94 protein-coding genes, 2 pseudogenes and 1 riboswitch (1 of these 97 running past the window's edge) are annotated in these 89519 nt (G+C 65.6%); of the genes and pseudogenes, 50 read left to right on the forward strand and 46 right to left on the reverse strand.

Translation table 11 applies throughout. The features are described 5' to 3' along the window. The 10 genes and pseudogenes from serA to I6F33_RS23735 form a co-directional block, all read right to left on the reverse strand. Positions 1-112, reverse strand: the 5' portion of a protein-coding gene (gene serA / locus I6F33_RS23690; protein WP_036030940.1) for a phosphoglycerate dehydrogenase. 1478 nt of this gene lie to the left of the window's left edge; only the first 112 of its 1590 coding nucleotides appear in the window; it begins with the start codon at positions 110-112; its stop codon lies off the left edge, out of view. A gap of 169 nt (positions 113-281) precedes the next feature. Next, on the reverse strand, positions 282-1454 hold the full coding sequence (locus tag I6F33_RS23695; protein WP_225144286.1) for a phosphoserine transaminase: 1173 nt from the start codon (positions 1452-1454) through the stop codon (positions 282-284). A gap of 79 nt (positions 1455-1533) precedes the next feature. Next, positions 1534-1740, reverse strand: coding sequence for a hypothetical protein (locus I6F33_RS23700; protein ID WP_036009515.1), 207 nt, complete (start codon positions 1738-1740; stop codon positions 1534-1536). A gap of 160 nt (positions 1741-1900) precedes the next feature. Further along, positions 1901-2365, reverse strand: coding sequence for a GNAT family N-acetyltransferase (locus I6F33_RS23705; RefSeq protein ID WP_109145289.1), 465 nt, complete (start codon positions 2363-2365; stop codon positions 1901-1903). Between the two features lie 18 nt (positions 2366-2383). Beyond that, on the reverse strand, positions 2384-2974 hold the full coding sequence (locus I6F33_RS23710) for a glutathione S-transferase family protein (RefSeq protein ID WP_036009513.1): 591 nt from the start codon (positions 2972-2974) through the stop codon (positions 2384-2386). Positions 2975-3044: 70 nt separating this feature from the next. Continuing rightward, positions 3045-3932, reverse strand: a complete 888-nt coding sequence (locus I6F33_RS23715) for an outer membrane protein (protein WP_036009512.1) — start codon at positions 3930-3932, stop codon at positions 3045-3047. Positions 3933-4098: 166 nt separating this feature from the next. Beyond that, positions 4099-4929 carry an outer membrane protein gene (locus tag I6F33_RS23720; protein ID WP_036009511.1) on the reverse strand — a complete coding sequence of 277 codons (831 nt, stop codon included), beginning with the start codon at positions 4927-4929 and terminating at the stop codon, positions 4099-4101. Between the two features lie 237 nt (positions 4930-5166). Further along, positions 5167-6410, reverse strand: a pseudogene (locus I6F33_RS23725) (MFS transporter). A gap of 247 nt (positions 6411-6657) precedes the next feature. Then, positions 6658-8001, reverse strand: coding sequence for a phosphoglucosamine mutase (gene glmM, locus I6F33_RS23730; protein ID WP_036009507.1), 1344 nt, complete (start codon positions 7999-8001; stop codon positions 6658-6660). A 221-nt stretch (positions 8002-8222) separates the two neighbouring features. Further along, entirely contained in the window at positions 8223-8390 is a 168-nt protein-coding gene (locus tag I6F33_RS23735) for a hypothetical protein (protein WP_167361667.1), read from the reverse strand. A gap of 128 nt (positions 8391-8518) precedes the next feature. On the opposite strand from I6F33_RS23735, the gene I6F33_RS23740 reads away from it, so the two are divergent. Beyond that, entirely contained in the window at positions 8519-9655 is a 1137-nt protein-coding gene (locus I6F33_RS23740; RefSeq protein ID WP_225144287.1) for an alpha-hydroxy acid oxidase, read from the forward strand. A gap of 227 nt (positions 9656-9882) precedes the next feature. On the opposite strand, the gene I6F33_RS23745 is transcribed toward I6F33_RS23740, so the two are convergent. From I6F33_RS23745 to I6F33_RS23775, 7 genes are all read right to left on the reverse strand, one after another. After that, complete coding sequence (locus I6F33_RS23745) at positions 9883-10509, reverse strand: hypothetical protein (RefSeq protein ID WP_225144288.1); 627 nt, start codon at positions 10507-10509, stop codon at positions 9883-9885. Between the two features lie 64 nt (positions 10510-10573). After that, a complete protein-coding gene (locus tag I6F33_RS23750; RefSeq protein ID WP_225144289.1) occupies positions 10574-11413 on the reverse strand; it encodes a shikimate dehydrogenase in 840 nt (279 codons plus the stop codon). A 66-nt stretch (positions 11414-11479) separates the two neighbouring features. After that, complete coding sequence (locus I6F33_RS23755; RefSeq protein WP_225144290.1) at positions 11480-13222, reverse strand: SulP family inorganic anion transporter; 1743 nt, start codon at positions 13220-13222, stop codon at positions 11480-11482. A gap of 105 nt (positions 13223-13327) precedes the next feature. After that, positions 13328-13600, reverse strand: coding sequence for a helix-turn-helix domain-containing protein (locus tag I6F33_RS23760; protein WP_008566993.1), 273 nt, complete (start codon positions 13598-13600; stop codon positions 13328-13330). Between the two features lie 366 nt (positions 13601-13966). Then, positions 13967-16015 (reverse strand): elongation factor G, encoded by a 2049-nt coding sequence (locus I6F33_RS23765; RefSeq protein WP_225144291.1) that lies wholly within the window; start codon positions 16013-16015, stop codon positions 13967-13969. Positions 16016-16218: 203 nt separating this feature from the next. Then, positions 16219-16698 carry a DUF992 domain-containing protein gene (locus tag I6F33_RS23770; protein ID WP_036009480.1) on the reverse strand — a complete coding sequence of 160 codons (480 nt, stop codon included), beginning with the start codon at positions 16696-16698 and terminating at the stop codon, positions 16219-16221. A gap of 384 nt (positions 16699-17082) precedes the next feature. Beyond that, positions 17083-18285: a pyridoxal phosphate-dependent aminotransferase gene (locus I6F33_RS23775; RefSeq protein WP_036009490.1), complete on the reverse strand. Its 1203-nt coding sequence runs from the start codon at positions 18283-18285 to the stop codon at positions 17083-17085. A 591-nt stretch (positions 18286-18876) separates the two neighbouring features. Here I6F33_RS23775 and I6F33_RS23780 point away from each other — a divergent pair. From I6F33_RS23780 to I6F33_RS23800, 5 genes are all read left to right on the forward strand, one after another. Then, entirely contained in the window at positions 18877-19527 is a 651-nt protein-coding gene (locus tag I6F33_RS23780; protein WP_025032208.1) for a glutathione S-transferase family protein, read from the forward strand. 153 nt (positions 19528-19680) lie between these two features. Next, positions 19681-19857, forward strand: a complete 177-nt coding sequence (locus I6F33_RS23785) for a hypothetical protein (RefSeq protein WP_162832045.1) — start codon at positions 19681-19683, stop codon at positions 19855-19857. Positions 19858-19930: 73 nt separating this feature from the next. Continuing rightward, positions 19931-20080: a hypothetical protein gene (locus I6F33_RS23790; protein WP_036009463.1), complete on the forward strand. Its 150-nt coding sequence runs from the start codon at positions 19931-19933 to the stop codon at positions 20078-20080. 229 nt (positions 20081-20309) lie between these two features. Continuing rightward, on the forward strand, positions 20310-21122 hold the full coding sequence (locus I6F33_RS23795; protein WP_225144292.1) for a PAS-domain containing protein: 813 nt from the start codon (positions 20310-20312) through the stop codon (positions 21120-21122). 86 nt (positions 21123-21208) lie between these two features. Beyond that, complete coding sequence (locus I6F33_RS23800) at positions 21209-21664, forward strand: GNAT family N-acetyltransferase (protein WP_036030968.1); 456 nt, start codon at positions 21209-21211, stop codon at positions 21662-21664. 177 nt (positions 21665-21841) lie between these two features. Here I6F33_RS23800 and I6F33_RS23805 read toward each other — a convergent pair whose 3' ends face one another. Both I6F33_RS23805 and I6F33_RS23810 read right to left on the reverse strand, forming a co-directional pair. Beyond that, on the reverse strand, positions 21842-22165 hold the full coding sequence (locus I6F33_RS23805) for an antibiotic biosynthesis monooxygenase (protein ID WP_036030903.1): 324 nt from the start codon (positions 22163-22165) through the stop codon (positions 21842-21844). 270 nt (positions 22166-22435) lie between these two features. Beyond that, on the reverse strand, positions 22436-23500 hold the full coding sequence (locus I6F33_RS23810) for a DUF1800 family protein (protein WP_225144293.1): 1065 nt from the start codon (positions 23498-23500) through the stop codon (positions 22436-22438). Positions 23501-23618: 118 nt separating this feature from the next. Here I6F33_RS23810 and I6F33_RS23815 point away from each other — a divergent pair, with 118 nt between their 5' ends. Further along, positions 23619-23834, forward strand: coding sequence for a cysteine-rich CWC family protein (locus I6F33_RS23815; RefSeq protein WP_225144294.1), 216 nt, complete (start codon positions 23619-23621; stop codon positions 23832-23834). A gap of 63 nt (positions 23835-23897) precedes the next feature. Here the strand turns inward: I6F33_RS23815 and I6F33_RS23820 are convergent, their stop codons facing one another. From I6F33_RS23820 to I6F33_RS23830, 3 genes are all read right to left on the reverse strand, one after another. Next, on the reverse strand, positions 23898-24596 hold the full coding sequence (locus I6F33_RS23820; protein ID WP_225144295.1) for a glutathione S-transferase family protein: 699 nt from the start codon (positions 24594-24596) through the stop codon (positions 23898-23900). Positions 24597-24861: 265 nt separating this feature from the next. Next, positions 24862-25092, reverse strand: coding sequence for a hypothetical protein (locus tag I6F33_RS23825; RefSeq protein WP_036009448.1), 231 nt, complete (start codon positions 25090-25092; stop codon positions 24862-24864). After that, positions 25089-25868, reverse strand: coding sequence for a sulfite exporter TauE/SafE family protein (locus I6F33_RS23830; RefSeq protein ID WP_225144296.1), 780 nt, complete (start codon positions 25866-25868; stop codon positions 25089-25091). The genes I6F33_RS23825 and I6F33_RS23830 overlap by 4 nt, the downstream gene beginning before the upstream one ends. A 190-nt stretch (positions 25869-26058) precedes the next feature. Here I6F33_RS23830 and I6F33_RS23835 point away from each other — a divergent pair. From I6F33_RS23835 to uvrB, 4 genes and pseudogenes are all read left to right on the forward strand, one after another. Further along, a pseudogene (locus tag I6F33_RS23835) lies at positions 26059-26975 on the forward strand (LysR substrate-binding domain-containing protein). Positions 26976-27079: 104 nt separating this feature from the next. Further along, a complete protein-coding gene (locus I6F33_RS23840) occupies positions 27080-27304 on the forward strand; it encodes a hypothetical protein (RefSeq protein WP_036009439.1) in 225 nt (74 codons plus the stop codon). Between the two features lie 53 nt (positions 27305-27357). After that, positions 27358-27585, forward strand: coding sequence for a hypothetical protein (locus tag I6F33_RS23845; protein WP_225144297.1), 228 nt, complete (start codon positions 27358-27360; stop codon positions 27583-27585). Positions 27586-27678: 93 nt separating this feature from the next. Further along, positions 27679-30651: an excinuclease ABC subunit UvrB gene (uvrB, locus tag I6F33_RS23850; RefSeq protein ID WP_225144298.1), complete on the forward strand. Its 2973-nt coding sequence runs from the start codon at positions 27679-27681 to the stop codon at positions 30649-30651. A 38-nt stretch (positions 30652-30689) separates the two neighbouring features. Here uvrB and I6F33_RS23855 read toward each other — a convergent pair whose 3' ends face one another. Continuing rightward, positions 30690-31076, reverse strand: a complete 387-nt coding sequence (locus tag I6F33_RS23855) for a hypothetical protein (RefSeq protein WP_225144299.1) — start codon at positions 31074-31076, stop codon at positions 30690-30692. Positions 31077-31422: 346 nt separating this feature from the next. Here I6F33_RS23855 and I6F33_RS23860 point away from each other — a divergent pair, with 346 nt between their 5' ends. The 5 genes from I6F33_RS23860 (at position 31423) to I6F33_RS23880 (ending at position 34890) form a co-directional block, all read left to right on the forward strand. After that, a complete protein-coding gene (locus I6F33_RS23860) occupies positions 31423-31863 on the forward strand; it encodes a nuclear transport factor 2 family protein (RefSeq protein WP_225140462.1) in 441 nt (146 codons plus the stop codon). A gap of 200 nt (positions 31864-32063) precedes the next feature. Beyond that, positions 32064-32504, forward strand: a complete 441-nt coding sequence (locus tag I6F33_RS23865; RefSeq protein ID WP_109145308.1) for a nuclear transport factor 2 family protein — start codon at positions 32064-32066, stop codon at positions 32502-32504. A gap of 372 nt (positions 32505-32876) precedes the next feature. After that, positions 32877-33785 (forward strand): hypothetical protein, encoded by a 909-nt coding sequence (locus I6F33_RS23870; protein WP_225144300.1) that lies wholly within the window; start codon positions 32877-32879, stop codon positions 33783-33785. Positions 33786-34002: 217 nt separating this feature from the next. Then, the gene (locus I6F33_RS23875) at positions 34003-34425 is read left to right on the forward strand and encodes a hypothetical protein (protein ID WP_036009414.1); all 423 of its coding nucleotides are present in this window, start codon (positions 34003-34005) and stop codon (positions 34423-34425) included. Between the two features lie 327 nt (positions 34426-34752). Then, positions 34753-34890, forward strand: coding sequence for a hypothetical protein (locus I6F33_RS23880; protein WP_007614812.1), 138 nt, complete (start codon positions 34753-34755; stop codon positions 34888-34890). 38 nt (positions 34891-34928) lie between these two features. Here I6F33_RS23880 and I6F33_RS23885 read toward each other — a convergent pair whose 3' ends face one another. From I6F33_RS23885 to I6F33_RS23895, 3 genes are all read right to left on the reverse strand, one after another. After that, positions 34929-35075, reverse strand: a complete 147-nt coding sequence (locus I6F33_RS23885) for a hypothetical protein (RefSeq protein WP_036009412.1) — start codon at positions 35073-35075, stop codon at positions 34929-34931. A gap of 197 nt (positions 35076-35272) precedes the next feature. Next, on the reverse strand, positions 35273-35752 hold the full coding sequence (locus I6F33_RS23890) for a MaoC family dehydratase (protein ID WP_225144301.1): 480 nt from the start codon (positions 35750-35752) through the stop codon (positions 35273-35275). Beyond that, the gene (locus tag I6F33_RS23895) at positions 35752-36204 is read right to left on the reverse strand and encodes a MaoC family dehydratase (protein ID WP_036027191.1); all 453 of its coding nucleotides are present in this window, start codon (positions 36202-36204) and stop codon (positions 35752-35754) included. The genes I6F33_RS23890 and I6F33_RS23895 overlap by 1 nt, the downstream gene beginning before the upstream one ends. 179 nt (positions 36205-36383) lie before the next feature. On the opposite strand from I6F33_RS23895, the gene I6F33_RS23900 reads away from it, so the two are divergent. Continuing rightward, entirely contained in the window at positions 36384-36680 is a 297-nt protein-coding gene (locus I6F33_RS23900; RefSeq protein WP_028134403.1) for a DUF4282 domain-containing protein, read from the forward strand. A 114-nt stretch (positions 36681-36794) separates the two neighbouring features. Here the strand turns inward: I6F33_RS23900 and ychF are convergent, their stop codons facing one another. From ychF to I6F33_RS23920, 4 genes are all read right to left on the reverse strand, one after another. Continuing rightward, positions 36795-37892 carry a redox-regulated ATPase YchF gene (ychF, locus tag I6F33_RS23905; protein ID WP_036009406.1) on the reverse strand — a complete coding sequence of 366 codons (1098 nt, stop codon included), beginning with the start codon at positions 37890-37892 and terminating at the stop codon, positions 36795-36797. A gap of 123 nt (positions 37893-38015) precedes the next feature. Beyond that, positions 38016-38621 carry an aminoacyl-tRNA hydrolase gene (gene pth, locus I6F33_RS23910; protein ID WP_225133874.1) on the reverse strand — a complete coding sequence of 202 codons (606 nt, stop codon included), beginning with the start codon at positions 38619-38621 and terminating at the stop codon, positions 38016-38018. Between the two features lie 58 nt (positions 38622-38679). Beyond that, positions 38680-39396 (reverse strand): 50S ribosomal protein L25/general stress protein Ctc, encoded by a 717-nt coding sequence (locus I6F33_RS23915; RefSeq protein WP_057027685.1) that lies wholly within the window; start codon positions 39394-39396, stop codon positions 38680-38682. 338 nt (positions 39397-39734) lie between these two features. Continuing rightward, the gene (locus I6F33_RS23920; protein WP_057027684.1) at positions 39735-39998 is read right to left on the reverse strand and encodes an accessory factor UbiK family protein; all 264 of its coding nucleotides are present in this window, start codon (positions 39996-39998) and stop codon (positions 39735-39737) included. Positions 39999-40196: 198 nt separating this feature from the next. Between I6F33_RS23920 and lgt the strand changes: the two genes are divergently transcribed. The 5 genes from lgt to I6F33_RS23945 all read left to right on the forward strand — a co-directional run bounded on the left by lgt (position 40197) and on the right by I6F33_RS23945 (position 44897). After that, positions 40197-41042: a prolipoprotein diacylglyceryl transferase gene (lgt, locus tag I6F33_RS23925; RefSeq protein WP_036027175.1), complete on the forward strand. Its 846-nt coding sequence runs from the start codon at positions 40197-40199 to the stop codon at positions 41040-41042. Between the two features lie 20 nt (positions 41043-41062). Next, positions 41063-42181 (forward strand): SAM-dependent methyltransferase, encoded by a 1119-nt coding sequence (locus I6F33_RS23930; RefSeq protein ID WP_225144302.1) that lies wholly within the window; start codon positions 41063-41065, stop codon positions 42179-42181. Further along, positions 42178-42945 carry a peptidoglycan editing factor PgeF gene (pgeF, locus tag I6F33_RS23935; RefSeq protein ID WP_225144303.1) on the forward strand — a complete coding sequence of 256 codons (768 nt, stop codon included), beginning with the start codon at positions 42178-42180 and terminating at the stop codon, positions 42943-42945. Before I6F33_RS23930 ends, pgeF begins: the two co-directional genes overlap by 4 nt. Before the next feature lie 186 nt (positions 42946-43131). Next, positions 43132-43749 (forward strand): hypothetical protein, encoded by a 618-nt coding sequence (locus I6F33_RS23940; RefSeq protein ID WP_225144304.1) that lies wholly within the window; start codon positions 43132-43134, stop codon positions 43747-43749. A gap of 194 nt (positions 43750-43943) precedes the next feature. Further along, positions 43944-44897 (forward strand): ribose-phosphate pyrophosphokinase, encoded by a 954-nt coding sequence (locus tag I6F33_RS23945; protein WP_036009398.1) that lies wholly within the window; start codon positions 43944-43946, stop codon positions 44895-44897. A 124-nt stretch (positions 44898-45021) separates the two neighbouring features. Here the strand turns inward: I6F33_RS23945 and I6F33_RS23950 are convergent, their stop codons facing one another. Then, positions 45022-45579: a 6,7-dimethyl-8-ribityllumazine synthase gene (locus I6F33_RS23950; RefSeq protein ID WP_225144305.1), complete on the reverse strand. Its 558-nt coding sequence runs from the start codon at positions 45577-45579 to the stop codon at positions 45022-45024. Positions 45580-45656: 77 nt separating this feature from the next. Beyond that, positions 45657-45816, reverse strand: a riboswitch (FMN riboswitch). Between the two features lie 432 nt (positions 45817-46248). Here I6F33_RS23950 and I6F33_RS23955 point away from each other — a divergent pair. The 3 genes from I6F33_RS23955 to I6F33_RS23965 all read left to right on the forward strand — a co-directional run bounded on the left by I6F33_RS23955 (position 46249) and on the right by I6F33_RS23965 (position 49251). Next, positions 46249-46749 (forward strand): YbjN domain-containing protein, encoded by a 501-nt coding sequence (locus I6F33_RS23955; protein WP_036009392.1) that lies wholly within the window; start codon positions 46249-46251, stop codon positions 46747-46749. Between the two features lie 248 nt (positions 46750-46997). Further along, on the forward strand, positions 46998-47822 hold the full coding sequence (proC, locus tag I6F33_RS23960; RefSeq protein WP_225144306.1) for a pyrroline-5-carboxylate reductase: 825 nt from the start codon (positions 46998-47000) through the stop codon (positions 47820-47822). A 67-nt stretch (positions 47823-47889) separates the two neighbouring features. Beyond that, positions 47890-49251: a flagellar biosynthesis protein FlgA gene (locus I6F33_RS23965; RefSeq protein ID WP_225144307.1), complete on the forward strand. Its 1362-nt coding sequence runs from the start codon at positions 47890-47892 to the stop codon at positions 49249-49251. Positions 49252-49269: 18 nt separating this feature from the next. Here I6F33_RS23965 and I6F33_RS23970 read toward each other — a convergent pair whose 3' ends face one another. From I6F33_RS23970 to I6F33_RS23990, 5 genes are all read right to left on the reverse strand, one after another. After that, entirely contained in the window at positions 49270-49662 is a 393-nt protein-coding gene (locus I6F33_RS23970) for a thioesterase family protein (RefSeq protein WP_225144308.1), read from the reverse strand. Between the two features lie 184 nt (positions 49663-49846). Next, positions 49847-50101: a tautomerase family protein gene (locus I6F33_RS23975; RefSeq protein WP_275498569.1), complete on the reverse strand. Its 255-nt coding sequence runs from the start codon at positions 50099-50101 to the stop codon at positions 49847-49849. A gap of 67 nt (positions 50102-50168) precedes the next feature. Then, positions 50169-51689 carry a histidine--tRNA ligase gene (hisS, locus tag I6F33_RS23980; RefSeq protein ID WP_225144309.1) on the reverse strand — a complete coding sequence of 507 codons (1521 nt, stop codon included), beginning with the start codon at positions 51687-51689 and terminating at the stop codon, positions 50169-50171. Between the two features lie 39 nt (positions 51690-51728). Then, on the reverse strand, positions 51729-52253 hold the full coding sequence (locus tag I6F33_RS23985; protein WP_036009354.1) for a YegJ family protein: 525 nt from the start codon (positions 52251-52253) through the stop codon (positions 51729-51731). Positions 52254-52558: 305 nt separating this feature from the next. Beyond that, the gene (locus I6F33_RS23990; RefSeq protein WP_057027674.1) at positions 52559-53641 is read right to left on the reverse strand and encodes a branched-chain amino acid aminotransferase; all 1083 of its coding nucleotides are present in this window, start codon (positions 53639-53641) and stop codon (positions 52559-52561) included. A gap of 337 nt (positions 53642-53978) precedes the next feature. Here I6F33_RS23990 and I6F33_RS23995 point away from each other — a divergent pair, with 337 nt between their 5' ends. Genes I6F33_RS23995 through I6F33_RS24005 form a run of 3 tightly spaced genes read left to right on the forward strand, consistent with a single transcriptional unit; the run spans position 53979 to position 56658 of the window. Then, positions 53979-54521: a MarR family winged helix-turn-helix transcriptional regulator gene (locus I6F33_RS23995; RefSeq protein ID WP_057027673.1), complete on the forward strand. Its 543-nt coding sequence runs from the start codon at positions 53979-53981 to the stop codon at positions 54519-54521. Further along, positions 54518-55249 (forward strand): response regulator, encoded by a 732-nt coding sequence (locus I6F33_RS24000; protein ID WP_057027672.1) that lies wholly within the window; start codon positions 54518-54520, stop codon positions 55247-55249. Before I6F33_RS23995 ends, I6F33_RS24000 begins: the two co-directional genes overlap by 4 nt. Positions 55250-55269: 20 nt before the next feature. Continuing rightward, entirely contained in the window at positions 55270-56658 is a 1389-nt protein-coding gene (locus I6F33_RS24005; RefSeq protein ID WP_225144310.1) for an ATP-binding protein, read from the forward strand. Between the two features lie 168 nt (positions 56659-56826). Here I6F33_RS24005 and I6F33_RS24010 read toward each other — a convergent pair whose 3' ends face one another. Both I6F33_RS24010 and I6F33_RS24015 read right to left on the reverse strand, forming a co-directional pair. Further along, positions 56827-57357: a DUF3617 family protein gene (locus tag I6F33_RS24010; RefSeq protein ID WP_036009304.1), complete on the reverse strand. Its 531-nt coding sequence runs from the start codon at positions 57355-57357 to the stop codon at positions 56827-56829. Positions 57358-57403: 46 nt separating this feature from the next. Then, positions 57404-57703, reverse strand: a complete 300-nt coding sequence (locus I6F33_RS24015; RefSeq protein ID WP_036027125.1) for a hypothetical protein — start codon at positions 57701-57703, stop codon at positions 57404-57406. A 183-nt stretch (positions 57704-57886) separates the two neighbouring features. Between I6F33_RS24015 and I6F33_RS24020 the strand changes: the two genes are divergently transcribed. From I6F33_RS24020 to I6F33_RS24035, 4 genes are all read left to right on the forward strand, one after another. Next, the gene (locus I6F33_RS24020) at positions 57887-58348 is read left to right on the forward strand and encodes a hypothetical protein (protein WP_225144311.1); all 462 of its coding nucleotides are present in this window, start codon (positions 57887-57889) and stop codon (positions 58346-58348) included. Between the two features lie 118 nt (positions 58349-58466). Next, positions 58467-59159 (forward strand): ribonuclease T2, encoded by a 693-nt coding sequence (locus tag I6F33_RS24025; protein WP_225144312.1) that lies wholly within the window; start codon positions 58467-58469, stop codon positions 59157-59159. Positions 59160-59282: 123 nt separating this feature from the next. Continuing rightward, positions 59283-60143 carry a 23S rRNA (adenine(2030)-N(6))-methyltransferase RlmJ gene (locus tag I6F33_RS24030; RefSeq protein WP_225144327.1) on the forward strand — a complete coding sequence of 287 codons (861 nt, stop codon included), beginning with the start codon at positions 59283-59285 and terminating at the stop codon, positions 60141-60143. Positions 60144-60421: 278 nt separating this feature from the next. Further along, positions 60422-60637, forward strand: a complete 216-nt coding sequence (locus I6F33_RS24035) for a cold-shock protein (RefSeq protein ID WP_008544396.1) — start codon at positions 60422-60424, stop codon at positions 60635-60637. Between the two features lie 70 nt (positions 60638-60707). Here I6F33_RS24035 and I6F33_RS24040 read toward each other — a convergent pair whose 3' ends face one another. Beyond that, positions 60708-61331, reverse strand: coding sequence for an outer membrane protein (locus I6F33_RS24040; protein WP_225114833.1), 624 nt, complete (start codon positions 61329-61331; stop codon positions 60708-60710). 250 nt (positions 61332-61581) lie between these two features. On the opposite strand from I6F33_RS24040, the gene uvrC reads away from it, so the two are divergent. From uvrC to I6F33_RS24075, 7 genes are all read left to right on the forward strand, one after another. Beyond that, positions 61582-63642 (forward strand): excinuclease ABC subunit UvrC, encoded by a 2061-nt coding sequence (uvrC, locus tag I6F33_RS24045; protein ID WP_225144313.1) that lies wholly within the window; start codon positions 61582-61584, stop codon positions 63640-63642. A gap of 97 nt (positions 63643-63739) precedes the next feature. After that, on the forward strand, positions 63740-64357 hold the full coding sequence (pgsA, locus tag I6F33_RS24050; protein WP_036009286.1) for a CDP-diacylglycerol--glycerol-3-phosphate 3-phosphatidyltransferase: 618 nt from the start codon (positions 63740-63742) through the stop codon (positions 64355-64357). Further along, positions 64354-64605 (forward strand): molybdopterin converting factor subunit 1, encoded by a 252-nt coding sequence (gene moaD, locus I6F33_RS24055; protein WP_036009285.1) that lies wholly within the window; start codon positions 64354-64356, stop codon positions 64603-64605. Before pgsA ends, moaD begins: the two co-directional genes overlap by 4 nt. 4 nt (positions 64606-64609) lie before the next feature. Then, positions 64610-65077 (forward strand): molybdenum cofactor biosynthesis protein MoaE, encoded by a 468-nt coding sequence (locus I6F33_RS24060; protein ID WP_036027112.1) that lies wholly within the window; start codon positions 64610-64612, stop codon positions 65075-65077. After that, positions 65077-66036, forward strand: coding sequence for a 50S ribosomal protein L3 N(5)-glutamine methyltransferase (gene prmB, locus I6F33_RS24065; protein WP_225144314.1), 960 nt, complete (start codon positions 65077-65079; stop codon positions 66034-66036). Before I6F33_RS24060 ends, prmB begins: the two co-directional genes overlap by 1 nt. Positions 66037-66127: 91 nt before the next feature. Further along, the gene (locus I6F33_RS24070; protein ID WP_225144315.1) at positions 66128-66712 is read left to right on the forward strand and encodes a phage holin family protein; all 585 of its coding nucleotides are present in this window, start codon (positions 66128-66130) and stop codon (positions 66710-66712) included. After that, the gene (locus tag I6F33_RS24075) at positions 66712-67842 is read left to right on the forward strand and encodes a YihY/virulence factor BrkB family protein (protein ID WP_225144316.1); all 1131 of its coding nucleotides are present in this window, start codon (positions 66712-66714) and stop codon (positions 67840-67842) included. The genes I6F33_RS24070 and I6F33_RS24075 overlap by 1 nt, the downstream gene beginning before the upstream one ends. Before the next feature lie 47 nt (positions 67843-67889). On the opposite strand, the gene I6F33_RS24080 is transcribed toward I6F33_RS24075, so the two are convergent. Next, complete coding sequence (locus tag I6F33_RS24080; protein ID WP_225140476.1) at positions 67890-68729, reverse strand: class I SAM-dependent methyltransferase; 840 nt, start codon at positions 68727-68729, stop codon at positions 67890-67892. A gap of 295 nt (positions 68730-69024) precedes the next feature. Between I6F33_RS24080 and I6F33_RS24085 the strand changes: the two genes are divergently transcribed. Together I6F33_RS24085 and I6F33_RS24090 are read left to right on the forward strand one after the other, a co-directional pair. Next, complete coding sequence (locus tag I6F33_RS24085; RefSeq protein ID WP_109145327.1) at positions 69025-70503, forward strand: EAL domain-containing protein; 1479 nt, start codon at positions 69025-69027, stop codon at positions 70501-70503. A 15-nt stretch (positions 70504-70518) separates the two neighbouring features. Further along, the gene (locus I6F33_RS24090) at positions 70519-71373 is read left to right on the forward strand and encodes a TIGR01459 family HAD-type hydrolase (RefSeq protein WP_036009268.1); all 855 of its coding nucleotides are present in this window, start codon (positions 70519-70521) and stop codon (positions 71371-71373) included. 217 nt (positions 71374-71590) lie between these two features. Here I6F33_RS24090 and I6F33_RS24095 read toward each other — a convergent pair whose 3' ends face one another. Beyond that, positions 71591-71986 carry a response regulator gene (locus I6F33_RS24095; protein ID WP_008567674.1) on the reverse strand — a complete coding sequence of 132 codons (396 nt, stop codon included), beginning with the start codon at positions 71984-71986 and terminating at the stop codon, positions 71591-71593. Between the two features lie 230 nt (positions 71987-72216). On the opposite strand from I6F33_RS24095, the gene I6F33_RS24100 reads away from it, so the two are divergent. The 7 genes from I6F33_RS24100 (at position 72217) to arfB (ending at position 81239) form a co-directional block, all read left to right on the forward strand. Beyond that, a complete protein-coding gene (locus I6F33_RS24100) occupies positions 72217-73200 on the forward strand; it encodes a bifunctional riboflavin kinase/FAD synthetase (RefSeq protein ID WP_057027661.1) in 984 nt (327 codons plus the stop codon). 201 nt (positions 73201-73401) lie between these two features. Then, entirely contained in the window at positions 73402-76410 is a 3009-nt protein-coding gene (gene ileS / locus I6F33_RS24105; RefSeq protein ID WP_225144317.1) for an isoleucine--tRNA ligase, read from the forward strand. A gap of 10 nt (positions 76411-76420) precedes the next feature. Further along, positions 76421-76915 carry a signal peptidase II gene (lspA, locus tag I6F33_RS24110; RefSeq protein ID WP_036027098.1) on the forward strand — a complete coding sequence of 165 codons (495 nt, stop codon included), beginning with the start codon at positions 76421-76423 and terminating at the stop codon, positions 76913-76915. 96 nt (positions 76916-77011) lie between these two features. Beyond that, positions 77012-77740: a hypothetical protein gene (locus tag I6F33_RS24115; RefSeq protein WP_057027658.1), complete on the forward strand. Its 729-nt coding sequence runs from the start codon at positions 77012-77014 to the stop codon at positions 77738-77740. A gap of 208 nt (positions 77741-77948) precedes the next feature. Next, on the forward strand, positions 77949-79340 hold the full coding sequence (locus I6F33_RS24120; protein WP_036027162.1) for a pitrilysin family protein: 1392 nt from the start codon (positions 77949-77951) through the stop codon (positions 79338-79340). Continuing rightward, positions 79337-80704 carry a pitrilysin family protein gene (locus I6F33_RS24125; RefSeq protein ID WP_225144318.1) on the forward strand — a complete coding sequence of 456 codons (1368 nt, stop codon included), beginning with the start codon at positions 79337-79339 and terminating at the stop codon, positions 80702-80704. The genes I6F33_RS24120 and I6F33_RS24125 overlap by 4 nt, the downstream gene beginning before the upstream one ends. A 118-nt stretch (positions 80705-80822) precedes the next feature. After that, positions 80823-81239, forward strand: coding sequence for an alternative ribosome rescue aminoacyl-tRNA hydrolase ArfB (gene arfB, locus I6F33_RS24130; RefSeq protein ID WP_027575820.1), 417 nt, complete (start codon positions 80823-80825; stop codon positions 81237-81239). Between the two features lie 56 nt (positions 81240-81295). Here arfB and I6F33_RS24135 read toward each other — a convergent pair whose 3' ends face one another. Further along, positions 81296-81604, reverse strand: coding sequence for a hypothetical protein (locus tag I6F33_RS24135; RefSeq protein ID WP_225126843.1), 309 nt, complete (start codon positions 81602-81604; stop codon positions 81296-81298). A 317-nt stretch (positions 81605-81921) separates the two neighbouring features. Here I6F33_RS24135 and mutL point away from each other — a divergent pair, with 317 nt between their 5' ends. Beyond that, positions 81922-83736 (forward strand): DNA mismatch repair endonuclease MutL, encoded by a 1815-nt coding sequence (mutL, locus tag I6F33_RS24140; RefSeq protein ID WP_225133893.1) that lies wholly within the window; start codon positions 81922-81924, stop codon positions 83734-83736. An 82-nt stretch (positions 83737-83818) separates the two neighbouring features. Here mutL and rsmD read toward each other — a convergent pair whose 3' ends face one another. Together rsmD and I6F33_RS24150 are read right to left on the reverse strand one after the other, a co-directional pair. Further along, positions 83819-84376: a 16S rRNA (guanine(966)-N(2))-methyltransferase RsmD gene (gene rsmD, locus I6F33_RS24145; RefSeq protein ID WP_225147360.1), complete on the reverse strand. Its 558-nt coding sequence runs from the start codon at positions 84374-84376 to the stop codon at positions 83819-83821. A gap of 2 nt (positions 84377-84378) precedes the next feature. Then, a complete protein-coding gene (locus tag I6F33_RS24150; protein WP_225144319.1) occupies positions 84379-86394 on the reverse strand; it encodes a pseudouridine synthase in 2016 nt (671 codons plus the stop codon). 117 nt (positions 86395-86511) lie between these two features. Here I6F33_RS24150 and tadA point away from each other — a divergent pair, with 117 nt between their 5' ends. Then, on the forward strand, positions 86512-86970 hold the full coding sequence (gene tadA / locus I6F33_RS24155; protein WP_225144320.1) for a tRNA adenosine(34) deaminase TadA: 459 nt from the start codon (positions 86512-86514) through the stop codon (positions 86968-86970). 104 nt (positions 86971-87074) lie between these two features. On the opposite strand, the gene I6F33_RS24160 is transcribed toward tadA, so the two are convergent. Then, positions 87075-87977, reverse strand: coding sequence for an alpha/beta fold hydrolase (locus tag I6F33_RS24160; protein ID WP_225144321.1), 903 nt, complete (start codon positions 87975-87977; stop codon positions 87075-87077). A 203-nt stretch (positions 87978-88180) separates the two neighbouring features. Then, positions 88181-89464: a phosphoribosylamine--glycine ligase gene (gene purD, locus I6F33_RS24165; RefSeq protein ID WP_225144322.1), complete on the reverse strand. Its 1284-nt coding sequence runs from the start codon at positions 89462-89464 to the stop codon at positions 88181-88183. Positions 89465-89519: the final 55 nt, after the last annotated feature.

Consider the following 89519-nt stretch of genomic DNA (forward strand, 5'->3'; position numbering starts at 1 on the left):
CCTTGTCCTTGCCGAGATTGGGCTGGAAGTCGACCTCGACGCCGCGATCCCTGAAGATCTGCACGGCAGCGGGCGAGAGCGCGTCGGAAATGAGAACTTTGGGTTTGGTCATGGGATTTGTCCTTCACACCCTCCCCTGGAGGGGGAGGGTCGGCGCGAAGCGCCGGGGTGGGGTGAAGCTGCAACAAAGAAAGTCGCCGGTACGTCGTGTGGAGAGATCACCCCACCCCGCCGCACCTAGCGGTGCGTCGACCCTCCCCCTCCAGGGGAGGGTCAGAGCATCACGCTGCCTTGGGCAGAGCGGCCTTGGTCTCGGCGAAGGCCCAGTCGATCCACTGCGTCAGCAGCTCGACGTCCTTTGCTTCCACCGTGGCGCCGCACCAGATGCGCAGGCCGGCCGGCGCGTCGCGGTAATAGGCGAAGTCGTAGCCCGCGCCTTCCTTCTCGACGAGGGCCACCAGCTTCTTGCTGAACTCCGCCTGCGCGTCCTCGGAGAGCGAGGTGATCGCGGGATCGGTGAACTTCAGGCACACCGAGGTGTTGGAGCGGATCGAAGCGTCCTTGGCGAGGAAGTCGATCCAGGGCGTCTTCGCCTTCCAGTCCGCCAGCACCTTGGTGTTGGCATCGGCGCGCGCGATCAGCGCCTTGAGACCGCCGATCGACTTGGCCCAGTTCAGCGCATCGAGATAATCCTCGACGCAGAGCATCGACGGCGTGTTGATGGTCTCGCCGACGAAGATGCCTTCGTTGAGCTTGCCGCCCTTGGTCATGCGGAAGATCTTCGGCAGCGGCCAGGCCGGCTTGTAGGTCTCGAGCCGCTCCACCGCGCGGGGCGACAGGATCAGCATGCCATGCGCGGCCTCGCCGCCGAGCGCCTTCTGCCAGGAGAAGGTGACGACGTCGAGCTTGGCCCAGTCGAGCGGCTGCGCAAATGCGGCGGAGGTCGCATCGCAGATGGTCAGGCCTTCGCGGCTCGCGCTGATCCAGTCCGCGTTCGGAACGCGCACGCCCGACGTGGTGCCGTTCCAGGTGAAGACGACGTCGCTCTTGGGATCGACCTTCGACAGATCGGGGATCTCACCGTAGGCCGCATTGAGCTTAGTGACGTCCTTGAGCTTCAATTCCTTGACGATATCGCTGACCCAGCCCTCGCCGAAGGATTCCCAGGCGAGCGTGGTGACGGGCCGTGCGCCGAGCAACGACCACAGCGCCATCTCGACCGCGCCGGTATCGGAGGCCGGCACGATGCCAATGCGGTAATCGGAGGGGACCTCAAGCACTTCGCGCGTCAGGTCGATCGCGAGCTTGAGCTTGGCCTTGCCGATCTTCGCGCGATGCGAGCGGCCGAGAGCTGCGTCCTTGAGATTTTGGGCGTTCCAGCCGGGGCGCTTGGCGCAGGGGCCGGAGGAGAAATGCGGCACGGTCGGCCGCGAAGCGGGCTTCGCTACAGTCATGATCTACCCTTCCAGATAGTAAGCCTCCCGTTGGGGGGAGGTGTCCCGCCGCGGCTGATACGGGAATCGGGAAGGTCCGTCAAGGAAGTTCCGGGGCCTCACGCGCCAGTGATGGCGCTTCCGGTGCAATATCAGGGGATTCGACAACAGTGAGCGCGTTCAGCAAGTCCGTGGCATCGCTGATCAATTGCGCCGCCTTGCGGCGGCTTCCGACCTTCAAAATGCATTTGTCATTGGCCTGCACGACGTAGTCGTTGCCGACCTTGATCATCGAATAGCTTGTCATTGAAATGTCCCGAACCGAGCGAGCCCGGTGTCAGATGCCCCCGTAGCACCCTTCGTTCCTTCATCAATGTGAACGACGGAGCGGTAGTTTACCGGCTCTTAACACGACCGAATGAAAAGCCCGCTTTTCGCCGGCTGCGAAGCGCTCGCGTCGCGCTGCCTCAAAAGCGGACAGTCATGCCGACGTGACTCGCCGTGAAGCCGAGCCGCTTGTAGAAGCGCTGCGCATCGACGCGCGTCTGATGCGTGAGCAACTCGACCAGATTGCAGCCGCGCGCCTTTGCTTCCGTCACGGCCCATTGCACCAATTGCTCGCCGATGCCGCGGCTGCGACACTCGGTGGCAACGCGAACGTCCTCGAGCAGTCCGCGGGATCCGCCCTGCGAGCTCAGGCCCGGCAGAATCGCGAGTTGCAGGCAGCCGACCACCCTGCCCTCACTCTCGGCAACCACCAGCGTCAGATTCGGATCGCGCGCGATCCGCGCGAATGCGTCGTAATAGGAGGACGGCAACGGATCCTCCACGCGCTCGCGCGCGCGGCCGAGATGATCGTCGGCGAGCATCGCCACGATCGCGACGACGTCCTCGCGGCGCGCGGGACGGATAGAGACGGCTTCGGCATTCATGTCAGGCGACTCCGCACCTCAGCGCGCCGGCGGAAGGCCGAGAAACGCTTCGACGTCGCCGATCCAGCGGCGGACGGAGGCATAACGGCCGAGGTCGAAGCCACCTTCATGCGCGAGGCGCGTATAGGCGAGCAGCGACACGTCGGCGAGCGACACCTCCTCGCCGGCGAACAAGCGGCTGGCGGCGAGATGCTGCTCCATGCGGTCGAGCGCCGCATAGCCGCGCTTGACCTTTTCAGGATCGAGCTCGGAGGCATCCTTGCCGAGATAGACCATGAGGAAGCGGCACACGGCGATATAAGGCTCGTGGCTGTACTGCTCCCAGAACAGCCATTCGTCCATCTTGGCCGCCGTGAAGGCGTCGCGCGGAACCAGCACGCTGTCGCGGGCGACATAGCGGATGATGGCGTTGGACTGCGCCAGCGTACGGCCGTCGTCGAATGCGACGGTCGGCACCTGGCCGGCGCCGTTCATCTTCAGGAATTGCGGCGTGCGCGTCTCGCCCTTGCGGGTGTCGATCTCGATCCACTGGTAGGGCACAGCGAGCTTGTCGCAGACCCACTTCACCTTGAGACAATTGCCGGAATTGCTGTCGCCGTAGATCTTCATCGCTGCCGCCCCGCTTTCGGAACGAGAGAGCATCAGGACGAAGCGCAGCTGTCAACAGGAAGCGGACGGCTCAGAACTTGTAGCCGACGCCGAGGCGCGCGTTGTTCAACGTCACCTGCGTGTTCATGACGGGCGAGAATCTCACATATTCGTATTCGATGCGGGCGAACAAGCCGTCCCAAACGCAGTATTCGAGCCCGAGGCCGGCGGTCCAACCCACTGCGTACGTGTTGGTCCTGTGCTGACCTTGCGTGCCCGACTGCGCAGGAACCGGGCCCCACGTTCCAAGTATCGTCGTGGTGTTGCCGAAGAAATCCGTCGTCGTCGTGTCCTGTCGCATCGAGACGCTGCTGGTCACGGTGCGCGACACGTCCATTCGCCCGACGGCAGCGCCCATGAAGGCATAAGGCATGAAGCTGCCGCCGTCCCAACCCACGCGGCCGCGGAGCGTCACCATGTCCTTGACCTGTGCCGCCGCGGCACCCGTCAGCGTGACGGCATAGTTGTTGGTGACGCCGGGCGCCCGCACCTCACCAGGCGGGTTGACGATGACGAGCGAGTTGGTTCCCGACGTCAATGTCGCCATATCGTTGAAGTAGCTGTAAGTGCCCTCGAGACTGAGAACGGCATCATACCATTGCCAGTTGCGGCCGACGAAGCCACCGAAATTGGTGCTTTGAGTGTTGGTCTTGTTCAGCAGCGACCACGTTGAGGTCGGCCCCTGGAGTACGCTGTCGCGAAAGATGTAGTTGGTCAGTCCGACCACGCTCTGGCTGAAATCCGTGGCATCTGCGGTATAACCGCCATGACCGCCGACATAGAAGCCATTCCAATTCACGGAGGTCTTCGACAGACCGTCGGCGAAGCCGCCGCGCAGCACGGGCAGGTCCGGCATGTCGGCCGCTTGCGCGGCAGACACCGTCCCCAACATCGCCGCTGCCAACACCAGCCTACGCATCACCACGCTCCATCGGACTCGAACTGTTGCGATGATCATCGCCTGTTAACCTTAACCAATGGTTGCGCCAGGCGCCTTCGCCGCACCTCGCCATGAAAAATACGCAAAGCAAAACGGCGCGGGATGATCCCGCGCCGTTAAGGAGTCCTAACCGATCAGGTTGCGATCAGCCCTTGGTGACCAGCGGCGGCGGCACGTAGGCCGGCGGGCTGTTGAGATCCCAGCGCACGCCGAGCTTGACGTCGTGCGAGGTGATGTCCCTGACCTTGATCGAGGTCGGGCCGGAAGCGCTGTTGTCGAACAAACGGTAGTTGCCGGGCGCGGCATCGCCGAGGTTCATGTAGCTGTAGGCCAGTTCGACGGTGAAGCCGGGATTGACCTTGTAGGCAAGACCGGCGTGAGCGGCCCAGGCGAGGTTCCACTTTCCGTTGTCGGCAAAGTAGGCGACGCTGTTGTTGAGCAGCGGGCTGTAGGACACGCCGTCGTCGCGGAAGCCGCTGAGCTTGTTGTAGGAGCCGCCGACGCCCGCGCCGATGAACGGAGTGACGCACCACCAGGTGCCGAGGTCGACATAGGCGTTGGCCATCACGAGCCACTCGGACTTGCTGCCGCTGTAGTTGTTGACGCCGACGAAGCCGGGTCCCACGACATTGTCGCTACCGTGCAAATTGGCCTTGCCCCGGTACTGGCCGATGACGTCGGCGCGGAACCAGTTGTTGAAGCGATAGCCGACGCCGAGGCCGAACAGCGGCGAGGAGTCGAAGCCGAGGCCTTCCGTCGTCTTCGAGTACCCGGCCGGCAGGGCGCTCTCGATGCGCTTCGCGCTCTGGTTGGTCATGCCGATGTCGCCGCGCAGATACCAGCCGCCGAAGTCGGCGGGCGGAGCCGGCGGCGCGTACATCGGAGGGGGGGCGGCGATCGGCATATCGGCGGCGAACGCCATCGACGAGATCAGGGTTGCCGCACCCGCGGCAAGGAGAGACTTAACGCTACGCATTGGCTTCGTCCTTATGGCCGGTGAGGCTGAATACGAGCGCCTCACGTTCTGGAAACTCACGGGGGGACGATGCCAGCAAATGTTTAAGCGCCACTTAACCCTAATTTTTAAGGTTGATTTTTTCTCACCCTACACGCGCGCGCCGTGCGAGCGTTGCAAAAATGCCGCGCCAAATGCGACATCGGCGCCGCATTCCCTAACGATGTGTGAAGCCGCAACGCGGCAAGAGAGGATGCGTTAACGCGCGTTTCGCGGCAGCTTGGGTAGGAACACCGCGAGCAGCCCGATCGCCGGCAGATAGGCGCAGACCTGGTAGACGAACTCGATCGAGGTGTGATCGGCGAGCTTGCCGAGCACGGCCGCGCCCAGGCCCCCGATGCCGAAGGCGACGCCGAAGAACACGCCGGAGATCATGCCGAAGCGGTGCGGCACCAGCTCCTGCGCGAACACGATGATCGACGACGTCGTCGAGGAGATGATCAGGCCGATGGCGACGCTGAGCACCGCGCTCGCAACGAGCCCGGCATAGGGCAGCGCCAGCGTGAACGGCAGCGCGCCGAGGATCGAGATCCAGATCACGATCTTGCGGCCGAAGCGGTCGCCCAGCGGACCGCCGAGAAACGCACCCACGGCGTTCGCCGCGAGAAAGACGAAGAGATAGATCTGGGCTGCCTGCGTCGACACGCCGAAACGGTCGATCAGGTAGAAGATGTAATAGCTCGACAGGCTCGAAACGTAGAGCTGCTTGGAGAACAACAGCACGACGAGCACTGCGAGCGCTACCGCGACACGGCGCGAGCTCGGCGCACCGGGCTGGGTGTGGACGGGCGCCGCTTTCTTCGTCGCGATCTGCGGCGCGTACCAGCGCCCGATGCGCCAGAGAATCAGGATGGCGAGAAACGCGATCGAGGAGAACCAGGCGATGCTGCCCTGCCCGAACGGCACCACGATCAACGCGCGAGCACCGGCCCCATCGAGGTGCCGAAGCTGCCGCCGAGCTGGAACACCGATTGCGCAAAGCCGTAGCGTCCGCCCGAGGCGAGCCGCGCGATGCGCGCCGATTCCGGGTGAAACACCGCCGAGCCGAGGCCGACCAGCGCGGCGGCGACGAGGATGACGAGATATTGGTGCGCGACGCTAAGCAGCAGCAGGCCGAAGAAGGTCGAGGCCATGCCGACCGCGAGCGAATAGGGCTGCGCCTTCTTGTCGGTGTAGTGCCCGACCACCGGCTGCAGCAGCGAGGCCGTGAACTGGAATGCCAGCGTGATCATGCCGATCTGCGCGAAGTCGAGCGCGTAGGCGTCCTTCAGGATCGGGTACACCGAGGCGATCAGCGACTGCATGGTGTCGTTGAGGAAGTGCGAGACGCTGATGCCGGCGAGCACGATATAGGCCGGCCCCTTGGCGGCGGCCGGCGCCAATTCGGCGACGACGACGGGCTCGGTCAGCGTTTCCTCTGAGACGACGACAGGCTTGTTCAAGGCGGCAATCCGGCGCGGCAGATTGCCGCGAGGTGCTGATTACGACGCAAGCGACGGTGGGACCATCGTCAATCGCAAATGGCTGGGATGCGTCTCTTACCCTCTCCCCTTGTGGGAGAGGGTGGCTCGCCGCGTTAGCGGCGAGACGGGTGAGGGGTTTCTATCCTCACGAGCTGTGTTGCGAGCGGATAGAACCCCTCATCCGGCGCTTCGCGCCACCTTCTCCCGCAAGGGGAGAAGGAAGGACTCAAGCCGCGGCCTGCCCCAATGCCGAAACGATGGTGTCGACGACGTCCTCGACGAGGTGACGGTCCTCGCCTTCGCCCATGACGCGGATCACGGGCTCGGTGCCGGAGGAGCGAATCAAGAGGCGGCCGTGGCCGTTGAGGCGCTTCTCGCCGTCGGAGATCGCCGACTTGACGTCGGAATCATCGAGCGGCTTGCCGCCCTTGTGGCGGACGTTCTTGAGGATCTGCGGCAGCGGATCGAAGCGGTGGCAGACCTCGGACACCGGGCGGCGCAGCTTCTGCACCACGGCGAGCACCTGCAATGCGGCGACAAAACCGTCGCCGGTCGTGGCGTAGTCGGACAGGATGATGTGGCCGGACTGCTCGCCGCCGAGATTGTAGCCGCCGTTCAGCATCTGCTCGAGCACGTAGCGGTCGCCCACCGGCGTGCGCACGAGCTCGAGCCCCTGCCCTTGCAGGAAGCGCTCCAGCCCGAGATTGGACATCACGGTGGCAACGATGCCGGGACGCGAGAGGCGTCCGTCCTCCTTCCAACTCTGCGCGATCACCGCGAGCAGCTGGTCGCCGTCGACGACATGGCCGCGCTCGTCGACCAGGATGACGCGATCGGCGTCGCCGTCCAGCGCAATGCCGATGTCGGCGCGCATCTCGCGCACCTTCTTCGACAGCGCCTCCGGCGAGGTCGAGCCGCAATCCTTGTTGATGTTGAAGCCGTCGGGCTCGACGCCGATCGGCACCACATCGGCGCCCAATTCCCACAATGCCTCGGGCACCACCTTGTAGGCGGCGCCGTTGGCGCAATCGATCACCACGCGCAAGCCCTCGAGCGAAAGGTCGCGCGGCAGCGTGCGCTTGGCGAATTCGATGTAGCGGTCATGCACGCCGTCGATGCGGCGGGCGCGGCCGAGGCTCGCGCTCTGGGCGAGCCGCTTGTCGAGGGATTCGTCGAGCAGCTGCTCGATCTGCCGCTCGACGTCGTCGGAGAGCTTGAAGCCCTGCGGGCCGAACAGCTTGATGCCGTTGTCCTCGAACAGATTGTGCGAGGCCGAGATCATCACGCCGAGATCGGCGCGCATCGACTTGGTCAGCATCGCGACCGCCGGCGTCGGCATCGGGCCGACCAGCAGCACGTCCATACCGACCGAGGTGAAGCCTGCGACCATGGCGTATTCGATCATGTAGCCGGACAGACGGGTGTCCTTGCCGATCACGACGCGGTGGCGGTGGTCGCCGCGCTGAAACGCAAGGCCCGCGGCCTGGCCGACCTTGAGCGCGAGCTCCGGCGTGATCAGTCCGTTGGCGCGGCCCCTAATCCCGTCCGTCCCGAAATATTTGCGGCTCATATCGTCCCCCAAGCAGCAACCAGGGACTCCCCTCTACAACCACGGGCTGCCCCAACGGGACCCGCATCCCTGATTTGCCGAGGTCTTATAAAGCTATCGCGGCTAACTTGGCTTCAAAAAATATGATGAATCATTACGGAACCGGCGCCGCGACCGCCCCCGATAACACATTGTTAACATTGCAATTCCGGCGTGACCAGCGAAAAGCGGTGGAACTCGCCTTAATCCGAGCGCTTCACATGGCCGTCCGCGCGGCTGGGCGCCGGCTGGGTGACGTTGACGGGATCGGAGCCCGGGAAGGTCTCCTCCAGCCCCTCTTCGAGCGCCTCCTCGAGATCATGCTTCTCCTTGATCTCTTCCGGCGAAGGTCCTGCGTGCGGCTTCGTCATGACGCTCTCCTTGGCACTCTCCTTCCAAAACGTTCTGCAAACGATTTGGCTGTGCATCCAACCATGCTAGATGACCTCGAAATCTTCCGATGCAAGACTGTTTGTACGTGACGGGCCGGGGAAACGACATGAAGCATATTACCTGTATCGACGATCTTCGCACGCTGCATCGGCGGCGCGTGCCGAAGGCATTCTTCGACTATTGCGACCGCGGCTCCTACGCCGAGGAGACGCTGCGCGCCAACCGCGAGGACATGCAGGCGATCAAGTTCCGCCAGCGCATCCTGGTCGACGTCTCCAAGCGCGACACCTCGACCACGATCCTCGGCGAGCCGTCGACGATGCCGCTGATCCTCGCGCCGGTCGGCCTGCTCGGCATGCAGCACGGCGACGGCGAGATCCACGCCTGCCGCGCCGCGCAGGCTGCCGGCATCCCGTTCACGCAATCGACCATGTCGATCTGCTCGATCGAGGACATCGCCGCCAGTGTCGAGAAGCCGTTCTGGTTCCAGCTCTACGTCATGAAGGACCGCGGCTTCATCAAGGAATTGATCCAGCGCGCGATGGCCGCCAAGTGCAGCGCGCTGGTGCTCACGGTCGACCTGCAGGTGATCGGCCAGCGCCACGCCGACATCAAGAACGGCATGACGGTGCCACCGGAATGGTCGCTGTCGAAGCTGCTGGACTTCGCCAGCAAGCCCGCCTGGGTCTCCGGCGTGCTGCAGGGCAAGCGCCGCACCTTCGGCAATCTCGCCGGCCACGTGAAGAACACTGAAGATCTCAACCGCCTCGCCGAATGGACGGCCTCGCAATTCGACACCTCCTTGAACTGGAAGGACGTCGAGTGGGTCCGCAGCATCTGGCCCGGCAAGCTGATCATCAAGGGCATCCTCGACGTCGAGGACGCCGAGGAAGCCGCCAAGACCGGCGCGCAGGCCCTCGTCGTCTCCAATCATGGCGGCCGGCAGCTCGACGGCGCGCCGTCCTCGATCGAAGTCCTGCCGGAGATCGCGGACGCGGTCGGCGACAGGATGGAGATCATGTTCGACGGCGGCATCCGCTCCGGCCAGGACGTGATGCGCGCGCTGGCGCTCGGCGCAAAGTCGTGCATGATCGGCCGCGCCTATGCCTATGGCCTCGGTGCCGGCGGCCAGGCCGGCGTCGCCAAGGCGATCGACATCATCCAGAAGGAGCTGCTCACCACGATGGGCCTGTGCGGCGTCAACCGGGTGGACGAGATCGACGATCACGTGATTGCGGTGTGAGTGCGTCTGCCGGGATGCCGCAGCAATAATCACTGTCGTCCCGGACAAGCGCGCCCAAAGCGCGCCGATCCGGGACCCATAGCCACAGGCGGGTGTGGCTACGGGGACCCGGAGTAACCAGCTTCGCGTAACAACTTTTCCCTGTGGTTATGGGTCCCGGACCTGCGCTGACGCTTGTCCGGGACGACGGCCGCATTTGAGGCGGCAGGTGCGCGTCTCACAGCCCCTCACATCGGCGGCGTCAGGCCGTCGCGGCCGACGCTGACGCGGTTGGTCTCGAACGAGCCGTCGGGCAATTGCTTCATGAAGGCGATGACCTTGGCGCCGGGCTTCAGCTCGGATTTGTCGCCGGGCACGAAGGTCACGACCGGCGTGTCGTCGGCGACGAACACCTTCTTCTCGCCGTCCTTGTACTTGACCAGCAGCGTGTGACCGTCATTGCCGACGACGCTCTCCGCGACGGTCGCATTGGTCATGCTGGAGTTGGGCTTGAGGTCCCAGGGTCGCGAGCCTTCGCCGGTGCCGCGCATGCTTTCCGGAAACACGTGCACCTCGACGGCGTTCTGGCTGCCGTCCGGTCCCGGCACGGTGGTGGCGCCGATGAACGAGCCCGGCTTGATGTCGGCGAGCGAGATCTTGATAACGCCCGACACGTTCACGTCGGAGGCGAGGTGAAGCTTGAGCTCTTCACCGCTGCGCGACTTGACCTGCATGGTGTCGCCATTGACACTTTCGATGGTGCCGCGCACGCGCGTCGGCACCGGCGCTCTCTGGGCGAAGGCGCAGTAGGTCGAGACGACCACCATCGCGACGGCGATCAGGGGGCGTGTGAAAGTTGCACGTTGAACAGGCATGACGGTCTCCGATTGTCCCACGACGTAGAACTCCAGAGATGGTGTGCTATTCGCCGCGCCCCTCTCAAGTCTTCGTGAGATCGGCTTCGACCAATGAGCGCAGCTCGGCGGTGACCTCGGGCCGCCGCCCGAACCACAGCTCGAAGCCGCGCACCGCCTGATGCAGCAGCATGCCGAGCCCATCGGCGGTCTTCAGGCCGCGCGCCGTCGCCGCGGCGAGCAGCGGCGTCACCAGGGGAACGTAGACGAGGTCGGCGACGACGGCATCTTGCGGCAGGCGCGCGAGGTCGACGTCGAGTGAAGGCTGGCCATGCATGCCGAGCGAGGTCGTGTTCACGAGAAGCTTTGCGCGCGGCAGCACGTCGCCGATCGCGTCCCACGGCAGCGGATGCACGTTCGATCCGAACTGTTGTGCCAGGGTCTCGGCCCGCGCGATGGAGCGATTGGCGACATGCACGCAGCTGATGCCGCGTTCCAGCAGGCCGAACACGACCGCGCGCGAGGAGCCGCCGGCGCCCAGCACCAGCGCCGCCTCGGCCATGTTCCAGCCGGGCGCGCTGGCATCGAGATTGTTGATGAAGCCTTCGACATCGGTGTTGGTTGAGCGCAGCTCGCCGTCGGCGAACCACAGGGTGTTCGCGGCGCCGACGGCCCCGGCGCGCGCGTCGGGCGTCGACAGCGCCAGCACGGCTTCCTTGTGCGGGATGGTGACGTTGGCGCCGACGAAGCCGCGCAGCGACAGCCGCAGCACGAAATCGCGCAGATCCTCGGGCGGCACCGCCTCGATGACATAGCCGCCCTCGATGCCGAGCGTGCGCAGCCAGTGATGGTGGATCAGCGGCGAGCGCGAATGCGCGGCCGGCCATCCGATCAGACAGGCTGCAGGGGGCTTGGGCGCGGTCATCTTTCCCTCGGGTCGTTTCCGAGGCGATCCATTTCGCGTCGCGCCCGCTCTGTCAAGCGCGCGCGGTCAGCTCGCAGCGGTCTCGTCGGCGGCCCGGCCCTTGATGTCGGCGATGGCGCGCTCGAGGCTCGTGCGATAGCGCGCGCGCGGCGGCGTGACGCCATGGGTGAGCAGCGCGCGGCGGACCGCGGGCGAGGCCCCGGTGATGAACAGCCTGATGCCCTGGCGGTGCGCCTTGGCGGCGACGCGGCCGATCACGTTGGCCGCGGTCGAATCCAGGAACGGCACCGCGGCGAAATCGACCACGAAGGCCTTGCGCCGGTCGGCAATGCCGTCGAGCACGCCGCCGATCGCCGAGGCCGCGCCGAAGAAGAACGCGCCGGTGATGCGATAGACCAGCACGTCGCGGTCGACCGCAAGCGCGGGATCGTAACGCACACGGTCGCCGTTGCCGTCGTCGGGGCGATCATCCGCAACCAGTGGCGTCCGCTCCTCGATGCCGGTCATCTCCGCCATGCGATGGATGAACAGGACCGCGCCCAGCGCGAAGCCGACCAGGATGCCCTCGGTGAGATCGCGAAAGATCGTGAGCAGGAAGGTCGCGAGCAGCACCACCGCATCGCCCCATGACGAGCGCAGCAGAGTTGCGAATTCATGCTTCTCCGCCATGGTCCAGGCCACCACCACCAGCACCGCGGCGAGCGCGGCCAGAGGGATGTAGCTTGCAAGCGGCGCCGCGACCAGCATGAACAGCAGCAGGAACACCGAATGCAGCATGCCCGCGAGCGGCCCGCGCGCGCCGGCGCGGATGTTGGTCGCGGTGCGCGCGATCAGCCCGGTGACGCAGATGCCGCCGAACAGCGCCGAGCCGATATTGGCCGCACCTTGCGCCACCAGCTCGCAATTGGAGCGATGACGGCGGCCGGTCATGCCGTCGGCCACCACCGCCGACAGCAGCGATTCGATCGCCGCCAGCAGCGCGAACGCGATCGCATCCGGCAGCACCGCCCTTGCCTTTTCCAGTGAGAACGCGGGCAGCGCCGGCGATGGCAATTCGCGCGGGATGCCGCCGAAGCGCGAGCCGATGGTCTCGACCGGCAACGACAGCACCGCGCTGGCGACGGCTGCAAACACGACCGCGATCAGGATCCCGGGCCAGGACGGCCGCCAGCGGCGCAAGGCGGCGATAATGCCGATGCTGACGAGGGCGACCGCGACGGCGGACGGATTGATCGTGTTGAGGCCGCCGGCGAGCGCGACGAGCTTGGGCACGAACTCGCTGGGCTCCTTGCCCACGAGCGTGATGCCGGAGAGATCGCGGAGCTGGCTGGCAAAGATGATGACGGCGATGCCGGCGGTGAAGCCGACGGTGACGGGATAGGGAATGAACTTGATGTAGGTGCCGACCCTGAGCAGCCCTGCGCCGATCAGGAACAGGCCCGCCATCATGGTGGCGAGGATGACTCCGTCGACGCCATGCCGCTCCGCAGTCGCCGCGACCAGAACGATGAACGCACCGGCAGGGCCGCCGATCTGGAACCGGCTGCCGCCGAGCAAGGAGGCGATGAAGCCGCCGGCGACGGCGGTGTAGAGGCCGCGGTCCGGCGTCACGCCCGAGGCGATCGCGATCGCCATCGACAGCGGCAGCGCGACGATCGCGACCGTGAGGCCGGCGAAGACGTCGGCGCGGAAATCCGCAAGGCCGTAGCCTTCGCGAAAGACGGTGACGAGCTTCGGCAGATACAGTTCGGCAAAGGTCGGCTGACGCAGCTGGTGCAGCCGGCCTGCCTGATCGCTCGTGATGCTCATGTCAGCAAAGTGCTCCGCTGGCCCCACAATGCTCCGAAGCATCGTGCGTCCTAAGGTGCGACGATGCGCTAGCCCATCTTGATCCCGGGCATGATCAACGCGCGATCATGCTCCGACACGGCGCGGCGGCCCCGGCTCCTTCAAGCGAACGCCACGTCCGCCGCTGTCGCTGCGGGCCTGCTCGCCGATCAGCTCGACGCCGGCCCGGTCGAACGCCTCGACCACCTTGATCAAGGTCTCGACCACGCCACGAACATTGCCGGTGGAGGCCTCCATCCGCTGGATGGTCGGCAGCGACACGCCGGCGAGCTCGGCCAGGGTTTTCTGGTCGATGCCGAGCAACGCGCGGGCTGCCCGCATCTGGAACGAGGTGATCACCTTGGCCTCACTTACGAGCAGCTATAAGTGATATCTAGAACATATACAATGATGCAAAATACATCATACGGTGGCGAAAGCAAGGGAGGCGTCGTCCATAGCCTCCGTCATTGCGAGCGTAGCGAAGCAAATCCAGAATCTTTCCGCGGAGGGATTTCTGGATTGCTTCGCTGCGCTCGCAATGACGGAGTGTGGTGCGGTGGCATACGAGAATCTCGTGTCCCGGACGCGCTGCAACGCTCTTGGCGTTGCTGCGCAGAGCCGGGACCCAGAAATTCCGAGCACGCTGATACGTGGGCCCCGGCTCTGCAGCGCACCGCTGAAGGAGCGCTGCGCTGCGTCCGGGGCACGAGATCTCCTACCCGATCACGCCGCGTGCTGATGTGCGGCGATGATCTGGTCGGCGGCGCGGCCGGTGACTTCGGCCATGTGGTCGAACTGGCGCGTGAAGCTGCCGGCGCCGGCGGTGGCAGAGCGCAGCTCCACGATCAGCTCGCCGATCTCCGCTTCCGGCATCATGGCGCGGACACAGTCCCAGCCGGTCCAGCCCTCACGGGTGTCAAAGCCGAGAATCTGGCCGCGCCGCGCCGACAGGATCGCGTTGATCTTGGCGGTGGCGTCGGTCGGGCAGACGATCTCGACCATGTGGATCGGCTCCAGCAGCACCGGCTGGCATTGCGGCAGGCCTTCGTTGAGCCCGACCCGCGCGGCCGTGCGGAAGGCGAGATCGGAGCTATCGACGCTGTGATAGGAGCCGTCGGTCAGCGTCACCTGCACGTCGGTGACGGGGAAGCCGAGCGGACCGCGCGCCAATCCATCGACGACGCCCTCCTCCACCGCCGGGATGTAGTTGCGCGGCACCGCGCCGCCCACCACCTTCTCGGCGAACTTGAAGCCGTCGCCGCGCGGCAGCGGCGTGATCTCGAGCACGACATCGCCGAACTGGCCGTGGCCGCCGGACTGCTTCTTGTGACGGCCGCGCTGGGTGATCGGCTTGCGGATGGTCTCCTGATAGCCGATCGCAGGCGGATGCGAGGTGATCTTGACGCCGAAGCGGTCGCGCAAGCGCTCGCTGGCGACGCGCAGATGCATCTCGCCCTGGCCCCACAGCACAGTGTCGTGAGTCTTGGCGTTCTGCACGATCATGAGCGAGGGATCCTCCTCATGCAGGCGCGTCAGCGCCTGGCCGAGCTTGACGTCGTCCTTGCGGTCGGTGGCCGCGACCGAGATCGCGAGCACCGGCGGCGTCGGCTCGATCGTGATCAATGCCGCGGGCGCCGTCTTGCCGCTCGACACCGTGTCACCGGTCTTGACCGGATCGAGCTTGGCGAGGGCCACGGTCTCGCCGGCTTCGGCCGAGGCGCGCTTGGTGTCGTAGGCGCCGTTGACGGCGAGGATGCCGGAGATGCGCCCGGCACCGCCGGATGAGGATTGCAGCGTGGCGCCGTCGTCGAGATGGCCGGCGAGCAGCCGCGTCAGCGACAACTTTCCGCCGTGCTGCGAATGCAGCGTCTTGAAGACGTAGCCGAGCGCGTCCTTGGTCTCCGGTACGCCAAGACGTTTTGCGGTCTCCGCAACGCCGGGCGCCTCGTGACGCAACGCCTTCATCAGGCGCAACACGCCGTTTTCGCGCACGGCGGCGCCCAGCAGCACCGGGCAAATCAGCCCTTCCCGCAATTCGCGGGCGAGATCGTCGAAGACGGCATCGCGCGGCGGCTGGATGTCCTCGAGCAGCTGCTCCATCAGCGCATCGTCGTGATCGGCGAGCTTCTCCAGCATCGAGAACCGGGCTTCCTTCTCGCGATCGAGATCGCCGCCTTCGAGCGCGATCACCTCGGAGGCCTTGTGCTCGCGATAGATGAAGGCGCGCTCCAGCGCGAGATCGACGAAGCCCTCGATCAGCTCGCCCTTCCAGATCGGGATCTGGCGCAGCACCAGCGGCACGCGCGAGGCGGGCTGCAGCATCGCCAGCGTCTCGCGGATGCGCTGACTGGCGCGGTCGATCTTGTTGAGGAACAGGAAACGCGGGATCTTCAGCTCCTCCAGCTCGCGCAGGATGATCTGAAGCTGCGGCAGCTTCTTCTCGTCGGCCTCGCAGACCACGATTGCGGCGTCGACCGCCGGCAACGCGGCGCGCATGTCGTGGGCAAACTCGACGGAACCGGGACAATCGAGGAAGGTGTAGCTGTCGCCCATGAAACTCGTGGTGGCGGCAGTAAGGCCGACGGTCATCTTGTGATGACGGGCCTCCGCCGTGGCATCGCCGACGGACGTTCCGGCGTCGACGCTGCCGGCGCGCGGGATTGCGCCCGTTCGCGCCAATATTGCTTCCAAAAGTGTGGTTTTACCGCTTTGGAAAGGGCCCACCAGCGCTATGCACCGTGGACCTCGGGGACTTCTGACGTCTTGTCCCATTTCGCCGCCTCCTTGGTGTGGAGCTCGGCCCGTGATTGGGTCGGCAAACGCCGATGCTCTGCCCCTCCCCGAGATTTGGCAAGCATCAAACGTCGCTGCGGTGCGTCGTCAGTTGGATCAAGTCTTATAATTCCACGGACTGCAGGCTCGGTGTTCCACCCCTCCCGAAGGGAGAGGTAAGGAGAGAGCTTCGCCCGTATATCTCAACGGCCCGGACGGAGTTCCAGGCTCTCGAGGCCGGCGGCGATGTTGAGGCCGACCTGGCCCTGCACGCTCAGCGGCTGCAGCGCGATCGAATTGTTGGAGCCGCCGACCAGCACGTTGCCCCCCAAGCCGACACCGACGGAGGCGCTGCCCTGCGCGCCGACGTAATTGCCGGAGAGGTCGCCGGGGCCGAGCCGGTCGACCGGCGCGAACACGCCCCAGGCCAAAGCCGTCTCCTGGGTGATGCCGATGTCGAGGCCCACTTTACGGATGGTCGCGACGTAGCGGTCGTCGGGCAAGCCGTCGGCGCGCAGCACGCAGCCGAGATGAGTCACCGATCCCACGATGAAGCCGACGCTGGCGCCGCCGCGGCATTCGAGCACGCCGACCCGCGCCATCCGCTGCTGCGCGCCGGTGTTCACGACGGACGCGATGAGGCTGGCAGCGGTGAGTCCGGCGAAGAGGAACGAACGGCGCATGAATGTCTCCGGCGATGATGTGATGCGAGCAGAGAGAGCGCCCCACCCGTGTTGCGGGTCTATGCCACAAGAGCCGCGGCCGTGCCAGCTCGCGCGCGTTTAGAATCGAACTTGCGGAGAGACCCCTCACCCCACCCTCTCCCCGTAAGAACGGGGCGAGGGAGTGAGAGAGCCGTGCGTCCCTCACAATGCAACGTCGCCGGCCTTGCTTAACCTCTCCCCGCTCTTCCGCGGGGAGAGGTCGGATCACATCGCAGATGTGATCCGGGTGAGGGGCCGGGCACAACGCCGACCAGAAACAAAAAGTCCATCCGACTCCTCTTATCGAAAAACAACAAAAAAGGCCCGCCGAAGCGGGCCTTTCCGATTCTTGTCGCGACCGTCTTACCGCAGATTGCCGCAGAAGCGCTGGATGCGCTTGCAGGCGTCTTCGAGGTCCGAGGTCTTGGTCGCGTAGGATATGCGGAACGCCGGTCCAAGGCCGAAGGCCGACCCCTGCACCACGGCGACGCCTTCGGTCTCCAGGAGCTCGGTGACGAAGTCCTCGTCATTGGCGATCACCTTGCCCGACGGCGCGGTCTTGCCGATCGTGCCGGCGCACGACGGATAGACGTAGAACGCGCCTTCGGGACGCGGGCACTCGATTCCCTTGGCCTGATTGAGCATGGAGACGACGAGGTCGCGCCGCTCCTTGAACACCTTGTTGTTGGCGGGGATGAAGTCCTGCGGACCGTTCAGCGCCTCGACCGCGGCCCATTGTGCGATCGACGACGGGTTCGAGGTCGACTGCGACTGGATCGTCGACATCGCCTTGATGAGCTGCGCGGGACCGCCGGCGTAGCCGATGCGCCAGCCGGTCATGCAATAGGCCTTCGAGACGCCGTTCACGGTGAGCGTGCGGTCGTAGAGTTTCGGCTCGACCTGCGCGACCGTGGTGAACTGGAAGTCGTCATAGACGAGATGCTCGTACATGTCGTCGGTCATCACCCAGACGTGGGGATGCTTCACCAGCACGTCGGTGAGCGCTTTCAGTTCCGAACGCGTGTAGGCAGCTCCGGTCGGGTTCGACGGCGAGCACAGGATGACCCATTTGGTCTTCGGCGTGATCGCGCGCTCGAGCGCCTCGGCCTGGAGCTTGAAGCCGGTCGCGGCGGTGCAGACCACCGGCACCGGCTCGCCGCCCGCGAGCGCGACCATCTCGGGATAGCTGACCCAATAGGGCGCGGGAATGATCACCTCGTCGCCCGGATTGATGGTCGCCATCAACGCGTTGTAGAGCACCTGCTTGCCGCCGGTGCCGACGATGATCTGGTTCGGCTTGTAGGCGACGCCGTTCTCGCGCTGAAATTTCGCGATGATGGCTTCCTTCAGCTCGGGAATGCCGTCGACCGCGGTGTACTTGGTCTTGCCGGCCTCGATGGCGCGGATCGCCGCCAGCTTGATGTTGGCGGGCGTGTCGAAGTCGGGCTCGCCGGCACCGAGGCCGATGACGTTGCGGCCCGCCGCTTTCAGCGCGCGTGCTTTATCCGTGACCGCGATGGTCGCGGACGGCTTCACACGGTCGAGCGCAGCGGCAAGGAAGGACATCATCATCTCCTGGCGAGCGTCGTGAAGCCCTTCGCCTCACGACTCCAATTGTGGGAATGAGCCACCCTAAAACGTGTGCCGCTGGGCCGCAAGAAACTTCGGCCAGATCCCGGAAAAGTTTACGATTTGGAGCGCTGCGAGGCGCGGTTTCCCGCAATATTCCGTAACATTGCCTCCGGAATTGCTCATATCCGACAAGGCCTGTCCTCGGAGCAATTCTGGATGGTGCACGTCTCCAGGAAACCGCTCGTCGTCATGCCCGGGCTTGTCCCGGGCATCCACGTTCTTCGTGCGGCAAGTGAGACGTGGATGGCCCGGTCAAGCCCGGCCATGACGATGCGGAAACACTGGCGTCCTAATCTCGATCGTCTATGCGGTAGCCTACGTAGAGCGATGTGTCCGCAGATTGACGTACATGTGAACTGAACTGCATCGACGCGAAATGATCTTCCCCTCCATTGCAGTGCGGTAGGGTTTTCGAGTTTTTCTATCGGCCAGCACTTGCGGCGGATTCGCATCGGCATCATTGTTTAGCCGCCTCGCGGGGCAACGGGCGCCGCGTCTTCTCGTCCTCGGATTTCGAACGCCAGAATGTACAAGCTCTATTCGATGCAACGCTCGGGCAACAGCTACAAGGTCCGCCTTGCGCTGGCGCTGCTCAATCTGCCTTACGAAGCGGTGGAGGTGGACATTCTGCGCGGCGAGAGCCGCACGCCGGATTTCCTGTCCAAGAACCCGTCGGGGCAGGTGCCGCTGCTCGAGGTCGGCGAGGACCGTTATCTCGCCGAGTCCAACGCCATCCTCTGGTACGTTGCCGTCGGCACGCCGCTCGCGCCGGAAAACCGCATCGACCGCGCCGAGGCGCTGCAATGGATGTTCTTCGAGCAGCACGCGCTCGAGCCGAACATCGGCGCGGCCTATTTCTGGCTGTCGCTGGTCAAGGGCGGCCGCGACCTGCAGACCCATTCGCTGGAGGACTGGATGGAGCGCGGCTATGGCGCGCTCCAGGTGATGGAGAATCACCTCAAGACCAATTCCTATTTCGCCGCGCGCCAGCTCACGGTCGCCGACATCGCGCTGTACGGCTACACCCACCTCGCCGACCGCTGCGACTTCGACCTCCAGGCCTTCCCGGCGATCCGGGACTGGCTCAAACGCGTCGAAGCCGCGCCCGGCTTCGTGACCATGGACTGGCGCCCGGCCGACATCGACGACCCCGCCAGCATCGCCGCGAGCGCCTGAGGCGCGTCCGCTCCGGCGAATAGCGGGCATAAGGGCCGCCTCTGCCGCAATCCCGCCACTTTCCGCGCGGTCGCCGCCGCAATATTGCCGGTTGAAACTGGGAAATTCTGGAAAGTCGCGGGTGATTCGCTCGCGTGTTGAAGGATTTAGACCATGATGCGGGCGTCCGGCACAGCGGGGTTTCAGAGCCCATCCGCTACCGTCGCGTCTTCCCGGCTCACCCATGCGGTCGCGGCTTCGCTCGCCGTCGCCGCGCTTTCGCTGTGCCTGATCGTCACCCTGACGGTGTTGTCGACCAAGGCGACCATGGCGATGGGCCTGCCGGTCTGATTCCCGTTTCATCCTGGACCAGCCTTCAGGGCGCCGTGCGGCCCGCGCCGACCGGCATCGCGACAGGACGTCGATGAAATCACCTGTGGTAGTCGTTGCAATCACCCTGACTGCGGCCATCCTGGTCGCGGCCTCGCTGCTGATCATCGTCGGCACGCGCAAGGGCACGGGCACGTCGACGCTGCATGCGCCGACGCTGCAGCAGCGCGCGCACATGGTCTAAAGCGCGATGCGATTAGGATGAATCGTCATCGCGCTTTAGGTTATTGTTTGAGCATGATCTTTTCGGAAAACCGCTTCACACTTTTCCGGATCATGCTTTAAAATCATCCGAAAGCCTTACGCTTCCACGCAACCGCGCCTTAAGCACGCCGCACGAAATCGCATCGCAGTCACGCAACAATCAGCCAGTGTTGCGGCCTTACCTCTTTCGGGAGGAGCGAGACAGGTCCATGCGGTTCGGATGGCGTGCGATCTCCGGTCCGGCGCTGACGGCAGCGACCCTGCTGCTGGCGATGCTGCTCGATCGCTTCGTCCCCGCGCCCTCGCCCGCCCCGCTGTTCGTCGCCATCGTGGCTCTCGCCGGCGCGCTCGCAGGTCTCGCCTCCGCCGTGACGACCGCGATTGTCGCGGTGATCGGCGCGGCGCTGTTCTTCCTCAATCGCCACGGCGTCTCCGGCCATGGCGCCGCCGATCTGGCGCCGCTCGGCCTCCTGGCCGTCACCGTTTTCGGAACCGCCGGCATCACCGGGCTGATGCGCGAGCGGCTGCTCGGCAGTTTCGCGGCCGAGCGCCGCAGCCACGCCATTGCCGCGCGGCTGTCGGCCGCGCTCGACAAGGTCGATATCGGCATCGTGCTGCTCGATGCCGAGACCCGGGCCGAATTCATCAACCGCGCGTTCCGCGACTATTTTGCGGTGCCGGACGAGGTCGTCGAGGCGAAGCCACCCTTCATCGCGCTGATGTATCACGGCCGCGACACCGGCGCGTTCGCGCTGCCCGAGGACGAGCTCGGCACTTTCATCGCGCAGCGCATGGAGATGGTGCGGGTCGGCGATGCCACGCCGATCAACGTCGCGCTGCGCAACGGCGAGGTGCTGCGCTTCGTCTGCGCCGCACTGCCGGACGGCGGGCGGATGCTGAGCTACACGCCCGTGACCGACCTCGTGCGCCACACCGATGCGCCGGCGCGCGCCGACTACTACCGCTCGCTGCGCGATCCGACCGGCCGCAAGCTGATCCAGTACTTGCGCGTTGCGGAGTGAGGCGAGTGTGCGATTGATCGGCAATACGATCATCACGTATGAAGGACATCCCTTCATCGCGCACCTCCGAGATCGCGGAAATTCACATGTCGCTCATCATTCGCGCCGTCACCAGGCAGGATTACGATCAATGGCTGCCGCTGTGGGACGGCTACAACGCCTTTTACGGCCGCTCCGGTCCGACCGCGCTCGCGCCCGAGATCACTGCGATGACGTGGCAGCGCTTCTTCGATGCTTATGAGCCGATGCATGCGCTGGTCGCCGAGGACAACGGCCGCCTGCTCGGGCTGACGCATTATCTGTTCCATCGCAGCACCACCGCGATCGAGCCGTCCTGCTATCTGCAGGACCTGTTCACCTCCGAGGCCGCGCGCGGCAAGGGCGTCGGCTCGGCGCTGATCCATGGCGTCTACGAACGGGCGAAGCTGGCGGGATCGCCGCGTGTCTACTGGCAGACGCACGAGACCAATCTCACGGCGCAGCGCCTGTACGACAAGGTCGCGGAGCGCTCCGGTTTCATCGTCTATCGCAAGATCTTCTGAGTCGTGCCGGGAGCCTGTGGATAACTCCACCTGTCACCCGCGCGTAACACAGCAAGGCTAGGCTGCCCCTGCGTCTGGTCAGGCCCCCCGTCACCGATCATGCGCCCCAGCGGTCCCCGTCAGTCGCCGCGTCTGACAGGGGCCGCATTTTTTTGCTGGCAGCGTTACTTGGCAGCGTTACTTGGCGCCGCGCCCCACGGTCTGCATCACCTCGAAACCTTCGAACTGGGGATGGCCGAGATAAAGCGGCTTGTTGTCGCCGGCCTTATGATGCGCGGCGCGAAACGCTTCCGACTTGGTCCAGGCCTCAAACGCCGCATAATTCGCCCACACGGTGTGCGAGGCGTACAGCGTGTGGTCCTCGGCTTCCGGCCCGCGCAGCAGGTGAAACTCGATGAAGCCAGGCACCTTGTCGAGATGGGTGTCGCGCGTGAGCCAGACCTGCTCGAAGGCAGCCTCGGAGCCCTTGGCGACGCGGAAGCGATTCATGGCGATGTACATGGGGTGGTGTCTCCTGTGGGCGCGATCGTCAGGATGCGGTGCTCTCTCGCTCCCTCTCCCCGTTCTTACGGGGAGAGGGTGGGGTGAGGGGCTGCCTCCGCGAGTTCGGTCTCGATTGTAGGCGATGTGCGCGATGCACGCACGGTCAATGTGGGAATCGGATGGACTCCCCTCTCGGGAATAGTGTGCCTTGCCCCTCACCCGAATTGCTCAGGCGCACGCGCCTGAGCAATCCGACCTCTCCCCGCAGAAGGGCGGGGAGAGGTTAAGTCAGACCACAAGCCCCTTCATCGGCCTTGCGCTTGCGCTGTCGGGGAACACCGTCTCGGCCAGCGTGCGATCGGACAGGCCGAACTGATCTTGCAGCACGCCTTTGATCACCGAGCGCAGATCCGTGGTCGGCTTGAGGTCACGGCCCTCATACAGGTTCGCGAGCCTGAGGCCGGGCCAGTCCGCGATCACCCGGCCGCCTTGCACCGCGCCGCCGGCAAGCAAGGCGATCGTGCCGGTGCCGTGATCGGTCCCCTCGGTGCCGTTGATGCGCGCGGTGCGGCCGAACTCGGTGGCGACCACCACGACGGTGTCGCGCCAGCGATCCCTTAATCCGCTTTCGAATTCGGCGAGCGCGCCGTCGAGGCCGCCGAGCAGGAAGGCGAGACGCCCCACAGGGCCCCCTTCATTGGCCCTCAGCATGTCGGCGAAGCGCCCGAGCACGTGCGGCCTGATCGCCTCGCGCTCGAACGCCCCGGCCCAGATCCGCGCCAGCTCGCCCTTGCTGGCGGAGATGCAGAAATGATTGGACCAGAACGCGACCAAGCGCTCGGTGAAGCCGCATTCGGCGAGCGTGGCGCGCTGCAGCCGCGCCAGCGCCTCGGCGCGAAAGGTTTTCTGGATGACGTTGAGCGGCTGCGGCGCAGGCTTGGCGGCGGGCTGCGGCGCGGGCGCGTTCGGCTGCATGGTCTCCGGCCGAACGGTGTTCTCGGCGGGCTTTGCATCGGCCATTTGGCCGGTGATCTCTGCCGCTGCATTCAGCGAGAGATTGCGGCGCAAGGGCGCGTTCTGATCGGCGGGCGGCGTCTCGGCGGGCGCAGCAGCCTTCGCCGCCTCACGCGCCTGCTTGACCTGGTCCTGATAGGCAAACACGGCCTGCCCGAGCTGCGGCGTCGATTGCAGGCCCGGCGCTTCCAGCAGCACGCCATTGGCACGCGAAAGCTCCGCCTTCACGAAGCCGCGCGGGTCGGAGCTCGCGTTGACGAGATCGCCCGATGCACCGCCGCGGGCGCCGAAGCCGAAGCGGTTGAGCGCGACGAGGGCGGCTTGCGAATCGCGGGCCATCGATGATCTGTCCTTCGCGCGTTGCGAGGTGCTTTCCTTTCGACCCGGTCGGCGCGTAATATACTGCAGCGGCAGATGAACCCGCCATGAAAATGACGGCGAAGCTTCGACGTAAAACATGACAAATCCGAAAGAAATCCCGTCAGCGCCGGCACTTGCGCGCCGTCTCACCTGTTCCCGTTGCGGCAGCGAATTCGGCTGCGATCTCTCAGGCAATTGCTGGTGCGCGGAGGAGACGGCACGGCTGCCGATGCCGATCGAGGGGGAGGATTGCCTGTGCCGGGAATGTTTGCGGAAAGCGGCGACGCGTAGCCCGGATGGAGCGCAAGCGTAATCCGGGAATCGTTCCGCTAGCACCGGCCCAGGATTTCGCTGCGCTCCATCCGGGCTACGAAGTTTACACCTCATGTCCTGGCGATTTGCGCGCCAAGCCGTCGAATGCATCCAGCAGCTTTTCGCGCCAGGCATAGACCGGATCATCCGCTTCGAGCAGCTTGAACGGGCTGACCACGCGCGCCCATTGGAATCCGCCGAACACGATGTAATCGGCGTAGTTCGGTGCCTGCCCGCCGAGAAAAGGTTGCGTCTTGAACGTCTGCCGCATGATCTCGAGCGATTTGCGGAACGCGACGATGCCGGTGTCGCGGCCCGCCATGATCTCCTCGAGCGTCTTGCCGCCGAAGCGCGCCTCGCGCGACTTGCGGAAATAGGCGGCATCGACCTCATTCAGATTGTTCGGGATATCGGCGATGATGAGCGGAAAGATGCCGCCGACGATGGCGATGTCGCCCCACGCATTGATCATGCGCGCCATCGCGCGGCCGCCCTCGCCGCCGAACAGCGACGGGCGATCCGGAAAAGTGTCCTCGAGATAGTTCGCGATGGTCCAGGAATCGACGATCGGCTTGTCATGATGCAACAGCACCGGGACCTTCTCCGAGCCGTGCGGCGCGATCGCGCTCTTCTCGGTGAAGCGCCAGGGCAGCGATTCCGCCGCAAGGCCCTTGTGCGCGAGCGCCATCCGGGTGCGCCAGCAATACGGGCTGAAGGGGCGCGCGGGATCGGTGCCGACGAGTTCGTAGAGTTTGAGCGACATTGAGCAGTGCTCCGTCATTGCGAGCGCAGCGAAGCAATCCGGGCTGCTTCCGCGAAAGACATTCTGGATTGCTTCGCTGGCGCTCGCAATGACGATGTGGAGAGAGCTGCGCTATGTCTTCTCCCTCTCCCCGTTCTTACGGGGAGAGGTTGGGGTGAGGGGCTGCCTCCGCAATCACAGTGAGAGACGGACTCGCGGAGACTCCCCCTCATCTGCCAGGCTTCGCGTGTCGGCCTCTCCCCGCAGGCGGGGAGAGGCAAAGAAACTACCGCCCGTTGGCGCGCAACAGCCTCTCGCCGCCTTCCGTCACCGCGATCACCAGCCCGAGACCGGCAATCGTCTCACGCGCGACGTAGCCGCGCTCGGCGGCGTCTTCCCAGATGGTGAGGCGCGGGCACGAGGTCTTCCAGGTCGCGAGCACCTCGGCGTAGACGCGCGGCTCGCGCGCGACCCATTCGACGAAGTCCAGCACCAGCGGATCGGCGTTACAGCTCATTGCAAACCTCCCTTGTCGAAGGCGGCCAGAACCGGCGCACGCAGCAACAGCCAGCCGCCGTGGACGATGTAGTAGCAGGCGATGGTGGTGATCAGCTTGTTGGACCAGGCGATGAACTGCTGGTCGGTCATGGCTTCGAGGATGCGCCGCGCCAGCGTGGTGCCGAGCATCGAGGCTGCGATGGCGACGGCAGCGAGCACGGGATCGAGGCCCGCGGCCTGGTCGATGATGCCGCCGAAATAGATCAGCTTGGTGAAATGGCTGACGACCTGGCACATCGCCTTGGTCGCCACCTTCTCGCGCCGGCCGAAATCGCCGCCGAGGAAGAAGGTGTCGAGCAGCGGGCCGGAGACGCCGGTCATCAGCATCAGGCCCATGCAGATCGTGCCGTAGACCGTGCCCTGCCAGAGGCTATCAGGGTCCGGCTTGACGTTCGCCGGCAAAAGCCGCGCCATGAACGGGGTGATGCCGAGCAGCAGCAGCGCGACCGGCTTGTCCGGCACGTAGCGGGTCAGCGACCACGCCGCGAGCGCGAGGGCCGCGCCGACCATGTAGTTCGCAACCGGCCGCCAGCGGATATGCGCCCGCCACAGGAACGCGCGCCAGCCGTTCGAAGCCATCTGCGTGACCGCATGCAGCACCATCGCGGTCGGCAGCGGCATCAGTGCCAGCAGCACGCCGATCAGGATCAGCCCGCCCGCCATGCCGAACAGCCCCGACAGGAACGCGGTGGCCACCATCAGCAATCCGAGGGCAGCGATCATGATGGGCGTCACGAAAGGAATCTCCCGAGGGCGAGTGAGGGACGCAAACTGTTTCACTCCCTCGCCCCGCGAGGAGAGGCGAAGGCACCGCGCCTGCTTCAACAAATCAGCACGAATTACGCTGATGTTTGTGCCTCGCTTGCGCCTGTTCCGCAAACTGAGATATCTTGCCCTGGCATCAGCTTTCCTGAGGGTGGGTCATTTGCGGCGGCTGCTGTTTCTCAACGGCATCAAGGCGTTCGAGGCGGCGGCACGGACCGGCAGCTTTGCTGCGGCCGGGCTGGAGCTGAGCGTATCGGCGGCCGCCGTCAGCCGCATGGTGCACCTGCTCGAAGAGCGGCTCGGCGTCGCCTTGTTCGAGCGCAAGGCCAACAGGCTCGTGCTGACGCAGGCCGGCCGCGCCTATCAGAGCGGGCTGACTCCGATCTTCGATGCGCTGGCGAGCCTCACGGCGCAGGTGACGGCGCCTGCGAGCGTGCGCGTGCTCACCATCGGCGTCGGCCACACCTTTGCGATGCGCTGGCTGATCCCGCGCCTGTCGGAGTTTCGCAGCGAGGAGCCCGACATCGAGGTGCGCTTCACCACCGGCGGCGCCGCGGTGCCGTTCGGCGAGGACTGGAATTGCGGCATCAAGCTCGGCACCGGCGACTGGCCCGGCCTCGTCGCCGAGCCGCTGTTCGCGGGCGACCTCACCCCCGTCTGCGTGCCGCGCCTTGCTGGCGGATTGAAGCGCCCGGGCGACCTGAAAGGACCGAGCCTGATCCGCGTCGCGCACTCACCCGAGGACTGGCCGATCTGGCTGAAGGCGGCGGGCACGGCGAGGATCAACGCGCGCGGGCCCGAGTTCCAGTTCTCTACGGCCAGGCGCTGCAGGCCGCGGCCGACGGGCTCGGCATCGCCATGGGCATCCGCCCCTATATCGACGACGATCTTGCGGCCGGCCGACTGGTGGCGCCGTTCGACTTGTCAGTGCCCAAGGGCATGCGCTGGTACCTGCTCTATCGCAGCTTCCAGACCGAGCAGCGCGACTTTGCCGCCTTCCGCCGCTGGATCATGCGGGCGGCATCGGAACCCGCCGCCCGCCCGCGCCGGATCGGCCGCGCCGCAGCGCGGAACTGAAGCCTGGCGGGCAAAAAAGCCGTCTGCTTGTGAACGGCTTCACATCCCAAATTCCGCAGACGTGGTCTCGTGACCCTCCGAAAAGAAACGTGGGACCTACACTCATGACGACCCTCTACGACGGCTTTGACATCGAATCCTTCGAAGCTGGCAAGGGGCTGTGGCACGCGCGGATCCGCCGGGCCGATCTCAGCCCGGTGGCCATCGACGGCGTGCTGTTTCCGGCCATGGAAGTCGGGTTCGCCTGGCCCGATCGCGATGCCGCGATTGCCGATGCCAAGCACCACATCGATCGTTTTCGGCTGCGGACCGGCGGCGACGACGAATAGGCGGTCCGCCAGGCCGACCAGAGACAGGGCGGCGAAAAAAGGGGGAACCGGTCATGTCCATCATCGAAACCGATGCAGCGCGGCCGCGGATCTACGCCCGCGCAGTGCTGTCCAACTGCCCGGAATGCGACAGCGATCTCACGGTGCTCCGTGTGATCGGCGGCCGTGCCGGATGCGAGTACTGGGCCATGCGCTGCACCGACTGCGGCGGCATTCATCTCGACATCCTCGAGCCGAATGTCACCGCCGGAGACGACGAGGGGCCGCTGCCGGCGGCGTGAACCGCAGGGCTGCTGCCAACCTGCTGTCAGCAGCCTGCATCGCCAGGGGCATTCACCCTTTATTGCGGGGCGGACTCGTCCCATATTCGCCTGATGGCGAAGAAACCTGCATCCTCCGAAAAATCCAGCAAATCCCCCAAGACCAAGGCTCCGAACTCGAAGGCGCATCGCCCCGACGTGCAGCCGATCGGGCCGGCGCTGGCTGAACTGCTGAATCCCGCGATCAATCGCGGCGATGCCGGACTTGGCTCGGGCACCGGCCTGCAGCCGCCGCCGGATAATTCGCGCGACCGCCGCGCCGGGGGCGAGGCCGCCGCGCATCGCGCGCGGGCTTCGACGCCGAAGGAGTTTCCGCAAGATGCGGCGCGGCCGATGCCGCTGCGGCCCAATCCGCAGCCGCCGGGCGCCCGTCAGTCCGGCGAGCTTGCCGGGCTGGAGGAGGCGCCGCAGGCCAATTACGGAACTGCGGCCACCATCCCGACGCTCGATCCGGAACTGGCGCGGCAGCTCGGCCTGCCCACCGAGGAGGACGATGCCGAAGCGCTGGCGCGTCCGCCGCGTTCCAAGATGGAGGCACTGGGCGTCAAGGCCACCGCGGATGCGCTGGAATCGCTGATCCGCGAGGGCCGGCCGGAATTCCGCAAGGGCGACGGCTCCATGAAGGTGTGGACGCCGCACCGGCCGCCGCGCCCGGAGAAGTCCGAAGGCGGTGTCCGCTTCGAGATCAAGTCGTCCTACGAGCCGAAGGGCGACCAGCCGACCGCGATCGCCGAGCTGGTCGAGGGCATCAACCGCAACGACCGTTCGCAGGTGCTGCTGGGCGTCACCGGCTCGGGCAAGACCTACACCATGGCCAAGGTGATCGAGGCGACGCAGCGCCCGGCCCTGATCCTGGCGCCGAACAAGACGCTGGCCGCCCAGCTCTATGGCGAGTTCAAGAACTTCTTCCCCGACAACGCAGTCGAGTATTTCGTCAGCTATTACGATTACTACCAGCCGGAAGCGTATGTGCCCCGCACGGACACGTACATCGAAAAGGATTCCTCGATCAACGAGCAGATCGACCGCATGCGCCACTCGGCGACGCGCGCGCTGCTCGAACGCGACGACGTCATCATCGTCGCCTCGGTGTCCTGCATCTACGGTATCGGCTCGGTCGAGACCTACACCGCGATGACCTTCGCGCTGAAGAAGGGCGAGCGCATCGACCAGCGCCAGCTGATCGCCGATCTCGTCGCGCTGCAGTACAAGCGCACCCAGGCCGATTTCACCCGCGGCACGTTTCGCGTGCGCGGCGACGTCATCGACATCTTCCCGGCGCACTATGAAGACCGCGCTTGGCGCGTGAACCTGTTCGGCGACACCATCGAGACCATCGAGGAGTTCGATCCGCTCACCGGCCACAAGCAGGACGAGCTCGAATTCATCAAGATGTACGCCAACTCGCACTATGTGACGCCGCGCCCGACGCTGGTGCAGGCGATCAAGTCGATCAAGTTCGAGCTCAAGCAGCGGCTCGACCAGCTCAATAACCAGGGCCGCCTGCTGGAAGCGCAGCGGCTGGAGCAGCGCACCACCTTCGACCTCGAGATGATGGAGGCGACGGGCAGCTGCGCCGGCATCGAGAACTATTCGCGCTACCTCACCGGCCGCCGCCCCGGCGAGCCGCCGCCGACGCTGTTCGAATACGTGCCCGACAACGCGCTGATCTTCGCCGACGAAAGCCACGTCACCATCCCGCAGATCGGCGCCATGTTCCGCGGCGACTTCCGTCGCAAGGCGACACTGGCCGAATACGGCTTCCGCCTGCCCTCCTGCATGGACAACCGCCCGCTCCGCTTCGAGGAATGGGACATGATGCGGCCGCAGACCGTCGCGGTGTCGGCGACCCCGGGCAGCTGGGAGCTGAACGAGAGCGGCGGCGTGTTCGTCGAGCAGGTCATTCGCCCCACCGGGCTGATTGATCCTCCCGTTGATATTCGCCCCGCCCGCACGCAGGTCGACGATCTCGTCGGCGAAGTGCGCGCCACCGCGCAGGCGGGCTATCGCTCACTGATCACGGTCCTCACAAAGCGCATGGCGGAGGACCTCACCGAATATCTGCATGAGCAGGGCATCCGCGTGCGCTACATGCACAGCGATATCGACACGATCGAGCGCATCGAGATCATCCGCGACTTGCGCCTCGGTGCCTTCGACGCGCTGGTCGGCATCAACCTCTTGCGCGAGGGCCTCGACATCCCCGAATGCGCCCTGGTCGCCATCCTCGACGCCGACAAGGAAGGCTTTCTGCGCAGCGAGACCTCGCTGATCCAGACCATCGGCCGCGCCGCGCGCAACGTCGACGGCAAGGTGATCCTCTATGCCGACCAGATGACGGGGTCGATGGAGCGCGCCATCGCCGAGACCAACCGCCGCCGCGAGAAGCAGGTCGAGTATAACAACGCCAACGGCATCACGCCGGAGAGCGTGAAGAAGCAGATCGGCGACATCCTCAACTCGGTCTACGAGCGCGACCACGTGCTGGTCGAGGTCGGCGGCCACGACATGACCGACGACGTCATCTCGATCGGCCACAATTTCGAAGCCGTGCTCGCCGATCTCGAAACGAGGATGCGCGAGGCCGCCGCCGATCTGAACTTCGAGGAAGCCGCCCGCCTGCGCGACGAGGTCAAGCGCCTGCGCGCGACCGAGCTCGCCGTGGTCGACGACCCCACCGCCAAGCAGCGCACCGTCGCGACCAAGGCGGGCGCCTATGCAGGAGCGAAGAAATACGGCGATGCCGCCAACCTCCCGGTCAGCGCCATGAAGAACAAGAGTGCCGCAACCGCGCTGAAGGCCGGCGGCGGCAAAGGCTCCCGCGTGCACAAGCCGCATCTCGACGAGATGCACGGCCCGGAATCGCTGCCCTATCGCGAGAGCCGCGCGCTGCCGTCAAAGCCGTTCGGCAGCACCAGCAGGATCATCCAGCCGACGGATTCGCGGCAGTCAGGGCCGGAGTTCGGGCCGGCGCCGAAGTCGACCGGTGGGGCGCCGGGACGAAGGGGTGGGTGGAAGAAGAGGTAGACGCGTAGGTTTATCGGTGACGTTCGTGGTTACCCCCCTCACCCCACGCTCGCCGTCACCACGGCCATCACCGACAGCAGCAGCACGATCGTCACCAGTTGCAGCGAGGCGACGGGCTGGGTGCGCCAGGCCGTGATTTTGTCGGAGAGCGACAGATGGGCCTCGAAGAATTTCGGCTCGTAGACGGTCTTGAACAGGTGCGGGAAGCTCGGGCCGAGGGTCACGGCGATCAGGGCGTGGGTGAACGAGGCGAAGGCGACGAAGATGGCGACGCCGGGATCGCCGACGAGGTCGTGGTTGCCAACGAGCTTGAGCAGGAAGGCCGCGGTGGCGAAGGTCGGGAAGCTCTGCAGGGCCGCGGTCAGCGCGAGGCCTTCGAGCGCGTTATGCAGGCGGGACTTTCTCGTGGCGGCGATGGTGGCCATGGCACGTCTCCCTGATGACTTGGGGATGACGGTAGCGGCGTCTGGACAGGCGCGACGTGAGATGGATCACGCAGGCCGGCGATGCCGGCTGCGTCTGTCCCCTCCACGTTCACGCAAGCTTCGGCGCACGAGAGCGGGCCGCCTATGTTGCCGGCGCGCGGCTTTGCGGGTTCGTCCACGCGGGCTTGCACACCAAGCAGCCGAAGACGCCGCGAACCCCATGAACCGGGCATTGCGCTCGCACGTCAAAACCTCTGCAAACATCCCTGTGATCTTGCGGATTGCGCCGGCGTGAGACCACGCGCTAGGCTTGCAAAAGGCACAAGACCAAGGAGAGCGGGTGGGAATGACGGTGGAGCAGCTGAATCGCCAACGCGTCGTGCACCTGCTCGATGCCTTCGCGCGCGGCGATATCGAGACGGCGCTGGCCAGCTGCACCGACGACGTCTATTTCCTCACCCACGCCCCGATTGACGTGCTGCCACATCTGGTGCCGCGCCACGGCAAGCAGGAGCTGCGCGAGCTGTGGCAGACGGTCTGGTCGCGCTATTCGGAGGTTCGTTACAAGACGCCGCATATCGTCGCCGAGGGCGAGGCCGTCGCGACCTACATGCACGCTTTTTTCAAGAAGCGCAGCAACGACCGCATCGTGCAGTTCGACATGGCGGTGTTCTACACGTTTCGCGGCGGACTGGTGGCGGAGATGCGCGAGATCATCGATTCCTACGACCTGGTGCAGCAGGTGCTGGAACGGGAGATCGGGCCGCTGATTGCCGGGGCGGACTGAGCGCCGGGACCCGGACAATTACGGGGTTGTATTGTAAATCTCACAAAACCCGTTCAAGTGTGCATTGCGAAAACGTGAATTGCGTTTTGGCCGAAATCTGCTAATTTGTTCGTATACAAATGAGTTGAGCCCTGGCGCCTTGGTGCGCATGGGGTTGTTTGCCGTTTTTTTCCGTAAAGCCAGCTTCAGGACTGCCCCAAATGACAGAGCACAGCCTCTGGCGTTTCTCGCGTGCGTTGCACCGCGCGATCAACGACCGGGATTTTAGGGATATCGAGGCCCTGATCGACGAGGACGTCGAGTGGGCGCTCTACGGCCCGATCGACATGTTTCCGTTCCTCGGCGCGCGCCAGGGCAAGGATGCCGTGCTCGACGTCATCCGCCAGCTCGCCGACAATTTCCAGGTCCGCCGCTTCGACCGCGAGAGCATCATGCTGGGCGTCGATTCCGCCGCCTCGATGGTGCGCTATTCGCTGACGGCGCTGGATTCCAACAAGCCGATCAGCCTGCGCGTGGCGCAGTTCGCCCAGTTCAAGGCCGGCAAGCTGATCAGCATGCGGGTGCTGATCGACACCTTCGACCTGGTCGAGCAGGCACTCGGCCGCGCCATTCATCTGCCGAAGATGACCAGCGTCGGCTAACGCATGATCCGGCCCCGAAGGGCCGCGTTAGCGCAAAGTGCGAAGCGGTTTTCCGAGAAGATCATGCGCAAACAACAACCTGAAGCGCGATGATGATCATCGCGCTTTAGGGGGGACGCCAACGGGCCCCGCTGTTCGGGACCGATGACGAGGCGATCGCGACGTCCTGGCCTCCAGCCCCGCCGGATGCCGTCGCATCACGAACCTGTCATCGGGCGCGCGCCTTTCGCGCGGCCCGTTGGTTCGCCTCCCCTTGCGAACCGCCACAATTCCGCAACGATAAATCGGCACTTTCGGCGCCGGAATGGCGCATGGTCATTGCGACCGCTATAGTGAGGCGGACAGCATGCGCTGGGGTTCGTGGGCAGGACGATGGAATTCTCGACAGGGTTTGGCTTGACCAGGCTGCCGTTGCTGGCGGCCGCATTCATCTTGGGCTCGGTGCTGACCTTACAGGCACAGATCATTCCGCCCTTCTCCTCACCCGCATCCGACGACGAGGCCGAGGCGGCCGAAGCCCCCGACGTCAATGATCCCGACATCATGAAGGGCATCGACGTCGACAAGCTCGACTGGAGCCAGATCGCGGTCGATGCTGGGACCGGCATCGACCCGATGGCCGCCAAGAAGCGCGCGCAGGCCGCCGCCAGGGAAGGCCTCGACTGGTCGTCGAATCCCAATGCCAACGGCTCCTCGGCGGTGACCGTGAAGCAATCGGTGTCCTCGTTCTGGGATACCCGAGTCGGCGCCGACATGACGCTGGCGAGCGAGCCCAGGACGATGTCCGAGCTGCTGGCGCAGAAGGCCACCAACGGCGGCAACCTGCCGCAATCCTCGGGCAGCGCCTGGGCGACGGCAACCGCGCCGGGCGCGGGCGCGATCTGGGACAAGACCGCGGTGGAAGCCAGGGTCGATCCCGGCGCCGAGCACAGCAAGATCGGGGCGTCGCTGACCAAATCGGTGCCGCTGTCAGGCGACACCTCGCTGACGCTGCAGAACGGCTATAGCGTCAACCAGCAGGGCACCAGTGCGGTCCCCGGCATCGGCGGCCACGTCACGCGCAATTACGAGACCGACCAGAGCGCCAAGGTCACCGTGACCGACACCGGCACCAGCATCGTTGCCGGCCAGACGCTGTCGACCACCGACGACAAATGGCTGCGCAAGCTCGGCGCCGAGCAGAAGCTGTTCGACAACGTCACCGTATCAGGCTCGGTCGGTGAAACCTCGCAAGGCACGCTGAACAAGAGCGTGACGGCGGGCTTCAAGAAGAGCTGGTGAGGCCGGCGCCTCTCCCCGCCTGCGGGGAGAAGGCCATCACCGCGGCAGCATTCACCCTTCCCTAACCATACGCCACGGCAAAACCCCCGAATGGTCCGGCCTTGCCGCATCTCGGCCCATTTGCGGTCAAAATCGGACGCCCTGATACGGCCTGCCTCACAGACGTCGTCGTGCGGGGGACACTCGCGCTGCGCTCAACGCGAACAGGGGAATAACGATGAACGCCATGCGTCCCGAAAAGATCGAAGCCACCGAGACCGAGACGGTCGACACCAACCTCGCCGCCGTGACCGAGGTCGAAGCCGGCATCCGCGACTTCGTCCGCAACGACATCGCCTATCTGCGCCGTCCGGCCGCGACCACCACCGACGCGCCGCCGCTCGATCCGAGCGCGGAAGCCACCGTCAATAACGTCAACTCGCTGATCCAGCGCGTCGCCGGCACTTCGCTCGCCGAGATCGAGAATTTGATCTCCGAGCTCGAGAGCCTGCGCGACCTGCTCCACGCCGAAGGCCAGCGCGTCCAGCGCGAGATCTCCGGCTACGCCCAGCTCAGCCAGGCCGCGATGAAATCGACCCGCATGATCGCCGACAACGTCGCGCAGTGGAAGCGCGCCGCCGACGGCCTGCGCAACAGCTGATCGCCGGCACGAACGCATCATTGGCCGCCGCGTTCCGGAAGGGAGCGCGGCGGTTTTGATTTGTTGGTGGGTCACGCAGCCGTTTCTCCAACACAGGTGTCATCACCCGCCTAGTGCGCAATTGCGCACAGGGGCGGGTGATCCAGTATTCCACCAGCGCCGGTGATTGAATCGATAGGCCGCGGCGTACTGGATGCCCCGGACAAGCCGGGGCATGACAGCGGAGAATGTGGCGCGGCCAACGGCCACCATTGAACCCTCCGGCCCACCCCGGCGACCAACGCCAAGCGCCCGTGCAGCTACGGCCGGGCTCAGGGGACATTTCAGATGGAAAGCATTCGGCCCGACACCACGGACCCGATCCCGTTGCGGCCCGCGCCGAATCAATTCGGCACGATCATGCTGCGCTTTGTCGGGCTGCTGGCGGTTGCGATCGCCATCCTGGCGTTCGTCTATAGCCGCTGAGCTGCGGCCGGATGCCGGCCGCGATCGTTAACGAATTCTTACCGGGCCGCTTCCGCGGTCGAGGCTTCCAGCGTGTAGGCGCCATCGGCGTAGCCCTTCGCCACCATGCCCGCGACCAGCATCACGGCCAGCGTCGCGGTCGCGAAGATGAATCCAACAAATTTGAGTGCGCCGCGATCAGCCATGGTCCTCGTCCCCTGTCGTCTGCCTATTCGTTTCAAATAGACAGCGACAGGTTCATAATTAGTTAGCAACTGACTGGTTCCGCGAAACTGCTTCGCCGTAACCATGTTGCGCAGGCTTATGGCAGCCACCCGGAATCGCGTCCATAGCGCGCGGGCAACACTCGCGCACTCATTTGCCCGTTCATCTTGGAACAGATCTAACCGCCCTTGCGCAGCGGCACGAAGGCGGAGGCGGTGATGGAATAGACCTCCTCGCCGCGCTGGTTGGTGCCGGTGGTGCGGGCCGTCAAAATGCCCCAGCCGGGACGGGAGGCGGAGGCGCGCTTGTCGATGACTTCATTGACGTAAGCGACGGTGTCGCCGGCGAGCACCGGCCTGATCCAGCGCAGGTCGCGAAAGCCCGGCGACGGGCCCCACACCGCGACCTCCTCGCCGCGCGAGGCGGCCTCGCGTGCCAGGCGCTGGCCGTCGGCGACAAGCAGGCTCATGCAGGCCGAGCCGAGATGCCAGCCCGAGGCCGCGAGCCCGCCGAACAGCGAGTTCTTGCCCTCCTCCTCGTCGAGGTGAAAGCGTTGCGGATCGAACTTGGCGGCGAAGGTCTTGATCTTTTCCGCCGTGAACGTATAGGCGCCGATCTCGCGGCGCTGACCGATCGCGATGTCTTCGAAGAACCGCATCAGGCCGCTCCCTCGCGCCGCTTGATCAGGATCGGCGAGGTCATCTCGGCGAGCGCCTGCCCCGCCGCATTGCGCGCGGTGCATTTGAACTTGACAATGCCGAGCTCAGGTCGGCTCTTCGAGGCCCGCGCCTCCAGGACATCGACGTCGAGCGTGAGATCGTCGCCGGGCCGCAGTGGCGACAGCCAGCGCACCTCGTCGACGCCGGGAGATCCCAGTGACGCGGCGCGCGTGATGAAGCCGTCGGCCATCATCCGCATCATCAGCGAGCACAGGTGCCAGCCCGAACCGGACAGGCCGCGCAGCATGCTCTCAGCTGCTGCCGCCTCGTCGAGGTGCATCGGCTGCGGATCGAACTCGGCGGCAAAGGCCAATATCTCGTCGCGGGTGACGTGGCGCGGGCCGAACGTTCCGAACCGGCCGGGCGGGAAATCTTCGAAGGTCAGGGTCATCTCGGGAAAGCTTTGCGGGAATGACAGATTGTGGCCGCACTTTGCGGCAATCTCAACCCGCCGGCCCGCATGGCTCGTGCTACATACTTGAGATCGGCGTTGATTTGAGTCGGATCGATCGACGGCCGAAGCCCGATTTGAAGTCCCGATTTGCCTTGCGATTTGCCTTGGGGAGAGCAATGTTCTCATTCAGCGACCTGTTCCAGTGGGACCGCTTCATCACGCCGACGATCATCAAGACCTTCTACTGGCTGGTGATCGCGCTGATCTGCCTGTTCGGGCTCTCCGGCATCTTCTCAGGGTTGGCCGCGATGGCGATCAGCCCATTCGGCGGCTTCCTGGTGCTGCTGTCGTCGATCGCCAGCGTCGTGGTCGGCATCGTGTTCTCGCGCATCGTCGCGGAGCTGATCCTGATCGTCTTCCGCATCAACGAGCATCTCGGCGCGATCAGGGACCAGGGATCAGGGATGCGGTGATTCCCGTCATTCCGGGGCGCCTCGAAGAGGCGAGCCCGGAATCCATTGAGCCACAGAACAAGCGTATAGATGGATTCCGGGCTCGCGCTTCGCGCGCCCCGGAATGACCAGCTCCTACGTATTAAACCTGAAATGCATCACGTCGCCGTCGGCGACGACGTAATCCTTGCCTTCGAGGCGGAGCTTGCCGGCATCGCGGGCACCGGCTTCGCCGCCGAGCGCGACGTAATCGTCATACGCGATGGTCTCGGCGCGGATAAAACCCTTCTCGAAATCGGTGTGGATCACGCCGGCCGCCGCCGGCGCCTTGGTGCCGCGATAGATGGTCCAGGCGCGCGCTTCCTTCGGGCCCACGGTGAAGTAGGTGATGAGGTCGAGCAGGGTGTAGCCGGCACGGATCAGGCGGTCGAGGCCGGCTTCTTCGAGGCCCAAAGTCTCCAGGAAGTCCGCGCGCTCGTCACGCGAGATGGTCGCGATCTCGGATTCGATCTTGGCGGAGATGACGACGGCAACTGCGCCCTCCTTCGCCGCCTGCTCCTCGACCGCCTTGGAGAAGGCGTTGCCGGTCGCGGCCGAGCCTTCCTCGACGTTGCAGACATAGAGCACGGGCTTGGACGACAGCAGGCCGAGCATCGAGAAGGCCCGCTCCTCCTCCGCCTTGCGCTCGACGAGGCGCGCGGGCTTGCCTTCGCGCAAGAGCACCAGGGTGCGGTTGACGAGATCGAGCTGCTCCTTGGCGTCCTTGTCGTTGCCCTTGGCCTTCTTGGTGAGATTGTCGACGCGCTTCTCGAGGCTGTCTAGGTCGGCGAGCATCAGCTCGGTCTCGATGGTCTCGATGTCCGCGAGCGGGGCGATCTTGCCTTCGACATGGGTGATGTCGGAATCTTCAAAGCAGCGCACCACATGCGCGATGGCGTCGACCTCGCGGATATTGGCGAGGAACTGGTTGCCGAGGCCTTCGCCCTTGGAGGCGCCGCGCACGAGGCCGGCGATGTCGACGAAGGTCAGCCGGGTCGGGATGATCTGGCCCGACTTGGCGATGGCCGCGAGCTTGTCGAGCCTGGGATCGGGCACGGCGACCTCGCCGACATTCGGCTCGATGGTGCAGAACGGATAGTTCGCGGCCTGCGCCGCGGCCGTCTCGGTCAGCGCATTGAACAAGGTCGACTTGCCGACATTGGGCAATCCGACGATCCCGCATTTGAATCCCATGGTGGTCCTGGCCTCCGCGCTTCGCGCGCAAATGTCTTTCGAACTCGTCATGCGCGGGCTTGATCCGCGCATCCATCGTCTTCGAAGGATGGATCGCCGGATCAAGTCCGGCGATGACAGGTGCTATTCCTTGCCGTTCTCGTCCTTGGTCAAAAACCCCTTCGCCTGCATGGCCAGATGCACCCTGTTGGCGAAGGTTGCGTCCGTGCCCTTGGCAAGCAGTGCGGCGTGCTCGGCCACCGCGTCGCAGAGCGTCGTCACCCATTCGTTGTCGGCCTTGGCGAAGTCCGACAGCACATGGCCGTGCACCAGCTCCTTGACGCCGGGATGACCGATGCCGAGGCGCACGCGGCGATAATCGTTGCCGATATGCGCCGAGATCGAGCGCAGGCCGTTGTGGCCGGCAATGCCGCCGCCGATCTTCACCCGCACCTTGCCTGGCGGCAGCTCGAGCTCGTCGTGGAACACGGTGGTGTCGCTGGTCGCAATCTTGAAGAAGCTCGCCGCTTCCTGAACGCTGCGTCCGGACTCGTTCATGTAGGTCGTGGGCTTGAGCAGGATCACGCGCTCGGTGCCGAGCGCACCTTCCGAGGTCTCGCCCTGAAAGCGGCGGCGCCACGGCGCAAAACCATGACGCCGCGCGATCTCGTCGACGGCCATGAAGCCGATATTGTGCCGGTTACGTGCGTATTTCGCGCCGGGATTGCCGAGCCCAACAAAGAGTCGCATGACGCGGCGCGCCCCCCGCTCGGCGCGCGGTCAAGGACCGCGCGCCAGCTTCGAGAGATTACTTCTTCTTGTCGCCGCCGGCGGGAGCCTTGGCAGCAGCGGCAGGAGCAGCAGCCGGAGCCGCAGCACCAGCGGCCGGAGCAGCCGCAGCGCCCGGGGCCGCACCAGCAGCGGCAGCCGCAGCAGCGGCCTTCTGCTCTTCGGCGTAACCGGACGGCGGCACGATGGTGACGAGGGTCGCGTCCTCGCGGGTCAGCGCCTTGACGCCGGCCGGTAGCTTGACGTCGGCCAGATGCAGGGAGTGACCGATCTCGAGCGAGCCGACATCGGCCTCGATATATTGCGGGATGCTCTCGACGCCGCATTCGAGCTCGATCGCGTGGGCGACGATGTTGACGGTGCCGCCGCGCTTCACGCCCGGGGAGGTTTCGGCCTTCACCACGTGCAGGGGAACGCTGATGCGGATGGTGGCGCCTTCGCCCAGCCGCATGAAGTCGACATGGATCGGGAAGTCCTTGACCGGATCGAGGTGATAGTCGCGCGGAATGACGCGGTGCTTCTTGCCCTCGAGGTCGATGTCGACCAGCGTGGTCAGGAACCGGCCGGCAAGGATGCGCTGGCGCAGTTCACGATCCTCGATCGAGATCGTCAGCGGGGGCTGGTTGTTGCCGTAGATCACTCCGGGCACTCGCCCGGCGCGACGCTCAGCCCGGGCGGCCCCCTTGCCGCTCTTCGGACGCGCGGTCGCCTTCAATTCCTTGACGGTCGTCGCCATGTCGTTAAGTCCTTGTTTTTGCAAAAGTTAATGGGCCGCAAGGCGGCCCATGGCATAATCCACAGCAAGCCTCCAGGGGTGCGGGGGCCGCGGACGTGGCGGGCTTTTACCCGGAAGCTGCGGAAATGACAAGGAGAATGGGCTGGTACCCTCCCCTGGAGGCCCGGGTCCTTACCCTCCCTTGGAGGGGGAGGATCGGCTCATATGGAGCGTAGCAAAACGTGAGCCGGGGTGGGGTGACAGTCTCTCGATCGAGGCGGTGCCCGAGTGGAGAGATCACCCCACCCCGGCGCTACGCGCCGACCCTCCCCCTCCAGGGGAGGGTAAGAGACCGCGCTTTACGACGTCGGGGTCCCCCCGAGCTTCGCCTCCAGCGCTGCGAGCCGCGCCTTCAGGGCTTCGTTCTCCTCACGCGCAAGGCGCGCCATGTCCTTGACCGCCTCGAACTCCTCGCGCTTGACGAGGTCCATGTCGCGCAGGAATTTTTCGGCCTGGCTGCGCATCACGGAATCGAACTCGCGCTTGACGCCCTGGGCAGCACCGGCGGCGTCGTTCATCAGGCGGCCGATCTCGTCGAAAAACCGGTTGTTGGTCTGGGTCATTGTGGGCCTCCGATAAACTTTGCGCGAACACGCAGAATGACAATGGCAATCCGACGGGGCCGGTTCAAGAGCGAAGCGGCGGTATCCTTGTCATGCGCCGGTTTCCTTGCAATCGTATTCAACGTCCCTGCATAAGAGGAATCACGGGGCGTCTGCCGGCGCCGACCGCCGCGATCCCGCTTGGACACAGAAGGCGCGATGCCGTTTCTGCTCATCGACTTCCCCGCCTTCAACCCGATCGCGCTCGAGATCGGTCCGTTCGCGATCAAATGGTATGCCTTGGCCTATATCTGCGGCATCGTGTTCGGCTGGCTTTATGCCCGCGCGCTGCTGAAGAGCGAACGCCTGTGGGGCGGACCCGCGCCGATCTCGCTGCTTCAGATCGACGACTTCATCCTGTGGGTCACGCTCGGCATCATCGTGGGGGGCCGCGCCGGCTACGTGCTGTTCTACAACCTGCCCTTCTTCATCGATCATCCCGCCGCGATCTTTAAGTTGTGGGAGGGCGGGATGTCGTTCCACGGCGGCTTCCTCGGCTGCGTCGTCGCGGTGATGTGGTTCGCCTGGCGCAATGGCATCTCGATCCTGTCGCTCGGCGACATCACCACCGCGGTCGCCCCGGTCGGGCTGTTGCTCGGACGCATCGCCAATTTCATCAACGGCGAATTGTGGGGCCGCGCCACCGACCCGACCCTGCCCTGGGCGATCATCTTCCCCAACGATCCGACGCAGTTGCCGCGGCATCCGAGCCAGCTCTACCAAGCCGGCATGGAGGGCATCCTGCTGTTCACGGTGCTCGCGATCATGATCCGGTTCGGTGCCTTGAAGCGCCCCGGCATGATCCTCGGCGCCTTCATCCTGGTCTATGGTCTGGCCCGCATCGCCGGCGAGCATTTCCGCGAGCCGGACGCGCAGCTCGGTTTCCTCTGGGGCGGATTAACCATGGGCATGCTGCTGTCGATCCCGATGCTTATCGTCGGCCTCATTCTTATTGTATTGGCAGTGAGGCGCGGTGCGCCGACGCCCGTCCAGGCCATTCGCTAATTCATTTCGAGAAGATCGCCGTGACCGACCAGCCGCTGCTCAACGAGATCAAGGCGCTGATCAAATCTTCCGGGCCCATGCCGGTCTGGCGGTACATGGAACTGTGCCTGATGCATCCGCGCTACGGCTATTACGTCTCGCGCGATCCGCTCGGGCGCGAGGGCGACTTCACCACGGCGCCCGAAGTCAGCCAGATGTTCGGCGAGCTCTTGGGGTTGTGGACCGCCTCGGTCTGGAAGCAGATGGGCTCGCCGCAATTTGTGCGGCTGATCGAGCTCGGCCCCGGCCGCGGCACCATGATGGCGGATGCGCTGCGCGCGCTCCGCGTGCTGCCCCCGCTCTACCAGGCGCTCCACATCCACATGGTCGAGGTCAATCCCGTGTTGCGGGACCGGCAGAGCGCGACGCTCGCCAACGTGCGCAACATCGCCTGGCACGACAGCATCGACGAGGTGCCGGAGGGCCCCAGCATCATCCTCGCCAACGAATATTTCGACGTGCTGCCGATCCACCAGATGGTCCGGCTCGAGAACGGCTGGCACGAGCGCGTGATCGAGATCGATCCCAACGGCAAGCTTCAGTTCGGCGCGGCGCCGGAGCCGACGCCTCGCTTCGACGTGCTGCTGCCGCCCCTGGTGCGCGCCGCCCCCATCGGCGCCGTGTTCGAGTGGCGCCCCGACGGCGAGATCATGAAGCTTGCCACGCGCGTGCGCGACCAGGACGGCGCGGCGCTCATCATCGATTACGGCCACCTCCGCAGCGACGCCGGCGACACGTTCCAGGCGATTGCGCGCCACACCTTCGCCGATCCCTTGAAGGCGCCGGGCCAGGCCGACGTCACCGCCCATGTCGATTTCCAGGCGCTGGCGCGCGCGGCCGAGGATGTCGGCGCGCGCGTGCATGGGCCGGTGACGCAAGGCGACTTCCTCAAGCGGATCGGCATCGACACCCGCGCCGCCGCCTTGATGCAGAAAGCAGCGCCCGACGTCGCCACCGACATTTCGGTGGCGCTCAAGCGCCTGACCGATACCGGGCGTGGCGGCATGGGCTCGATGTTCAAGGTGCTCGGCATCTCGGAGCCGCGGCTGGCAAGCCTTGCCGGCCTCAGCGATCTCGAACAGACAGGAGAGGCCTCATGACGATAGCTTCGTCGCTGCTGTCGGCCGTGCCCGGCCTGCGCCATGCCTTCTTCACCCGCGAAGGCGGCGTCTCCGGCGGCATTTATTCCGCGCTGAACGGCGGGCTCGGCTCCAACGACGATCAGACCCTGGTCGCCGAGAACCGGCGCCGCATGGCCGAGCATGTCGGCGTTGCGCCCGAGCGCTTCCTCAGCCTGCACCAGATCCATTCGCCCGACGTGCTGGTTGCCGAGGCACCGTGGCCGAGCGGGCCACGGCCGAAGGGCGATGCGCTGGTGACGAAGACGCCAGGCATCGCGCTCGGCGTCTCCACCGCCGATTGCGGGCCGGTGCTGTTCGTCGATCCCCAGGCGCGCGTGATCGGTGGCGCGCATGCGGGGTGGAAGGGCGCACTGACGGGCGTGCTGGATTCCACCATCGCGGCGATGGAGCAGCTCGGCGCCACGCGCGGCGGCATCATCGCCGCGATCGGCCCCTTGATCCGCCAGGACAGCTACGAGGTCGGCAACGAGTTCGTCGCGCGCTTCATCGAACAGGATGCCGAGAACGCTGTGTTCTTCATCCCCTCGGTGCGCGAGGGCCACGCGATGTTCGATCTCGCCGGCTTCATCCGCAAGCGGCTCGAGGCCGCCGGCATCCTGATGATCGACGATCTCGGCCTCGACACCTACGCCGACGAGCGCTTCTTCAGCTATCGCCGTTCGGTCCATCGCAAGGAGCCGGATTACGGCCGTCACGTTCACGCGATTGCGCTGGATGGGTGAACACAGGGGCAACCCCGTGTCACTCCGGGGCTCGCGAAGCGAGAACCCGGAATCCATCGTGCGGCAATTCACGCGGCGAAATGGATTCCGGGTTCGATGCTTGCGCATCGCCCCGGAGTGACAGTGGGGATGTGTCGCGCCTGCCCTAGACCTTAATCGATTTTAACGATATCGCTGCCCTCCATAATGAGGGACGCGTCATTCATCTTCCGCCGCGCGGGTTCGCGCGTGCTGGCGGTCATGCTGCTGGCGGCGGCGGCCGCGCTGGGCGGCTGCGCCGGCGGCGGCGGCACTGCCGCCAATTCCTATGCGATGGCGCCGAGCGCCGGCAGCGGGGCCACTATCGCCTTCGAATCGATCGACGGGCCACCTCCGCAAGTGTTCGACCGCATGGTCGGCGTGCTCGATAGCGAATCCAAGCTGCGCAGCCTGTCCGTGGTCTCCCGCGAAGGTACGGCTGCCTATCGCGTGCGCAGCTACCTCTCCGCCCAGGTGGTGCGCGGCAAGACCGTGATCGCCTGGGTCTGGGACGTCTACGACGCCAACCAGCAGCGCGTGCTGCGTCTCTCCGGCGAGGAACCGACCTCGGCCAAGGGCGGGCGCGACGCGTGGTCGGCTGCCGACGACCTCGTGCTGCGGAAGATCGCCCAGGCCGGATTCAGCGGACTTTCCAACATGATCAACGGAACGCCGGATGCACCCGGCGCGGCTCCGGCATTGCGGGGACCGGCGGTGGCCAGCGTCGTCAAGGACGCTCCCGCGCAGGACATGCCGGCATCAGCGCTCGGCTATGCCGAGCAATAACCCCCGCTAAACCACGGCCTCAACTTGCGGCCAAGCCGTTGGCCCGACTCAGGATTTTCGAAGGGAAAACGTAGCATCCCGGGTTGCCATCGCGGCCTTCCGCCTGATATTTCCTCGCCCGTCGTAACCGTGCTGCCAGCGGGTATTCTCAGATGTTGAAGGTCGTATCCAGCAAAGCGCGGGAGGAAGCGTCCATGTCGGCCAAAAACGGCTCCATCAAGCTCGTCGCCGGCAACTCCAATCCGGCCCTCGCCCAGGCGATCGCGCAAGGGCTCGACCTGCCGCTGACCAAGGCGGTGGTGCGGCGCTTCGCCGACATGGAGATCTTCGTCGAGATCCAGGAGAACGTCCGCGGCTCGGATGCCTTCGTCATCCAGTCGACCTCGTTCCCCGCCAACGATCATCTGATGGAATTGCTGATCATCACCGACGCGCTGCGCCGCTCCTCGGCGCGCCGCATCACCGCAGTGCTGCCCTATTTCGGCTACGCAAGGCAGGACCGTAAATCAGGCTCGCGCACGCCGATCTCGGCCAAGCTCGTCGCCAACATGATCACGCAGGCCGGCGTCGACCGCGTCATGACGCTCGACCTGCATGCCGGCCAGATCCAGGGCTTCTTCGACATCCCGACCGACAACCTGTTCGCCGCGCCGCTGATGGTGCGCGACATCAAGGACAAGTTCGACCTGACCAAGACGATGGTGGTCTCGCCCGACGTCGGCGGCGTCGCCCGCGCGCGCGGCCTCGCCAAGCGCATCAACACCCCGCTCGCGATCGTCGACAAGCGCCGCGAGCGCCCGGGTGAATCCGAGGTCATGAACGTGATCGGCGACGTCTCCGGCCACACCTGCATCCTTGTCGACGACATCGTCGATTCCGGCGGCACACTGGTGAACGCGGCCGATGCGCTGCTCGCCAAGGGCGCCAAGGACGTCTACGCCTACATCACCCACGGCGTGCTCTCCGGCGGCGCCGCCGCCCGCATCGCCGGCTCCAGGCTGAAGGAGCTGGTGATTACCGATTCGATCCTGCCGACCGACGCGGTGACCAAGGCGCCGAACATCCGCACCCTGCCGATCGCCAGCCTGATCTCGGATGCGATCGCGCGCACGGCGGCGGAAGAATCGGTGTCGAGCCTGTTCGACTGATTTGATCTAGCACCGTCATTCCGGGGCGGCGCGTCAGCGCCGAACCCGGAATCCATCTTGCAGCAATCCGTGTCGATCAATGGATTCCGGGCTCGCGCTGCGCGCGCCCCGGAATGACCATTGCCTACCCCACGATCCCCGCCGCGACCTGGCCGCGCAAACGCTCCAAGCCGTGCAACGTCTCCGCACAGGCGGTCGCGACCTCGACGCCCTTGATCGCAAAGTGCTTGCGGAAGAAATCGTAGTGCGCCTCGGTCTCGTGGAATTGCTGCGGCGTCAGCACGGCCGAGAACACCGGCACCTCTGTGCGCAGCTGCACGTCCATCAGCGCCTTGATCACGGTGTCGGCGACGAATTCGTGGCGGTAGATGCCGCCGTCGACGACGAGACCGGCCGCGACGATCGCGGTGTAGCGCCGCGTCTTGGCGAGGACCTGCGCGTGCAGCGGGATCTCGAACGAGCCCGGCACCTCGAACACGTCGACATGGGTGAGGTGGCGGGCTTCTGCCTCCTTCATGAAGGCGATGCGGGCTTCCGCGACCACGTCGCGGTGCCAGCAGGCCTGCACGAAGGCCACCCGCTGCGGCTTGGCGAAACGCGGATGCGCAGGGGCCGGATCCACGGGAACCGGCGGCGGCGTTTGGGACGTTTCGGTTTGGGGGTCTTGCAGCATCTGATTCATGGCTTTCCTCGGTTTAAGGACCAGAATCAGGGCACACGGAACGACAAACAGCCGCACCTTGCGATGCGTCTGCCACCGACCGTTCTCTTTCATCCGGACTTTAACCGTCGGCTTCGGAGTTGCACCGAATCTGCTGACCCTTCCGTTCGGGATAAACCCTTGCGGAAGGCGCTCGCGGGCTTGGGCTTGTCGGCCCTTACCGCCGGTGGGGACTTTCACCCCGCCCTGAGAACATCGGCCGTCCGGGATGAACGGCCTATCAGGAAATATGCCGCCGCCGGGCAGTCGCGGCAAGCGTGTTCCGCATGGGCCAAGCGCATGGTCCCATGCCCGCACGGCGGTCCGGCCCTCGCCCCACGGAATTTGCGGCGAGCTTTTTTGCCGAATCCGATTCCGGTTTGTTCTCGTCCGTTAAGGATTGTGGCGGAGATGAGCTGTGGACGAACGAGTCCTGGCTTGTGGACGGACTCGCGACCCCGTTGCGCAGATTCCGCAAATCACATCACTTGATCCGCGACAGGCCCGCGCTGATCCGAGGGATCGCAACAGCGACTCCGAGGGGATTGCAAAGGCTGATCCGAGGGACGCCGCAGCGACGTTTAGGGAGTGCGCGCCGGGCCCAACCGCGTGCGTATCAAAGACAACAAGAAGGCAAGAGGTCGAGACGGCATGTCCCTGCTCGAAGGCACTATCGATTCCAGAAACCATCCGCTCGCGGTGGTCGAGGACATCGCCGCCAGCAACAACTGGCCGTTCGAACGCTCCGGCGAGGACGAGCTCACGATTGTCTCCAAGGGACAATGGACCGACTACCAGCTCTCCTTTACCTGGATGGGCGAGATCGAGGCGCTGCATCTGGCCTGCGCCTTCGACATGAAGATTCCGCCCGCGCGCCGCGGCGAGGTGCAGCGGCTCGTCGCCGCCGTCAACGAGCAGCTGTGGGTCGGCCATTTCGACCTGTGGACCACCACCGGCATGGTGATGCACCGCCAGGCCTTGGTGCTGCCGGGCGGCCTTACCGCCTCGCCGGCGCAATGCGAGGTCATGCTCGCCGGCGCCATTCATGCCTGCGAGCGCTACTTCCCGGCGTTCCAGTTCGTGGTGTGGGCCGGCAAGAGCACGGCGGAGGCGATGGACGCGGCAATGTTCGATACGGTGGGCGAGGCCTAGGACTCGCAATGCGTGGGGGAGCCGCAGCTCCCTCCCTACGTCATCCCGGACAAGCGCGCCCAAAGCGCGCGCCGATCCGGGATCCATACCGCGTGATGGCCACTTGTGGCACGCGGCTTGTTGCCGACACCTCGATCCACTAGAACCGCCTGTGGTTATGCGACGAGCAATCGCTCGCGCAGGGATCCCCGCCCCCCGTGCGCAATTGCGCACTAGGCGGGGATGACAGCAAACGCGTGGCAAGGGCGATGGCAAACAACCCTCTTCAAAACATCACCGGCACCATCCTGCTCGCCGGCGCCGGCAAGATGGGCGGCGCGATGCTGACCGGATGGCTTTCGGGCGGGCTCGATCCGCGCCGCGTCGCGGTGATCGAGCCGCACATTGCGCCCGAGATCTCCGCGCTGGCCGCCAAGGGCGTCGTGCTCAATCCTGATGTGAGCGCCGCCGGCGCCGTCGAGACGCTGGTCGTGGCGGTGAAGCCGCAGATGTTCCGCGAGGCCGGCGCCAAGCTGAAGCCGTTCGTCTCGGAGAAGACGTCGGTGGTCTCGATCATGGCAGGCACCACGATCGCCTCGCTCCAGGAGGTCTGTGGCGGCGCCGTGGTGCGCGCGATGCCGAACACGCCGGCAGCGATCGGCCGCGGCATCACCGTCGCTGTTGCCGCGAACAACGTCAGCGCCGCGCAGCGCGCGGTGGCGGATGCGCTGCTGCGCGCCACCGGCTCGGTCGAATGGGTCGAGGATGAAGGATTGATGGACGCGGTCACCGCCGTGTCCGGCTCGGGCCCGGCCTATGTGTTCCTGCTCGCCGAAGAGCTCGCCCGCGCCGGCGTCGAAGCGGGATTGCCGGAGGCGCTGGCGACCAAGCTCGCCCGCGAGACCGTCGCCGGCTCCGGCGAGCTGCTGCACCAGTCGGAGCTGCCGTCCAGCGCCCTGCGCCAGAACGTCACCTCGCCCGGCGGCACCACGGCCGCCGCGCTCAGTGTGCTGATGGGCGAGCCGGGCCTGCGCGAACTCATGATCCGCGCCATCGCCGCGGCCACGCAGCGGTCGAAGGAATTGGCGAAGTAGACGGATCAGAGCGCTTCGGCGGCCGAATGCGCGGCGATCCCGGTCGTTGCCGATAGGGAGAGCAATCGTGAACCTCTACGCGAAACTTCTCGAACGACAGGCCGAGCGGCGCCCCATCAAAATCGGACTGATCGGGGCGGGCAAGTTCGGCGCAATGTATCTCCATCAAGTCCTGCGTACGCCGGGCGTCCATCTCGTTGGAATTGCTGACCTGTCCCCATCGCGTGCCCGCGAAAACCTGTACCGGGTGGGGTGGCGCCCGGAGCAGTTCGCCGCGACCTCACTCGGGGATGCTCTCAAGTACGGCACGACCTTCCTGACCGACGACTGGGAAGCGCTTGTGAAGTGCGAAGGCATCGAGGTGATCGCAGAGTGCACCGGCAATCCTGTCGCGGCGGTCGAGCACTGCCTCGGCGCCTTTTCTGCAGGCAAGGCCGTCATCAACGTGACCGTCGAAGCCGACGCCTTCTGCGGACCGATCCTCGCGCAGAGAGCCAGGCAGGCCGGCGTGATCTACAGCCTGGCCTATGGCGATCAGCCGGCTCTCGCTTGCGACCTCGTAGATTGGGCGAGGGCCTGCGGTTTTCCCGTCGTGGCAGCGGGCCGTGGCCACAAATGGCTGCCGCATTACCGGGAATCCACGCCCGAAACGGTCTGGGATCACTGGGGATTGTCTGCAGAGCAAGCTGCGCGCGGGGGCATGAATCCAAAAATGTTCAACGCGTTCCTCGACGGCTCCAAGCCTGCGATTGAATCTGCCGCGATCGCGAACGCAACCGGCCTGGAGGCGCCCTCGCATGGCCTTGCATTCCCACCGGGATCGGTCGACGACATCCCCACGCTGATGCGCCCCCGTTCGGAGGGCGGCATCCTGGAATCCAAGGGCCAGGTCGAGGTCGTATCCTGCCTGACGGCCGAAGGCAGGCCCATCCCCAACGACATCCGCAAGGGCGTGTGGGTCTGTTTCGAAGGCGACAGCGATTACATCCGCAACTGTTTCCAGGAATACAGCGTCGTCACCGATCCGAGCGGTCGTTACATGAGCTCCTACAAGAAGTGGCATCTCATAGGGCTGGAGCTTGGAATTTCAGTTGCCTCGATCGCTCTGCGCAATGAGGCGACAGGCGTCGCCACGACGTTCAACGCCGATGTTGCTGCCACAGCCAAGAAGGACTTGCGCGAGGGAGACATGCTCGACGGAGAAGGCGGCTACAGCGTCTTCGGCAAACTGACGCCCGCCAGCACCTCCCTTGAAAAGCGCTATCTGCCACTCGGGCTTGCGCACAATGTGCGATTGACCAAGGCGGTAGCCAAAGACACCTGCATCACCTGGGCGGATGTGGCGATTGACGAGAGGCTGTCTGCCGTGCGTCTCCGCAGGGAGCAGGAAACGTCGTATTCGTCTCCAAAAGCGCGGAAGGTGGATTAGGCGAAATCCACAGCCGCGTTAAGCCCCGAGCCGCTTGTTGAACATCTCGACATTGACGAGCCCGCGGGCGTGGCGGCCTTCGCCGAGCTTGCGCGGGCCCTCGAATGCCTCAACCTCGAAGCGAATGACGCGGCGCTCGACCGCGACCACCTTTGCAGTGGTCCGCACGGTCGCACCGACGAGCGCGGCGGCAAGATGGCGGATGTCGACCTCGGTACCGACAGTGACCCAACCCGGCTGAAGCGCGGCGCGGATCGCATCGCCCGATGTCATCTCCATCTCCAGGATCATCATCGGCGTCGCGTAGACAAAAGGCATGCCTGATACGAAATGCCCGACGGTGCGCTCCACCGGGACCACCAGCGTGCGCTCGGCGCTCATGCCTGTTGTGATGAAGTCGCGTGCGTCCATGGACCCTCACACTCAGTGTCGTCCCGGACAAGCGCGCCTTAAGCGCGCGCCGATCCGGGACCCATAACCACAGGATCAAGTTTGGCGAAGGCTCGGAGTTACCGGCTGGCCCAATACCACTCCCTGTGGTTATGGGTCCCCGCCTTCGCGGGGACGACAGCGGTGAATGCAGAACCGTCGACCGCTACTTCTTCGCCGCCGCCGCACGCTCCACGAAGGTCTTGCCGCCCTTCATCTTGTGACGGAGCGGGGCTTCGTTGATCTGGATGACGACGGCATCGGCATCGACGCCGAGATTCTTCACCAGCGCCTGGGTGATGTCGCGCATCATGCCGGCCTTCTGCTCGTCGGTACGGCCTTCGGCCATGCTGATGGTGATCTCAGGCATTGTTCTCTCCCTGCTGCTGTCGTCATGCCCGGGCTTGTCCCGGCCATCCACGTTCTCATCTATCAAACAAGACGTGGATGCCCGGGACAAGCCCGGGCAGGACGCGGCCTGCGAATAGCTAGCCCCACTTCACGTCATGGCGGCCCAGGACCTCGCGCACTTTTGCGACGAGATCGGCTTCGCTGCACGAGAACTGCGCCGGCCGGGTCTCGCGCCATTCCTGATTGGAGGCGATCGCAGCGGCCGCCTTGGCGCCCTCGATCAGGTCCTTGACCTGCACTTCGCCGCGCGCCTTTTCATCCGAGCCCTGGATGATGACGCAAGGTGAGTTGCGGCGATCGGCATATTTGAGCTGGTTGCCCATGTTCTTCGGGTTGCCCAGATAGAGCTCGGCGCGGATGCCCGCGGTACGCAAGCTCGCGACCATCTTCTGGTAGTCGGCCACGCGGTCGCGGTCGAACACGGTGACGACGACCGGGCCGAACTCGGGCCGCGTGTCGAGCTTGCCGAGCAGCGTCAGCGCGGCCTGCAGCCGCGACACGCCAATCGAGAATCCGGTTGCCGGCACCGGCTCGCCGCGGAAGCGCGAGACGAGGCCGTCATAACGCCCGCCGCCGCCGACCGAGCCGAAGCGCACCGGGCGGCCCTTCTCGTCCTTGGTATCGAGCAGGAGTTCGACCTCGTAGACGGGGCCGGTGTAATATTCGAGGCCGCGCACGACCGAGGGATCGATCTTGATACGATCCGCGCCATAGCCCGAGGCCGTGACCAGTTTTGCAATCTCTTCCAGCTCGCTGACGCCGGCCTGACCGACTTCGCTCTTGGCGAGATAGGTTTCTGCCGCGGCAATTGCTTCTCTCCAATCCTCGCGCGGCTTGGTGATGGCGAGAACAACATCGGCTTCCGCCGCGCTCAAATTGGCGCCTTTGGTGAAGTCGCCCTTGCCTTCCTCGCCGCCATCCCAGCGTCCGGGACCGAGCAGCTTGCGCACTTCATCGGCGGAAAACTTGTCGAGCTTGTCGATCGCACGCAGCACGGTCAGTCGGCGCGCCGCATTCTCTTCACCCGCGAGGCCAATGGCTTCCAGAACGCCGTCGAGCACCTTGCGGTTGTTCACCTTCACCACGTACTGGCCGCGCGCGATGCCGAGCGCCTCCATCGTGTCCGCCGCCATCATGCAGATCTCGGCGTCCGCCGCCGGCGTCGCCGAGCCGACGGTGTCGGCATCGAACTGCATGAATTGGCGGAAGCGGCCCGGGCCGGGCTTCTCGTTGCGGAAGACGTAGCCGACGCGGTAGCTGCGATAGGGCAGCACCAGACCGTCGGTGCCGTAGCGCTCACCGACATAGCGCGCGAGCGGCGCGGTGAGGTCGTAGCGCAGGCTGATCCATTGCTCGTCGTCGTCCTGGAACGAGAACACGCCCTCGTTGGGGCGATCCTGGTCGGGCAGGAATTTGCCGAGCGCGTCGGTGTATTCCATCGCCGGCGTTTCCACCGGCTCGAAACCGTAGAGTTCGTAGACGGCGCGGATCTTTTCGACCATCTCGCGCGTCGCCCGGATCGCGGCAGGGTCGCGATCCTCGAGCCCGCGCGGCAGGCGCGCCTTCAGTTTCTGGGGTTTTTTGGGTTTCTCGGCCATGCGGGCGTTTACCAGCCGCGGCGCGGGGCGGCAACTGCCCTACGGCTGCTCCATTCGCGCCCGGAGCGCGTCCGCGTCGGCCTTCGGCAGCGATTTCAGCGTCGGCTTGATGGTCTCGCCGCCGACGATCTTGCCGTTGCGCATGAACATCCAGTCCGAGATGTCGGCCTCCGCGAACTTGACCTTATCACCGGCTCGCTTGCCCGGCAGATCGCGCGGCTCGTTGGCGAAGACGCCGGTCAAGGTCCCGTCGGGCAGCTTCTTCACCTCACCGATCCAGATGTGCTCCCCGCCCTTGCGGGTCGTAAAGCGCACCTTCAAAGCGTGACCAGACTCGGACGGCTTGGGCGATTCATAGGAGGCCCAGAAGGTCGGCAGCGAGCCGCGGGCGCGAGCGATCGCGGTGTTCATCTCGGGATCGCCGGTGCGCACATCGACGATCGGCGAGCGGTCTTGCGCAGCAACCTCGTGCGTCGGGCCGACGGTCAGGATGCCGAAAACGCAAACGCCGGTGATGGCGGCGAGAACGACCCATTTCATGGGTTGGGAGAGCTTTGTTGCCATGATCGCGATGTCCGGGACGCTTGTTGTGTCCTGGCTTTGTCGCACGTCGGCAGCAGCACGTTCAGTGCGCAATAAGCCACAAACGTTGCGCTTTTTACCCTCCCCTGGAGGGGGCCCGGGACGAGCGTAGCTCGCCCGTGGTCGGCTCGCATCTGAGCGTAGCGAAGATGAGAGACGGGGTGGGGTGAGGGTCTCTCCACATCGAACACTGCCCGTGTTGAGAGATCACCCCACCCCGCTCGCGCTGCGCGCGATCGACCCACGGGCGAGCTACGCTCGTCCCGGACCCCTTCAGGGGAGGGTGATCAAAACACCTTGCGGATCCAGTTGTGGGGATCGTTGGTGCGGCCGTACTGGATGTCGACGAGCTGCTTGCGCAGGCCCATGGCGACGGGGCCGGCGGCGCCGCCCGAGATGTCGAAATCGCCGCTGACCGAGCGCACCTTGCCGATCGGCGAGATCACCGCGGCGGTGCCGCAGGCGAAGGCTTCCTTCAGCCTGCCTGAGGCCGCGTCCTTGCGCCACTGCTCGAGCGTATAGGGTTCTTCGCGCACCGTCTTGCCGGCGTCGCGGGCGAGCGTGATGATGGAGTCGCGGGTGATGCCGGGCAGGATCGTGCCGAGCGGCGGCGTCGATAGCGAGCCGTCGTCGAACACGAAGAACACGTTCATGCCGCCGAGCTCCTCGATGTAGCGGCGCTCGACCGCGTCAAGGAAGACGACCTGGTCGCAGCCGTGCTGGATCGCTTCGGCCTGGGCGCGCAGGCTCGCGGCATAATTGCCGCCGCATTTGACCGCGCCGGTACCGCCGATCGCGGCGCGCGTGTAGTTCTCCGACACCCAGATCGAGACCGGCGCGGGCCCGCCCTTGAAGTAGGAGCCGACCGGCGAGGCGATCACCGCAAAGATGTATTCGGACGACGGCTTGACGCCGAGGAAGGTCTCGCTCGCGATCATGAACGGACGCAGGTAAAGGCTGCCCTCGCCGCCCGGCATCCAGGCGCGGTCGATGCGCACGACCTGCTCGACCGCCTCGATGAAGACGTCTTCGGGCAGCTGCGCCATCGCCATGCGATCGGCCGAGTCCTTGAAGCGGCGCGCATTGGCGTCGGGACGGAACAGGTTCACCCCGCCATCGTCGCGCTTGTAGGCCTTCAGGCCTTCGAAGATCTCCTGGGCGTAGTGCAGGACCGCGCCGGCGGGATCGAGCTGGAAGTTGGCGCGCGCCTCGATTTTCGCCTCGTACCAGCCGCCCTTGGCCTGGTTGTAGCGGACGATTGCCATGTGATCGGTGAAGACCCGCCCGAAGCCGGGATCCACCAGCTTGGCGACGCGGTCCTTCTCGGGCGTCGGATTGGATGCGGGCTGGATGTCGAATGTCATGCTCATGTCCTTGCCTCCCGCTGCCGGTGGCGGCGCTGTTTCTCGCGCCCGCCTGCCCGTTCGGGCCCGGCTGGCTTGATTGGTTTCTGGCCGGACCGCCGCCAGCCATGTTACGGCCGGTTTCCGCAGCCAGCATGTCATCGAGGACATGCTTTTGCGGAAGGCGGAAGTCCAGTATGTTTTGCCGAAATGCCGCTCGACAATCGCACGGTAGATCTGCTTCGGCCGTCGCCGCCTGTCCGGCTCTCTCCGGCCGTCCTGCTCCGATGCCACCCGGCGCGAAACGATCTAAAATTTCGTGCGGGTCGATCGTTTTGTAACATTGAACCCAAGATACGTCAATATGCCTGACATAAATTTCGCGACTCCTTCTCAAGACGCTGCCGCGCCCCGGCCGGCCGCAGGCGATGGAGGCAATTTGCGCTGGGATATCATCGAGCTGCTGTTCTTCGCCTATCGCGATTTCGTCGGCGATCCCGACCAGGAGCTGGAGGCGTTCGGCTTCGGCCGGGCCCATCACCGGGTCATGCATTTCGTCTACCGCTATCCCGGGCTCAAGGTCGCCGACCTGCTCGACGTCCTGCGCATCACCAAACAGTCGCTCGGCCGGGTGCTGAAGCAGCTCCTGGACGAGGGTTATATCGTGCAGAAGACCGGCGACAACGATCGTCGCCAGCGCCTGCTCTACGCGACGCCGAAGGGCGAGGCGCTGGTGCAAAAGCTCGCCGGGCTGCAGACCACGCGGATCACCAGGGCGCTCGCGGAGATGGGTCCGCAGGACGCCGAGACGGTCAAGCGCTTCCTGCGCGCGATGATCGACCGCGACGATCCGGACAAGGTGCTGGAGACGATCTTCGCTTCCGTCAAACAAGACGCCAAGGAGTGACCGTGCCGCTCGCAGCCACGCTCGCGCGCCCGCCGGTGCAACCGGCCGACGATGCCCCGCATCTCTTGCTGGTCGACGACGATCGCCGCATCCGCGACCTGCTCTCGCGCTTTCTTGCAAGTGAAGGCTACCGCGTCACCACCGCGGCGAGCGCCGGTGATGCGCGCTCGAAGCTGATGGGCCTGCATTTCGATCTCCTGATCCTCGACGTCATGATGCCCGGCGAGACCGGCTTCGACCTCGCCCGCTTCATCCGCACCTCGTCGTCGGTGCCGATCGTGATGCTGACGGCGCGCCACGAGGCGGAAGCCCGCATCGAGGGCCTGCAGATCGGCGCCGACGATTACGTCGCAAAACCGTTCGAGCCGCGCGAGCTGGCGCTGCGCATCAACAACATCCTCAAGCGCGCCGCGCCGCCGCCGCAGGCCACGACGATCGAGAAGATCGCCTTCGGCCCCTATGTCTACCATCTCGAACGCGGCGAATTGCGCCAGGGCGAGGAGGTCATCCACCTCACCGACCGCGAGCGCGAGATGCTGCGGATTCTCGCGGAGACGCCGGGCGAGACCGTGCCGCGCAGCGCGCTGACCGGCAATGGCACCGTCAACGAGCGCGCCGTCGACGTGCAGATCAACCGCCTCCGGCGCAAGATCGAGACCGATCCCGCCAATCCGCTGTTCCTGCAGGCGGTGCGCGGCATCGGCTACCGCCTGGTGGCCTCGCCCTGAACCGCAGTGAAGCGCGCCAGATGAGCACGATCGATACCGGCCTGACGCTGCTGAAGAGCGCCGCCGGCCGCGTCTCGGCCGCCAACGGCTGGATGGGCAACGCGTTCAAGGGCTGGATGCCGACCGGCCTCTACGCCCGCGCGCTCCTCATCATGATCGTGCCGATGGTGATCCTGCAATCGGTCGTCGCTTTCGTGTTCATGGAGCGGCACTGGAACACGGTGACGCGCCGCCTGTCGGCCGCAGTGGTTCAGGACATCGCCGCACTGATCGACGTCTACAAGGGCTATCCGCAAGATAAGGACCGCAACGAGATCCGCCGCATCGCGCAGCAGCGGCTCGGCCTCGTGGTCGATTTCCTGCCTGCCGGCGACATGCCGCCGCCGGGACCAAAACCGTTCTTCTCGCTGCTCGACCAGACGCTGTCGGTGCAGCTCGGCCGCCAGATCGGCCGCTCGTTCTGGATCGACACGGTCGGCCGCTCCAACCTGGTCGAGATCCGCATCCAGCTCGACGACGCCGTGATGCGCGTGTTCGCGCAGCGCAGCGCCGCCTATGCCTCGAACTCGGAGATCTTCCTGTTCTGGATGGTCGGCACATCCTCGATCCTGTTGATCGTCGCGGTGCTGTTCCTGCGCAACCAGATCAAGCCGATCCTGCGCCTTGCCGATGCCGCCGAGAGCTTCGGCAAGGGCCGCGAGGCGCCGAATTTCCGGCCGCGCGGCGCGCGCGAGGTGCGGCGCGCGGCGGTCGCCTTCCTGGAGATGAAGTCGCGCATCGAGCGCACGATGGAGCAGCGCACCGCGATGCTCGCCGGCGTCAGCCACGATCTGCGCACCATCCTGACCCGCTTCAAGCTCGAGCTGGCACTGATCGGAGACAGTCCCGAGCTCGAAGGCATGCGCAAGGACGTCGACGAAATGTCGATGATGCTGGAGGATTACCTTGCGTTCGCCCGCGGCGATTTCGGCGAGCAGTCGCAGCCGACCGACATGGCGCAGGCGCTCGAAGAGCTGCGCAGCGATGCCGAGCGTCACGGCCATACCGCGACCGTCGCCTTCAACGGCCTGCCCGTGGTGACGGTGAAGCCGGCTTCGTTCAAGCGCTGCCTCGCCAACCTCGTCACCAACGCAGCGCGCTACGGCAAGAACATCGCCATCACCGGCCAACGCGATCACCGTTATTTGACCGTCACCGTCGACGATGACGGCCCCGGCATTCCCGCCCACTTGCGCGAAGAGGTATTCAAGCCGTTCCTGCGGCTGGACAACGCCCGCAACCAGGACGAAGGCGGCACCGGCCTGGGGCTCGCTATTGCCCGCGACATCGCCCGCTCGCACGGCGGCGACATCACGCTCGGTGACAGCCCGATGGGAGGATTGAGGGCGAGCGTGCGGATACCGGTGTAGGTGCGGTTTTCCCTTCTCCCCTTGCGGGAGAAGGGCGCGAAGCGCCGGATGAGGGGTATCTCTCCGCGCGTCCAAGTCTCATTGAATTCGCGGAGAGAAACCCCTCACCCGTCTCGCCGCTTTGCGGCGATCCACCCTCTCCCACAAGGGGAGAGGGAAAGAGCACACCTACTTCGGCAGCAGCGCCTTCAGCTTGTCCATGTCGCGCGTGTTCATCTTGAAGCCGCCGGGCATGACGATGTCACCGGGCTTCTGATCCGGCTTGCAGGCCCCGAGCCACTTGGCTTGCAGCGTCGTCGTGCTATCGCGCCCCGCCGCACCAGCAACGCCGCCTTTGGCGTGTGAGGTCGTCTTCACCGTGTAGGCCGAGTTGAAGTCTCCGGTGATCTCGGCATGCGAGGTCGTGCTGACGCCGGCGACGCTGCACTCGGAATCGCTGACATAGCCGGTCGCGGTCTTCTTGATCTCCTGCTTGGCGCAGATCTGCTTGGCCATCGGGGAGACGTTGTTGCTCATCTCCTTGTCGACGGTCTCGTCGGTGCAGTGCTGCATGGTCATCTCGGGCATGGGCGAGCCCGATGTGACAAGCTTCATCTCCCAAAGACCGGCCTTGCGCAGCGGCAGTTCGTCGGCGCTGGCGCTGCCTGCCGACAACGCGAGGCAAAGCATCGAGCCGAGCAAAGCGAGTTTGCGCGTCATGAGGGAAGCTCCCGGCTGAGAGAGGTGCGGCGCCTACGACAGCGCCTCAGTACAGTGTGCGGATCGGCCGGTCGGCGGCGCCATAAGGCACCCAGCGGCACGAGAACGAGATGTAGCCGCCCTCATAGCCCTGCACGGCCAGGAATTTCGCCACCTTGCCGTAGCGGGCGCAATGATCGACCGCGACCTGGCGCGCATCGACCCGGGTCGCCATCGAATAGGCGATGATGCCGCCGGTGTCGTTGCCCTTGAACGGCGGCACGTAATCGGCGCGCGCCGACTGGCTCGCCATCATGCCTGAGACAACCAGGCTGGCAAGAAGGCCCGCGGCCGCAATGATTCGCATTCCCGTCACTCCAATTGGCTGGCGCCAGTTTACGGTGCCGCGACGCACGTGAAAAGAACCGAACCCCTGTTGGCCGCGACACTTGGTCAAGTCCTTGCGAAGTGTTGCCGCGCTGCACTTGACCTCCTCCAACCTTCGCGGCACCGTCCGGCCTTCGCAAGACCTTAGCTGCCCGGATTGATCATGCGCGCCCCCTTCGAGAAATCGCTCCGTTTCGCCGCCGTGCTCGGCCTCATGTTCGGAGCATTGTCACTCGGCGAGGCCAGGGCCGCCAATCCGCTGGAGCTGAATTTCTGGCTGAGCGGGCCGCGCTATGACGGCGCCGTCGCCCCTTGCGACTGGGCTCTGCCGAGGATCGTGCACGAATTCGCCGAAAAGGAATCCAAGTTCTGGAATTCTTCGTTGCAGATCACCGGTTTCTCCGCCGTTCGCGAGACCGCGTTCCGGCCCTGGCAGTCCGACAACATTCCGCGGCGCTATTGCACCGGCGAGGCCATGCTCAATGACGGCAAGGCGCGCAAGGTGCATTTCTCGATCATCGAGGATGGCGGCTTTGCCTCCTACGGCAACGGTGTCGAATGGTGCGTCGTCGGCGTCGACCGCAACTGGGCCTACAATCCGGCCTGCCGCGCCGCCAAGCCCTGATCAACAGCGGCGGATTCGGGCTGATCAGCCAGTCGATGGCTGCTGCCCCAATTTTGTTCTTGAAATGTTCCCATTGCCTGCTAGGCTGTATTGCACAGTCTAGTTGAGGGGCGTTGTCATGTTTCACTCCAGATTGCATTCGTTGTCCCGCCTGATGATCTCACTGACCCTCGCTGCGGGGTTGGCCACCCTCGCGGGCGGTGCGAAGGCACAGGACAAGCGGCAGAACGCCCCGGGCGAGTTCGATTTCTATGTGCTGGCGCTGTCGTGGTCGCCCTCGTTCTGCGAGGAAGCCGCCGAACGGGGCGGCCGGTCCCAGATGCAATGCGGCGGACGGCCCTACGCCTTCGTGGTGCATGGGCTGTGGCCGCAATACGAGAACGGTTTTCCGGAGTATTGCCAGCGCCCGGCGCCGCGGCTGAACCGCAACATCGTCTCCTCGATGCTCGATTTGATGCCGGCGCCGGGCCTGATCTTCAACGAATGGGACAAGCACGGCACCTGCTCCGGGCTGGAGGGCCGCGGCTATTTCGAGATGATCCGCAAGGCGCGCGCTGCGATCAAGATTCCGGCCGAATATCTCGATCTGGCGCAGGCCAAGACCGTCGCGCCGGCGGAGGTCGAGGAGGCCTTCATCAAGGCCAATCCGGGTCTCAGCAATGCCGCCGTCTCGGTCACCTGCAACCGGACACGGCTGTCCGAGGTCCGCATCTGCCTCAGCAAGGACCTGCAATTTCGCGCCTGCGACGAGATCGAGCGCCGCGCCTGCCGCCGCGACCAGGTGACGATGCCGCCGATCAGGGGCGGGTAGCTCAGTCATTGCGAGCGCAGCGAAGCAATCCAGAGTGCCTCCGCGGACGCATTTCTGGATTGCTTCGCTGCGCTCGCAATGACAGGGGTTAGGATCGCGCCAGACAACGTAGTCCTCTCCGCCATGAACTACCGCCACGCCTTCCACGCCGGCAGCTTCGCCGATGTCATCAAGCACATCGTGCTGGCGCGCATCCTCACTTATCTGCAGGACAAGCCGGCAGCGTTCCGCGTCATCGACACCCATGCCGGCGCCGGCCTCTACGATCTCGACAGCGACGAGGCGCGCCGCGGCGGCGAATGGCTGACCGGCATCGCGCGGCTGCTGCAGGCGCGCCTGTCGAACGAGAGCGCAGCGCTGACGAAGCCTTATCTCGACATCGTCCGCGCCTTCAACCCAAAGGGGGAGCTCAAGGCCTATCCGGGCTCGCCGTTGATCGCGCGCGGCCTGCTCAGGCCGCAGGACCGGCTCGTCGCCTGCGAGCTCGAGCCGAAGGCCCGCAAAGCGCTGATCGATGCGCTGCGCCGCGACGAGCAGGCCCGCGTGGTCGATCTCGACGGCTGGGTGGCGCTGCCGGCCTTCGTGCCGCCGAAGGAGCGGCGTGGCCTCGTGCTGATCGATCCGCCCTTCGAGGCCAAGGACGAGTTCGAGCGGCTCGGCGAAGCCTTCTCGGCAGCGTTCGCGAAATGGCCGACCGGTATCTACGTAATCTGGTATCCCGCCAAGAACCGGCGCGCCACCGACACGCTGGCACAAGCCGTGGCGCGGCTCGCAGCTGCAGCAAAGCCGCCTGGAAAATGCCTGCGCCTCGAATTCAGCGTCGCGCCGCAAGCCGACAGCGCCGCCCTCACCTCCACCGGTCTCCTGATCGTCAACCCGCCCTACACGCTGCACGGCGAGCTCAAGACCATTCTGCCGGAGCTGGAAATACCGCTCGGCCAGGGCGGTGCTGCCAGATTCCGGCTGGAGGTGCCCAAGCCTTAGCGCCAAGCATTGACGCCAAGCCGTAACACTCCGGCATTCTTGGGAAAAATATGCAGGACCGGTAGTCAATCTGCAAAGAACCGTATTATGCTATTTCCGTGACTGGCTTTACGTTCCGCTTCCGCGAATGGTTGCGGCGGAGTGAAGGCCCTAAGAAAGATCCCGCCGGACCGATCAGGTCCGTCCAAGGATGGCCAGCTCCCGGGCTCCGTAAGGCCCGGTCATGTCGCGACGTGAGTCTGCGTCGCGACGGAGGAGCAATGAGGGGGAGTTTCCCGATGGCCATGACGGGAACGGTCAAGTTCTTCAACGGCGAGCGCGGCTACGGCTTCATCAAGCCTGACGACGGCGGTCGCGATGTCTTCGTTCACATCACTGCTGTGGAGCGGGCGGGACTGAAGGACCTTGCCGAAGGACAGCGTATTACTTTCGAAGTCGAACCGGACAAGAAGGGGAAGGGACCGAAGGCGGTCAATCTGGTGATCCTCTCCTAGCAAGCCTGGCGAAAAAAAATCCCGGCCGCGAGCGGCCGGGAGGCTGGTCCGGTATTTTCTTCTTTGAATGTCAGAAGCGATAGTTCACGCCTGCGCGGACAACGTTGGCGCTATAGCCGTTTGACACGCCCGTGATTGCGAACTGGCTGGTCGACAGATCGATGTAGAGATATTCGAGCTTGGCGCTCCAGTTCGGCGCGAGGCCGACTTCCGCACCGGCGCCGATGGTCCAGCCCGCGGTGGTGTGCGACTCCGACCAACCGAAGGTTTGCGCGCGCAGCTCGCCGAAGGCGAGACCGGCGGTGCCGTAGAACAGCACGTTGTTGAACGCATAGCCGGCGCGGCCGCGCAGGGTGCCGAACCACGGGTTGGAGAACTTCCACGGCGCAAACGTGTCGTCGGCGCCGGCGGCCTGGATGTCGCCCTCGACGCCGAACACCCACGGGCCGTTCTGGAAATTGTAGCCGGCCTGCACACCGGCGACGAAGCCGGACGGCTTGGTGGGGTTGTTGTCGACCGAGCCCCATTCATAGCCGATATTGCCGCCGAGATAGGGACCCGCCCAGCTATAGGCATTGAGCGGCTGATTGACGGTATAGGGCGCACGCTGCCCGTAACTGAGATCGGCGGCCTCTGCCGAAGCTGTCCAGCCGGCTGCAACCAACGCGGCTGCGCCCACAACGAGCCTCTTCATCACTCACTCCAACGCCACTGTCGCAACCCGAGCGATGCCCGCGCCGCCGCGCGAGCAAAATCGCATGGTTACGGAACCAAGAGCTTTTCGCGTAGGATTTATCGAGAGTTTTAAGTTAAAGGGCTGTTAAGCCGGGTTACCGCCTGCTTAACAGACTTAAGGAAGCGTTACCGGGAGCTGCCCGCCATCCTCTGTGCGTGCCGCATGGCCGGAACTTCAAATCAGTCCCCCCAGCGCCTAAATTCGTCCCATGGTTCACGATTCCCCCGACAATCCGGACGACCGCGCGCGCAAGGCGCCGCCGGCTGCTGCGAGCGACACGCCGCCCGAGCGGCTGGCCGGGCCGGACGTAGATCCCGCGGCGGCAGGGGGCGATGACGAGGACGATGCCCTGCTGCCGGACATCCTGGAAGAGAGCGGCGCCGTCGGCGAAGGCCCGCTCGCGACCGGTCACGAGGCGATCGAGCGCGCGGTCCGCCTCGCACCGACCTCGCCCGGCGTCTATCGTATGCTCAATGCGAACGCCGACGTGCTCTATGTCGGCAAGGCCAAGAACGTCAAAAAGCGCCTGTCCAGTTATGCGCGCCAGAGTGCGCCGCTGCCGGCCCGCATCCTGCGCATGATCGCGGCCACCGTCACGGTGGAGATCGTCTCGACCACGACCGAGACCGAGGCGCTGCTGCTGGAAGCCAACCTGATCAAGCAGCTGCGGCCGCGCTTCAACGTGCAGCTTCGCGACGACAAGTCGTTCCCCTACATCCTGATCACCGGCGACCATTGGGCGCCGCAGATCCTGAAACATCGCGGTGCGCAGACCCGGCCCGGGCGCTATTTCGGCCCGTTTGCCTCCGCCGGCGCGGTCAACCGCACCATCACGGCGCTGCAGCGCGCGTTCTTGATCCGCTCCTGCACCGATTCCTTCTTCGAGAGCCGCACCCGGCCCTGCCTGCTCCACCAGATCCGCCGCTGCGCCGGACCCTGCACCCGGGAGATCGATTTCGGCGGCTATTCGACGCTGGTGCGCGAGGCCAGCGACTTCCTCTCCGGCAAGAGCCATGCGGTGAAGCAGGAGCTCGCCGGCGAGATGGAGAAGGCCTCGAACGAGCTCGAATTCGAGCGCGCCGCACTGTACCGCGATCGCCTCGCCGCGCTGTCGGCGATCCAGTCGCAGCAGGGCATCAATCCGCGCACGGTGGAGGAAGCCGACGTGTTCGCCATCCACCAGGAGGGCGGCTTCTCCTGCGTCGAGGTGTTCTTCTTTCGCACCGGACAGAACTGGGGCAACCGCGCCTATTTTCCGCGCGCGGAGAAGAGCTTTACGCCCGAGGAGGTGCTGGGGTCCTTCCTGGCGCAGTTCTACGACGACAAGCCGCCGCCGAGGAACATCCTGCTCTCGCACGATATCGAGGAGAGCGAGCTGCTCGCCAACGCGCTATCGATCAAGGCTGGCCACAAGGTCGAGGTCACCGCGCCCAAGCGCGGCGAGAAGAAGGAGCTGGTCACCCACGCGCTGACCAATGCGCGCGAGGCGCTCGGCCGCAAGCTCGCGGACACCGCGACGCAAAGCCGGTTGCTCGAGGCCATGGCCGCGACGCTGAGCCTGCCGCACGTGCCCAAGCGCATCGAGGTCTACGACAACAGCCACATCCAGGGCACCAACGCGGTCGGCGCCATGATCGTCGCGGGCCCAGATGGCTTCGTGAAGAACCAGTACCGCAAGTTCAACATCAAGTCGGAAGGGATCACGCCCGGCGACGACTTCGCCATGATGCGCGAAGTGCTGGAGCGCCGCTTCAAGCGCCTGATCAATCCGCCCGAGGATGCCGCCAGCAAGGCCAAGGACGACGATTTCCCGCAATGGCCCGACCTCGTGATCATCGACGGCGGCCGTGGCCAGCTCAACGCCGTGCGCGAGATCTTCGCCAATCTCGGCCTGACCCAGGTGTCGCTGATGTCAGTCGCCAAGGGACCGGACCGGGATGCCGGCCGCGAGACCCTGTTCATGCCGGAGCGCGAGGCGATCAAGCTGGAGCCGCGTGATCCCGTGCTCTATTTCATCCAGCGCCTGCGCGACGAAGCCCACCGCTTCGTCATCGGCTCGCACCGCAAGCTGCGCAAGAAGGACATCCGCGAGGCTGGTTTGCAGGAGATTCCGGGCATCGGCCCGTCACGCAAACGTGCCTTGCTGCACCATTTCGGAACCCTGAAGGAGATCGAACGGGCCTCGATCGCCGATCTCGGCAAGGTTCCGGGGGTGAGCGCCGAGAGCGCGCGCAGGATTTTCGAATATTTCCATCCCCAGCCGGGATGAACTAAAGGGGGACTGCAGTCATATGATCGTCGTGTCCGCACCTCATTTGGGGCGCGGGACGGTTGACGTTCAGGCAGCAGCGGTATTGGTAGGACGGATGAACATCGCCACCACACGAGGGACGACCAGCCGCGCGATGTCCCTCCCCAACATCCTGACCTATGGCCGGATCGCCGCGATCCCGGTCGTGGTCGGATGCATCTATGCGCAGTCGATTCTGGATCAGCCGCTCTGGCTGCGCTGGCTCGCGGTCGCCCTTTTCATCGCCGCAGGGGTGACGGATTACCTCGACGGCTACTACGCGCGGATCTGGAATCAGCAATCGGCTTTCGGCCGCATGCTCGATCCGATCGCCGACAAGCTGCTGGTCGCCTCCTGCCTGTTGATGCTGGCCGCGGACGGCATCATTCACGGCTGGTCGCTATGGGCCGCCATCGTGATCCTGTGCCGCGAGATCCTGGTCTCGGGCCTGCGCGAATATCTGGCTGCGCTCCGTGTCAGCGTGCCCGTGACCAAGCTTGCGAAGTGGAAAACCACGGTCCAGCTGGTTGCGATCGGCTTCCTGATCGCCGGCCCAGCCGGCGATCAGGTGGTGCCGGTGGTCTCGATGATTGGGCTCGCACTGCTGTGGGCTTCGGCGATCCTCACCATGTACACCGGCTACGACTATTTCCGCGCCGGCATCCATCACCTCATCAAGGAGGACGAGGGATGAAGGTGAAGTATTTCGCCTGGGTGCGCGAGCGCGTCGGCAAGGCCGAAGAGACGATCGAGCCTCCCGCGAGCGTGCGCACCGTCGAGGAGTTGATCGCCTGGCTCTCCGGCCAAAGCGAAGCCTATGCGTACGCGTTCGAGAAGCCGAAGGTGATCCGCGCCGCGATCGACCGCGCTCACGTCAAGCAGGACGCCGCCATCGCAGGCGCCCGCGAGATCGCGTTCTTCCCGCCCATGACCGGCGGCTAGCCTCATGACCTGCCCCGTCACCATCCGTATCCAGGAAGACGATTTCGACATCGCGCGCGAGATCTCGGTCCTGACGAGCAGCCGGACCGATATCGGCGCTGTGGTGACATTTTCCGGCATCTGCCGCGCCGACGAGGACAGCGCCACGGTCGCCGCGCTGACGCTCGAACATTACCCCGGCATGGCGGAGGAAGAGATCAGGCGCCACGCCGACGAGGCCGTCTCGCGCTGGCCGCTCAACGGCATCACGGTGATCCACCGCGTCGGCCGCTTGATGCCGGGCCAGAACATCGTGCTGGTGGTGACCGCCTCGCAGCACCGACAGGCGGCGTTCCAGGCGGCCGAGTTCCTGATGGACTATCTCAAGACCAGCGCGCCGTTCTGGAAGAAGGAAGAGAGCGCCACCGGCACCGGCTGGGTCGAGGCCCATGCCCGTGACGACGAAGCCGCCGCACGCTGGACCAAATCCTGATGGCCAAGCCAACGAAAAAGACCGTGCGCGGCCGCGCCGCGCCTAACCTCGCGAAGGTGGGACCCGGCGAGCTTCTCACGCTGCTCGACTTCGTCCGCTATGCGGTGAGCCGCTTCGTCGAGGCCAAGCTTTCCTTTGCTCATGGCACGACCGACCCCGTCGCGGAAGCCGCGTTCCTGGTCTGCGAGGCGCTGCATCTCAATCCCGACCAGTTCGAGATCTTCGCCAACGCGCGCGTCAGCGCCGCGGAAGGCAAGACCCTCCTTGACCTCATCCATCAGCGCGTCACGACGCGCAAACCGGCCGCCTATCTCGTCAACAAGATCTACATGCGCGGCCTGCCCTTCTATGTCGACGAGCGCGTCATCGTTCCGCGCTCCTTCATCGGCGAGCTCCTGGAGTCGCATTTCGGCGCCCACGGCGAGGCCGGATCGCTGATCGACGACCCGACGGCGGTCGAGCGCGTGCTCGATCTCTGCACGGGCTCGGGATGCCTTGCGATCCTCGCCGCGCATCATTTCCCGAACGCCACCATCGACGCCGTCGACATCTCCAAGGGCGCGCTCGAGGTCGCTGCGCGCAATGTCGGCGAATACGGGCTCGAGGACCGCATCAGTCTATATCGCGGCGATCTGTTCGCCCCTCTCGGCGGCAACAGATACGACCTGATCATCACCAACCCGCCCTACGTCGACGCCGAGGGCATGGCGGCATTGCCGCCGGAGTGCCGGGCCGAGCCGAAGCTCGCCTTCGATGGTGGCGCCGACGGTCTCGACGTGGTGCGCCGGATCCTACGCGATGCGCCCGACCACCTGACGGCGGATGGCGGGCTGATTTGCGAGATCGGCCGCGGCCGCGAGCTGGTCGACGAGGCCTTTCCGGAACTGCCGCTGCTCTGGCTGGACACCGAAGATTCCGAGGGCGAGGTGTTCTGGATCGCGGCCGCCGATCTCGGCTGATTCATCGCGGCCGATCACGCTCCGTCGGAACAAGTCAAATATCGCCACGTTCATCCCCCGATGAATTTTCTCGTCTTGGGAGGATGTCCGCATGCTCGCGCCATCGGGCGAATTGCTGCGCGCCGGGATGGCGCTCAAGCTCAATCACGTCAAACGCGCTGCTCAATCCTATCTGCGTGACCAGACCAGCCAGGCCACAGGCAAGGTGACATCTTACGCGGTGGCCGGCGGGCTGTTCGCGGTCGCCGGCCTGTTCGTTGTCGCGGCATTCTTCGTCGGACTGATCGCCCTGTACCGCTGGGTCGGGATCACCTACGGGCAGTTCTGGGGATTTGGCGCCGTCGCCGCAGTGCTGCTGGTGCTGGCCGGGGTCTGTGCCGGGGTGGCCATGGCCCAGATGAAACGCAAGGCCAAGCCGGTCGTGCCGCTCGCGAGCCGTCTGCGCGTGGCGATCGCCACGCCCCGGATCCCGCGTGGAACGGTCAAGGAGGCGGTGAAGGAGGTCGCAACGACGATTCCCCTCGCGCCGCTCGCACCGGGCGAGCGCGGCGGCATCAAAACCTGGCCGGCCCGCGCCAACCGTCCCGTGCAGCTCGGCCTGATGCTCGCGGCGGTCGGCCTGGTCGGGCTGACGGCCGCCCGGCGGCGACGCAACAGGCATAGTCTGGAGGCGTGATGCTGGCGCGGCGCTCCGAGCAGATCGACTCCTGGCTGCTGGTGGCGGCAACGGCCGTGTTCGTGCTGACCGCGGAGCGCTACTTTCAGGATTCCGGCCTGGCGAGGCCCGGGCCTCCGCAACACCACCGCAAGGGCGAAGCGAATTCCCCGGAAACGCACCCGGCCGGTGCGGCGATGCAGCCGGGCCGCGGCCGCCGGGCGAAAAGCCCGTTCGAGATCCCCTGGGCTGGCTGGAAGGACATTTTCTGGCGGACCTATCAACGCATCGACGAGGATCGCCTGCTCGCGACGGCGGGCGGCGTCGTCTTCTTCGGGCTGCTCGCGCTCTTCCCCGCAGTCACCGCGCTCGTCTCCTCTTATGCCCTGTTCGCCGATCCCGCCACGATCAGCGCCAATCTGCACACGCTTGCGACCATGCTGCCGGAGGGCTCGTTCCAGATCGTCGAGGACCAGGTCGCGCGCGTGGTGTCGAACGGCAATGCGACGCTCGGCGTCACCTTCCTGGTCGGCCTGCTGCTTGCGATCTGGAGCGCCAATGCCGGCGTCAAGGCGATCTTCGACGCCCTCAACGTTGCCTATGAGGAACGCGAGAAGCGCAGCTTCATCCGGCTGAACATGGTCTCGCTGGCCTTCACCGTCGGCGGCATCGTGGCGCTGCTGTTGATGGTGGGAGCCGTCGTCGCCTTCCCGCTTGCGCTCAATCATCTCGGCATGGCGCCGGAAAGCAAGCTGATCGTGGCGCTGGCACGATGGCCGCTGCTGTTCATCATCCTGCTGGTCGCACTCGCCATCCTCTATCGCTTCGCGCCGAGCCGCGATGCGCCGCGCTGGCAATGGCTGAGCCTCGGCGCCGTGATTGCCGCGATTCTCTGGATCGCGGGCTCTGCCCTGCTGTCCTGGTATCTCTCGGAATTCGCCAATTACAACGCAACCTACGGCTCGCTGGGCGCGGCGATCGGCCTGATGACGTGGATGTGGATGTCGGCGATCGTCATCATGTTCGGCGCCGAGCTGAATTCGGAGATCGAGCGGCAGACGCTGCGCGATACCACCACCGGGCGGGCGAAGCCGCTCGGCACCCGGGACGCCGTCTCCGCCGACACCGTCGGCGCCACCGCGCCATTTTGATCGGTGGCGGTCGGGCCGAAGCTGGCCCGACCGCATCCCAGGCGCGATCAGCGCTTGGTTATCACGGCTTCCAGATATTCGCTGTGCACCACGATCGTGCCGTCATCGGCGTGGTTGAACTCTTCTAGCAGCGCCAGGAGATCGCGCGCCAGCGCGGCCTGCCCGTTCGCGTCGAGCGCGGCAAACGCCTTCAGCGTGGGGCCATAGAAGGTCTTGAAGATCTCGAGCCAATGGTCCGGCGAACGATAGCGGAACACGAACATGCGCGGCTCGGCGGCGATCTCCGCGGCCACGCCGCCGAACATCTCCTCGAGCCGTGCCGGTGTGCCCCACATGGCGGGCGATTTCACGCCCGCCGGGGGCGGCAAATGCTTGCCGATGGTCTTGAACAGCTGGCCGATGAAGCCTTGCGGCGTCCAGTTGGCAAGGCCGATCTTGCCGCCGGATCTGCAGACCCGCGCGAGCTCGGAAGCGGCCTTGTCCTGATCCGGTGTGAACATCACGCCGAAAGTGGAAAGCACGACGTCGAAGGCGGCATCCGCAAAGGGCAGCGCCTCGGCATCCGCTTCGCGGAACTCGACGGCGAGGTGTTCGGCCATGGCGCGCTCGCGCCCGCGCTTGAGCAGCGCCGGCACGTAGTCGGTGGATGTGACGTCACACCAGCGCCGCGCCGCCGCCAGCGTCGCATTGCCGTTGCCGGCAGCGACGTCCAGCACCTTGCTGCCGGCGCGCAAGTCAATGGCCTCGCAGAGCTGTTCCCCGACGATCTGCAAGGTGGTGCCGACCACGGCATAATCGCCGGACGACCAGGCGCCGTGCTGGCGCTGCTTGACGGCGGCAAGATCGGGTTGGGGGGCGGCTGGCTTGAGCGCGGCGGATGTCGACATGGCAATCTCCTGCGGTTGAAAACGCCGGGACGATAGGGCGCATGCGGCGCGCTGGCCTTGAGGCCGGCATGATTTTCCGCTGAGAGCGTCTTGATTTCCGCACCTGAGCCGGCAGACCGGTGACGAAAGGCTTTGGGCGCGCGGGCCTGAATAGGCTCCGACACAGTCCTATCCCCTCGAATCAACAATGATGTTAGGCTGATCGAAGCTTGGGGGAGCATGAGGCGTGACGAGGTCGAGCGACCCGTGTTTTCCCCGGGTGAGGCAGTCAGCTCTTAAAGGCATAACGCGCGGCATGATTCGCATTTCGACGATCTTCATCGCCATCTGCATGGTCCTGGTCGCGGCCTCGCTCGGGCTCGTGCTCTATTCGGTCGCCGGCATCAGCGGAACGGAATCGGCGATCGTGGCGCTGACCGCGCTGACCTTCCTGATCCTCTACAACGCGGTGTCGATGCGGCTGCGCGACCGCAGCGACGTCGGCGGCCAGATCGCCGATCTCTCGCGCGGCACCGCCGATCTCGCCCGCCAGGTGGCCGAGTTCGGCCGCCGGCTGGCTGCGGTCGAGAGCCGCATCGCCGCGTCCAATTCGACCAATTCCGACCGCATCCAGTCGGTCATCGGCGAGATCAACGAACTTGGCGGATTGGTCAGGCAGCTCGCCACCACCGTGGCGGCCCATGAGGATCTGCTCGCCGGCCACGCGTCGGCTCCCGCACCCGCCCCGGTCTCAAGGCCCGAGCCGGAAACGCCGATCGATCTGGCTGCCCCGTTCGAGGAGAAGCCGCTCGCTCCTCCTCCGCTTCCGCAGCCCCCGCTACGGCCGGCGCCGCCGACGGTGCAGGTCCAGGCCGCCCCCCCGGTTCAGACCGCCAATGGACGCAACCAGACCCAATTGCTGGCGACGCTGCGCAATGCGGTCGACGAGAACCGCATCGATATCTTCCTGCAGCCGATGGTCACGCTGCCGCAGCGCAAGGTGCGGTTCTACGAGGCGGTGACGCGCCTGCGCGACGAGCGCGACCAGCTGATCGCCGCCGAAGAGTTCATCAGCATCGCGGAAGCCTCGGGCCTGATCGGTCGCATCGACAACATGGTGATGCTGCGATGCGTGCAGGTGCTGCGGCGCCTGATGGTGCGCAACAAGGACGTCGGCGTGTTCTGCAACGTCGCGGCGTCCACGCTGGGCAATTCCACCACCTTCGCGCAATGTCTCGATTTCCTGGAAGCCAACCGCGCGCTGGCGCCCTCGCTGGTGCTGGAGTTCAAGCAGTCGACCTTCCGCAATCTCGGCCCCGCCGAGACCGAGAACCTCGCGGCGCTCGCCCAGCGCGGCTTCCGTTTCTCCATCGACCATGTCACGGATTTGCGCATCGAACCGCGCGAGCTGGCCGATCGCGGGGTTCGCTTCATCAAGGTGCCTGCCGCGCTGCTGCTCGATCCCAAGCAGGCCTCCGCCTCCGACATCCACCCGTCCGACCTCTCCGACCTGCTCGGCCGCTTCGGCATCGACCTGATCGCCGAACGGATCGAAGGCGAGCGCGCCGTGGTCGACCTGCTCGACTATGACGTGCGGTTCGGCCAAGGGTTCCTGTTCGCGCCGCCCCGGCCATTGCGGCCCGAGGGGGCATCTGCTACCGGCGGGGCCTCGCCGAACCAGGCGCAGGACATTCAGGGATCCAATGGCTCCGCCACACCCAGCTCAGGCGCGACCTCTTCGGCGCCTCCGCCCCAACGCATCACCGGAAACGCAGCGCTCGCGCGCCGCATCTGATCGGCCGCGCACGTCATGACCGCGCTGCATTTTGCCGAAGGCCTGCGCGAGCTCGTGGGCGGCGTGGAGGTCGTGCTCAGCGATATCTGGGGCGTGGTCCATAACGGGCTGGAATCCTTCCCCGAAGCTTGCGAGGCGCTGCACACCTATCGCAGCCGCGGCGGTACGGTAATCCTGATCACCAACGCACCGCGCCCTGCCGACTCCGTGCAGCGGCAATTGCGCAAGCTCGGCGTCCCCGATGAGACCTATGACGCGATCGTATCTTCAGGCGACCTGACCCGGCTCTACGTCGCCGAGCATCCCGGCCGCAAGATGTTCTGGCTCGGCCCCGAGCGCGACAACTCGATCTATCGCGGCCTCGATGCGGTGACCGCGCCGCTGGAGCAAGCCGATTACATCGTCTGCACCGGCCTCTACGACGACGAGACCGAGACGGCGGAAGACTATCGCGGCATGATGCTGCAGGCGCGCGAGCGCAAGCTGACGCTGGTCTGCGCCAACCCCGACATCGTGGTGGAACGCGGCGACCGGTTGATCTACTGCGCCGGCGCCATCGCCGAGCTCTACCGCGAGCTCGGCGGCGAGGTGATCTTCTACGGCAAGCCGCACCGGCCGATCTACGAGCGCGCCATGGCGCTTGCCGGCGAACGCCAAGGCTACCAGATCGACCGGAAGAAGGTGCTGGCGATCGGCGATTCCGTCCGCACCGACTTAACCGGCGCCCGCGAATTCGGCATCGACTGCCTGTTCGTCACCCGCGGCATCCATGCCGAGGAGTTCGAGGGCCTCGACCAGCTCGACCCGAATTCGGTCATGGAGCTGTTCGGCCACCCGCCGAAGGCGCTGATGCGCGAATTGAAGTGGTGACGGCGGAGCGCGCGCAGCTGCAATGGACTTAGACCAAAGGGCAAGCCTCAGACGCCGTCATGGCCGGGCATAGCCGTCCGAAGGACGGCGTCGCTTGCGCTCGCCTATGACCCGGCCATCCACGTCTTCCTTTTTTTGCATCCAAGAACGTGGATGCCCGGGACAAGCCCGGGCATGACGTTCCAAATGGAAAATTGTTGTCCGGCGAAGAGCGCCCTTACGCGCTCGCCATGTCCGGGAAGACCGCCTCGATCTTGGTCTTCAGCGTCGCCGCGTTGAACGGCTTGACGATGTAGTTGTTCACGCCGGCCTTCTTGGCCGCGATCACGTTCTCGGTCTTCGATTCCGCGGTGATCATGATGAAGGGCGTGGTGGCGAGGTTCGGATCCGCGCGGACTTCGCGCAGGAGGTCGTAGCCCGTCATCGGCTCCATGTTCCAGTCGGAGATCACGAGCCCGTACTTCTTGCCGCGCATCTTGTTCAGCGCTGCCGAACCGTCGCTGGCATCATCGATGTTCTCGAAGCCAAGCTGCTTCAGCAGATTCCGGATGATACGGATCATGGTGCTGTAGTCATCCACCACCAGAACCGGCATCGACAAATCAACCGCCATCTCGACTCCCCCAACGCAAACCCAGGAATATTACGATCGGACCTGCCAGGCCGGCGCCCGGCAGTTCCACGCCTCAAGGACTAGCACCAAGGCCTTAAACAGCGCGTTAACTGCGGTCAGCTCCGAAGGCTTGAAATCGTGTTCAATGTCTGCCCGCCCCGCCGCTTGACTTCGCGGTGCCGGTCGCGCCACGGTCCGGGCCGGTCCTGCCCGGTTCGAGAATTCCCCTGATGGCTCCGCCTTTTACCGTCATCCGCGATACAACGCCGGATTCCGCGATTCCGAGGGGCGCCGTGGTTGCCATGGGCAATTTCGACGGCGTGCATCTCGGCCATCGCGCCGTCATCGCGGCTGCCCTGGAGATGGGCAGGGCGCATGGCCGGCCTGCGCTGGCCTTGACCTTCGAGCCGCATCCGCGACGGTTCTTCAGCCCCAACACCCCGCAATTCCGCCTGACGGACGAGCGGGCCAAGCTGCGGCTTCTGGCCGGTACCGGGCTTGCCGGCGCCGTGGTCATGACCTTCGACAAGGCCCGTGCCGGAACCAGCGCGCAAGATTTCATTCACCATGACCTGATCGGGCGGCTCGGCGTCAGCGGCATCGCGGTCGGCTACGACTTCCATTTCGGCAAGGGACGGGTCGGCTCCCCGAGCCTCCTGGTCAACGAGGCGCCCCGGCTCGGCATCGAAGTCGACGTCCAGCCGCATGTCGATATCGACGAGCGGCCGGTCTCCTCCAGCGCGATCCGGATCGCCCTCGCCGAGGGCCAGCTCGACGAGGCCACGACCATGCTGGGCGCGCCCTGGTTCATCACCGGCGAGGTCATCCACGGCGAGAAGCGCGGCCGCGAGCTCGGCTATCCCACCGCCAACATCCGCCTGGACGCCAATTGCGGCCTCAAGCACGGCATCTACGCGGTCCGGGTCGGCCGCGGCCAGGGAAAGGCTCAGGTGCGTCTGGATGGCGTGGCCAGCTTCGGCCGTCGCCCGACCTTCGACAATGGCGCCCCGCTGCTCGAAATCTTCCTGTTCGACTTCAAGGGCGACCTCTACGGGCAGGCCCTCGACTGCGCCTTCATCGGCTTCATCCGCGATGAGCTGAAATTCGATGGTCTAGAGGCCCTGATCCACCAGATGGACGACGATTCCGCCCGCGCCCGCGCCATGCTCGCCGCCGCCCCGGACGCGTTTCCGCGCCTGGGCGTGATCGATTGAGAGGCGAAACCGGGCCCCCGGACCTTTGCGCTTCCTCCGCCCCCCTGCTATGGAGAGCCCATGTTTGCGCGGCGCATCATAGGGATTAGCGGCCCGGCTTCCGCCTGAGCCTGAAGGCTCGGCGCAAGACCGGGATTTCGTCGCTCACCCGCGATTCCGCATCGCCATCCGTTCCCGCGCCCTTCCGAGCCAGTCAGCCTCATGTCCGAAAAGCCGCAAAAGTCCCAAAAGTCTGAAGCCAAGGACTATTCGAAGACCCTGTTCCTGCCGCAGACCGAATTCCCGATGCGCGCCGGCCTGCCGCAGCGCGAGCCGGAGATCCTCAAGCGCTGGTACGAGATCGGCCTCTACGAGAAGCTGCGCCAGAGTGCGAAGGGCCGCGCCAAGTTCGTGTTGCATGACGGCCCGCCCTACGCCAACGGCAACATCCATATCGGCACGGCGCTGAACAAGATCCTGAAGGATCTCGTCACCAAGAGCCAGCAGATGCTCGGCTTCGATTCCAACTACGTGCCGGGCTGGGACTGCCACGGCCTGCCGATCGAGTGGAAGGTCGAGGAGGAGCATTATCGCAAGAAGGGCAAGCAGAAGCCCGACTTCCGCGACAGCGCCGCGATGATTGATTTCCGCAAGGAGTGCCGCGCCTATGCCACGCACTGGCTCGGCGTGCAGCGCGAGGAGTTCAAGCGCCTCGGCGTGATCGGCGATTGGGACCATCCCTACGCCACCATGAGCTATCCGGCCGAAGCCCAGATCGCGCGCGAGCTGATGAAGTTTGCCGCAAACGGCACGCTCTATCGCGGCTCCAAGCCGGTGATGTGGAGCGTGGTTGAGAAGACCGCGCTGGCCGAAGCCGAGGTGGAGTACGAGGACCACACGTCCGATACGGTCTGGGTGAAATTCCCGGTGACCTCGCCCGCGCACGGTGCGCTCGCCTCGGCGAGCGTCGTGATCTGGACCACCACGCCCTGGACGCTGCCGGGCAATCGCGCCATCTCGTTCTCGCCGAAGATCGCTTATGGCCTCTACAAGGTGACGGACGCCCCCGCCGACAATTGGGCCAGGAACGGCGACCTCCTCATCCTCGCCGATGCGCTCGCGCAAGACGTCTTCAAGCAGGCGCGCGTGACGGCCTATGAGAAGGTCCGCGACGTCCCCGGCGACACCATGGACGCGATCGAGTGTGCCCATCCGCTCAAGGGCGTCGGCGGTGGCTACGACTTCATCGTGCCGCTGCTGCCTGGCGACCATGTCACCGACGACACCGGCACCGGCTTCGTGCACACGGCGCCCGGCCATGGCCGCGAGGACTTCGATGTCTGGATGGCAGAGGCGCGCGATCTCGACGCGCGCGGCATCAACACCGCCATCCCCTATACCGTCGACGAGAACGGCGCCTACACCGATCATGCGCCGGGCTTTGCCGGCAAGCGCGTCATCACCGACAAGGGCGAGAAGGGCGATGCCAACGAGGCCGTGATCAAGGCGCTCGTCGAGAAAGGCATGCTGCTCGCCCGCGGCCGGCTGAAGCATCAATATCCGCACTCCTGGCGCTCCAAGAAGCCGGTAATCTTCCGCAACACACCGCAATGGTTCATTGCGATGGACAAGGACATCGCGGTGGGCGGCAAGACGAAGAGCGGCGACACGCTGCGCGCCCGCGCGCTGCAGGCGATCTCGGTGACGCAATGGGTGCCGCCGTCCGGCGAGAACCGCATCAACGGCATGATCGAGGCACGCCCCGACTGGGTGATCTCGCGCCAGCGCGCCTGGGGGGTGCCGATCGCCGTGTTCGTGCGCGAGAAGGGCGACGGCTCCGCCGAGATCCTCCAGGACGAGGCCGTCAATGCGCGCATCGGTGAAGCCTTCGAGAAGGAAGGCGCCGACGCCTGGTACGCGACCGGCGCGCGCGAGCGCTTCCTCGGGCCCCGCGCGAACGAGGACTGGCAGAAGGTCGACGACATTCTCGACGTTTGGTTCGATTCCGGCTCCACCCACGCTTTCGTGCTCGAAGATCCCGTGCAGTTTCCCGGGCTCGCCGGCATCAAGCGCAAGGTCGACGGCGGCGCCGACACGGTGATGTATCTGGAAGGCTCGGACCAGCATCGCGGCTGGTTCCACTCCTCGCTGCTGGAAAGCTGCGGCACGCGTGGCCGCGCGCCTTACGACATCGTGCTGACCCACGGCTTCACCCAGGCCGAGGACGGCCGCAAGATGTCGAAGTCGCTCGGCAACACCATCGAGCCGCAGGCCGTCATCAAGGAATCTGGCGCCGACATCTTAAGGCTCTGGGTCGCGTCGAGCGACTATACCGACGACCAGCGCATCGGCCCCGAGATCCTGAAGAACACCGTCGAGACTTATCGCAAGCTGCGCAACACCGTGCGCTGGATGCTGGGGACGCTACATCATTACAGGCCGGCCGATGCAATCGCGCCGGCCGAGATGCCCGAGCTCGAGCGCTTGATGCTGCACGAGCTCTCAGGTCGCGCCGCCGCGATCGGCAAGGCCTACCGGGAGTTCGACTACAAGACCGTGGTCGCGATCCTGTCGGCCTTCCTGAACAGCGAGCTCTCCGCCTTCTACTTCGACATCCGCAAGGATACGCTGTATTGCGATCCGCCCTCGTCGCTGACGCGCAAGGCGGCGCTGACGACCATCGACCTGTTGTGCGCTTCGATCCTGAAATGGCTGGCCCCGATCCTCAGCTTCACTGCGGAGGAGGCGTGGCGCATGTACCGGCCCGACGCCGAACCGTCCGTGCACCTGACGCTGTTCCCGACCGATCTCGAAGCCTTGCGCGACGACAAGCTCGCCGCGAAATGGGAGACGATCCGCAACGTGCGTCGCGTCGTCACCGGCGCACTCGAGCTGGAACGCGCCGCCAAGAACATCGGCTCCTCGCTCGAGGCATCGCCGGTAATCTATGTCGCCGATCGCGCCATGCTGGCGACCTTGTTCGACATCGATCTGGCTGAAGTCTGCATCACCTCGAACTACGAGGTGCGGGAGGGCGAGGCGCCGGCCTCGGCGTTCCGCCTCGATGCCGTCCCCGGCGTCGCGGTCGTGGTGGAGAAGGCGGTCGGCACCAAATGCGCCCGCTCCTGGAAGATCTCGCCGATGGTCGGCGAAGACGCCGAATACCCCGACGTCACCCCGCGCGACGCCAAGGCGCTGCGCGAATGGAAGGCGCTGGGGGTGAGCATCTGATCGGTCCGCCATGACCCCGCTCCGCGCCGGCATCCTCGCGGCCATGGTCACGCTCGTGGCCGACCAGGCCTCGAAGCTCTGGCTGTTGAACGTGTTCGACCTCGCCCGTCGCGGCGCAGTGCGGGTGACGCCGTTCTTCGACCTGGTGCTGGCCTGGAATATCGGCATCAGCTTCGGCTGGCTCCAGAACGACAGCCAGGCCGCGCAGCTCGCGCTGATGGCCGTCAAAGTGATCGCGGTGGTTGCGCTGGCGATCTGGATGGCCCGCTCGCACACCATGCTCGCGACCGTCGCGCTCGGTCTGATCATCGGCGGCGCCATCGGCAACGGCATCGACCGCCTGGCCTATGGCGCGGTGGTGGATTTCGCCCTGTTCCACATCGAGATCGCCGGAAATACCTATAATTGGTATGTGTTTAACCTCGCGGACGTGGCCATCGTTGCTGGGGTGGCAGCGCTATTGTATGATTCCTTCCTGGGGGTACCCGCCGCAAAAGCGCCCTGATCCCGGCCGATACGGACCGGCAGCTGGAACCCGGCTTTTGCAAGGGTCAAGCCGCGTGTGGGCGGCAATCTGCTACAATATGAAACAGGTACGGTGATGCGCAGCTCGAAGACCAGCGGTTCGATGGTTCGGGGCTCCCAATCGGGGGGCTGGCGGGCACTGAAATTGGCCGCCGTCGCGCTCGGCATCGGCCTCGTCATGTCGACCGGTGGCGCCCGTGCTGCCGACGATGACGACGACGACGACATGACCTTCGAAGAGAAGCTCATCGACAACCTGATGACCGGCCTTGGCGCCCGGAGCATGGAAAAACCCGGCATCGAATACCGCGAGCGTTCGCCGCTGGTCGTGCCGCCCAAGCTCGACCTGCCGCCGCCTGCCGCCGCCGAAGCCGCGGCTGCGCCGAACTGGCCGAAGGACCCCGACGAGAAGCGCCGCAAGGAGGCCATCGCCCAGCGGAAGAAGTCCGGTAACAAGGCAACGGAGTACTGGAAGAACGCCCAGCCGCTGTCGCCCGCCGAGTTGAACGCCCATAGGACGGCCGCCGCCGAAAAGACCGGCAATGACCCGGTCCAGCCGGGCACCAACGTGGCCAATCCGACGATGAGCCCTGCCGAACTCGGATATACCGGAGGGCTGTGGAAACTCTTCAAAGGGAACGGGCCCGAGTCCAAGCAGTTTACGTCGGAACCGCCACGCCAATCGCTGGTGGAGCCGCCGCCGGGATATCAGACGCCGTCGCCGAACTACGCCTACGGCGCCGGCCCGGATAATTCGAAGCGGACCTATTTCGACGTCCGATCCGGCAAGGAAAAGGAACAATAGCGTTCCTGTCCTGTCGCGACATTCTGACCCACGCGAAGCGAGGGTCGGGCGGCGCATGTCCGCCCACCTCGTTCAAAATTGCTTATCAGTAACTTGCCTAAGCGTTGAGTTCTCTGCTTCGTGACGCGAAGCCTCAGCCGCACGGTGTAGCCTGCCGTGCCCTCCGAGCCGGAGATCCGGGCTCGGCACCTCACAACCAGGGATCATGATGTCCTCTTACCGATCGGCTGCCTGCCTCCTTGCCGCGCTGCTTTCGACGAGTGTCCTTTCGGCCAGCGCCGCCCTTGCCCAGACCACGGTGACATCGGCTCCGCCCGCCAGCTTCACGCTCGCCAACGGCATGCAGGTCGTGGTGATCCCGGACCGCCGCACCCCCGTTGTCACCGAGATGATCTGGTACAAGGTCGGCTCGGCCGATGAGACGCCCGGCAAGTCCGGCCTTGCCCATTTCCTCGAGCACCTGATGTTCAAGGGCACCGCGAAGCATCCGGCAGGCGAATTCTCCCAGACCGTGCTGCGTGTCGGCGGCAACGAGAACGCTTCGACCTCGGTCGACTACACCAACTACTATCAGCGCGTGCCGAAAGAGCAGCTGCCGACCATGATGGAGTTCGAGGCCGACCGCATGACGGGCCTCGTCCTCAAGGACGAGAACGTGCTGCCCGAGCGCGACGTCGTGCTCGAAGAGTACAACATGCGCGTCGCCAACAATCCGGATGCGCGGTTGAACGAGCAGATCATGGCCGCGCTCTATCTCAACCATCCCTACGGGCGGCCGGTGATCGGCTGGCATCAGGAGATCGAGAAGCTCGATCGCGAGGATGCGCTCGCCTTCTATCGTCGCTTCTACGCGCCGAACAACGCGATCCTGGTGATCGCCGGCGACGTCGACGCCGCCGAAGTCCGCCCGCTGGTCGAGCGCAATTTCGGCTCGATCCCCGCACAGCCCGCGATTCCGGCGCGGCGCGTTCGTCCGCAGGAGCCCGAGCCCGCCGCCCCGCGCACCGTCACGCTGGCCGACCCGCGCGTCGAGCAGCCGAACATGCGGCGCTATTATCTCGTGCCCTCGGCGACCACGGCCGCGGCCGGCGAGAGCGCGGCCCTCGACGTGCTGGCGCAGCTGATCGGCAGCGGCAGCAATTCCTATCTTTACCGTGCCCTCGTGGTCGACAAGCCGCTCGCGGTCTCCGCCAGCGCCAGCTATTCGAGCATCTCGCTCGACCCGACCCAGTTCGCGATCTCGGCTGCACCGAAACCCGGCGTCAGTTTTTCGGAGGTCGAGCAGGCGGTCGACGGGGTCCTCGCCAACGTCGCGCAGAACCCGATCCGCGCCGAGGATCTGGAGCGGGTCAAAACCCAGCTCATTGCCGAAGCGATCTACGCCCAGGACAACCAGGCTGTGCTGGCGCGCTGGTACGGCGGCGCGCTGACCACCGGCCTGTCGATCGAGGACATCAGGAGCTGGCCCGATCGCATCCGCGCCGTCACCGCCGAGCAGGTTCGCGCCGTTGCGCAGAAATGGCTGGAGAAGAAGCGCTCGGTGACGGGCTACCTGATCAAGGACACTGCAACCGCCAAGCGCGAGGAGAAGCGCTCGTGACCTATTCCTTCGTTCGCCGCATTGCATTCTCCGTTGCCGCCGGCGCGGTCCTCGCATTCTCTGCGGTCTCGCCGTCGCAGGCCGCCGCAAAGATCCAGCACCTGATCTCGCCGGGCGGCATCGAAGCCTGGTTCGTGCAGGACGCAACCGTGCCGCTGATTGCCATGGAATATTCCTTCGCCGGGGGCTCGGCGGAGGACCCCAAGGACAAGCCGGGCGTTGCCAATCTGGTCGGCTCTCTCCTCGACGAAGGCTCAGGCGATCTCGATTCCAAGACGTTCCATGAACGGCTCGACCGCCGCGCCATCGAGCTGTCCTTCAACGCCACCCGCGACACCCTCCGGGGCAGCCTTCGCATGCTGCGCGACAACAAGGACGAGGCCTTCGACCTGCTCAGGATGGCGCTGACCTCGCCGCATTTCGACACGGCCGACGTCGAACGCATCCGCTCGCAGGTCATCTCGGGCCTGCGCCGCGAGACCACCAATCCGACCTCGCTGGCGAGCCGCAAGTTTCTGGAGCTCGCGTTCGGCGATCACCCCTACAGCCGGCAGAGCAACGGCAACCTCGACAGCGTGCCGACCATCACAATTGCCGACCTGAGGAATTATGTCGGCCGTGTCCTCGCCAGGGATGGCCTCAAGATTGCGGTCGTCGGCGACGTCGATCCGGCTACGCTCGGAAAGCTGCTCGACCACACCTTCGGCAGCCTGCCCGCCAAAGCCAATCTGACGCCAGTCCCCGACGTCGAGGCTGCAAAGCCGCCGCAACGCGCCTTCGTGACCCTCGACGTGCCGCAGACGGTGATCACCTTCGGCGGACCCGGCGTGAAGCGGAGTGATCCGAGCTTCATGGCGGCCTACGTCGTCAACCACATCCTCGGCGGCGGCGGCCTATCGTCCCGGCTCTATCGCGAGGTGCGCGAGAAGCGCGGACTGGCCTATTCGGTGTACGAGTCGCTGCTCTGGATGCAGCACTCGGCGATTTTCATCGGCAATACCGGCACCCGCGCCGACCGCGCCGGCGACACCATCGAGGCCATCGAACAGGAGGTGCGCCGCATCGCCGAGGAGGGCCCGACGCAGAAGGAGCTCGATGAGGCCAAGTCCTATCTCAAGGGCTCGCAGATGCTGGCGCTCGACACCTCGTCCAAGCTGGCACAGGCGCTGCTGCAATATCAGCAAGACAAGCTGCCGATCGACTATATCGAGAAGCGCAACGCCATCGTCGACGCCGTGACGCTGGACGATGCCAAGGCGGCCGCCAAGCGGCTCTGGGGCCAGGGGCTGCTGACCGTCGTCGTCGGCCGGGCCCCGCAGGCCGCCGCGCAACCGGCGGCTGCACCGGCGACGAAGTCGAACTGATCTCTTTTCTCGACGTTTCCTGAATGGCCGGGCCATCCCGGCCATTTGCGTTTCACGGCAGCGCCATTGCTGACGACGGATGTCCGCGGTATGTCCTGACATCACGAATGGTGCCAGCATGCTGCGGATATCCCGCGATCTCGTCATCGACGAGGACGACATCGAGATCGGCTTTGTCCGCGCCTCCGGCCCGGGCGGGCAGAACGTCAACAAGGTCGCGACCTCCGCGCAGCTGCGCTTCGACACGCGCAAGCTGACCTTGCCCGAGGACGCGGCGCTGCGCCTTGCCCGCATTGCCGGCCAGCGCATGACCAAGGACGGCGTGATCGTGATCCACGCTCAGCGCTTTCGCACTCAGGAGCGCAACCGTCAGGATGCCATCGACCGTCTCGTCGAGATCCTCAAGGAGGCCATGGTCCGGCCGACGCCTCGCCGTGCGACGCGGCCGACCTTCGCCTCCAAGCAGCGCCGGCTCGAGGGCAAGAAACGCCGCAGCGACATCAAGGCCGGCCGCGGCCGGAGCTTCGACGATTGATGCGAAAAAGCTCCGGTCGCGCGAGCGACCGGAGATTTGCCGTTCGCGAACTGGCGTCAGTAGCGCTTGCCGGCCGCAGCACCGCCGGTCGCCGCATCGTCCGTGGTGCCCTTGCGCGTCGCGCTGCCGGTGGTCCCGACGGACCCCTTCGTGCCTTTGCCCGACTTCATGCCGACCTTCTCGCCGGCTGCGCCCTGCTGTGCACCGAGATCCTCATCCTCGCTGCCTGACGCGCCGCCTTGCATCGGCTTGCTTTGTACAGTGCCGCCAGGCCTCGTCCCTGACGAGGTGCCTTGGGCGAGAACGGGCGTTGCAACGAGGGCCGCGAGAGCGCATGCGATCGCAGAGGTCTTCACCAACTTCATCCATTTCTCCTGGAATGTCGCGATGAACCGTTCGGCTGCCTTCTGCACCGTTCGCCTGCACCGGACCGGTTCATCGCAAAGAGAGTTCGAACGGCGCGGTGTGATGCAAGCCGCGTCGTGTGGTGATCGTTTAGGGTTTTCGCGGCGCTTTCGCGGAATTGTGCTCCTCATATGCGGCGGCGCGGAACATGCCACGCATTCCCGACGGACGACGCGCGCCGAAAATGTCCCCCATTTCGGGTGTGGGAAGCTCGACCTGACCCATGCATTTGTCGCTGCGTGGCACTAGACTTGAGAATATTCGCCGAGTGAGCCTCATGCCCGTCCGCCAGCTGCCAGAACAGGTCGTCAACCGCATCGCCGCCGGCGAGGTGGTCGAACGCCCGGCGAGCGTGGTCAAGGAGCTGGTCGAGAACGCCATCGACGCCGGCGCGAGCCGCATCGACGTCTTCACCGACGGCGGCGGGCGGCGGCGAATCGGCATCACCGACGACGGCAGCGGCATGATCGCAAAAGACCTTGCGCTCGCCGTCGAGCGCCATGCCACCTCCAAGCTCGACGACGAGGACCTGCTGCAGATCCGCACCCTCGGGTTTCGCGGCGAGGCCCTGCCCTCAATCGGCTCGGTGGCGCGCCTCTCCATCACCACGCGGCACGCCAGCGAGCCGCACGCCTGGGCGTTGTCGGTCGAAGGCGGCGAGAAGTCCGGGATCATGCCGGCGGCGCTGGCGCATGGCACGCGCGTCGAGGTTGGCGACCTCTTCTACGCGACGCCGGCGCGGCTCAAGTTTCTGAAAACTGACCGCACCGAAGCGGAAGCCATCCGCGAAGTGGTACGGCGCCTCGCGATGGCGCGGCCCGACATCGCCTTCACGCTCGCCGGCGAGGAGCGCGCACCGGTGACCTGGACCGCGGCGCTGCCCGGCGCGGCCGGACGGCTGACCCGGCTTGGCGACATCCTCGGCGCCGAGTTCCGCAGCCACGCCATCGAGGTCCATGCCGAGCGCGAGGGCGTCGTGGTCGCCGGCTATGCTGCGGCTCCCGCGCTGACCAAGGCCAACGCACTCGGTCAATATCTCTTCGTCAACGGCCGGCCGGTGCGCGACAAGCTCATTCTCGGCGCCGTGCGCGCGGCCTATTCCGACTATCTGCCGCGCGACCGCCATCCGGTGCTGGCGCTGTTCGTCACGCTCGATCCGCGCGAGGTCGATGCCAATGTGCATCCGGCCAAGACCGAGGTGCGCTTCCGCAATGCCGGCCTCGTCCGCGCGCTGATCGTGCATGGCTTGAAGGAAGCACTCGCACGCGAGGGCCGCCGCACCGCCGCCAATAGCGGCGAGAGCGCGCTGTCCTCGTTCCGGCCCGCCTTCATGCCGCCACGTCCGGCAAGCTGGGACTGGCGCGCCTCGCCAGCCGCCCCGGTGGCGCCGATGCCGTCGTTCGAAGGCGCCGCCGCGCCCGCCTTCGCCGAGCGTGCGCAGGCTGCCTTCGACGTCGGCGCGCCCAGTGCTGACGTGCGGATCGAGAGCCAACCCGCCGGCGATCTCGTCGATCGCCCGCTCGGCGCGGCGCGCACGCAGATCCACGAGACCTACATCGTCTCGCAGACCCGCGACGGCCTGATCATCGTCGACCAGCACGCCGCGCATGAGCGCATCGTCTACGAGCGGCTGAAGGCCTCGCTCGCCGCCAACGGCGTGCAGCGGCAGATCCTGCTGATCCCCGAGATCGTCGAGATGGATGAGGCCACTGTGGAGCGCCTGCTGGAGCGCAGCGAGGAGCTGGCATCGTTCGGCCTTGCCATCGAATCCTTCGGCCCCGGCGCGGTCGCGGTGCGCGAGACGCCGTCGCTGCTCGGCAAGACCAATGCCGGCGGCCTGTTGCGCGATCTTTCCGAGCACATGGCCGAATGGGACGAGGCGCTGCCGCTCGAACGCCGCCTGATGCACGTCGCCGCCACCATGGCCTGCCACGGCTCGGTGCGCGCCGGCCGCCGGCTGCGGCCGGAGGAGATGAACGCGCTGCTCCGCGAGATGGAGGACACGCCGAACTCCGGCCAGTGCAATCACGGCCGGCCGACCTATGTCGAGCTGAAGCTGAGCGACGTGGAGAAGCTGTTCGGGCGGCGGTGACGGTGCCGTAGGGTGGATTAGCCGAAGGCGTAATCCACCTCTTCAGCTTCCGCCGTGAGAGACAGTGGCGGATTACGCTTTGCTAATCCGCCCTACGCAAGAACACAAACTCCGTGTCGTCATAGGCCCGCCGCTCCAGCTCCTCGAAACCTTCAGGCGTCACGAACTGCGCGGCCTTCGCCTCTTCCACCACGAGCAGCGCGCCGGGCGTGAGCCAGCCGCCGTCGCGAAGGCTCGCGAGCGCCTTCTCGGCAAAGCCCTTGCCATAGGGCGGATCGAGGAACACCAGCGAGAACGGCTCGACGGGATGCGCGGGGCCGAGATCGGTCGCATCGCGGCGATACACCTTGGTGACGCCGCCGAGGCCGAGCGCCTCGACATTGTTGCGCAACAGCGCACGCGCCTCCGCGCCGTTGTCCACGAACAGCGTGAACTTCGCCCCGCGCGAGGCCGCCTCGATGCCGAGCGCGCCGGTGCCGGCGAAGAGATCGAGCACGCGCGCATCCGCAATCGGATCGTCATAGGCGTGCACGAGGATGTTGAACACGGACTCGCGCAACCGGTCCGCCGTCGGGCGGATGTCACGCGAAGACGGTGAGGCGAGATTGCGCCCCTTCAAACGACCGCCGACGACGCGCAACTTCAATCCTCCCGCGGCGTCAGGTCGCGTTTGCCGTGATAACCGCGCTTGGGACGGCGCGGCGGGCCGTAGCCGCTCGCCTCCATCTCGTTGCGCTCGCGCGCCTCCTCGCTGCCGGTGCGCTGAACCAGTACGCGGCGACCCTTGCGGTCGCTGATCACCGCGCGCTTGCTGGCGGGCTTCTTCTCGCCCGGTGCATCATCGGCGCGCGAAGATGATTTCGAGGGCGCGTCGAACTGCGCGCCCGACTTCTCGATCACCTTGTCGCCGAGCTGCTCGCGCAGCACGCGCGCGCGGATCTCCTCGACCTGACCTTCCGGAATCTCGCCGAGCTGGAACGGGCCGTAGGAGACGCGGATCAGCCGGTTCACCTCGAGGCCGAGATGGGCGCAGACATTGCGCACCTCGCGGTTCTTGCCCTCGCGGATCGCGAACACCAGCCAGACATTGGCGCCCTGGTCGCGCTCCAGCGTGGCCTCGATCGGACCATACTTGACGCCCTCGATCTCGATGCCGTTCTTGAGCTGGTCGAGCTGCGCCTGGGTGACGTCGCCATGGGCGCGGACGCGGTAGCGGCGCAGCCAGCCGGTGTCGGGCAGCTCGAGCGTGCGCGCGAGGCCGCCATCGTTGGTGAGCAGCAGCAAGCCCTCGGTGTTGAAGTCGAGCCGGCCGACGCTGATCAGGCGCGGCAGGCCTTCGGGCAGATTGTCGAACACGGTCGGACGGCCCTCGGGGTCGTCATGCGTCGTCATCAGCCCGCGCGGCTTGTGGTAGAGGAAAAGCCGCGTGCGCTCGCGCTCCGGCAACGGCTTGCCGTCGACCATGACGACGTCGTTCTTGGTGACGTCGAGCGCCGGCGAATTGATCACGCGGCCGTTGACGGTGACGCGGCCCTGCGTGACCATCTCCTCGGCATCGCGGCGCGAGGCAAGCCCGGCGCGGGCCAGCACCTTGGCGATGCGCTCGCCGGCCTTCTTCGGCTTCGGCGCGTCGTCGCGGCGCGGCCGGCCCTCGAAATCACGATCGCGCTCGCGATAAGCGCCGCGGCCGCCGAAGGCGGGACGCTTCTCGAAGATCCTGCTGTCGTCCTCGTTGTCGCGGCGCGGACGGTCGCGGAAGCGGCCCTCGTTGCGGGGATGCTCCTGCCAGTCCATGCGGCCTTCGGGGCGCTGGCGTGGGCGATCGAACTGCGGACGGTCACCGCGTTCGCTGTCGCGGTCACGGGGCCGATCGAATTTCGGCCGCTCGCGGAACGGGCGGTCACCGGATGCGCGGTCGTCGCGCGAGCGAGAGAAACGCGGACGGTCCTCACCGCGACCGCCCTCACGGCGATCGTCGCGCTGACGCCAGGGCTTCTCGTCGCCGCGATCGCGGCCGCCGAAATCCTTATCAAAACTCTTGCGCGGGCGATCCCCGCGCGGTGCGCGATCACCGCGATCGAAATTCGGGCGGTCTCCGCGCGGCTTGAAGCTACGTTCGCCACGATCCTCGCGCGGTCCGCGATCCCCACGGTCGCGTCCGCGATCCCCACGGTCGCGTTGGCGATCCGGCCCGCCCCGCGAAAATTTCCGTTCGCCGTCGAACTTGCGCTCTGGACGGTCGCCGCGCGGCGCGTAGGGTTTCTTGTCGCCGAACTTCCTGTCGCTGGAGCGGCCGGCCGAGCGTGCATCGTCGCGATCCCTGCGGGGCGGACGATCGTCGCGGCCAAATGTCGGGCGATCGCCGCGCGGCTTGAAGCTGCGCTCACCGCGGCCTTCACTGCCGCGGTCGTCGCGCTTGAAGCGGGGACGGTCACTGAAATCGCGGCGCGGTGCGTCACCCTCCTCGCGGCGGCGGAATGGGCGGCTGTCGCGGTCGCCACGGGGCGGGCGGCTGTCGCGCTCGCGCTTACCCTCGCCCTTGCCCTCGAAGCCGCGCTTGGCGAATTTCTTCTCTGGCCCGCGCGGCTTGCCGCTACGGCCTTTGGCCGGGCCTCGCCGGCCGCGGGAATCGTTGTCTTTGTCGCTGTCGCGAGGCATGACTAATCTCACTTAAGGGGTGGCGCGAGCATTGTGCGCGCTCGCTGCGAGCCGCATGCTCAGGCAAAATCGGTATCCACTCTTGCTGAAGGCGGAGCTAGTAGCAGGTTTCTGGCGATGATACGAGGCATGAAAGCCCCTTCTTTCATGGATTTGGCGCTTCTGGCGGCCGAAAATGCCGGAAAATCGGGCGAAGTTCCTGTTGGCTGCGTAGTGGTCCGCGATCACGAGGTGATCGCCACCGGCGCCAACCGGACGCTGACCGACCATGATCCGACCGCCCACGCCGAGATCATCGCGCTGCGCGCGGCCGCCGCGAAGATCGGCAGCGAGCGGCTGGTCGACTGCGACCTCTACGTGACGCTGGAGCCCTGCACCATGTGTGCGGGCGCGATCTCGTTTGCAAGGGTGAGACGGCTCTATTACGGCGCGGCCGACCCCAAAGGCGGCGCGGTGGAGTCGGGCGTACGGTTCTTTGCCTCGCCGACCTGCCACCACGCGCCGGACGTCTATTCCGGCGTCGGCGAGAGCGAGGCGGCGCGGCTGCTGAAGGAGTTCTTTCGGGAGCGGCGGTAGGTCGGAGTCGCGTAGCCCGGATGGAGCGAAGCGCAATCCGGGACAGTGCCGCGGCGAGGAGAGAATCCCGGATTTCGCTGCGCTCCATCCGGGCTACAAGATCGTCAGGCCAAGAAGAACTCGCGCAACGCCCTCGCAGTCACCTCCGGATTCTCCTCCGTGAGGAAGTGCCCCGAATCCACCGGCATGCCGTCGACGTTCGTGGCCCATTGTGTCCAAGTGTCCAGCGGCGTCGCGGCGGCCTGGGCGATGCCGGCATTGCCCCACAGCGCCAGCATCGGAATGGTGATCTTCTTGCCGGCCTCGAAATCGGCCTTGTCGAGGTCGTAGTCGAAATAGGCGCCGGCGCGGTAGTCCTCGCACATGGCGTGGATGCGGGCGGGATCGCGGAACGGGGCGAGGTAGTGCTCGAGCGCGCGCGGGTCGATGGCGTCCAGCGTCTTCGACCTGGTCTGGCTCGCCATCTTGAAGCGCAGGAAGAACTCGCCTTGGCCTGCGATCAGCGTCTCCGGCAGCGGATAGGGCTGCGCCAGGAAGGTCCAGTGATAGATCTTCAAGGCATAGGCGCGGTTCATCCGCTCCCAGTAATTATAGGTCGGCAGGATATCGAGCACGGCGAGCTTCGACAGCCGGCCGGGATGGTCGAGCGCCAGCCGATACGACACGCGGCCGCCGCGGTCGTGGCCGGCGAGCGCGAAATGCACGTGGCCGAGGCGCTCCATCACCTCGACCATGGCTTTCGCCATGGCGCGCTTAGAGTAGGGGATGTGCAGCGCATCGCTCGCGGGCATGTCGGACCAGCCGTAGCCCGGCAGGTCGGCGATGATCAGCGTGAAGTGCTCGGCCAGCTCGGGCGCCACCTGGTGCCACATCACGTGGGTCTCGGAGAAGCCGTGCAGGAGCAGCAGCGGCGGGCCCTTGCCGCCGACGCGGGCGAAGATGCGGCCGAACGAGGTATCGATCCATTCGGCGGCGAAGCCCGGATAGAGGTCGGCGAGATCGGACATCTTGTTGCATCCTTGTTGGCCGGTGGCGGGGCCGCTCGACAAAAAGTGTCGAAAACAACCCCATGCACAGTACCGGTATTATCGTCGGGGCAACTAACCCCAACTGACGATTGCATATTCTGGAGTGTAGATGTGGCGGCGCGGTGACGCGAACGTCGCGATTCCGGACCGGCGCTTTTGGGGGCGCCGTCCGCAATGACACGCTAATTTTTGGCCTTTTCCGCCTCCACCGCCTGCCAGCCGATGTCGCGGCGGCAGAAGCCGTCCGGCCAGTCGATGCGGTCGACGGCTTGATAGGCGCGCGCCTGCGCTTCCGTCACGGTCGCCCCTAGCGCGCAGACATTGAGCACGCGGCCGCCATTGGCGAGGACCGCGCCGTCCTTGGCCACCGTGCCGGCGTGGAAGATCTCGACATTGTCGACCTTGGCAGCCTCTTCCAGCCCCTGGATGCGCGTGCCCTTCTGGTAGTCGCCGGGATAGCCTTGTGCGGCCATCACCACGGTCAGCGCGGATTCCTTGTGCCAGCGCAGGTCGAAGTGCTTCAGCTCCCCGTCGCAGGCGGCGAGCAGCGCCGGCACGATGTCGCTCATCATGCGCAGCATCAAGACCTGGCACTCGGGATCGCCGAAGCGGACGTTGAACTCGAACAGCTTTGGCCCCTGCGTCGTCAGCATGATGCCGGCATAGAGCACGCCGCGGAACGGCGTGCCGCGCTGCTTCATGCCCGCCACCGTCGGCAGGATGATCCTGGCCATGATCGCGTCGTGGACGGCGGGCGTGACCAGCGGCGTCGGCGAATAGGCGCCCATGCCGCCGGTGTTCGGGCCGACGTCGTGGTCGAACACGCGCTTGTGGTCCTGGGCGGAGGCGAGCGGAATCGCGGTGTCGCCGTCGCACAGCGCAAAGAAGCTGATCTCGCGGCCCGGCAGAAACTCCTCGATCACGACCTCGGCGCCGGCCTCTCCGAAGGCGCCCTCGAACATCATGGCGATGGCGTCCTCGGCCTCGCGCACGGTTTTGGCAACGACGACGCCCTTGCCGGCGGCAAGGCCATCGGCCTTGACCACGATCGGCGCGCCCTGGCTCTGCACATAGGCGCGGGCGTCATCGGCATTGGTGAAGCGTTTGTAGGCGCCGGTCGGAATGCCGAACTCGGTGCACAGCGCCTTGGTAAACCCCTTGGAGCTTTCGAGCTGGGCCGCCACCATGCTCGGCCCGAACGCCTTGATGCCGGCGGCTGAGAGATCATCGACGATGCCGGCCGCGAGCGGCGTCTCCGGCCCGACCACCACGAGCTCGACCCTGTTCTGCTTGCAGAAGTCGATCACGGCGGCATGGTCGGCGACATCGAGCGCCACGCATTCCGCCTCCCTGGCGATGCCGGCATTGCCGGGCGCGCACCAGAATTTGGTCACCAGGGGAGAGGCTGCGATCTTCCACGCCAGGGCATGTTCGCGGCCGCCGGAACCGAGCAGGAGAATGTGCATCGAAGGCTCAGGATAAAGGGGTTTTGCTGGGCGGGGAGGTCGCACGAATCGGGGT

It is taken from the genome of Bradyrhizobium sp. BRP20 (genome assembly GCF_020194215.1).
Lineage (GTDB): Bacteria > Pseudomonadota > Alphaproteobacteria > Rhizobiales > Xanthobacteraceae > Bradyrhizobium > Bradyrhizobium yuanmingense.

Coding starts and splice junctions, on each gene's coding strand:
- I6F33_RS23705 (WP_109145289.1), bottom strand. CDS start 2,365: ATGAATGCCGAAGCCGTCTCTATCCGTCCCGCGCGCCGCGAGGACGTC.
- I6F33_RS23995 (WP_057027673.1), top strand. CDS start 53,979: ATGCCTGACATAAATTTCGCGACTCCTTCTCAAGACGCTGCCGCGCCC.
- I6F33_RS23860 (WP_225140462.1), top strand. CDS start 31,423: ATGACGGTGGAGCAGCTGAATCGCCAACGCGTCGTGCACCTGCTCGAT.
- I6F33_RS23915 (WP_057027685.1), bottom strand. CDS start 39,396: ATGGCGACGACCGTCAAGGAATTGAAGGCGACCGCGCGTCCGAAGAGC.
- I6F33_RS23735 (WP_167361667.1), bottom strand. CDS start 8,390: ATGACGAAGCCGCACGCAGGACCTTCGCCGGAAGAGATCAAGGAGAAG.
- I6F33_RS23855 (WP_225144299.1), bottom strand. CDS start 31,076: ATGGCCACCATCGCCGCCACGAGAAAGTCCCGCCTGCATAACGCGCTC.
- pgeF (WP_225144303.1), top strand. CDS start 42,178: ATGACGATAGCTTCGTCGCTGCTGTCGGCCGTGCCCGGCCTGCGCCAT.
- I6F33_RS23945 (WP_036009398.1), top strand. CDS start 43,944: ATGTCGGCCAAAAACGGCTCCATCAAGCTCGTCGCCGGCAACTCCAAT.
- I6F33_RS24070 (WP_225144315.1), top strand. CDS start 66,128: ATGCTCGCGCCATCGGGCGAATTGCTGCGCGCCGGGATGGCGCTCAAG.
- I6F33_RS23695 (WP_225144286.1), bottom strand. CDS start 1,454: ATGACTGTAGCGAAGCCCGCTTCGCGGCCGACCGTGCCGCATTTCTCC.
- I6F33_RS23800 (WP_036030968.1), top strand. CDS start 21,209: ATGTCGCTCATCATTCGCGCCGTCACCAGGCAGGATTACGATCAATGG.
- I6F33_RS24020 (WP_225144311.1), top strand. CDS start 57,887: ATGCGCGCCCCCTTCGAGAAATCGCTCCGTTTCGCCGCCGTGCTCGGC.
- I6F33_RS23740 (WP_225144287.1), top strand. CDS start 8,519: ATGAAGCATATTACCTGTATCGACGATCTTCGCACGCTGCATCGGCGG.
- I6F33_RS23700 (WP_036009515.1), bottom strand. CDS start 1,740: ATGACAAGCTATTCGATGATCAAGGTCGGCAACGACTACGTCGTGCAG.
- I6F33_RS23815 (WP_225144294.1), top strand. CDS start 23,619: ATGACAAATCCGAAAGAAATCCCGTCAGCGCCGGCACTTGCGCGCCGT.
- I6F33_RS23765 (WP_225144291.1), bottom strand. CDS start 16,015: ATGGGACAAGACGTCAGAAGTCCCCGAGGTCCACGGTGCATAGCGCTG.
- pth (WP_225133874.1), bottom strand. CDS start 38,621: ATGCGACTCTTTGTTGGGCTCGGCAATCCCGGCGCGAAATACGCACGT.
- I6F33_RS23770 (WP_036009480.1), bottom strand. CDS start 16,698: ATGCGCCGTTCGTTCCTCTTCGCCGGACTCACCGCTGCCAGCCTCATC.
- I6F33_RS24115 (WP_057027658.1), top strand. CDS start 77,012: ATGCGCAGCTCGAAGACCAGCGGTTCGATGGTTCGGGGCTCCCAATCG.
- I6F33_RS24080 (WP_225140476.1), bottom strand. CDS start 68,729: ATGTCGACATCCGCCGCGCTCAAGCCAGCCGCCCCCCAACCCGATCTT.
- I6F33_RS23880 (WP_007614812.1), top strand. CDS start 34,753: ATGGAAAGCATTCGGCCCGACACCACGGACCCGATCCCGTTGCGGCCC.
- I6F33_RS23950 (WP_225144305.1), bottom strand. CDS start 45,579: ATGAATCAGATGCTGCAAGACCCCCAAACCGAAACGTCCCAAACGCCG.
- I6F33_RS23955 (WP_036009392.1), top strand. CDS start 46,249: ATGTCCCTGCTCGAAGGCACTATCGATTCCAGAAACCATCCGCTCGCG.
- I6F33_RS23790 (WP_036009463.1), top strand. CDS start 19,931: ATGAAATCACCTGTGGTAGTCGTTGCAATCACCCTGACTGCGGCCATC.
- I6F33_RS24025 (WP_225144312.1), top strand. CDS start 58,467: ATGTTTCACTCCAGATTGCATTCGTTGTCCCGCCTGATGATCTCACTG.
- I6F33_RS23870 (WP_225144300.1), top strand. CDS start 32,877: ATGGAATTCTCGACAGGGTTTGGCTTGACCAGGCTGCCGTTGCTGGCG.
- I6F33_RS24160 (WP_225144321.1), bottom strand. CDS start 87,977: ATGTCCGATCTCGCCGACCTCTATCCGGGCTTCGCCGCCGAATGGATC.
- I6F33_RS23820 (WP_225144295.1), bottom strand. CDS start 24,596: ATGTCGCTCAAACTCTACGAACTCGTCGGCACCGATCCCGCGCGCCCC.
- pgsA (WP_036009286.1), top strand. CDS start 63,740: ATGAACATCGCCACCACACGAGGGACGACCAGCCGCGCGATGTCCCTC.
- I6F33_RS24150 (WP_225144319.1), bottom strand. CDS start 86,394: ATGCCTCGCGACAGCGACAAAGACAACGATTCCCGCGGCCGGCGAGGC.
- I6F33_RS23890 (WP_225144301.1), bottom strand. CDS start 35,752: ATGCGGTTCTTCGAAGACATCGCGATCGGTCAGCGCCGCGAGATCGGC.
- I6F33_RS23865 (WP_109145308.1), top strand. CDS start 32,064: ATGACAGAGCACAGCCTCTGGCGTTTCTCGCGTGCGTTGCACCGCGCG.
- I6F33_RS24075 (WP_225144316.1), top strand. CDS start 66,712: ATGCTGGCGCGGCGCTCCGAGCAGATCGACTCCTGGCTGCTGGTGGCG.
- I6F33_RS24040 (WP_225114833.1), bottom strand. CDS start 61,331: ATGAAGAGGCTCGTTGTGGGCGCAGCCGCGTTGGTTGCAGCCGGCTGG.
- uvrC (WP_225144313.1), top strand. CDS start 61,582: ATGGTTCACGATTCCCCCGACAATCCGGACGACCGCGCGCGCAAGGCG.
- I6F33_RS23805 (WP_036030903.1), bottom strand. CDS start 22,165: ATGTACATCGCCATGAATCGCTTCCGCGTCGCCAAGGGCTCCGAGGCT.
- lspA (WP_036027098.1), top strand. CDS start 76,421: ATGACCCCGCTCCGCGCCGGCATCCTCGCGGCCATGGTCACGCTCGTG.
- ileS (WP_225144317.1), top strand. CDS start 73,402: ATGTCCGAAAAGCCGCAAAAGTCCCAAAAGTCTGAAGCCAAGGACTAT.
- I6F33_RS23780 (WP_025032208.1), top strand. CDS start 18,877: ATGTACAAGCTCTATTCGATGCAACGCTCGGGCAACAGCTACAAGGTC.
- arfB (WP_027575820.1), top strand. CDS start 80,823: ATGCTGCGGATATCCCGCGATCTCGTCATCGACGAGGACGACATCGAG.
- I6F33_RS24120 (WP_036027162.1), top strand. CDS start 77,949: ATGTCCTCTTACCGATCGGCTGCCTGCCTCCTTGCCGCGCTGCTTTCG.
- I6F33_RS23810 (WP_225144293.1), bottom strand. CDS start 23,500: ATGGCCCGCGATTCGCAAGCCGCCCTCGTCGCGCTCAACCGCTTCGGC.
- I6F33_RS24100 (WP_057027661.1), top strand. CDS start 72,217: ATGGCTCCGCCTTTTACCGTCATCCGCGATACAACGCCGGATTCCGCG.
- I6F33_RS23940 (WP_225144304.1), top strand. CDS start 43,132: ATGAGGGACGCGTCATTCATCTTCCGCCGCGCGGGTTCGCGCGTGCTG.
- I6F33_RS24030 (WP_225144327.1), top strand. CDS start 59,283: ATGAACTACCGCCACGCCTTCCACGCCGGCAGCTTCGCCGATGTCATC.
- I6F33_RS23755 (WP_225144290.1), bottom strand. CDS start 13,222: ATGAGCATCACGAGCGATCAGGCAGGCCGGCTGCACCAGCTGCGTCAG.
- I6F33_RS23785 (WP_162832045.1), top strand. CDS start 19,681: ATGATGCGGGCGTCCGGCACAGCGGGGTTTCAGAGCCCATCCGCTACC.
- I6F33_RS23710 (WP_036009513.1), bottom strand. CDS start 2,974: ATGAAGATCTACGGCGACAGCAATTCCGGCAATTGTCTCAAGGTGAAG.
- I6F33_RS23825 (WP_036009448.1), bottom strand. CDS start 25,092: ATGAGCTGTAACGCCGATCCGCTGGTGCTGGACTTCGTCGAATGGGTC.
- glmM (WP_036009507.1), bottom strand. CDS start 8,001: ATGAGCCGCAAATATTTCGGGACGGACGGGATTAGGGGCCGCGCCAAC.
- hisS (WP_225144309.1), bottom strand. CDS start 51,689: ATGGCCGAGAAACCCAAAAAACCCCAGAAACTGAAGGCGCGCCTGCCG.
- I6F33_RS24005 (WP_225144310.1), top strand. CDS start 55,270: ATGAGCACGATCGATACCGGCCTGACGCTGCTGAAGAGCGCCGCCGGC.
- I6F33_RS23895 (WP_036027191.1), bottom strand. CDS start 36,204: ATGACCCTGACCTTCGAAGATTTCCCGCCCGGCCGGTTCGGAACGTTC.
- moaD (WP_036009285.1), top strand. CDS start 64,354: ATGAAGGTGAAGTATTTCGCCTGGGTGCGCGAGCGCGTCGGCAAGGCC.
- I6F33_RS23885 (WP_036009412.1), bottom strand. CDS start 35,075: ATGGCTGATCGCGGCGCACTCAAATTTGTTGGATTCATCTTCGCGACC.
- I6F33_RS23845 (WP_225144297.1), top strand. CDS start 27,358: ATGTCCATCATCGAAACCGATGCAGCGCGGCCGCGGATCTACGCCCGC.
- I6F33_RS24035 (WP_008544396.1), top strand. CDS start 60,422: ATGGCCATGACGGGAACGGTCAAGTTCTTCAACGGCGAGCGCGGCTAC.
- I6F33_RS23990 (WP_057027674.1), bottom strand. CDS start 53,641: ATGAGCATGACATTCGACATCCAGCCCGCATCCAATCCGACGCCCGAG.
- I6F33_RS23970 (WP_225144308.1), bottom strand. CDS start 49,662: ATGGACGCACGCGACTTCATCACAACAGGCATGAGCGCCGAGCGCACG.
- I6F33_RS23985 (WP_036009354.1), bottom strand. CDS start 52,253: ATGGCAACAAAGCTCTCCCAACCCATGAAATGGGTCGTTCTCGCCGCC.
- mutL (WP_225133893.1), top strand. CDS start 81,922: ATGCCCGTCCGCCAGCTGCCAGAACAGGTCGTCAACCGCATCGCCGCC.
- lgt (WP_036027175.1), top strand. CDS start 40,197: ATGCCGTTTCTGCTCATCGACTTCCCCGCCTTCAACCCGATCGCGCTC.
- I6F33_RS23715 (WP_036009512.1), bottom strand. CDS start 3,932: ATGCGTAGGCTGGTGTTGGCAGCGGCGATGTTGGGGACGGTGTCTGCC.
- I6F33_RS24135 (WP_225126843.1), bottom strand. CDS start 81,604: ATGAAGTTGGTGAAGACCTCTGCGATCGCATGCGCTCTCGCGGCCCTC.
- I6F33_RS24090 (WP_036009268.1), top strand. CDS start 70,519: ATGACCGCGCTGCATTTTGCCGAAGGCCTGCGCGAGCTCGTGGGCGGC.
- uvrB (WP_225144298.1), top strand. CDS start 27,679: ATGGCGAAGAAACCTGCATCCTCCGAAAAATCCAGCAAATCCCCCAAG.
- tadA (WP_225144320.1), top strand. CDS start 86,512: ATGATACGAGGCATGAAAGCCCCTTCTTTCATGGATTTGGCGCTTCTG.
- I6F33_RS23840 (WP_036009439.1), top strand. CDS start 27,080: ATGACGACCCTCTACGACGGCTTTGACATCGAATCCTTCGAAGCTGGC.
- I6F33_RS24060 (WP_036027112.1), top strand. CDS start 64,610: ATGACCTGCCCCGTCACCATCCGTATCCAGGAAGACGATTTCGACATC.
- I6F33_RS24095 (WP_008567674.1), bottom strand. CDS start 71,986: ATGGCGGTTGATTTGTCGATGCCGGTTCTGGTGGTGGATGACTACAGC.
- purD (WP_225144322.1), bottom strand. CDS start 89,464: ATGCACATTCTCCTGCTCGGTTCCGGCGGCCGCGAACATGCCCTGGCG.
- I6F33_RS23920 (WP_057027684.1), bottom strand. CDS start 39,998: ATGACCCAGACCAACAACCGGTTTTTCGACGAGATCGGCCGCCTGATG.
- I6F33_RS23900 (WP_028134403.1), top strand. CDS start 36,384: ATGTTCTCATTCAGCGACCTGTTCCAGTGGGACCGCTTCATCACGCCG.
- I6F33_RS23795 (WP_225144292.1), top strand. CDS start 20,310: ATGCGGTTCGGATGGCGTGCGATCTCCGGTCCGGCGCTGACGGCAGCG.
- proC (WP_225144306.1), top strand. CDS start 46,998: ATGGCAAACAACCCTCTTCAAAACATCACCGGCACCATCCTGCTCGCC.
- I6F33_RS23750 (WP_225144289.1), bottom strand. CDS start 11,413: ATGACCGCGCCCAAGCCCCCTGCAGCCTGTCTGATCGGATGGCCGGCC.
- I6F33_RS24015 (WP_036027125.1), bottom strand. CDS start 57,703: ATGCGAATCATTGCGGCCGCGGGCCTTCTTGCCAGCCTGGTTGTCTCA.
- I6F33_RS23875 (WP_036009414.1), top strand. CDS start 34,003: ATGAACGCCATGCGTCCCGAAAAGATCGAAGCCACCGAGACCGAGACG.
- I6F33_RS23720 (WP_036009511.1), bottom strand. CDS start 4,929: ATGCGTAGCGTTAAGTCTCTCCTTGCCGCGGGTGCGGCAACCCTGATC.
- ychF (WP_036009406.1), bottom strand. CDS start 37,892: ATGGGATTCAAATGCGGGATCGTCGGATTGCCCAATGTCGGCAAGTCG.
- I6F33_RS23775 (WP_036009490.1), bottom strand. CDS start 18,285: ATGTCCTTCCTTGCCGCTGCGCTCGACCGTGTGAAGCCGTCCGCGACC.
- prmB (WP_225144314.1), top strand. CDS start 65,077: ATGGCCAAGCCAACGAAAAAGACCGTGCGCGGCCGCGCCGCGCCTAAC.
- I6F33_RS24010 (WP_036009304.1), bottom strand. CDS start 57,357: ATGACGCGCAAACTCGCTTTGCTCGGCTCGATGCTTTGCCTCGCGTTG.
- I6F33_RS23745 (WP_225144288.1), bottom strand. CDS start 10,509: ATGCCTGTTCAACGTGCAACTTTCACACGCCCCCTGATCGCCGTCGCG.
- I6F33_RS24085 (WP_109145327.1), top strand. CDS start 69,025: ATGATTCGCATTTCGACGATCTTCATCGCCATCTGCATGGTCCTGGTC.